Source organism: Neorhizobium sp. 05N33 (assembly GCF_056397445.1).
In genome coordinates, this window is record NZ_JBFTNK010000003.1 from 445697 (window position 1) to 560719 (window position 115023).

Genomic DNA, 115023 nt, shown 5'->3' on the forward strand with positions numbered 1-115023 from the left:
TGGTAGATCGAGCCGGGATTGCTCGGATAAAGGATCTCCTGGGAAACGGTGCGGCCGTCGGCCGTTTCGATGCCGACCGGCAGGTAACCTTCCGGAATGGCGGCGCCGACCGTCGAATAGCCGTAGACGCCCATCGTGCCGAGATGCACGAGATGCGAGTCGAGATCGAGTTCGACCAATGCATTCAAAAGGTTATGGGTGGCGTTTACATTGTTGCTGACGGTGTAGTTCTTGTGCCGGTCGCTCTTCATCGAGTAGGGCGCGGCTCGCTGCTCGGCGAAATGGATGATGGCGTCCGGGCGATGTTTCGAAAGCCAGCCCTTCAGGAGTTCGTAGTCCTTGGCGAGGTCGATCAGATGGAAATGAATACGGCGTCCGGTCTCGGCATGCCAGATGCGGGTGCGTTCCTGGATGCTGTCCATCGGCGTCAGCGACTGGACGCCGAGTTCGGTGTCGATCCAGCGGCGGGAGAGGTTATCGAGGATGTGGATCTCATGGCCGGCGTCCGACAGGTGAAGCGATGTCGGCCAGCCGACGAAGCCGTCGCCGCCCAGGACTGCAATCTTCATGAGTTACTCTCCGCTGGTTTTCGACTTATTTCCTGATAGGGAGGATATGTGACAGCACGTCAAAACTGGGGCGGCATTGCGCGCTTATCCAGTGGAGTAGCGGAAATTTCCAAGGCAAGGCCATGAAGGAATACAATTTTTTGTTATCGGGCGAGTTGATGGAAGGTGGCCATCGGCTGGCCCAGCGCGTCTATTATGAAGACACGGATTTTTCCGGCCTCGTCTATCACGCCCGTTATCTGCACTTCCTGGAGCGCGGCCGCACCGACTATCTGCGCTGCCTCGGCTGCGAGCAGAGCGCGCTGCTTTCTGCCGACGAAGAGGGATTGGTCTTCGTCGTCCACCGGATGGAGATCGACTTCAAGCAGCCGGCCCGCATGGACGATATCCTGGTCATCCAGACCGTGACGGAAAAGGCGGGCGGCGCCAAGATGGTGCTCAACCAGGAGATCCGCCGCGGCGAAACGCTGCTGATCGCCGCAAAGGTGGTGATCGCCGTCATCAACAGGCACGGGCGTCCGCGCCGGCTGCCGGAGAGCGTGGCGGAAAAGTTTCTCGGGCGCCCGGCCGAGCAGGTCAGTCCGGTTTAGACGGGACCTACGGGCCGCCGCAGGCATGCTGCGAATCGGCCATTGCCCAGCTCTGTCCGGTGCGTGCGTTGGTGACGAAATATTCCCGGCCCCGGTCGTCGCCCGCCGGGCAGCGTTTGGGAGTGGAAATCAGGCACATGGTTACTTTGTCGCCAGGCTTGGAGGCGATCAACGCCTCCTCGCGGGCATAGGAAACCTGGTAGCCTTTGTTGGCATATTCGATGCCGGTTCCGGAGTTGTAATCCTCGTCCTTGACGGGATCCTGGCCGACCCGCGGATGGACGGCAGTCACGTTGGTGACGGCGCATTGGCCGATCTTCTGCGGAAGGGTCGGCGAGGGTTTGGCCCGTCCTGCCGCGATTATATTGGCGGTAACGTCCGCGGGAATGCTGTTGTCGCCGCCGAGTTTCCCAAGGATCGCTATATAGGTGCTGAGAACGCAGGATCGGTCGGAGCCGCAGGCTGAGCGGTCGCTGGTGAAGTCACGCAGCGTCTTGCGGGTCTCCGCCTTGTTGTCCTTTTCGGCCTTTTCCTGGACCCTGGGAAGCACCGTGTCCAATGCCGAAAGGAGCGGGTCGTTACAGACTATCCGTTCATCGGGCGAGGGGACACCCTTGCAATCGAACGAGCCGGCGTGCGCCGACGTGGCGATCAACATCGTCAAGGCTATCGTCACCGCACGCCACATGGTCATTCCCCAAAAATCCGCTTCCACAGGTGTGCTACTCCCTGAATGAGAAAAAACTAAGTTGCAAGTCACCGGTTTTCCTTGTTCCAACTTGAAGTGATCTGCGAACTGGCAATTGCAAGGCCGCTCTAAACCATTCGTTAACGATAATGGTGTCTTACTGAGCATTGAGGAATTTGTGCAACGCACGCCTTCCTTTGACCAAAATTGAAAGCGAGAAGCCAAGCTTGGAGCTCAGGGTATCTTGGGGTTAGGGCTAAGCGCATCCAGCGATCAAAGACATACTCGCCTGAGCGCGCTTTTGAACCGCCCGGTCCCTAAAGCCGGGCGTTTGGATTCGGGGATAGTAGATGGAACACGTAGGTTTGGCGGCGGCGGCGAGCGAAGTGAGCCTCTGGTCGCTGTTCATGCAGGCCGGTCTGGTCGTCAAGCTGGTGATGATCGGCCTTATCGGCGCATCGGTCTGGACCTGGGCGATCGTGATCGACAAATATATCAGCTTCGGCAAAGCCAAGCGCCAGTTCGACCAGTTCGAACAGGTTTTTTGGTCCGGCCAGTCGCTGGAAGAGCTTTACCGCACGCTGTCGGAGCGGACGAATACCGGTCTTGCGGCGATTTTCGTCGCCGCCATGCGTGAGTGGAAGAAGAGCTTCGAGCGTGGTGCGCGGTCGCCGATCGGCCTGCAGATGCGTATCGACCGGGCGATGGACGTCACCATGTCGCGCGAGGCGGAAACCTATGAGGCGCGCCTCGGCTCGCTCGCGACGATCGGCTCGGCCGGCCCGTTCATCGGCCTCTTCGGCACGGTCATCGGCATCATGACGTCGTTCCAGGCGATCGCCGGTTCGAAGTCCACCAATCTCGCGGTCGTCGCGCCAGGCATCGCCGAAGCGCTGCTCGCCACCGCCATCGGCCTTGTTGCCGCTATTCCGGCGGTCATCGCCTACAACAAGTTCACCGCCGATGCCGGCAAGCTTTCGGGCCGCATGGAAGGTTTCGCGGACGAATTCTCCGCCATCCTGTCGCGCCAGATCGACGAGAAGCTGCAGCCGCGCCAGGCGGCGCAGTAAAAGCCTTTCGGGCTCTCAAGGAGTAACGTCTCATGGGCATGTCGGCCGGAGGAGCAAGGGCATCAGGTGGCGGTCGTCGCAGGCGCGGCGGACGTCGCGGCGGTGCGATCAGCGAAATCAACGTGACGCCGCTCGTCGACGTCATGCTCGTTCTGCTCATCATCTTCATGGTGGCGGCACCGATGATGACCGTCGGCGTGCCGATCGACCTGCCGGAAACGCAGGCGAAGGCGATGAACGCCGATACCCAGCCGATTACCGTCTCGGTCAATCCGAAAGGCGAAATCTTCCTCCAGGAAACTCCGATCGGCCTCGACGAGATCGTGCCGAAGCTGCAGGCGATCGCAACGACCGGCTATAACGAGCGCATCTACGTGCGCGGCGATACGACCGCGGCCTACGGCGTCGTCATGAAGGTCATGGCCCGCATCTCTTCTGCCGGGTACAAGAATATCGGCCTCGTGACCCTGCAGGAACAGGAGAAGTGATCGCGGCGCCATGAAGGTCAGTCTCGGCACATCGCTGGTCCTCCACTCGCTGGTCCTCGGCTTGGCGCTCGTTTCGCTGAGCGCGCCCGCGTCTTTCGACGTGGCCGACGTGGAAGCGCTTCCCGTCGACATCGTCCCGGTCGAATCGATCACCCAGACCCAGCAGGGTGACAAGAAGGCGCCCCCCAGCCAGAAGCCTTCCCCCAAAGAAACCAAGAACCAGAAGATCGTCGACAACGCCCAGAACGCCGGCGAGAACAATGTCGACCTGAAGACGCCGCCGACGCCGACCACCAAGCCGCAGCCGACCGAAACCACGGCGGCTCCGAAGCCGGTGGAACGGCCGACGCCGACCCCGACGCCTGAACAGAACCAGGTCAAGGACATCGTCAAGGAAGAGACGGCGCCGAAGCCGACCGAGATGGCTGCCCTGCCGCAGCCCAAGCCGGAGATCACACCGCCGAAGCCGGAACCTACCCCGCCGAAGCCTGAGCCGACGCCGCCAAAGCCGGAGGCTACCAAGCCGACGCCCGCGCCTTTGCAGAGCGAAAACACGTCCGAGACAGGCGAGTTGCCGCAATCGGTTCCGGCGCCGGCTTCGAGGCCCCAGCCGCCGAAGCCCGAACCGCCGAAGGAGCAGGCCAAGCCCGTCGAGAAGCCGGCTGAAAAGCCGGCCGAGACGAAGCCGGTTACGGCTAAGGCAGCTGAGACGGCGAAGACTGACAACAAGGCGACCGCATCCGTCAAACCTTCCGACAAGAAGGAAGGCAAGCAGCAGGAAACCGCCAAGTCGTCGTCTTCGATGGCGAGCGATTTCAACGCCGACCAGATCGCAGCCCTGCTCAACAAGCAGGAGGCATCCGGTGGCGGCGCCAAGCGTTCGACGCAGGTGGCCTCCCGTGGTGATACCAAGACCATCGGCACCGGCCTCAGCTCCAGCGAGATCGACAACGTCAAGGGACAGATCCAGGGCAACTGGGCGCTGGTCGGCGGCCTGACCGGCGTCTCGGAAGTCCGTGTGAAGATCCGGGTGCAGCTCGATCAGTCCGGCAATATCGTCGGCGAGCCGGAAGTGACCGCCACCGGTGGTCCTGAGGGAACTCGGCGTGCGGTCGAGGGCAGCACGCGCCGGGCCCTGATGAAATCCGCTCCGCTCAAGAATTTGCCCGCCGCAAAGTATGAGGGCGAAAAAGGTTGGAATGTTTTGGTGCTGAACTTCGATCCGTCGGAGTTTGCATTGTGAGCCGGGCAGGTATGGAACCGATGCAGAAACAGATGAAACGGAACCTGCCCCGAAACTCTCGTATTAAGCTGAAAGGCTTGTTTCAATGATCAAGAGTTCTTTTTTTCGCGCCGTGATGGTGGCCGCGGGGATGTTGACGGCATTGATGGCCGCGACCCCGGCCAACGCTGTCGTCGAGATCAACATCAACAAGGGCAATATTCAGCCGCTGCCGATCGCGGTGACGGATTTCCTGTCGAACAACGATCTCGGCGCCCAGATTTCCCAGGTGATCGCCGCGGACCTGCAGCGCTCCGGGCTTTTCGCGCCGATCAACAAAAGCGCCTTCATCGAAAAGATCGCCGATCCCAATAAGGCACCGCGCTTCGAGGACTGGAAGGTCATCAATGCGCAGGCGCTGGTGACGGGCCGTATCACCCGCGAAGGCGACGGCCGCCTGCGCGCCGAGTTCCGGCTGTGGGATACGTTTGCCGGCAGCCAGATGACCGGCCAGCAGTTCTTTACCCAGCCGGAAAACTGGCGCCGCGTCGCGCATATCATCGCCGATGCGATCTACAAGCAGATCACCGGCGAGAACGGCTATTTCGACACCCGCGTCGTGTTCGTCTCCGAAAGCGGGCCGAAGACCGCCCGCCAGCGCCAACTGGCGATCATGGATCAGGACGGCTTCAACGTCCGCATGCTGACCAACACCAAGGACATCGTGCTGACGCCGCGCTTTTCGCCAAGCCGGCAGGAAGTCACCTACATGTCGTTCGAGGGCAACCAGCCGCGGGTCTACCTGCTGCAACTGGAGACCGGGCAGCGCGAAGTGGTCGGCAATTTTCCGGGCATGACGTTTTCGCCGCGGTTCTCTCCGGATGGCCAGAAGGTGATCATGAGCCTTCAGCAGGAAGGCAATTCCAACATCTATACGATGGACCTGCGCTCGCGCACCACGACGCGGCTCACCTCGACGGCGGCGATCGACACCTCGCCCTCCTATGCGCCTGACGGCGGCCGTATCGCCTTCGAAAGCGACCGCGGCGGACGCCCGCAGATCTACGTGATGAATGCCGATGGTTCCGGCCAGACCCGCATCTCCTTCGGCGACGGTTCCTATTCGACGCCGGTCTGGTCGCCGCGCGGCGATCTGATCGCCTTCACCAAGCAGTCGGGCGGCAAGTTCTCGATCGGCGTGATGAAGCCGGACGGATCCGGCGAGCGCATCCTGACGAGCGGCTTCCACAACGAAGGTCCGACCTGGGCACCGAATGGCCGTGTGCTGATGTTCTTCCGCCAGAATGCCGGCGCCGGCGGCCCGCAGCTCTATTCCATCGACCTGACCGGCTATAACGAACTGCAGGTCAAGACGCCTTCCTACGGTTCGGATCCGGCCTGGTCGCCGCTGCTCGAATAGGGCGCCTTGATGAAAGAGGCGGGATTCCGCCTCTTTCCCGCCCCAATCTGCTGAAAATGAACGAAAAGGGACACCGGGAATATTTTGTTAACCATAAGAATTTGAGCATGGTTAACCGAACCCGGTTAGAATCTGGAAACTCTGAAATACTGATCAAGGAGAGACCGGCCATGAGCCGCACCGATACTTCGGCGATGAGCCGCATGCAGATCCTCGCCCGCAATCCTGCCGTTATCGCCCTGACTGTGGCGCTTGCGCTTGCCGGCTGCGCCAACAAGAAGAACCTGCCGAACAATGCCGGTGAGCTCGGCCTCAACGGCGCCGGCGCTGCAACGCCCGGTTCGACCCAGGACTTTACCGTCAATGTCGGCGACCGCATCTTCTTCGACACGGATAGTACTTCGATCCGCGCCGACGCACAGCAGACACTCGACCGCCAGGCCCAGTGGCTGGGCCGCTATCCGAAATACGCGATCACCGTCGAAGGCCATGCCGACGAACGCGGCACGCGCGAATACAACCTCGCGCTCGGTGCACGCCGTGCGGCCGCCACCAAGGAATATCTCGCATCGCGTGGCGTTCCGGCGAATCGCATGAAGACCATCTCCTACGGCAAGGAACGCCCGGTTGCCGTCTGCGACGACATCTCCTGCTGGTCGCAGAACCGTCGCGCCGTCACCGTTCTCGGCGGCGCCGGTATGTAATCCGAGCAACAGCTCGAAAATAAAAGGCGGTCTTCGGGCCGCCTTTTTGTTTTTTCCATAGTTTAGCCCTGTTTTCCGGGATTTTTGACCGGGAGCTCGGTTGCTTTTTGCCGGCAGTTGGAAAAAATCTCCTCTCGCGCCAATCCGGCGCAGACTAAAGAGCAGGACGGACAAAGATGAAGAAACTTGTCTTGGCAGCGATGCTGGGGCTGATGGCGACGAGCGCCCCGGCTGGGGCTTTCGCATTGCCGAAACTCTTCCAGGGCGGCAATCAGCCTGCTGCAGAACAGCCGCGGGAAACCACTCCGCCCCCGGTCATTCTGGCGCAGAGCAATGATGCCGTCCGTATCCAGCAGCTCCAGGAAGAAGTCCGGCAGTTGAACGGCCGGATCGAGGAAATGAGTTTTCAGCTGCTGCAGATGCAGGAGCAGTTGCGCAAGACGCAGGAAGACAACGAATTCCGCTTCCAGGACCTGGAAAAGAAGAAGCGCACCGAAGTGGACGACGCGACCGGGAAACCGGCCGTGGCGTCCAACCGCGCTCCCGCCGCCCAGCCCCCGTTGCCGCAGACGACTGCTCCCGCCCAGTCCTCCGACGATGTCGCACGGATCATCGAATCGCCGTCCGGTCAGGGTGTCGGCGGGGCGACCGCGCCCGGCCGCGCTCCGCCACCGACGACGCTCGGGTCGATGGATATGGACCAGAACGGCAATCCGCGTGGCGCAAGCCGCAACGACCGGGCCAACAATGCTGCCGGGCTTCCGGGCGTGGATACCGGCCCGCAGATTTCCGGCAAGACGCCGCCGGCATCGACGGGCAGGCCCGATCCGCAGCAGACCGCCTCGCTGGGCAGCGAGAACGATGCCTATCAGACCGCCTATAATCACGTTCTCGCAGGCGACTATCCGCTCGCCGAAAAAGAATTCAACGGTTATCTGGCGGCTTATCCGAAGGGCGCCAAAGTGGCAGATGCGAGCTTCTGGCTCGGCGAGTCTCAGTATTCACAGGGGAAATACAACGACGCCGCCAAGACCTTCCTCAACGCCCACCAGACCTACGGCAAGTCGCCCAAGGCGCCGGAAATGCTGCTGAAGCTCGGCATGTCGCTTGCCGCGCTCGACAACACCGACACGGCCTGCGCAACCCTCAAGGAAGTCACCCGGCGTTATCCGAGCGCGCCCAAGGCCGTGCTCGCCAAGGTGGGCAGCGAACAGAAGCGCCTCGCCTGCTGATCCTCCCGTGACCACGGGCCCGAAAATCCTGTCGCCCGAACGGGCGGCCGAGCGGCTGATCGCCGATATCGCCAAACCCGCGCGCCTTCTCGTCGCCATTTCCGGCGGCAGCGATTCCAGCGGGCTGTTGGTCGCCCTCTCGAAATTCAATTCTCCCGGCTCCGGCCTGTCGCTCTTCGCGGCGACGATCGATCATGCGCTGAGACCTTGCTCCGCAGACGAGGCGCGCACCGTCGCTGCCCTTTGCAGCCGGCTCGGCATTCCCCATTTCATCCGCCGCTGGGAGGGAGAAAAGCCTGCGACCGGCATTTCCGACGCGGCCCGTGAGGCTCGCTACCGGCTACTGGTCGAGATCGCCGACCAGATCGATGCGACCGCCATCCTCACCGGTCATACGCGCGACGACCAGGCGGAAACCATCGCGATGCGCGCCGCCCGCAACGGGGGCGAGGAAAATTCGGGCCTTGCCGGCATGGCGCAGGCCGTGCTCCTCGATCGCCGTCGCTGGCTGCTCCGGCCGTTCCTCAACAGCCGCCGGGCGGATATCCGTGACTTCCTGACCAGGGAAGGGCAGGGCTGGATCGACGATCCGAGCAATCTCGATCCGCATTACGAGCGGGTGCGGGTCCGCGGGCGGCTGACGCAGGAAAGCCCGTTCGATGCTGCCGCCCAGGATGTGGCCGCGGCGCGGCGCACGACGCTTTCCGACGAGGCGGCGCGCCTTGTCCGCGAGCATGTGACGATCCGCCAGGGTGTTCTGGCGCATCTCGATGCCGTGGGGCTTCAAGGCGAGCCGGCCGTGCGGCGTCATGCACTGTCATTGCTCGCCGCGGTGCTCGGGGGGAGGGCGCACGCACTCGGCAGCGACAGCATGGACCGGGTCATGGCCTTTCTTGACGGTGGCCAGCCTGGACGGATCACCGCCGGCCGGGTGATCTTCGACCGGCGCCGCGACGGGCTTTATATCGTCCGTGAAAACCGCGGCATACTGCCGCTGCACGTTGCCCCCGGCGATACGGCAATCTGGGACGGTCGCTACCGCATCACGAATGCCGGGTCGGACGAGATCGTCGTCGGTTCGACCGCGCCGGATCGCGACGAAGCATTGGCGCTATTTCCCGGCGTGCCGCCCGCGATCGCCATGCGCGCCGTGGCGGCGATGCCCTTCATCGAAACAAATGCCCTCCTTTCGACGGAGGATCGGCAAGACAAAGAAGTGGCCGAACGAAGTATCGTCCAACCTCTGCTTGCGCCTTTCGACCGCTTTTTGCCGCAGTTCGAGCTTAATCTCGGTATCGAGTTTGCGGTTTTGCTCGGATGCGACGGTTTTCCCCGGCTGCCAGTTAAGGATTCCTCGCGGAAAAGGTAGACGGCGGCTCCTGTTCGCCTTGGCAAGGACTTGCCGCAACCCTATGTTATGCGGCAAGCAAGGCGGCCGCTTCAAGAAGCAGGCCGTCGCAGTCCGGGGAGTTCAATGAACCCAAACTTTCGTAATATCGCCCTCTGGGTTATCATAGCCCTCCTGCTGGTCGCATTGTTCAGCATGTTCCAGACGGCGCCGTCGCAGACCAGCTCGCGTGAGGTCCCATATTCGCAGTTCCTGCGGGATGTGGATTCGGGGCGGGTGCGGGATGTCGTCGTCACGGGCAATCGGGTGCTCGGCACCTACACCGAGAACGGATCAGGATTTCAGACCTATTCGCCCGTCATCGACGATTCGCTGATGGATCGACTGCAGGCGAAAAACGTCACCATCGTCGCGCGCCCGGAAACGGACGGATCCTCCGGTTTCCTCAGCTATCTCGGTACTCTGCTGCCGATGCTGCTCATCCTCGGCGTCTGGCTGTTCTTCATGCGGCAGATGCAGGGCGGTTCGCGCGGCGCGATGGGCTTTGGCAAGTCCAAGGCCAAGCTTTTGACCGAGGCGCATGGCCGCGTGACGTTTGAAGACGTTGCCGGTGTCGACGAAGCCAAGCAGGACCTCGAAGAAATCGTCGAATTCCTCCGCGACCCGCAGAAATTCCAGCGTCTCGGCGGTCGTATCCCGCGCGGCGTGCTGCTCGTCGGTCCTCCGGGCACCGGTAAGACCCTGCTCGCCCGTGCGATTGCCGGCGAAGCCAACGTCCCCTTCTTCACCATTTCCGGTTCCGACTTCGTCGAAATGTTCGTCGGCGTCGGCGCAAGCCGCGTGCGCGACATGTTCGAACAGGCGAAGAAGAACGCACCCTGCATCATCTTCATCGACGAAATCGACGCGGTCGGCCGTCATCGTGGCGCCGGTCTTGGCGGCGGTAACGACGAACGCGAACAGACCCTCAACCAGCTGCTCGTCGAGATGGACGGTTTCGAAGCCAATGAAGGCATCATCCTGATCGCCGCGACCAACCGTCCGGACGTTCTCGACCCGGCGCTGCTGCGTCCCGGCCGTTTCGACCGCCAGGTCGTCGTGCCGAACCCGGATATCGTCGGCCGCGAGCGCATCCTCAAGGTTCACGCCCGCAACGTGCCGCTGGCACCGAATGTCGACCTCAAGGTTCTTGCCCGTGGAACGCCCGGCTTCTCCGGCGCGGACCTCATGAACCTCGTCAACGAAGCAGCTCTGATGGCCGCGCGCCGCAACAAGCGCATGGTCACCATGAGCGAGTTCGAAGACGCCAAGGACAAGATCATGATGGGCGCCGAGCGCCGCTCGTCGGCCATGACCGAAGCGGAAAAGAAGCTGACCGCCTATCACGAAGCCGGCCACGCCATCACCGCGCTGCATGTCGCCGTCGCCGATCCGCTGCACAAGGCAACGATCATCCCGCGCGGCCGTGCGCTCGGCATGGTCATGCAGCTGCCGGAAGGCGACCGTTACTCGATGAGCTACAAGTGGATGGTGTCGCGCCTCTGCATCATGATGGGCGGTCGTATCGCGGAAGAGCTCACCTTCGGCAAGGAGAACATCACTTCCGGCGCGTCCTCGGATATCGAGCAGGCCACCAAGCTTGCGCGCGCCATGGTCACCCAGTGGGGCTTCTCCGACGAACTCGGCCAGGTCGCCTATGGCGAGAACCAGCAGGAAGTCTTCCTCGGTCACTCGGTCTCGCAGTCGAAGAACGTTTCGGAAGCAACCGCCCAGAAGATCGACAACGAAGTGCGCCGCCTGATCGACGAGGCCTATACCCAGGCGCGTGAAATTCTCACGACCAAACACGACGAGTTCGTGGCGATCGCCGAAGGCCTGCTCGAATACGAGACGCTGTCGGGCGAGGAAATCAAGGCGCTGATCAAGGGCCAGAAGCCGTCGCGCGATCTCGGCGACGATGCGCCTCCGACCCGTGGTTCGGCCGTGCCGAGCGCCGGCTCAAAGAAGGACGAGCCCAAGGGCGGCGAGCCGGAAAGCGGTCTGGAACCGCAGCCGCACTGAGCCTTTGTTACTAACATCAAAAGCCGCCGTGGAGCGATCCATGGCGGCTTTTGCTTGGAAGGGTTTATTTATTAGTAACGGGATATAATCGATTTTGACGCTAATTTATGTGCTTGTGCCGTTAAACTATGGCATGAGCCAAGCTTCAGGCCGGTTTTGCCGTCTAACATATTGCAGGGTTCGATTCCCTGCTTAAGACCGCGACGCTCAGGCGCGATGACGAAGGAGCTTACATGACACGCCGCTATTTTGGCACCGATGGCATTCGCGGACAGTCCAACATCCACCCGATGACGCCGGATCTTGCGATGCGCGTCGGCATCGCCGTCGGCACGATCTTCCGCAACGGCAATCATCGCCACCGGGTGGTGATCGGCAAGGATACGCGCCTCTCGGGCTACATGCTGGAAAACGCCATGGTGGCGGGTTTTACCGCCGCCGGCCTCGACGTCTTCCTGCTCGGGCCGATCCCGACGCCCGCCGTCGCCATGCTCACCCGCTCGCTGCGCGCCGATGTCGGCGTGATGATCTCCGCCTCGCACAATCCTTATGAGGACAACGGCATCAAGCTGTTCGGTCCGGACGGTTACAAGCTGTCCGACGAACTGGAGATGCGCATCGAGGACCTGCTCGACAGCGACCTGCATTCGCAGCTCGCCAAGTCCGGCGACATTGGCCGGGCAAAGCGCGTCGAGGGCGACATCTACCGCTATATCGAACACGTCAAGCGCACGCTGCCGCGCGACGTTACCCTGCATGGCCTGCGGGTCGCGATCGACTGCGCCAATGGCGCGGCCTACAAGGTTGCTCCGCTGGCGCTCTGGGAACTCGGCGCGGAGGTTGTGACCATCGGCAACGAGCCCAATGGCACGAATATCAATCTCGACTGCGGCTCGACCAGCCCGGAAGCACTGCAGAAGAAGGTGCATGAAGTGCGCGCCGACATCGGCATCGCGCTCGATGGCGATGCCGACCGCGTCATCATCGTCGACGAGCGCGGCGAGATCGTCGACGGCGACCAGCTGATGGCTGTGATTGCCGAGAGCTGGGCCGAGGATCAGAAGCTGAAAGGCGGCGGCATCGTCGCGACGGTGATGTCCAATCTCGGGCTCGAACGTTTCCTCAACGGCAAGGGCCTCGATCTGGCACGCACCAAGGTCGGTGACCGTTATGTCGTCGAGCATATGCGCAACAACGATTTCAATGTCGGCGGCGAACAGTCCGGCCATATCGTACTCTCCGATTTCGGCACGACCGGTGACGGCCTCGTCGCCGGCCTGCAGGTCCTGGCGCGGGCAAAGCGCCTTGGCCGGCCGGTCAGCGAGATCTGCCGCCGTTTCGATCCCGTGCCGCAGCTTCTGAAGAACGTCCGTTTCCAGGGCGGCAAGCCGCTGGAGGACCAGATCGTCCGCCAGGCGATCGCCGATGCGGAAGCCGAGCTCGCCGCCAAGGGCCGCCTGGTGATCCGCCCGTCCGGCACCGAACCGTTGATCCGGGTGATGGCGGAAGGCGACGACCGGGGGCAGATCGAGCGCATCGTCGACGGGTTGGTCGGCGCCATCGCCAACGTCCGCACCGCGGCCTGACAGACATAGTCTCAATGAAAAAGGCCACCCACGGTTTTCGCGGGTGGCCTTTATTTTTTACGGGGAGCTCCGGATCGCCGGAAATCCCCGTCCTTGCTGCCTTTAGAAATCTTCCCAATCCTGCTTTGCAGCGGCGGCATTGCCCTGGAATGACTGCGCGACTTTCGCGACCATCCTGCGGGCAGGCGATGTGGTCGGGCGGCTGGTGCCGGATGCGAGTGCGGGCGAGCCGCGATGTGACGAGGTTCCGGTCACAGCGCCGCCGCCGATATGGAACTGCGACAGGAGCTGGAACAGGCCCTCCGCATCCCGGGCAAGGCTATGCGCCGCTGCGGTTGTTTCCTCGACCATGGCCGCATTCTGCTGCGTTCCCTGATCCATCGTGTTGACCGACGTGTTGATTTCCTTGAGGCCGGTCGACTGTTCCTTCGAGGCTTCCACGATAGCCTCGACATTGCCGTTGACCTGCTGGACCTGAACGACGATCTGTTCCAGGGCCTTGCCGGTTTCTCCCACCAGCGCCACGCCGTTCTTCACGTGGTCGTTGGAGGTGTGGATCAGTTCCTTGATCTCTTTTGCCGCCTTGGCGGAACGCTGGGCGAGTTCCCGCACTTCCTGCGCCACCACCGCGAAACCCTTGCCGGCCTCGCCGGCACGGGCGGCCTCGACGCCGGCGTTCAGTGCAAGCAGATTGGTCTGGAAAGCGATCTCGTCGATGACGCCGATGATGTTGCCGATCTCGACGGCAGACGAATCAATCTTGCCCATCGCGTCGACGGCATCGCGGACGACCCGGCCGGAACGCTCGGCATTTTCCTTGGTCATGCGCACGAGGTTGCCAGCTTCCTGGGCGCGGTGGCTGGAGTCGGAAACCGTCGTGGTGATCTCTTCCAGGGCCGCAGCGGTTTCTTCGACAGAGGCCGCCTGCTGTTCGGTGCGCTTGGCGAGGTCGTCGGAGGCTGAGCGGATTTCCTGGGCACCGGCGGCGATCGCACTCGCATTTGCGGCGACCTTCTGCATCGCTTCGCGAAGTTTCGCCACCGCGGCGTTGAAGTCGGCCCTCAACTGATCGAGCGAGGGGATGAACGGTGTGTTGATCTCCCGCGTCAGATCGCCGTTTGCCAGAGCCTGTAGGGCGTCGGCGAGTTGGCGGACTGCCTGGCTCGTCTGTTCGGCGATCGCGTTGCGCTCGGTCGCTTCCTGTTCCAGCCTGTGACGCTCGCCGACGGTCCGTTTCGCCTCGGCATCGGCTGCGCGCTCCGCGTTGACGGAGATGGCATCCCTCAGTGCGGCCACGGCGCGGGCGAGCATGCCGATCTCGTCGCCGCGTGCCTCGATCGTCCGGTCGCCTTCGAGGCTGCCCGCCGCCATGGCCTTCAGCGATTGCTGCAGCTTGGAGAGCGGTCCGATGATCGAGCGGGCGGTCAGGAAGGCGACAATGATCGAAAGCAGCGCGGCTATGCCGAGGGCGGCCAGCGCAAGGTTTCTAAAGCCGCTCGCAGCGTTGCGGACATCGCCGCCGATCGATTTGTTGAGCGCCTCCTGATAGTCGATGAACTTGTTGATCGCTCCGAGCCAGGAGACGAAGAGGGGACGGGCCTGCTCCAGCAGGATCTTGCGCGCCGCCTCACCATCACCTTTCTGCTGCAGCGAAATGATCTGGGCGACCAGCGGATTGGTCTTCGACTGAATGTCGGCGATTTCAGCCAATATTACCTTTTCCTGACCCGTTGCACCGGAGGGCGCGCCGACCATGTCCGCCATGCGTTTTTCGTTTTCCGCATAGGAGGCCGCGAGCTTGCCGATGAGCGCTTCGGCTTCCTTGCGTTCGGTATCGGACGTGACGAGCGTCACATCGCGGATCGCGATCGCGCGGTCGTGCACGCTGCCGCGATAGTTGATGGCAAAGCGCTGCTTGACGCTGTTGACGTCATTGACGGTTGCGAGGTTGTTATCAATCGTTGCTACCTGGCTGGTGGAGTAGAAAGTCAGGCCGATCATCAGGAGAAGCAAAAAGCCGAACCCGACAGCCAGTCGGAATGCTATGCCGAATGTTTTGACATTGCTCATGGACAGTTCTTTCTTTTGCGGCGCCTCGCGTCGCAGCTATACGCGGTCGATCTTCTCCGGAAGAGCATCAGGATATTTCATCGCGGCAATTTTGATTGAAATTGCTTGTTCGGTGAACAAGAGTCCCCGATTGAAACGCATCGGCAAACTCCCTCCACTCATTCGGCCCCTGCAGATCCCCCGGTATTTCCCAGATCCGAATATGCTAAAAGTATGCATCTATAGTTTATAAAGAATTAATTGTTTATCTAAGCTTAAATTACCTTTTTCTAACGCCGATTCTACTAAAGTAAGTGAAGTCAATAGTTTGGCGGCTAGCGTGGATTTGGCCTGCCTTGCTCGGTCAGCCTACAAAAGAGGAATCCGTTCGGCGCGAGCGCCTTGTCTAACTCTTTCAACATAAGTTCAATTGTAGAACTGCCGGCTGTTTAAGGAAAACGCGCGGTAAACGAGCATGGTTAAGCGAGACTTAACCTTTGTCGATCATCATCCCTAGCGGATCAACCCGTTGGCTGCCCGCCTTGCATGCCATACGCGATACGAGCTTTGGAGATGAACCCATGAGAAAGTTGCTGGCCAGCGTGTTTGCGCTGACACTGACGGCGAGCGCCGCCACTTCTGCCGATCTTTATCAGCCGCAGCCGGAGCCCTATCAGGATGCGCCCGAAGTGACCGTTCAGGAGGCGACCGGCTGGTACCTTCGCGGTGACGTCGGTTATTCCTTCAAAAAGTCGCGCGGCACGGACTTCTACCAGGGTACCGGTACACCTGGTGTGGCGATCGCCGAATTCGACCGTTCCGATCTGCGTGATGCTTTCACGCTCGGGGGCGGTGTCGGTTACCAGATCAACAGCTACCTGCGCACCGACGTCACCCTCGACTATATGTTCGACAGCAAATTCCGGGGTTCTACTCATGGAAGTTGCGGCTCTGGCCCCGCCTGCACGTCAACGGACCTCGCTGCCCTGCATGCCTACTCGCTGATGGCGAACGCCTATGTCGATCTGGGCACCTATGGCTACTTCACGCCTTATGTCGGTGCCGGTATCGGCGGCACCTACGTCAAGTGGTCGAACCTGCGCAACACGTCCTGCGACGACGCTGGCGGCGGTTGCGACGCGGAAGTGAGCCATGGCGGCGAAAAGAGCTGGCGCTTCACCTACGCGCTCATGGCCGGCGCGTCGATCGACATCACCTGCAATGTCAAGGCCGATGTCGGCTACCGCTTCCGTCAGGTTGCCGGCGGCGACATGTTCGGTTACTCAACGGGCGGCGGCCCGGGCAAGGATAAGGGTTTCTATTCGCATGAAGCCCGCGTCGGCGCCCGCTACATCTTTGGCGGCTGCGACACGCCGCCGGCTTACGAGCCCCCGCCGCAGCCGATCGTCTACAAGTAAGGTTTATCCATCTCCAAGCGAAAGCCGCCTCCGGGCGGCTTTTTGCGTTTGCGGCGGCAAGGCTGCGGCAGAAATTTGTCCGTGGGCGACATTACCCGCTTGACTGTGAAGGCGCTCAGGCATAACCACAGCGGCGGGACACCTCTCCCCAACGAGAGGCCATCTATCTGGAAGGATAGCCATATGGCAAACGCCGCAAAACCGGACCTGCGTCCGAACAATACCCACTTTTCTTCTGGCCCTTGCTCGAAGCGCCCCGGTTGGTCGCTCGAAGCGCTTTCCGATGCTCCGCTCGGTCGTTCGCACCGTGCCAAGGTCGGCAAGGCAAAGCTCAAGCAGGCCATCGACCTCACCCGTGAAATTTTGGGCGTGCCGGCGGATTACCGCATCGGCATCGTGCCGGCCTCCGATACCGGCGCCGTCGAAATGGCGCTCTGGTCGCTGCTCGGCGAGCGCGGCGTCGACATGCTGTCCTGGGAAAGCTTTGGCGCCGGCTGGGTCACCGACGTCGTCAAGCAGCTGAAGCTCAAGGACGTGCGCAAGATCGAAGCCGGCTACGGCCTGCTTCCGGACCTTTCCACGGTCGATTTCGACCGCGACGTGGTCTTCACCTGGAACGGCACAACCTCCGGCGTCCGCGTTCCGAACGCCGACTTCATCCCGGCAGACCGCAAGGGCCTGACCATCTGCGACGCCACCTCGGCGGCTTTTGCGCAGGACATGGACTTTGCCAAGCTCGACGTCGTCACCTTCTCCTGGCAGAAGGTTCTGGGCGGCGAGGGCGGTCACGGCATGCTGATCCTCAGCCCTCGCGCTGTCGAGCGCCTGCAGACCTACGTGCCTGCCTGGCCGCTGCCGAAGATCTTCCGCCTCACCTCTGGCGGCAAGCTGATCGAAGGCATCTTCGTCGGCGAGACGATCAACACGCCGTCGATGCTCTGCGTCGAGGACTATATCGATGCGCTCAACTGGGCAAAATCGGTCGGCAGCCTTGACGGCCTGATCGCCCGTGCCGATGCCAACGCCAAGGTCATCCACGATTTCGTGGCCGCCAATGGCTGGATCGACAACCTCGCCGTCGACCCGGCGACGCGCTCCAACACCTCCGTCTGCCTGAAGATCGCCGACGCGGATGTCGCCGCTCTCGATGCCGACGCGCAGGAAGCCTTTGCCAAGGGCATGGTGTCGATCCTCGAAAAGGAAGGCGTCGCGCTTGACATCGGTGCCTATCGCGATGCGCCGTCCGGCCTTCGCATCTGGGCGGGCGCCACGATCGAAGAAGCCGACATGAAAGCTCTGATGCCCTGGCTCACCTACGCTTTCGAAACGCAGAAGGCTGCGCTTTCCAAGGCCGCCGCCTAAAGCAAGTCGCGTATCCGGCTCCGCTGATGAAGCGGAGCCCATTTCCTCATTCACGACAGAAACTTTTTCAGGAGGCCCACTGATGGCACCTCGCGTTCTCGTATCCGACGAACTGTCGGAAACCGCCGTCCAGATCTTTCGCGATCGCGGCGTCGAAGTCGATTTCCAGCCGAAGCTCGGCAAGGACAAGGAAAAACTTGCCGAGATCATCGGCAATTATGACGGCCTTGCGATCCGTTCCGCCACCAAGGCGACCGAAAAGCTGATCGCAGCCGCGACCAATCTCAAGGTCATCGGCCGCGCCGGCATCGGCGTCGACAATGTCGATATCCCGGCCGCCTCGCGGCGCGGCATCATCGTCATGAATACGCCGTTCGGCAACTCGATCACCACGGCCGAGCACGCCATCGCCCTGATGTTCGCCGTTGCCCGACAGCTTCCGGCAGCCGATGCCTCGACCCAGGCCGGCAAGTGGGAAAAGTCGCGCTTCATGGGCGTCGAGATCACCGGCAAGACGCTCGGCGTCATCGGCGCCGGCAATATCGGCGGCATTGTCTGCAAGAAGGCGATCGGCATCGGCATGCATGTTCTTGCCTATGACCCCTTCCTGTCGGCCGAGCGCGCCGAGGAAATGGGCGTCACCAAGGTCGAGCTCGACGAGCTTCTGGCCCACGCCGATTTCATCACCCTGCATGTGCCGATGACCGACAAGACCCGCGGCATCCTCGGCAAGGAAGCGCTTGCCAAGACCAAGCCGGGCGTTCGGATCATCAACTGCGCCCGTGGCGGCCTCGTCGATGAGGCAGCGCTTGCCGAAGCCATCAAGTCCGGCCATGTCGCCGGTGCTGGCTTCGACGTGTTCGAAGTCGAGCCCGCCACCGAAAGCCCGCTGTTCGGCCTCGAAAACGTCGTCTGCACCCCGCATCTCGGTGCATCGACCACGGAAGCGCAGGAAAACGTCGCGCTGCAGGTCGCCGAGCAGATGTCAGATTACCTGATCAAAGGCGCCGTTTCGAACGCGATCAACATGCCGTCGATCACGGCGGAAGAAGCGCCGCGCCTGAAGCCCTTCATCCGGCTTGCCGACGTGCTCGGCGCATTCGTCGGCCAGGTCACCGAGGATGCGATCAAGGAAATCGAGATCCTCTATGACGGCTCGACCGCCGGCATGAACACCAAGGCGCTGACCAGTGCACTGCTCGCCGGTCTCATCCGCAGCCAGGTCTCCGACGTCAACATGGTTTCGGCGCCGATCATGATCAAGGAAAAGGGCATCATCCTGTCCGAAGCCAAGCGCGACAAGTCGGGCGTCTTCGACGGCTATATCAAGCTGACTGTCACCACCGACACGATGACCCGTTCGGTTGCCGGCACTGTCTTCTCCGACGGCAAGCCGCGCTTCATCCAGATCAAGGGCATCAACCTCGATGCGGATGTCGGCGCCAACATGGTCTACATCGCCAATACCGACGTCCCCGGCATGATCGGCTTCATCGGCACGACGCTCGGCAATGCCGGCGTCAACATCGCCAACTTCCATCTCGGCCGCGACAAGGAAGGCGGCGATGCGATCGCTCTCCTTTATGTCGATGGTCCGGTTCCAGCCGACGTGCTGGCGAAACTGACCGCCAATCCGGCAGTCCGCCAGGCCAAGCCGCTGGCGTTCAACGTCGACTAAGGTCGCCGAAGCTGTCCACGACTGCCATGGTCGTGAGGGTTTTCCGAACACAACGAGGGCCTCCGGCAAACACCGCCGGAGGCCTTCGTCGTTTATCCGTCCGGCATATCCTGCATATCGGAGAGCTCGATGCCATGGGTGTCGAACCACCACTCTGGGCTCATGCCGGGATGCCTTTCCCGCAGGTGGAGATATCTGGCCCGAAGCCGGTCCTGGCGCTCGCCCTCCTCGATGAAGAAGGGATGGTCGAGCGTGTCGCCCATCCGATGCAGGCGTCGAAGCAGTTTGCGCAGGACGTAACCCTGTTCCTTGTTTCCCGGATGGTAGCCGCTTTCGATGATCTTCATGATCGCACTGCCGAGCGTTTCGCGCACATCTTCCGGCGGCGTGCAGTTGATGAGCATGTCGAGACGATCGGCGCCGAAGCCGACATCGATGCAGGTTCCGAGCGGATTGACGATATTTCCGATTTCCACCCCATCCTTGTAGAACTCGGTACTGTATCCTGTAATGCTGCCATCGCTCCAGGTACATTCCGGATCGGGGACGATCGGAAGGCGTCCGCGGTAAAGCGGCGTCCAGTCGGTGAGGCGATCCGGATGGATGGTGACGTGATCCGGCACAAGACCGAGCGTCGCCAAGAACTCGAGCCAGAAATCGATGGCACCGCCAACACTCATCTCCCGGAAGGAGAAGAGGCCGAGCATGGTGAAGTGAAGGAAGTGGGTTCCGTCTCCGATTTCATCCAGATCGCCCAGGCGCAGGCATGCCTGGCTGTTTGCAACGGTTCCCTCATGGGAAGGATCGGAGAAGAGGGGTTTGTACCGCTGCATGCCAGCGCTGCAGAAGAGCGTGGTGGCGTCATGTGGCCTTACGGATTCAAAGGTTTCGAAATCGATGCCCTTTGAAAGGCAGAAGTCTTGATAGTGCCGGATCAGGCGTCCCGCGGTGTCATAGGCAACCTCCTTTACGTTTGTGTGCCTGGCCAAAAGGTAATGGCATTCCGCATGCCGCGCAATGCGGGATGGAAGGGCAATCTCTCGGCGCAAGAAGGCCCGCGCCGGGATGTCGCAGGTCAATATGAAAACTACACCCTTGAGCTGTATTTTTGGAGCTTGGCTCCCGTTTCAAACTTGGTTATCTACTTCGACGGGAAAAATGGATGGCGGATCTAAAATCCGGAACCATCCGTCGCTATATAAACCGGGAACACCGCGATAGAGCGGTTTATGAGGAGATAATGATGTTATCGAAGCTTCGGCGTTTCAAGAACCTGTTCGCGATCCTGGCGATCGGGATGGCGGTTTCCTTGACCGCCGTGGATTTGGCTGAGGCGCGCCGCGCCAGCGGCGGCGGTTTTGGCAGCCGCGGCACGCGCACATTCTCGGCTCCGGCGACCACCAATACCGCGCCTACGGCGCCGACCGGCATCAACCGGTCGATGACGCCCAACACGCAGCAGAACGCCACGACGCCACAGAACGGCTTTGGCCAGCAGGCAGCGCAGCAGCCGCGTCGCGGCCTCTTCGGTGGCATGTTCGGCGGCCTGCTCGGCGGTCTCGCCCTTGGCGGCCTGATCGGCATGTTCATGGGTACCGGTTTCGGCGGCATGGCCGGCATGCTTGGCATGTTGCTGCAGATCGCGCTGATCGGCGGTCTCGCCATGCTGGCTTTCCGTTGGTTCGCCCGCCGTCAGCAGACGGCCGGCGGCCCGGCAGGGGGCATGAACACCGGTTTTGGCCAGCAGCGCAACGCCTATGATGCGCCGAGCCAGAACACCTCGTCCTTCCAGATCCCGAAGATCGGGTCGCTGGGTGGCAGCGGGCAGGGCGGTTTTGGCGGCGGCCAAAATGCCGCTCCGCGTCAGGCCGGTCCGGAAACCGACGAGATCGGCATCACCAACCGCGACCTCGACCAGTTCGAGAAGCTGTTGACCAACGTCCAGTCTGCCTATGGCGAAGAGGACTATGCCAAGCTGCGCAGCCTCACCACGCCGGAGGCGATGTCCTATCTGGCGGAAGAACTCGGCGAGAACGCTACCAAAGGCGTCAAGAACGAGGTGAAGGACGTGAAGCTGCTGCAGGGCGACCTCGCCGAAGCCTGGCGCGAAAACGGCCAGGACTATGCGACCGTCGCGATGCGCTATTCGAGCGTCGACTACATGAAGGACCGCAAGACCGGCGCAGTCGCCGAAGGCGATCCGAACGCGGTGACCGAAACCGTCGAAGTCTGGACCTTCGTGCGCAAGCCCGCCAACGACTGGCAGCTCTCGGCGATCCAGGCGGCCGCCTAACTTCGAAGCAGCGCGACGGTCTTTTCGTCACGCTCGCCATCAAAGAACTGCGAAAGGGCTTTGCCGAAAGGCGAGCCCTTTTTGCTGACGGCCTCGAACAGCGTCATCGAACTCTTGAATTTGATATCGTCCGGCGAGCCGAGGATCACGTGTGCCGAAAGATCCGGATGGGACAGCATCGCTTCGGTGCATTCGGTGAGCCGGGGTCCCAGCAGGGGATGTTCGAGATAGGCTGTCGCCTCGGCTCTCGAGCCGATCGCGAAGCGCTGGGACATGATCGAGAAGCCAAGCCCCTCCACCTGCGGAAAGATGTACCACATCCAGTGGGAGCGCTTTTTGCCATCGCGCAGCTCGCCGATGACGCGCCCATAGACCGGCGCTTGCGCGTCGACAAAGCGCATGAGGTCGAATTGCATTGTCTCTCCGTCCTGATCGCCCTGTTGCCACAAATCACCCCAGGCCAAGAAGACTCTCAAATCATGAAATTTTTGCGGCCGCTCTTTCCGATGTTGCATCGCACCCTAGCTGAGGAGGTATGGAACGCTTCATTCAGGAATTCCGGAATGATACGGCCTGGCTGCCGGACTGGCTTGTCAGCTGCGGTGTCATGGCCGTTGCATTTCTGATCGGGCTTGCGATCCAGCGTTTTGGATTTCGCTTTCTGACGCGGCTGGTCGAGAACAAGGACCTGTTCTGGCGGTCGCTGGTATCGCGTACGCGGCGGCCGATGCGGTTGGCGATCCTCACCTGGACGCTGTCGCTCGGCGCGACCATTGCCCCGCTGAGTGCCGGGCAGGCGGAGGTGATACGTCACCTGCTGCTGCTCGGCTTCATCATCGTCGTCGGCTGGATGGTGAAGATCGCCCTGCATGTATGGATGATCGTCTATCTGCGCCGCTTCAAGCTCGATGCGGAAGACAATCTGCTCGCCCGCACCCATGTCACCCAGTCGCGGATCGCCGAGCGGATCGCGAGCTTCATGATCGTGGCGATCACCATCGCCGCGATGCTGATGACCTTCCCGGCCGTGCAGCAATACGGCGTCAGCCTGCTCGCATCGGCCGGGGTCGCCGGCGTCGTGCTGGGCCTTGCTCTGCAGCCGGTGCTGAAGAACATCTTTGCCGGCATCCAGCTCGCCATCACCCAGCCGATCCGCATCGACGACGCGCTGATCGTGGAGGGCGAATGGGGCAATGTCGAGGAGATCACCTCCACCTATGTGGTGGTAAAACTGTGGGACTGGCGGCGGATGATCCTGCCGCTCAGCTATTTCATGGAAAAGCCGTTCCAGAACTGGACGCGCGACAGTACGGCGCTGATCGGCACGGTGATGATCTATCTCGACTATTCGGTTCCGGTGAGTGCGGTGCGCCGCAAGGTCGAGGAAATTGCCGCAGCGTCAAAACTCTGGGACAAGCGGGTGGTGGCCGTGCAGGTGACGGATTTTCGGGAAAATGTCATGGAGATCCGCATTCTCGTCTCGGCCTCCAATGCGCCGAGAACCTTCGATCTCAGATGCGAGGTCCGCGAGAAGATCATCGATTTCATCCAGCGCGAATATCCCGCCAGCCTGCCGCGGGTGCGGGCGGAAGGTGCGGCCAGCAGCGTCAGGACAGCTGCCGGGAAGGCGGTACGGCATGGCGTGCTGCAGTCTTGAATTGCGGCCTTGACCGTTTGTTCATGCCGGCGGCCTAGAATAGCCGATCTGAGCGCGGAGATGGGCGATGGTACTGAACTGGGCGATCTTCCTAGGCGGCATCGGATACCTGACCTATGCGGTAGCCTCGGCAATGGCCGGGCAGGAAATTTTCCTGTTCGGCGACGGCGGCCTGTTCCTGCGTTATGCGGAGCACGGCACCCTTGTCAGGCTCTATTTCGGCCTTATCGCCATCTGCACCCTGTTTGCCGGCATCTTCGTCGTCGGCAGCCTTGTGCCGGAAACGGAGTTCGGGCGGATGACCAGGAGCCTGTGGGCCTGGCTTGAAAAACTGCCCGGCCGATGAGCCGATTCGCGCACCTCCTTGCGCAGGCCACAAATCCTTTCTATATCCGGCAACAATTGCCTTCGACGGCCGATCCCGCCGCAGGTCTTCAACACGCCGCTTCTATCATCTGGACGGGTGGCTTCGAGATACCGAGAGAGTTCCGTGAACACGCTGGATTTTGACAAGAGGCCGGAAGACACACGTGTCGTCGTTGCCATGTCGGGGGGAGTGGATTCCTCCGTCGTCGCAGGTCTGCTCAAACGCCAGGGTTATGACGTGCTCGGCATCACGCTGCAGCTCTATGACCATGGGGCGGCCGTGCACCGCGCCGGCTCGTGCTGCGCCGGCCAGGACATCGACGACGCGCGCCGTGTTTCCGAAACCCTCGGAATCCCGCATTACGTGCTCGATTACGAGAAGCGGTTCCGTGAAACGGTGATCAACCCGTTCGCCGAAGCCTATGCGATGGGCGAGACGCCGATCCCCTGCGTTGCCTGCAACCAGACGGTCAAGTTCGCCGATCTGTTGGCGACGGCCAAAGAACTGGGGGCTGATGCGCTGGCCACCGGCCACTATATCCGCTCGTCCGCCAATCCGTCGCCGGGCAATCCGAACCGCCGCGCGCTGTTCCGTCCGATCGACAGCGATCGCGACCAGAGCTGGTTCCTGTTCGCAACGACCCAGGAGCAGATCGACTACCTGCGCTTCCCGCTCGGCGGCATGTCGAAGGCGCAGGTGCGCGAGCTTGCCGAGGAGATGGGCCTTGTTGTCGCCAAGAAGGCCGACAGCCAGGACATCTGTTTCGTGCCGCAGGGCAAATATGCCGATATCATCAGCAAGGTGAAGCCGAACGCGGCACTCGCCGGCGATATCGTGCATATGGACGGGCGCGTGCTCGGCCGCCACGAAGGCATCGTGCATTATACGATCGGCCAGCGTCGCGGCATCGGCATCGCCACCGGCGATCCGCTCTACGTCGTTTATCTCGATGCCCGCTCGCGCCGGGTGATCGTCGGGCCGAAGGAAGCGCTCGATACCCATCGCGTCTATCTGCGCGACGTCAACTGGATCGGCGACGGTGCGCTTGGCGAGGATACCAAGGGCGGATTTGCCTGTTTCGCCAAGGTGCGATCGACCCGTCCGCCGACGCCGGCGGTCCTGCATTCCGACGAACACGGCGTCTATGTCGATCTGGCGATCGGCGAGGCCGGTGTCGCGCCAGGCCAGGCGTGTGTGCTCTATTCGGCCGAAGGTGCGGATGCGCGCGTCTATGGCGGCGGTTTCATCGAGCGTTCGGAACGCGCAGTCGAAGCCGAAATCGCCCTGAAGGCTCTGCTTTCGACACCCGTCGCTGCCTGAAACGTGCACTAACCGGGGCTCACGAAATTGCCGTCGGTTTTTGCCCAGACCCTGCTTGACACTTTGGTGACGGGGGACTTATAAGCCGCACGACCAAAGCGGAACCGGCCACGCCGGAACTTCCGCAGTCCCTGTGGCGGGGTAGCTCAGTTGGTGAGAGCGCAGGATTCATAACCCTGAGGTCGGCAGTTCAATTCTGCCTCCCGCTACCATTCAGTCCACCGAAACCAGTCTCAAGGCGCATTCTCGGAATAGTGTCGACATTTCCGCGGTTGGCGGATATCTCAGGCCTGCGGCGTCTGGGGTTCCGCGATTTCCTCGTCTCAGTCTCTGCTTGCGACCAGCCATGTCTTCGGCGCGGGAGAAGTGGCGAAACTCAGGGAGAACTTCCGGTCCCGGCTCGTGCAACACAGCGAACGTCTCAACCGGCGGGCGCTGGCGGGCAAGGCCCCGATCTTCACTTGCGCAACATCTGTCTGCTGGGCGGCAGTCTCAGTCCAGGGAGCGCTCTTGACGCAGTTCGTTTCATAGCAGTGGGACCTGCTTTGACGCGCCCAACAAAGCTGCTTTTCTTTTCACGAAATCTCGCGTAAGGCGCGCGAAGCTAACAATGACGACGGCCGCAAACTGTACGCCGGCGCCACAGGCGATCCCTGCATCGGCAAGGAAGCGAGATCGCCAACGTCACGTCGCTGGATACAGTACAAGCAGGATATTAGACATGAACGACGCGGGGATCCATGTGCGCGGTCTCAATTCGGGCCATTCGGAGGTGACGGAGCGCGGTGCGGTGCCGCAGATCCTATGTGGCCCTGATCCACGGAACGTTTCCCTGCCGGGCGAACGGCTCTCCAGCCTGTTCGAGCGCTGTGCCGAGCGCTACGGCGCGATGCCAGCCGTTATAGACGGCGGGCGCATGTGGACCTACATTGAAATTGACGCTGAGGCGAACCGCCTTGCGCGCTTACTCGCCCTGCGCGGCGTCAAGCCCGGAGACCGGGTAGCCCTGCTGCTCGAGCGGTCGGCCGAGACGTATATAGCGATCCTCGCTGTCATGAAGTTAGGGGCGGCCTTCGTACCGCTTGCAGCTGCCTTCCCCGAAGAGCGCATGTCTTTGATTATCGAGGACGCTGATGTTCGTTTCGTCGTCACAATGGCCGAGCATGTGGCGCGCGCGGCGGCGCTTTCCGTTCCACATATCGTGATTGCGGCCAACTGTCCGGAGACCGCCCGTCAATCGGACAGCCCGCTCGATATCGTCGGATCCGACGACGATATCTGCTATATCCTCTATACATCCGGGACGACCGGCCGACCCAAGGGCGTGGCGGTGCGCCACCAAAGCATCTGCAATTTCGTTGACGTTGCCGCCGCAGCATATGGCTATCGGCCGGGCGACCGTGTCTATCAGGGCATGACGATCGCCTTCGACTTCTCCACCGAAGAGATCTGGGTGCCATTTGTCGCCGGTGCCACGATCGTCCCCGCGCCCGGCCGCATGACGCTGGTAGGCGAGGAACTCGGCGACTTCCTTCGCGCGAACGCCATTACCTGCATGGCCTGCTCGCCGACGCTGCTGTCGTCCTTGGAAAGCGATGTGCCGAGCTTGCACACCATACTCGTGGGCGGCGAAGCCTGTCCGCAGAATCTCGTGACCCGCTGGTCGAAACCGGGCCGCCGCATCCTTAATACATACGGCCCGACTGAAGCGACGGTGACCGCGACCATGGGCTACCTGACGCCCGAGCGCCGCGTGACCATCGGGTCGCCGCTGCCCTCTTATTCTATCGTGATCCTTGATGCCGAAGCGCCGCGATTGGCGGCGGCCGGGGACCTTGGAGAAATCGGCATTGCCGGCATCGGCCTTGCGGTCGGCTACCTCAATCGGCCGGATCTGACGGCACAGAAATTCATTCCTGACTTTCTCGATCTGCCTAATAATCCCTCAAAACGCATCTACCGTACCGGCGATCTCGGCTGCATAAACACAGACGGCGAAATCGAATATCACGGCCGAATCGATACACAGGTGAAGATTCGCGGCTATCGCATCGAGCTGGGTGAAATCGAGACGGCCTTGCTCGACCAGCCCGATATAGCGCAGGCCGCCGTCACCACTTGGGAGGTCGAGCCCGGCCGCCTGGAGCTGGTCGGTTATTATGCGCTAAAATCCGGTACCGGAACTCTTTCTCGCGCCCATCTTGCTAAAGAACTGCGCCGGCGCCTACCGGAGTACATGGTACCCTCATTCCTTGAGGAGCTTGCGGCATTGCCAATGACAGTCTCCGATAAGGTGGATACGGGGAGGCTGCCAAAGCCGATGGGCCTCCGGGTCAGCACAGGGCGCAAGGAAGTCCTCCCCTCCACCGATGACGAGAGCTATCTGGTGGTGGCGCTGGGCGAAGTGCTGATGATGGATGACATCTCCGTTGAGGATCATTTTTTTGATGATCTCGGCGCAAACTCATTGCTGATGGCGCGCTTCTGTGCCCGTCTGCGTGCACGCCAGGAGTGGTCAGGCACTTCGATGCGGGACATCTATCTCAATCCGACCGTCGCCGCTCTGGCGCGACACCTGCGCGGCCCTGAGGACAAGGCGATACCCGTGGAGGAGCCTGTCCTCAATCACCGCGCTTCGAACCTCGCCTACTGGACCAGCGGCGCCGCGCAGATCGCCTTTTATTGCCTCTTCGGCTATTTCGATCTTTGGATGCTGAACTATGGGCTCAACTGGGTCTATGACATGCTCGACGACCCGGTTCAGCTCTACCTGCGCTGCGCGATGTTGTCGGCAGCGGTTTTTTTCGGTATGTCAGGCTTTGCCGTTGCGATGAAGTGGCTGCTCATCGGCCGCTGGAAAGCAGAGAGCTTTCCGATTTGGGGTCTTCGCTACTACCGCTTCTGGGTGGTCAAAACGCTCATACGTTCGGCGCCGGTCGTCCTCTTTCGCGGCAGCCCGCTCTACAACCTCTATCTTCGCTTGCTCGGTGCCCGTCTCGGTCGCAACGCTACCATCGAGTCCCGCACGATCCCGGTCTGCACCGACCTGATCTCCATCGGGGACAACGCCATACTGCGCAAGGAATCCATGATTCTCGGCTATCGCGCTCAGGCCGGCTATATTCATACGGGATCGATTTCCATCGGCCGCGACGCCTTCGTCGGCGTAGGTTCGGTGATTGATATTGATACATCCGTTGGGGAGCGAGCACAGCTCGGCCATGCGTCCTCGCTGCAGCGAGGAGAGCACATTCCAGACGATGCCCACTGGCACGGATCCCCGGCGATACCGACCACGGCGGATTACTGCAAAGCCCCGACCCTTAGCCTTTCGAAGACGCGACGCTTTAGTTACGAGGCTGTACAGCTCATCACACTTTTCGCTGTCGTCACCCCGTTCCCCCTGTGGTTCCACAGCTACTGGCAAAATGTCAGCGACGACTATCAGGAGTCTATCGGTATCGTCGCCGTCGGCACGACCGCGACGCTCTTTGCTCTCACCAGCGCGCTGCTTTTCGTCGCGCTCGTGCTGCCGCGCCTGTTCAGTTTAATGCTGAAGCCCGGGCGCACCTACCGACTCTATGGCTTTCATTTCTGGTTGCAGTCTATCGTCGAGGCTTCCACCAATGCTCGCTTTCTCAACCTGATATTCGGCGACAGCTCCGCCATCGTCCACTACATGCGGGCACTTGGCTGGAACCTTAACAAGGTGGTGCAAACCGGCTCGAACTTCGGCAGCAATCAGCAGCAGGACAATCCGCTGTTCTGCGAGATCGGTTCCGGAACGATGGTTTCGGACGGTCTCTACATGATCAACGTCCACAAGTCGGCTTCTGCTTTCAGGCTGGAGCACACCAAGGTCGGCGAGCGCAATTACTTCGGGAACAACATCTTCTATCCGCCGGATAGCCGGACCGGGGATAACGTGCTGCTTGGCACAAAAGTAATGGTACCAATCGATGGACCGTTACGCGAAAACGTGGGCCTGCTCGGTTCGCCGCCTTTCGAGATCCCCCGAATTGTCAAGCGCGATAAAGAACTCATTCAAGGTGTCAGCGACGCCGAACGCCGCGGCTGTCTCCCGCACAAGAACAGGCACAATCTCACGACCGCCCTGATGTTTATCGCCACGCAATGGACAGTGTTGTTCATTACATTGGCGATTTGGGACCGGGCGCTGAACTATTACACCGAGTGGGCGCAGATGGCTCTGTTCGTCGCGGTCGTACTGACGGCAGCGTTTGCCATTCCGTTCCATATCTTCTTGGAGTGGGCGAGCCTGCGCTTCCGAAAGCTTCAGCCGCAGATGAATACCATCTACGATGTTGCCTTCTGGCGTCACGAGCGTCACTGGAAGCTATCGGATTCGCCGGTTGTGCAGCTCTTCGCCGGCACGCCGTTCCGTCCAATGATACTGCGAGCGTTAGGGGTCAAGATTGGCAGGCGCGTCTACGATGGCGGCGCGAACCTGACAGAAAGATCGCTGGTGGAGATCGGCGACGACGCGACGCTCAACGAAGGCTGCGTCATCCAGGCGCACTCGCTGGAGGAAGGCGCGTTCAAGTCGGATTTCATCCGCATCGGCAACGGCTGCACCCTCGGCCCCGCGGCCTTCATTCATTACGGCGTAACGATGGGAGATGGAGCACTCGCCGACGTTGATTGCTTTGTGATGAAAGGCGAAATCCTTCAGCCGAACTCGATCTGGCGCGGCAACCCCGCAAAGCCTGGCGGTTTTCTCAAGTCGGTTGCGGGCAAATGAACGGCGGAGCGGCAGAAGCTGCGCTATTGACGGAGATGAAGCGGCTTGCCCCGCCGACTGTCCGGCTCGGTTGTCGCATGATCGGCCCAAATGACGAAGCCTTGCTCCTGCCTGACGAAGTGGCCGCCATTACCTCCAGGCAACCTGCGGCCCGGCGAGCGAGCGGTACCGCCCGCTCGCTTGTCCGATGTCTACTGGCGCTTGAAGATGCGGAAGCCCCCATAGGGCGTTCCCCCGCCGGAGCACCGCTCTGGCCCCGGGGCTTCGTCGGTTCTCTCGCGCATGATGCGGAAATGGCGGTCGCAGCCATTGCCAGAAGCGTTCACGTGCCCTCGCTCGGCATTGATGTCGAGCCGGCCGAACCGCTGCCGGACGACATTGCAGCCCTCGTACTAACTTCCGGGGATGTCCTCTCGGGGGTCGAAGCGCGTTTCGCGACGCGCGTCCTCTACAGCGCGAAGGAGGCGGCCTACAAAGCCGCGTATCCGCTGGATGGGGAGGTTCTGGGTTATGAGCATATAAATGTCGATCTTGCTCGCCGCGAGGCCGTGACCGCAGGCGGCCGCAGGATGCGGCTGTCCTTTTGCACGTTGCCTCGTGTTGTCGTCCTTGCCGCTGCGGTAAACGGTTAGCGGCAGGCGACGCCGGGGTCCCTGAATGTCTATCTCACCAAGCTCGCTCGTTTAGGCGGTTAGCCAAGGGTATCGGTTGGCACGAAAGGGCCGCCGCCTTATGGGGCTATAAGGTTCCGCTGGGAGTTGCGACCGGAACTGTGCAATGACAGGTTCCGGCCGCCGGCCCGCCCTGGGTAATGGTCAGTTTAAGGAACGAGACGCGGCGAGCAAGCCCGCGGCCTCGGCAAGTTTCTCCGGATCTTTAAGCCCGCGGCAGTAGAGATCGTACACGATGGGCGCGACCGCTTCCGCACTACGTTCCGAGCTTTCGGCCGCGACAATGACTGCGTGTCTGAGGAGAGAAATGTCTCCCATCGTCATTGCGCGAGCTGGGAAAGGATTGTGATATGTCATATCCACCTCCTTTGAAGGGGCAACTATAGGTGATGGGAGATGCCCTTTCCACAGATATTGCCAAACCCACGGGATCTGTACGGAAGCGGACGAAGATGGTGTTTTACTGATCCCGAACCTTGATACCGGCCTCGGCGGCCGCTTCGATAAAAGCCTGTCGAGCTTAGGGGAGATCATCCAGCTCCGCGTTCGATCTCTGCGCCAACACGAGATTACTTTCCGAATGGCCGATGCGCATGGCCGGGCCTGGTGACACCCCGGAAATTCGCCGCCCGCCTGGGGTAATCCATTGGCTAAGCTGGTCCCAAGCGGTTTGTTTTGCGCCACTCTTCGTACTCTCCGCGGGCATCGTCATGCAGCGGATAGTAGCGCTGCAACGACCCACCCTCCATAAGCTTCTCGCGCGAGAATTCTTCCCATTCGTGATGCTTTTGTGCCTCTTCGATTACCTTCGAGGCCATTGAAACCGGAAGCACCACCACCCCGTCGTCGTCGGCGATGATAATGTCGCCGGGAATGACCGTGACGCCGCCGCAGGCAATCGGAACGTTGACGGCATTGGGGTAGATGCTGGTCTGGACATGGTAGTTGGGCGTCCAGCCGCGCAGCCAAAGGGGGAGATCCAGTTTCTCGACATTGGGCCGATCGCGCATGCACCCGTCGATCACGATGCCAGCGCCGCCTCTGCCTTTGAAATAGGTCGACATCATATCGCCGAAGACCCCGGAACTCATATCGCCACGCGCATCGACCACGACTACATCGCCCTCCTGCGCGTGATAGAGCACGTGCCGGTGCAACTGCGTCTCCGGATCGGCATATTCTCCTTCGTTGAAGAGATCCGGCCGCTGCGGCATGAATTGAAGCGTCAGGGCTGGCCCGACGATCGACTTCCCGCGATTCTGCGGCACGGGACCAACCATGTGCGGATTGCGGAAGCCCATGTGGCCAAGCGTGCCGGCAACCGTCGCGGCGCCGATTTCCTTCAGTGCGTCGATCAGGTCCTTGGACGGTCGCGTGATATCGGGTGTCTGCGTCATTTTAGGCTCCGATGGATGAAAACTACCAGTTCGTGACAGAACCGTCGCGGCGCTTCAGGTGAGGCGCTTCCCAGAAACGAAAGCTCTCCGCCTTGATCGCCTCTTCGTTGACCTCGACGCCGAGCCCCGGCAGATCGCTGACCGGATAGTCGGGGCCGACGAGCCGCGGTTGCACGGGGAAGAAGTCGGAATTATCGAAGCCCAGCTTTGCTTCGGGCGCCCTGGTCTCGAGCCAAGCGAAATTCGGTACCGCGGCGGCGAGATGGATGGTCGCGGCCGTGCAGACCGGGCCGAGGGGATTGTGCGGCATCAGGTCCACATAGTGCGCCTCGCTCCAACCAGCGACCTTCATTGCTTCGGTGAGCCCGCCCACATTGCAAACATCGAGCCGGTTGAACTGATGGATGCCGCGCTCGATGTAGGGCAGGAACTGCCACTTGCTGGCAAACTCCTCGCCGATGGCGAACGGGATGTCGGTCATCGTGCGCAGGGATTCGTAAGCCTCCGGTGTCTCGTCCCGTATTGGTTCCTCGAGGAAATCAAGCACGCCACGGCCGAGTTTGTTGCAGAAGCTCGCCGCCTCTGCCACCGACAGCCGATGGTGATAGTCGATGCCGAGGACGACGTCATCGCCAAGCGCTTCTCGCGCCTTGTTTAGCATATTCGCGGTAGCGCCGATCGACTCGCGGGGCTCAAAAATGTCCTTGTTGTTTTGCCCGATGGGGAAGAAACGGATCGCCTGCCACCCCTGCGCGCGTAGTTCGCGGGCTCGTTCGATGGCAATATCGCCCTCGGCCTCGTCACCGGTCGAAGCGAAGGTAGGAATGCGGTCGCGCTGCTTACCGCCCAGCAGTTCGTAGACCGGCACCCCCAGCGCCTTGCCTTTGATGTCGTGAAGGGCAATGTCGATGGCGGAAATCGCCGCCTGCAGAACGCGCCCGCCTTCGAAATATTGGCTGCGATAAACTTCTTGCCAGATCCGACCAATCTGCATCGGGTCGCGGCCGATGAGAAACTCGCGATAGTGCTCGATCGCACCGGCCACGGCCTTCTCGCGACCGCTCAAGCCGCTCTCGCCCCATCCGAAGATGCCGTTGTCGGTCTCGACCTTGACGAGCATCTGGTTGCGTATTCCGATCCATACCGGATAGGGCTTGATAGCGGTGATTTTAAGCTTCGTAGTCATCTACACCCTGTTTCACACGTATCTGGCCTGTCTCAGCTGGCCATGAGGGCCATTTCTGTTTCGCCGTCGAACAGATGCATCCGCTCCTGGTCGAACTCGAGCCAGATCGGTTCGTCGGGCGCGACGGCAATGGTCGGCGGCACGCTGACGTTGACGATGGCGCCAGACAGGAACGCCTGTACGAAGGTGACGTCTCCGGTCGGCTCCACCGTGTAGGCCTTGGCAGGAACGCTTCCTGGCACCGCACTCTTGTGCAGCTTGATCGTCGAGTGGCGTGCGCCGAGCACGACTTTCTTGGTGGTTGCCGTCGCGACCTTCCGGGCGTTGTGTGGCGAGAGCTCGAGGCGCCAGCCCTCCGCGCTTGTCAACACAGTGTCGCCGCTCGCCGTTGATGCCTCCAGCGGAACAAGGCTCATCGCCGGGCTGCCGACAAAGCTGGCGACGAACATGTTCACCGGATGTGCAAACACCTGCGCCGGTGAAGCGTATTGCTGCAGGTAACCGCCGTTCATCACCGCCATTCTGTCCGCCATGGTCACGGCTTCGAGCTGGTCGTGCGTCACATAGATGATCGTTGCCTTGAGGTCCTGATGGAAACGCTTGATCTCCGAACGCATCTGCACGCGCAGCTTCGCGTCGAGGTTGGAGAGTGGTTCATCCATCAGGAATACCGCCGGATCGCGGACGAGGGCACGGCCGAGCGCCACGCGCTGCTGTTGCCCGCCCGAAAGTTCGCGTGGCTTGCGCTCGAGCAGCTGGGTCATGTCGAGCACGCGCGCTGCTTCCCTGACCTTCTTGTCGATCTCGTCCCTTGGCAGTTTGCGCATCTGCAGCGGGAACGCCAGATTTTTGTAGACCGATTTCTGCGGATAGAGCGCGTAGTTCTGGAACACCATTGCGATGTCCCGGTCCTTGGGGTCGAGGTCGTTGACCACCCTGTCGCCGATGACGATGTCGCCAGATGTGATGGGGATGAGCCCCGCCACAAGATTGAGCGTGGTTGTCTTGCCGCAGCCTGAAGGGCCGACGAGCGCAACGAATTCGCCGTCGTTGACCGTCAGCGAAACATTGTTGACAGCTTTGAAGCTGCCATAGGTCTTGACGAGATCATTGAGGACCACGTGGGCCACCGGCAACTCCCTAGTGCTTGACTGCGCCTTCCGTGAGGGCGCGTACGAAATATCGTTGGAGGAGGAGGAACAGGACCACGACGGGCACGCTCATCATGAAGCTCGCCGCCATCAGGCCCGGAAAGTCCGTGGTATTTTCCGAGAAGAAGCGCTGGATGCCGACCGGCAGTGTCAACTGTTCGTTCTTGGAGAGAAATGTGTAGGCGTAGATGTACTCGTTCCACGCACCGATGAAGGAATAGATCGCCGTGGCGATGATGCCCGGCGTCGAGAGCGGCATCACGATCAAGACAAAGGCCTGGAACCGCGTTGCCCCGTCGATGCGCGCCGCCTGCTCGAGCTGCACAGGGATATTGTCGTAGAAGCCCTTGAGGAGCCAGATTGCCAGCGGCAGGCCGAATGTGAGGTAGGTGAGAATGAGCGACCCATGCGTGTTCACTAGCCCGATCGCGCGCATCAGGATGAAGAGCGGCACGAGAAAGATCACCGCCGGAAACATATTGCGAAGCAAGACGGCGAAGAACAGAAAGTTCCGACCCGGGAAGGTGAAGCGCGAAAACGCATAGGCCGCAGGAACTGCCACGATCACCGAAAGGATAGTCGTGGTCGTGGAGACGAAAAGGCTGTTCCAGAAGAAACGGAGGAAGTCCTGGCCTACGCTATTTTGCGGGTCGAGGAGCTTTTCGTAGCTGGCAAGGGTCGGTTGGTCAGGCCACCATTGCGGCGGGAATTGCATGGCTGCGAAGCCGGACTTGATCGAGGTGATCAGCATCCAGATCATCGGCAACGCGGTGTAAAGCAGCATGAACGCGAGGAAGATGCGTCCGCCCCACCGCCATCCGTCGATGCGCACACGGCGACGGGCCTGGCTTCGAAGAGCAGTCTCGGCAATCGTGCTCATGCGCTCCCATCCTTCCGCTCGTTGCCGCTTAGCGCACGGACGTAGAAGTAGCCGAGCGACATCAGGATCAGGAACAGCAGCACTGAATAGGCCGATGCCACTCCCCAGCGCTGGCGGCCAAAGGCAAGCTCATAAATGTGGGTGATCCAGATATGCGATGCGTTCGACGGCCCGCCGCCGGTCATGATCCAGGGGATGATGAAGGAATTGAAGTTGGCCACTGCCAGCAGAAGGATCGTCACTGTCGAGACGTTTCTCAGGTGCGGGAAGGTGACGTGCCAGAACCGCTGCCATGCATTGGCTCCGTCGACTTTTGCCGCGCGCAGCAACTGATCGGGTACTGTTTGCAGGCCAGCCATCATCATGATCATGGCAAACGGAAACTCCCGCCAGATATTGACGACGATCAGGGAGGGCAGCACCGTGTTGACGCTGTCGATGAAATTCGGCGGTCGGTCGGCCAATCCCAGGCCGACCAGCACCGCACCGATAATCCCAAAGTCCGAATGGTAGATCCATTTCCAGATATAGGACGCGGCGACCGCGCTGATGACCCAGGGAATGATCAGAATGGCTCGCAGGATGCCACGGCCGACAAAGTCACGATGGAGCGCCAGTGCGCTGGCAAATCCGAGGACAAATGAAATCAAAGTAGATCCCACTGTCCAGACAAGCGTGTTCCGGGTGACCGTCCAGAACACCGGACTTGTGAGGATGGCGGTGTAGTTGTTAAGGCCGACGAAAATCTTGTCCCGGAGCTGCAGGCCAGGCGGTGTATTAAAGAACGAAAGCTCGATCGTGTAGTAGATCGGATAGGCTATGACGATGAGCATCACGGCGATTGCAGGGAGCACATAGGCGTAGTCGGCGCGATGCGCCCAAATCTTTCGCAGCAGACCGGACCCTTCGGGTCGCAGTCTGCGGCGGGTCTCGGCCTTGCCAGTCAAGATCGTCACGGTGCCATGCCCCCATTTTTCGGAACAAACCGGCCGCAGCCTCAGCGCGGCCGGTCAGATCGTCAGGCATGGACTAAAGTCCGCCGGCCGTCAGGTTTTTTACCTTCTTGGCTGCGTCTTCCGCTGCTTGGTCAACGGTCATGGCGCCGGTCAGCGCATTCTGCAGCATGTCCGGGACGATGATGTTCATGATTTCCGGCGACTGCGGCAGCGCCGGGAACGGGATGCCGTAAGGCAGCATGGAAGTCGTGACATCAAGGAACTTGATACTGTCCAAGCGTTCCTTCATCCATTTGGTCTTGAAGCCGTTGAGATTTCCCGGGTTTGAGCCGGCATAGGCCATCTTCAGCGACCATTCGGGGCTCGCCCACATGCAGCCGATAGCCTTTGCAGCCGGCTCGTCTACCTTGCCGCCCTCGACATATTCGGGCTTGAGGATGTGAATGTTCGAGCCGCCAAACACGACGGCACGCTTGCCGTTCGGGCCAGTCGGGATCAGACCGTAGCGCATGTTGTCGATGACGGTCTGCGCCTTGTCCTTGTCGGTACCCGTCGTCTTCTTCTGCAAGTCGAGCATGACGTTATAGTCGGACGGGTGCGAGACCATCATGGCGAGCTGGCCAGCGAGGAAGAGTGGCTGATTATCCGCCTGCTGATTGGTAAGCGCCGAAACCGGAACCGACTTGTCGCGAACATACATGTCATAGGAGGCTTGCAGCGCCGCCTTGCTCTGCGCGCTGTTCAGCTCGACCTGCTTGTAAGTCGGGTTCGCGTTGGCCTCGTCAAAAACGCCGCCGCCATAGGCCCACAGCTGCGGCATGAAACGGTACGGTGTATTGCCGGCATTCTTGCGCGCCACCAGGCCGTAACCGGCAATGCCGAGCTTGTCGTGGATCTGCTTGGAATATTTGACGACATCGTCCCATGTTGCCGGAGCCTTGTCCGGATCGAGGCCCGCGCGCTTGAAGATGTCGGCGTTCCAGATGAACGCCATCGTCTCATTATTGGTCGGGATACCGTAGGTCACGCCCTCCCAGGTCACGGCCTTCATTGCACCGGGCCAGAAATCATCGGTCGCGTACCCGATATCCTCGGGTTTGAGCGGCCGCAGATAGCCCTTCGAGGCGAATTCGGTGCCGCCCAGGATTTGCAGGCGAACCGCCATGGGCGCCGCATTGCCAAGGAGCGCGGTCCGGAACTTGTCCAGCAGGTCGTTATAGGTGAGGGCTTGATCCTCGAGCTGGATGTTCGGATAGGTTTTGCGGAAGGTCGCGAAGAAGTCCTTGTAATACTGGCGCAAGAGGTCGGGGTCGCCCTCGAACACACCCTGATACCAGAACGTCAGTCGCCCCTTGTAGTCGAGCGGGGTGACTTTAGCGCAGTCGGCCGCCGTGTCAAAATCCTGTGTACCGGCAATGGAGCGCACATATTGCGGCGACCACTTGCTCAAGTCGACCGGCGCACCCAGCGCAGACGCGGACATCAGCGATACCAGTAAAGCAGTGGACACAGTGCCGCGCACGACAGCACCGCCGAGTGAAGTACTCGTCATAGGTATCCTCCCAGATTTCTCCCATGCCGCTCTGTGTGAAGCGAGCGGTCTTTGCTCCCCGGCCGTGGGACTTTCCACCCAATGTATCCCTTCGACCATATCATACGTTTTCAGATCACAGATTACCTGTCAACTAAAGAAATCGTACATTGTTTATGGAAGCCTTGCGTGATATCCGAGCAATCTGTGTATTGATTGGGGATAGCTTTGGCCGTTACGAGTGATTTTAAAGCGCAGCCACCCGAAGGGATCGACGCCATCGGGGCCTCCAGCGAAGGCGCGTCGCTTTATCAACTGATCAGGGACGACATTATCGAAGGGCGGCTCGCTGCCAACGAGCGGCTTGTGGTCACCGATCTCGCCCGGCGCCACGGTACCTCAACCAACCCCGTGCGCGAGGCTCTGCAACTGTTGCGCGGGGAGGGCTTCGTAACCTTCGTTCCCAACCGTGGAGCGCGCGTCCGGCCTATAGATCAGGATTTTGTTCGGGACATCTACGAGATAGGAGTCCTGATCGAGCCGGCACTGACGCGATGGTTCGTGAATATGGCCACCGTCGAGGACATTGCTGAACTCGAACGCATCCAAGGCCTGATTGAAGAGAACGACTTCGCCGATACGTTCAGGCACAGCGAGTTGGACACTGCCTTTCACACCGTAATGTACCAGAAGCACTACAACCACCATGCCGCCGAGCTTTGGTGGAAGCATCGCGAAGTGCTTCGAGCCGTGAGCCGGCGTTTCAACTTCACGCTTGCCCGGCGTGCCGCGATCCTTAGCGAACATCGCGAGCTCATCGCACATGTAAAAGCGGGAAATGCGAACGAGGCGGCCGAACTCATCGCACGCCATGTCGAAGGCTCCGGGCGGCACATCCTCGAACACATGCGTGCGCGTAGCGCCGCTTGGGCAGGATAGAATTCATAGCCTTGAACAACGTCATGACGACCACTTCAGATAAAGGCAGTTGAGATGAAAATCACCAGCGTTCGGCCGTGGCTAATCAGATCCGATGCGTCTTATTGGGGAGAGTATCTGTTCGTCGAAGTGACGACCGACGAGGGGGTGAGCGGCTGGGGAGAGATCACCACCACGACAAAGCTCGCCAATCGCGCTTTGTGCACGATCCTGCGGCAGATCGGTGACGCTTTGACAGGCGAGGACCCGGCACGTATCGAGTATCTGTGGCACAAGATATTCCGCAGCTTCACCTACATGGGCAGTCGTGGCGCCGCAGTCGAATGCGTAAGTGCCATCGACATAGCCCTTTGGGACATCCGAGGCAAAGTTCTGGGTCAGCCGATTTACGAGTTGTTGGGCGGGCCGGTACGCGATGAAATCGCGCTCTACACCCATCCCAACCAGGCCAAGTTTACCAGCAAAGAGGCTGTGGTTCGGGAAATTCGGGACATCGTCGAGTCCGGCCACACTGCGCTCAAGTTCGATCCTTTCCCCCACCAGGGCCGCACCGCCGATGGACAATCTCGCGAACAACGGGACGGCTACCTCGATGGCAGCATGACCCGCAAGGATGAGCGCGAAGCCGCCGAACTCACTGCTCTGATCCGCGAAACGGCGGGCTCTGATGTCGACATCCTCATCGATGCGCATGGCCGGTTCGACGTTCCCACCGCCATTCGCCTTTGTCGGAGCCTCGAGGAAGCTGGTCAGATCGACTGGTTCGAGGAGCCCTGTCCACCGGAGAGCCTCAGCGCTCTCAAACAGGTCCGTGAGAAAGTCAGCGCCGCCATCTCGTGGGGCGAGCGCGGCCACACGAAGTGGGATTTCGTGCCGGTGCTCGAAAACAAGCTCGCCGACTACATCATGCCGGACGTCACCTGGACCGGCGGCATTACCGAACTCAAGAAGATTTCCGCCCTATGCGAAGCCTACTACATCCCGGTCTCGCCGCATGACGCCGCAGGGCCGATCAACGTGGTTGCGGGAGCACAGGTGATGATGACCGTTCCCAATTTCTACAAACTTGAAACGTCAGAGTGGAACCTGGGCAAATACGATCACCTCATCGACAGACCACTCGATGTTTCGAATGGCAGCCTCAAGCTTACGCCTAGGCCTGGTCTCGGCGTTGAAATGAACCGCGACTACCTTCAAAATCACGAGATAGAGCTGCACTAGCTAACAACGCTCTACGCCGCCTCAGCGTGCGTGACGACGAGCACCGCCGACCAGAACGAGGATAAATCATGCCAGAAGCAAATGGAGCCGACGAGGCGCTCAATCGGGTGAACACGCGTTCCAAGCCGTCCGACCTTCGCATCACCGACATGCGGGTAGCCGAAATTGTCGGCGCGCCGTTCACCTCGGTGCTGCTGAAGATTTACACTAATCAGGGCATTGTCGGGCTTGGCGAGGTGCGCGACGGTGCCAGCGCCACCTACGCGCTGATGCTGAAGAGCCGGTTGCTTGGCGAGAACCCTTGCGACATCGATCGCCTGTTTCGACGGATCAAGCAGTTCGGCGGGCACGGCCGGCAAGGCGGCGGCGTGTCGGCGGTCGAAATCGCCTTGTGGGATCTTGCCGGCAAGGCCTATGGCGTCCCTGTCTACCAGATGCTCGGCGGCCGGTTTCGGGAAAAAGTGCGCGTCTATTGCGATACCGACGCTACCGTGCCGAGCGGTACCGAGACCGGTAAGCGCCTCAAGCAGCGCATGGAGCTCGGATTCACTTTCCTCAAGATGGATTTGGGACTGATGCAGATCGCGGATGTGCCCGGTGCGGTCGTGTCTCCTGCCGGCTCACTTGAAGGGTACCGCCACCACCCCGGTCGCGGCCCGCTGAAGACCATGGAAGAGCGGCGCCTCCGCAACGCTGTATATGATTTGCATAACGTCCCGCACCCGTTCACCGGCCTCCACTTTTCCGACAAGGGCCTCGACTTCCTCGAGCAATACATTGCCGAGGTTCGTGAGGTCATCGGCATGGATGTGCCGCTTGCGATCGACCATATCGGCCATATCTCCATGCAGAACGGCATTCGCCTTGCCAGGCGAATTGAAAAATACGTGCCGGCCTGGCTCGAGGATGTGATCCCATGGCAGTATACCGAGCAATATCGACAACTGCAGGACGCCACCACGGTGCCAATCTGCACTGGCGAGGACATATACCTCAAGGAAGGCTTCGAGCCTCTGCTTAACAGCGGCGGCGTCGCCGTTATCCACCCGGACCTGCTCACCAGTGGGGGTATTCTCGAGACCAAGAAGATCGGCGATATGGCGCAGGACCGGGGTGTCGCCATGGCCATCCACATGGCAGAAAGTCCAATCGCAGCAATGGCTGCGGCACATGTCGCGACCGCGACCGAAAATTTCATGGCACTCGAATACCATTCCGCCGATGTCGACTGGTGGGACGATATCGTCACCGGCCTTCCCAAGCCGCTGGTGAAGGACGGCTTCATCACCGTTTCGGACAAGCCGGGCCTGGGGATTGACGACGTCGTCGACGAGGTGATCTCGCAGCATCTACAGCCGGGTGTCGCCGGCATTTGGCAACCTACGGATCACTGGGACGATGAGTATTCCTGGGATCGCACCTGGAGCTGAGGCGAAAAGGAACGAAGATGAAGATCACCGATCTCCGCTGCGCCGTTATCGGCAGACATCCGATCGTCCGTATCGTTACGGACGAGGGCCTCTATGGCTTGGGTGAGGTCGAATTTACAAAATCCTATCTCAAGCCCTGGGTGCTGCATTTCCGCGAGGCGCTGATCGGCGAGGACCCGACCGACGTCGAGAGAGTCATGCTGAAGATCCGCCAACGCGGCTCTTTCAAGCCGTACGGCGCGGCGGTGAGCGCTATTGAGCATGCGCTGTGGGATATTGCCGGCAAGGCCGCGGGCGTGCCCGTCTATAAACTGCTCGGCGGCAAGGTGCGGGACAAGGTGCGCGTCTACAATGGCTCGGTTCGCCGGACACGCACGGGCGACCGGCCGGAGGATTACGCCGCTGACGTCAAATGGATGATGGAGCAGCCGCAGAACTTCTTCATGGTCAAGCAAGGAATCTCGTTCCACTCCAACATGAAGGACACCGTCGAGGACTTCCACTACGGCGTGACGCAGAAGAAGGCCGGCTATCACGGTGCCATGGATCAGGGCGTGATCAGCGAGCGTGGTTTCAATCACATGCTCGACTGCGTGATCGCGATGAAGGAAGTGCTGGGCGACAAAGTCAGCCTGGCGCTCGACTGCGGCCCGGGCTGGATGTTGCCCGATGCGATCAAGTTCGCCCGCGCGGTCGAGAAGTACAATTTGATGTGGCTCGAGGACATGCTGACCGGCGACTACGTGCCGTGGGTCAATCCGCAGGCCTATCGGGAGCTGACAACCTCAACCTCGACACCAATTCACACTGGGGAACAGATCTACCTGCGGCACAATTTCAAGGAACTGATCGAGACGCAGGCGGTGCGCGTCATCGGCCCAGATCCAGCCGATATCGGCGGCATTGCCGAGCTCAAATGGGTCGCCGAGCACGCCTACATGCACTCGATCCTAATGGCACCGCACGGCACCGCCAACGGCCTGCTGGGGCTTGGCGCGTTGATCAATGTCTGCGCCACGTTGCCGGCAAATTACGTCGCGTTCGAATATCCGACCGCCTCCGACCCCTGGTGGGAGGACCTGGTAATCGGCTTGCCGCCGCAGATCGTCAAGGACAGCATGGTGGACCTACTGGAAGCGCCGGGTCTGGGCCTCGATATCGACCCTGAAGGGGCCAGGAAATATCTCAGGGAAGAGGATGCGGGCTTTTTCGACTGAACTTCCCTCCATCTGCCGGCATGGCACAGACCGTCGGTGAACTGACCGACGAGGGATCGCCGGCGTTCGAGGCTGCCATTCCGATCCTGTCGCGAGGTCGCATTTGTCGAATGCTAAGCAGTTGATCTTGAGATAAGTTTCCCCCTGAAGCATTTGTTTTCTCGTGGCTCTCTCCCGAGTATCATAGACAGGATTGCCGCTACCATTTCGATAGCGGGCTGCTCGTATGTCGTCAGGTCATAGGCAGGGGAGGCGGCGAGGGGAGTATTGTCGAAACCGGCAATCGCAATATCATCCGGAATACGGAGTTTTAGGGTGCTGCGGACGTAATCGATCGCGCCGAAGGCCAGAGCATCGTTTTCACACATGAGAAGATCCGGCCATTGCTCGCGTGGGGTCTCCTGGAACAATATCCTTGCGGCCTCAAATCCGTGTCCTGAACTGTAGGACGCCGCCGAAGCACCAAGCACAGGCTTGGAGCCATGGGCTTCCCAGAAAGCGTTGAACGCGCGGCGTCGGCCCAACGCGGTGGAAAGGGTTTTGGCGCCGGACAGAAAAGCGGGACGTCGATATCCTTTAGAATAAAAATACTCGCATAGTTCTCGCATCGCCAGCGGCGTATCGCATGTGATCGCGGGGACATTCGGTATCTGGCTATCGCGGGCCAAAACGTAAAGCGGGGCCCCGCCCTGTATCCGATCGTCCTCCAGCATCTCCGGTCGGAACGCCGTGCCGAACAAGATGATGGCATCGACTTGACGCTGGCCGGCATCCAACAGCGCCTGCACGTGGTCGAAATGTTCATTGATGTTGATAAGGACCGTCAACAAGCCTTCTGACTGAAGTTGCCAAGTCAAAATCTCGAGAACTGGCAGTTTGTGTGGGTTCTTGAAATCATCGACCAGGATCGCGACCTGGTGTGTCAGGTTGGTCGCCAAGCTGCGTGCCAGCAAGTTCGGCCGGTAGTTCAGGCTCTCCGCGGCCTCCAGAACCCTCAATCGACTTTTTTCGGCGATCGAAGCCCCCGGCGTAAACGCGCGAATGACGGTCCACTTCGAGACACCTGCAGATCGCGCCACATCTTCCGCTGTAACTCGCTTCGCCATACTGACCTCACCTGACCTATCGCGTGGAATGGATATTCCGTTGTGCCGAAAATTGGAATTATTGAGTTGACATATTGAAGCCAACTGATATGAATTTTACGGTTGCTACCGGTAGCAAAATCTATTGCGGCCTAGCAATGGAAACGGCGGGGGGAGGTCCACGTCGGATAGAGGAGCGACGCAGGCTTAGCCGCGTCAATGGGAGGAAAGAGCATGAAATCGCTTATCAAGAAACTCGCGCTCGGCGTTTCGATCGTTGCAGCCGTTGCGGGTGCTGACAGTCTCGCATACGCAAAAGATATCAAGATCATCGCCGTCACGCATGGCCAAGCAAACGATCCCTTTTGGTCGGTGGTCAAGAATGGCGTGACAGCCGGCGCCAAGGATGCCGGCGTTCAGGTCGATTATCGCGCGCCTGAGACATTCGATATGGTGGCTATGAGCCAGCTGATCGACGCTGCGGTGAACCAGAAGCCGGACGGGCTGATCGTGTCGATCCCGGATGCTTCGGCTCTCGGACGCTCGATCGAAAAGGCGGTGGCTTCCGGTATTCCGGTGATTTCCATCAACTCCGGGTCCGATGTTTCCAAGAAACTCGGTGCCTTGCTGCATGTCGGTCAAGACGAGTACGGTGCAGGTAAGGCTGCCGGTGAAAAGCTGAAACAGATGGGTGGCAAGACCGGCATCTGCGTCAACCAGGAGGTCGGCAACGTCTCGCTCGACCTGCGTTGCAAGGGCTTCTCGGATGGCTTCGGCGGTACTGTTACCGTGTTGCCGGTGTCCAATGATCCGGCCGAAGTTCGCGCCAAGGTCAAAGCGTCACTGAGCGCCAACAATGCTATCGATACCATCATGGCTCTCGGTGCAAGCACCGCCGGCGAACCTTCGCTCGCAGCCGTCAAGGACGCTGGCAAGACCGGCAAGGTCAATGTGGCGACCTTCGATCTTTCGGCCAATTTCCTGAAAGCGGTTGCCGCCGGCGAAGCTGCCTTCGCGATCGACCAGCAACAGTTCCTGCAGGGCTATTTGTCGACCGTCTTCCTGGCCAATAACGCGAAATATGGCCTCATCCCCGGCGGCAACGTTCCATCGGGTCCGAATCTGATCACCAAGGATAAGGCGGCTCAGGTCGTCGAACTGTCGGCGAAGGGCATCCGCTGATCCACCCCCTGTCGCGTTAGCGTGTCGGCCGCTCCTTCAGCAGGAGGGGCTGCCGACCAACCCTACGCGTTGTCTGCATGGCTGTGGCGTGCGACGCCCACGGGAGGAACCATGACTGAAATTAGCAAAACTCCAGCCGCATCGATAAAATCTGACGAGCGCCTCAAGAAGGTCAGTGTCCTGACAAGCCTGATGCGGCGCCCCGAACTTGGCGCAGTCGCGGGCCTCGTCATGGTGGTGATCTTTTTCTTCTTTACCGCCGATGCCTCGATGTTCTCGTTGTCGGGAATGATGACCATCCTGGCGCCGGCATCCCAGCTGGGGATTCTTGCCATTGCGGCGTCCATGCTGATGATCGGCGGAGAGTTCGATCTTTCCATCGGCTCGATGGTGGCCTTCGCCGGCCTGATTTTCGGTGGCCTGCTGGTCAATTTTGGTCAGCCACTTTGGATCGCGATCCTATTTACCTTGCTCTTCGCAGCTCTGCTGGGCGCCGTGAACGGTCAGATCGTCATCCGCACCCGGCTTCCCTCGTTCATTGTCACCCTGGCTTTCCTGTTCATCCTGCGCGGACTGACACTTGTCGGCCTCAAATGGGCGACCGGCGGATCTACACAGCTTCGCGGTATCAGCGAAGCCGTTGGAGACACCTCCATTGCCGGCCTGTTTTCAGGCCTCGCCTTCCAGGGTTTCTTTGCCTGGCTTGCCGAAAACAACCTGATCGAGAAATTCGACAATGGCATGCCAAAGGTCGCGGGCGTTCCTGTCTCCGTGGTCTGGTTCGTCGGTCTTGCCGGCGTTGCGACGTGGGTCCTGCTGCGCACCCGGGTCGGAAACTGGATCTTTGCCGTCGGAGGTGATGCCAATGCCGCTCGAAACTCCGGTGTACCCGTCGATCGCGTCAAGACCGGGCTTTTTGCCTTGACCGCATGCGCGGCTGCTCTCGTCGCCATCATCACGGTGCTGGATGCCGGATCGACGGACGCGCGACGCGGTTTCCAGAAGGAGTTCGAAGCCATCATCGCAGCCGTCATCGGAGGAAGCCTTCTGACAGGCGGTTACGGCTCGGCCATAGGTGCCTTTTTCGGAGCAATCATCTTCGGCCTCGTCTCCATCGGCCTCACCTATACGAAGTTCGACTCTGACTGGTTTCAGGTCTTTCTCGGCACCATGCTGCTGCTTGCCGTCCTCTTCAACAACTTCATTCGCCGCAAAGTTACAGGGGAGCGCTGAGCATGGCCGACATCCAATCCAATTCACCGGCCCCGATCATCGAAGCCAGGGACATCGTGAAGCACTATGGCTCCGTCATTGCGCTCTCCGGGATCTCGATGAAGGTGCTGGAAGGTGAAGTTCTCTGCCTGCTCGGAGACAATGGCGCCGGCAAGTCGACGCTGATCAAGACGCTGTCCGGCGTGGTCAAGCCTTCCGGTGGCGAACTGCTCGTCGATGGAAAGCCAGTCACGTTCTCCAGCCCGCGCGATGCGCTCGATGCTGGCATCGCCACCGTCTATCAGGATCTGGCCATGATTCCGCTCATGTCCGTAACGCGCAACTTCTTCATGGGGCGTGAGCCACGCAAGGGTATCCCGCCCTTCCGCTACATCGACTTCAAGCATTGTGATGCTGTGACGCGGGAGGAGATGCACAAGATCGGCATCGACGTGCGTGATCCGAACCAGGCGGTCGGAACCCTATCCGGCGGCGAACGGCAATGCGTGGCGATCGCGCGTGCGGTCTATTTCGGGGCGAAGGTTCTCATCCTCGACGAGCCGACATCTGCGCTGGGCGTGGCACAGACGTCCATGGTTCTCAAATACATCAACCATGTGCAGCAGAAGGGCCTTGGGGTCATCTTCATCACGCACAATGTGCGCCACGCTTTCGCGGTCGGCAACCGCTTCACCATCCTCAATCGCGGCAAGACGCTGGGCACCTATGCCAAGAGCGAGATTTCCATCGATGAGCTTCAAAACATGATGGCCGGCGGCAAAGAGTTGCAGGCGCTCTCCAACGAGCTCGGCGGCACCATCTAATTCACGAAACGGGATTGTAATGATGACAGAAGAGCATGCACATCCGGGGCCCTTCACGCTGGCTGTCTGTGCAGAAATGGTTTTCCGCTCTTTGCCGTTCACGGAGCGGCTGAAGCGGATCACCGAGCTTGGCTTCGTCGCCGAGATCTGGGACTGGACCAAGCATGATATTCCTGCTCTTGCCCGGTCCGGCGCGACGTTCTCGTCGATGACGGGGTACATCACCGGCACGCTCGCGGACGATGAGGGCGCCGATGAACTCATCAGGACGGCGCGTCTGTCTATCACCGTTGCCAAGGAACTCGGTTGCCCCCGGCTCAATTTGCACGGGACGGGTCTCGACGGGCAGGGGCTGCCGGTGCTCAAGTCGGAGGGCGTCACTGGCGCGATGTGGCTGAAGGCACGCGACACCCTCAATCGCATCGCGGATCTCGGTGAGGAAGAAGGCGTGACGTTCGTTCTTGAGAACCTCAACGAAGCGGTCGATCACCCGAAAACGCCGTTCGCCAAGGCCGCCGACACGATCGCCCTGGTCTCTGCGATCAATCGTCCGTCGCTGAAGCTCAATCTCGATCTTTACCACGCCCAGATCGGCGAAGGGAATCTCATCGAGCTCTGCCGTCGGGCGCTGCCATTCATCGGCGAAATCCAGGTGGCGGATGTGCCCGGCCGCATGGAGCCCGGCACCGGAGAGATCAACTACCCGGCCATCGCCCGTGCGCTGAACGCCATGGGCTATACGGGCGTCATCGGGCTCGAGGCCTGGCCGGCCGAGGACGACGAGCTGGCGCTGAGCCGCTTCCGCCAAGCCTTTACCCTTTAACACTCTCCTCTCTGCGCGGCCGTTTGTCAGGCGCGTGCGATCACATGTCAGAAGGAACGAAAATGCTGAAAGTTGGTCTTCTCGGTGCAGGGCGGATTGGAAACGTCCACGCCAAAGCGATCACGTCCAATCCCGGAAGCGCGCTGGTCGCGGTTTCGGACGTCAACACGGACGCCGCCACAAAACTCGCGTCCCAGTATGGAGCAGAGGCTGCTTCCAGCCTCGACATCCTAAACGATCCCGCCATCGACGCTGTGCTTATCGCCACATCGACGGACACCCATTCGGACTTGATAGAGGCAGCGACGAAGGCCGGCAAGGCGGTGCTGTGCGAGAAGCCCGTCGATCTCAGCCTCGAACGGGCCCGCGCCTGCCAGACCGCGGCGGCGGCTACGGGCAGACCGGTCATGATCGGTTTCAACCGCCGCTTCGATCCGAACTTCGCGGCGCTCAAGGCTGCCGCGGACCGGGGCGATATCGGCAAGACGGAGCTTCTGTCGATCACCTCCTTCGATCCGGCGCCGCCTCCGGTGTCCTACATCAAGGTTTCCGGCGGCCTGTTCCGGGATATGATGATCCACGACTTCGACATGGCCTGCTGGATCTTCGGCGGCGCGCCCGAGACGGTGACGGCCATCGGAAGCTCGATCGTCGATCCCGAGATCGGTGCGGCGGGCGATGTCGACACCGCCGCCGTCACGCTCAAGTTCGCCGATGGCCGCATCGCCGTCATCAAGAACAGCCGTCGCGCGGTCTACGGATACGATCAACGCATCGAGCTGCTGGGCTCCGACGGGCTGCTGTCCGCCGGCAACATCCTGGAGAACACCATCACCAAGTCCACCCGGGACGGAGTGACGGGCGCCAAGCCGGAATTCTTCTTCCTCGAGCGCTATATGCGCGCCTATTCCATTGAGTGGAATGCGTTTGTCGATGCCATCACGTCCGGATCGGCACTGCCCGTTTCGCTGGATGACGGCGTCAATGCGCTTGCGCTGGCGGAAGCGGCGACACGGTCACTCGCGTCGGGGCAATCCGTCAGCCTCGCCGAAATACTCTAGGCGAGGATTTAACGTGAACACACTTGGCATTGGACTGATTGGCACGGGGTATATGGGGAAGTGCCATGCATTGGCATGGAACTCGGTCGCGGCCACTTTCGGCACGGACATCCGACCGCGCCTCGTTCATCTCGGCGAGGTCAATGAGACCCTTGCGAAACAGCGCGCCACCGAATTCGGTTTTGAGAAATCCTCGGGTGACTGGCGTGCCGTAATCGATGATCCCGACGTTCAGATCGTTTCAATCACCTCGCCGAACCAGTTCCACAAAAATATGGTGACTGCGGCGCTCGATGCGGGAAAGCATGTCTGGTGCGAAAAGCCCATGTCCACTGGGCTGCAAGACGCCGAGGCTATGCTGATGGCTGCAGAGCACACCGATCGTCTTTGCGTTCTTGGTTACAACTACATTCAGAGCCCCGCATTCAGGCAGATCGAAACGCTGGTGAAGAACGGTCGGATCGGGCGTGTCACCAATATCCGCCTGGAGATGGACGAGGACTTCATGGCGGCGCCGGACATGCTGCATTCGCTCAAGCATCGGGCCGAGTCCGGCCATGGAGCACTCGACGATTTTGCCGTGCACCCCTTGTCTCTGTTGCAGCGCCTGTGCGGTCTTCCTGTGGAGGTCATGGCCGATGCGGCGCGTCCCTACGAGACGCTGAAGGATGCTCATGGTGTTGATAAAAAGGTGGAGACCTTTGATATCGCCTCCGCGCTGATGCGTTTTCGGGACGGGCTAACCGGAACGTTGATCGTCAATCGGTCTGCCTGGGGGCGCAAGGGACGGATCGCACTTCAGATTCTCGGAACAGAGGGGTCCATCCTTTTCGATCAGGAGCGGGCCAACGAATTCCAACTGTACCAACGCTCGGACGAGGCAGAAATACAGGGTTTCCGGACCGTCCTGATCGCGCCCATCCACACACCGTACAATCACTTCGTACCCGCACCCGGCCACGGCCTTGGCTTTAACGAACTCAAGGTTATCGAGGCCAACGAGATCCTGAAGGCGCTGAGCGGCAAGCCCGCGAGGCTCGTGGATTTCTCGGACGGCATCCAAATCGAGAGAGTGGTTCACGCCATGGCCCAATCACACGCCAGCGGCAAGTGGACCAGCACATTCGGCTAATGCAGATCGCCCGAAAGCGTGCAGCGATTTCGGCGCCAGAGGGGCGTGTTGCGCAAAATAGATATGCCACGTAGTATACTACTGACGTGGCATGTATCGAAACATGCTGGTCGGGATTGGCGCAATCGAATTCCATGTTAGAAATCATCGCCCGTCTTTTCGGCACTGGAGACAAATCCATGGCCAGGCAGAGGCGTTGGGGGCCGCGGGGGTATGGAGAGAGATGTGAACAGGACTGGCAGGTCGGCGGTTTCATCTGAAAAGCGTGGGAAATCGCTGACGGAGCAGGCCTATGCGATATTGCGTGAGCGCGTAATAACGGGTGTACTTCCGCCTGGTGTGGACGTTTCCGAGCCGGAACTGGCCGATCAACTGCAGATGAGTAAGACGCCGGTGCGGGAAGCGCTCGCGCGGCTTTGCGTCGAAGGGTTGATGGAGGCTTTTCCCCGTCGCGGCTATCGGGTTACTCCGGTGACCCTGAAGGATATGGACGACCTTTTTGCAGTTCGGGGCGTTCTCGAAGGGACCGCAGCGGCTCTGGCCGCGCAAAGCCTGACTGAAGACGAACTCGATGCGCTCGATCGGCTGGCGGATGCCAGTTACGTCGTCGGTGAAGATGTCAGCACCAAAACGTTCGTGACGTCGAACGAGATGTTTCATTCCGCGATTGCGCAGGGGTCGCGCAATCCGCGTCTGCATTCGCTGGTGATGAGTCACCTGGAGGAATGCGCTCGGCTTTTCTACATGGGAACACGAATCCGCGACATTAGTCCGGAGACGATTAACGACCACCATCGTATCGTGGCGGTTCTCAGGCAGCGTGACAGCGAGAAGGCCCGGCTTGCGATGATCGAGCACAACGAGAATACCCGCAAGGGGCTGTTTGCGGCGATGGTCGCCAATCCGCAGCCAGGCATCTCGCTTTAACGGGCTGTTTCTGGCGTTTGAGATGTCAGTTCTGCTTCATGACTGCGGGCGGCTGAAGATCTGCACGCGCGAGCCTACCTCGACGATCTCTCCCAGATACACGACCGCCACGCGATGGCTGGCACGTTCCACTACGGCCATATCTGCCAAGTGACCCAACTCCCCGGGGCTTCGTGGAGCGGAAGCGAGCGGCTCTAAGCATATCGGTGTTTGTAAGATATTACGTAAGATATTTCATCTTGCCAAGGAGGTTCGAATGAAGGAGGATAATTTCAAGGAGTGACCATTTCCGGGAGATGGTGTCATGGCCGATGACATTCGCAAATCAGTTCTTCTTACGCCGCTCGACCTAAATGGGTTGCGCAAATCCGGCGCGGATGTGACAGTTCTGGCAGTCCATTCGATCAACCCTTATACCGGCCAACCGTCCTTCAAGGGACAGCGGATCGAAGGCGCGGTCGATACGGAAGCCTATTCCGATTTTCAATCGCCACCCTCCGCGGAGGGTGGGCAGCGCCCGCTTCCCGAGATCGATATCCTGCAGGAAAAGGCGCGCCGATGGGGGCTGCGGCCGGAAAGCACGATCGTCATCTATGACGGGGACCGCAGCATGACGGCTGCCCGCGCCTGGTGGGTGCTGAAATGGGCGGGCCTGCCGGATGTCCGCGTATTAGACGGTGGGTTTCCGGCCTGGGTATCGGCCGGGCTTCCGACGACGGACGCCGTTACCGCTGTCCAGCCGAGCACGATTGTATTGTCGCCGGGGCACATGCCTGAGTTTGACGCCAGCGATGCTCTTCGCTTCGGGGAAGAGGGAATCCTTCTCGATGCGCGCATTCGGCCTAATTACATCGGTGGTCCCGTTGCGGAGGGTCAGCCTGCGCGGGGCCATATTCCGCATGCGATCAGCGCGCCTGCCCCAGATAACGTTACCGACTACGGCAACTTCGCCGACAGCGCTACGCTGAGGGAAATGTACCGCGCTCTCGGCGTCGACGGCTTTTGCGACGTCGGCGTTTATTGCGGTGCCGGCATGTCGGCCGCACACACCGTGCTTGCGCTTGCCGCCATCGGACTACCGGCGGCGATGTATCCCGGATCGTGGTCCGCATGGGTTTCAGATACGACGCGTCCCGTGATTACGGGTGCCGATCCTTTCTGATGAAGGATGCTCAAACGGCGAGCGTTTTTGGCGTGAAATTCTCCTATTGTGGCCGGTTGTAGAGAGGGGACCGCTCATTCGGCACAAAAAATATGCGCAGATATTCTTTGTCTAAAGCAGCGCCACTTCGACTTTACAGGCTTAAATTCGATTGATATATCTCGTAGTATATCAGTTGGGTGCAGGCGCTGATTGATGCGATATACGGGAACGGGTTCCAAAGAGCCCATGGCCAGAGAAGGGTCGTAGCATGAATATCTGGAAGGGTTTTGCGGCAGCGGTGGTCGCCGTGCCGCTGATATCGGCAGGCACATACGCGCAGGCTCAAGATCGGTCGAAGACGCTTGTTGTTGCGGTTCCTTCCGATCCGGTCGGCCTCGAGCCCGGCGGCAACAAGGCGGAGCCTGTCGGCAGCGAAATCATCCTCAACGTCTTCGATACGCTGGTCGCCTGGACGTCGCCGGAATTCAAACAGCTCGAAGGTCGCCTGGCGACGAACTGGACCATTTCCGCCGACGGCAAGGAATTTACCTTCAAGTTGCGGGATGGTGTCAAGTTCCAGGACGGCACACCTTTCGATGCGGCGGCGGTGAAGTTTTCGCTGGAGCGCACCAAGGCTACCAATTCCTACGTCAAGGCGACGTTCGACCTGATCAAGGATATCGCCGTCGTATCCCCGGCTGAGGTGAAGATCACGCTTTCCGCCGCTTACCCGGCCTTCCTGTCCATTCTCGCCCAGCCGCAATCGGCCATCGTCAGCCCCGCGGCCGTGCAGAAATTCGGCGACAAGTTCGCCGCCAATCCGGTGGGTACCGGTCCGTTCGTCTTCAAAGGGGCGCAGGCCGATACGAATGTCGTTCTGGAAGCCAATCCGGGCTATTTCCGTGGTGCCCCAAAGCTTTCGAAGATCATCTATCGCGTTATTCCGGACGCCTCCACCCGCCGTCTGGAGCTTGAGAGCGGCGGTGTCGATATCGTCCAGCAGCAGGGTCAGCTGTCTGCAATCGCCGCCGAGGACATCGAGGCGCTGAAGAAGAACAAGGATATCAAGATCCTCGAGACGTCGAGCCAGATCATTCGTCAGCTCGAATTCAACAACAACAAAAAGGACGGCCCGTTCGCCAACGTCAAGGTACGCCAGGCGATTACGCATGCGATCGACTACGACGGCCTGCTGAAGGGCGTTTTCGGCGGCACGGCCGAACGCGTCTATGGTCCGCTGACCACGAACAGTTGGGCCTTTAACCCGAAGATGAAGGAACTGGCTCCGAAATACGATCCGGCGCTCGCCAAGAAGCTGCTGGCGGAGGCCAAGGTCGATCCATCGAGCCTTGACCTGAAGCTCTACAGCTTCCAGGGGCCGCTCTGGGGTGCCGTTGCCACCTTCGTGCAGGCGAACCTTGCCGATATCGGCATTAACGCCACAATCCAGCAGACCGAGTTCCCGGCGCTGCGTGCGCTGCAGACTTCCGGCCAGTTCGACGTTGCGCTCGACGGGCGCCAGCCGTGGTACAACGACCCTGACGCCCACATTACTATCGGTTACCTTTCTTCGCTCGCCAGCACGGCCATGACCTTCCGCATGCCGGAAGATAAGGTGCTCGATGATCTTATTCTGAAGGCTCAGCAGACCTCCGACCTGGAAGCCCGCAAGCAGCTTTACTTCCAGGCGCAGGAAGAGATCGCCAAGAAAGTCCCGGGCGCCTATCTGTTCAGCCCCAAGCTGATCGTTTTCCAGCGTGCCAACGTCGAGGGCCTTGTGGTCAACAGCGCGCCCCCACTCAACGAATATTGGTCCGTCTCCAAGAAGTGATAGTCTTCTCCCAAGACTAAGGCGGGCAGTCTTCGGATTGCCCGCCTCCTTGCTTTCCCCGTTCTGGCACGACGGGAAGGTGTCTATCCGCCGGTGCGGGCGGCTTTGCAATGAGTTGGAGAGCATGGCGAGTTTCATCATACGCCGCCTGATCGCGCTGATACCCGTCATGTGCATCGTGCTGGTGATTGTCTTTTCACTGGTCCGGTTGATACCCGGCGATCCGGCCGTGACGCTGCTCGGTCCGGGTGCTACGAAGGAGCAGATCGACGCACTGCGTGCCCAACTCGATCTCGATCAGCCTGTGGTCCTGCAATTTGCCAACTACGTATTTGGTCTGTTGAAGGGTGATCTCGGTTTCTCCCTGAAGTCAGGCCTGCCCGTGACAGGCGAAATCCTGACGCGCCTGCCGGCGACGATCGAGCTTTCGGTTCTGGCCGTCATCGTCGCCATCATCTTTGGCATTCCGATCGGGGTGCTGTCGGCCGTTCGGCCCAACTCCATCTTCGACCACGTTACCCGGGTCGTCTCGCTGGTCGGGGTGTCGATGCCTGCCTTCCTGCTGGCGCTTATCCTGCAGCTGATCTTTGCGACCTATCTCGGCTGGCTGCCGGTGTCGGGACGGATGAGTTCTTTTTTGACGGTAGAAACCGTGACCGGTTTTGCCGTTCTCGACGGCATCATTACCGGTAATTTCGCGGCGGCATGGAGTGCGGTCCAACATCTCATTCTGCCGACTGCGGTGCTCGCCTCGTTTCTCGCCGCCACGCTCGGCCGCTTCGTGCGCAATACCATGCTCGACGTGATGGGTGAGGACTTCATCCGCACCGCCAGGGCCAAGGGGGTGCGGCGTTCGAGTGTCGTGCTGAACCACGGCCTGCGCAATTCGCTGCTGCCGGCGATCACCGTTATCGGGTTGAAATTCGCGGAAATGCTCGGCGGTGCGATTCTGACCGAGACGATCTTCGCCTGGCCCGGCATCGGCCGCTACATGTTCGAAGCGATCAAGAACCGGGACTATCCGGTCATCCAGGGCACGACGCTGGTCTTCGCCCTGATGTTCGTCCTCACGTCGATCATCGTGGACCTGCTCTATGGAGTCCTCGATCCGCGCATCCGCCGGAAGATGGGGTGATCATGCGTGAACTGCTGATCTTCTTGCGACGCAATAAGCTGGCGGTGGTCGGCCTCGTCATCTTAGTCGCCCTCGTAGGCCTGATCACCATCGGTCCACTGGTCTCGCCCTATACGCCGACCAAGCTCGATATCCTCCACAAGCTGGACGCGCCGACACTTGCTCACTGGCTTGGTACCGACGCTTTCGGCCGCGATGTACTGACCCGCATCATGTATGGTGGCCGAGCGACGCTGACCATCGGCGTCGGCGTGGTCGCCATCGCCTTCGTGATCGGCGTCTTCTTCGGGATGCTGGCAGGCTTCGTGGGAGGTTGGCCCGACAGCATCATCATGCGTATCGTCGACGCCATTCTGGCTTTCCCGGCGCTGGTCCTGGCGATCGCGCTTGCCGCGGCTTTCGGGCCGAGCCTCCAGAATGCCATGCTAGCTGTTGCCATCACGCTGGCGCCGCAGTTCGCGCGGGTCGCGCGCAGCCAGGCGCTGAGCATTTCCGTCAAACCCTATGTGGAGGCTGCAGTTTCACTTGGTCTGCCGACCCATCGAATCCTGCTGCGCTACATCTTCGTCAACGGGCTTGGGCCCTTGCTGGTGCAATCGACGCTGGCGCTCGGCAGCGCCATCCTGCAAACCGCCAGCCTCGGCTTCCTGGGTCTCGGTGCCCAGCCTCCGCTGGCCGAATGGGGTGCTGACGTTTCCGCCAACCTGCAATTCGTCCGCAGCGCCGCCTGGGTGGCTCTTGCTCCCGGGATGGCGATCCTGCTGGCCGTTCTGTCGTTCAACCTGATCGGCGATAGCCTGGCGGATTGGTTCAATCCGCGTCGCCGCAACGAACTCGATTGAGGTTGCCCGTGAGCACGCTTACCATCAGTCTGGAAAAAGTGGATTTCCTGCCGCCAACGCGGGTCACCGATGATACCAGCGTGCTGACGCTGAAGAACCTCGTTTTCGAACCGCTGCTGAAATGGGACGACGGTTTCGTGCGGCCGGCGCTGTTCGACCGCTGGACCCACTCGGCTGACGGCCGCGAATGGCGTTTCCATATCCGCGAAGGCGCGATCTTCCATGACGGCAAGCCCTGCGTGGCGGAAGACATCATCGGCTTCCTCGATGGCATCCTGGAAGCCGTCGATACGTTCGGCATGAAATGGTCCTATGCGCGCTACCTCAAGGATGCGCGCATCACGGCGGAAGGCCCGGATGTCGTACGTGTCGAAAATCCCGATCCTATCGCCGATATCCTCGACATCTTTTCCGAATTCTACATCTGCCGTTTCGATGCCGCCGGTCGGCCTATCCTCGGTACGGGGCGTTATCGGGTGGTGGAATTCGAACAGCTGAAGCGCGTCATACTGGAGCGGGTGAACGGCGAAGCTGGACCGCGGCGCATCTTGGCGCTGGCGGAAAAACATGCGGAAGCGCGTTATGCTCAGCTCAGGGACGGCAGTATCGATGCAGCACTCAATCTGGAACGGGTGGAAGGCCGCCTCGTGTTCGACACTGCCTTTGACTGGGGCAGGGCGATCAATACGCTGTCGGTCATGTATTATCTGAATTGCAGCCAGGGCGTCTTCCGCTCGGCTCAGGCGCGACTTGCTGTCAACCATGCAGTGAATACCGCAGCGATTGCCGAAGAGATTTTCCACGGTCTTGCCGTGCCGTCCTCGACCATCGTCAGCCCTTTCCATCTCGGTGCCGGCAAGGCGAACCTTGCTCCCATCGGCCATGACCCGGAAAAGGCGAAACGGCTGCTCGACGGCGTCGATGCGGGCGGACCGATCCGGCTGCGCACGCCGACCTTCATGCCCGAACGTTCGCCGGAAGTGAGCCGTTTCGTGGCGGCTTCGCTGGAGGCGGTGGGGCTCGATGTCAAGGTCGAGACGGAGCTCGACCGGCCGGAATATGCGCGCCAGATCGGCCGCAAGGAAATGGGCGACATGGCGATCTTCGATTCCTCGCCGCACAGCACCTACCGTATCCTGAACGACAAGATTTCAGCCAAGACCAGAGCCGTGTGGTGGCAGGGTTACGACGACCCGGAGACCGAGGCGCTGATCGCAGCGGCCAACCACGCAGTCGATGACGCCGACCGGGAACTGGCCTATGCGCGCTGCCTGACCCGGCTTCATCAGAACCCGCCCTGGCTTTATCTCGTTCATCCCATCGATGTCTTTGCGGCGCGTAAAGGCATCGGCGGACTATCGATCGATCACAAGGGCACGCTCAACATTCGCTGAGCCCAACATTCGCAGATCCAAGGATAAGACGATGGAAAAAGACTATTCGATCACCTTCTTCTACTACGAAGACATCCACGCCGTCGCTTCCTTCTACGAGAAGGTGCTCGGCTTCGAACTGGTGCTGGACCAGGGCCTGGCGCGCATCTATCGCATCGCCGGTAAGTGCTATTTCGGCATTGTCGACGGCAACCGCGGCCACCTGAAACATCAGGAAAAGAGCGCGGTCCTCTTGACCATCGTCGCGCAGGACGTCGAAGGCTGGCACAAGCGCATGAAGGAAGCCGGGGTGAAAGGCTTGTCGGATATGCTGCGCGGCACCTATTGCGAACACTTCTTCTTCGAGGACCCGGCCGGCTACGCAATCGAAATCCAGCGTTTCCATAACCCGGATGTCGCAAAATTGTTCTGATGGGGGCCGATCAATGACCGTACCGACCGTGATGCGTGACACGCTGTTCTCGAAGGCTCATGAATTCGGACAGGCACCGTTGCTGTCGCTGCCGGACGGTTCGGTGGCCGATCTGCAGGCCGGCTATATCCCGCTGCTCGTCAATTTCAGCTTCGAGGACAAGGCCGCCAAGGGCCTGCGCAAGCTGAAGGAGCAGGCGGAGCCGGAACCGGTCGTTTATTTTTCGGCATTGGAAATGGCCCGCGACCATCCCGCGCTGCTGCTGGCGGGCGAAACGGGCAGCGGCAAGACGAGCTTCGCGCGCCATCTCGCCTTCCGGCTCGCGGGCGAGGGGCCTGTGGCGGCACCTCTGTCGCGTAACGATCTCGGTGCCGTGCATGATGAAATCTGGGAGCTGGAAGACGTCCTGCCGCTTTATGTGTCGGTGACTGCCGGCAAAACGTTCGCCGAATTGTTGGAAGTCGTGTTGCCGGAGAACGAGGCCCTCCTGTCTGCCGAGGCATGGGCGAATTCGGATGCGACCTTGCTGGTTATGCTCGATGGTATCGACGCCGCGGGTGCCGACGGCCTTGCACTTCTGAGCGAAGCTTTGCTCTTTCAGGCGCGCCATCCACGCATTCGCCTGCTGGCGCTCGGCGAGATTTCCGTCGTCAAGGGGTGGGCGCTTCCATCGGGCTTCGTGCGTTACGACCTCCTGCCGCTGCTGAAGGTCCAGCGCCGTGATGCGGCCAGGCGGCTCGCCGGGCTCGATCTCGATGTAACGGGCATAGCGCTGGGAGATGCCGCCGCCAATCCGGCACTGTTCGCCATGGCGATCAATGGGGAAAATGTCGGCGAGACTGCCGAAGCGATTACTGATGATTGGCTTATAAAAGTATGCGGCGATACCGGGACGGCGGCGTTCCTCTCCGGGCTGGCGTTCGACGCGCTGACTGGGAAGCTTGACGATCCCACGGTTCTGCCGGTCACGCGTGTGCGCCAGCTGCTTGCCGCACGCCATCTCGCCTCGCGGTCTGCAGAAGAAGCCGTCCAGCCTTTCCGTCAACGCCCCGATCTCTGGACGCCGGTGCTCAGGAGTCTTGCTCTGCGACTATCCGGCTCGGAAAAGGCAAGCGCATTGATCGAAGCTCTCATCGAGGGTAACGGCGACGAGGTGCGGCGCGGTGCGCTCCTTGCGGCCGATCTGCTGACGGAACCTGGCTCGCTGCGGGATCTCGTCGCAAATCACCTTCTGGCAATTGTCCGGGATGGCGCATTGTCCCCGCCGGAGCGCGAAAAGGCGGGCCGCAAACTGTCGGTCTGGGGTGATCCGCGCGATCTCGATGCGCTGGCGGATGTGCCGGGCGGCACCTTCACCTTCGGTTCCAACACTCATCCCAACTCTGCGCCGCCGCATCAGGTGTCTGTCGATGCCTTCCGTATAGGTCTCTATCCCGTGACGAACGCCGCCTACAGTGCTTTTGTCGTGGAAACCGGACGGTTATGGCGCAGCCCGGACGGCTTTGCCGAGGATCGCCGCAATGCGCCGGCCGCCGACCTGACCTGGCGGGATGCGCGAGCCTACTGCGACTGGCTGACGGCGCGCTGGCGTGCCGGAGGCCGGATCGGGGCAGACGAGACCGTTCGTCTGCCGACGGAACCGGAATGGGAGCGCGCTGCGCGGGGTGATCAGCCGGATGTGGGCGACGAAATCATCGTCTATCCCTGGGGCAATACCTGGGTCGACGATGCCGCAAATTCCGAGGAAGCGGGTTTCAACAATACCTGCACGGTCGGCCTCTTTCCCAAGGGGCGGTCCCCCTACGGGTGCTACGACATGGCCGGTCAGGTCTGGGAATGGGGCACAACGCTCTGGGGTGAGGATATGGGGACGCCGAGTTTCAAATATCCCTATGCGGACGACGGTCGCGAGACGACGGACGCCGCACCGTCCGTCCGCAGAGTGTTGCGCGGCGGCTGTTTCTCCAGCGGCAAGCTAAAGGCCTGCTGCACCTATCGCGGTAGCCTTGAGCCCGACGGTTTCTGGCGCGGGAACGGTTTCCGGATCGTGGTCGCCAAGGTGACGCGTCATGATGCAACGGTCGATCCTGGCTTTTCCGAACGCCTCTTGGGGTAGCAATTGCGTATTGGAGATAGGCCGGCATGAGCCGGCCTCCAAAGCATCACGCCGGCCGCTCTTCCGCCGCGTTTGGCCGCCATTTGATGAGGTTGCTTTCGATCACGTCGATGATCATGAGGGATTGTTCGCCGTCGTGGAGGCACCCTCTCTCCGGCGGCCGAGCGGTTCATGACGATGTTAATTGGAACCTGGGCCGAGGGTGCACCGAGTGGAAACCCATAGTCGCCGGAGAAAGCTTATAGGCCAAACAACGCGTTGGCGTGATATGTCCGCTATCTGTCCATAACCGACATTATCATTTATGAATGAGGCGCTAGAACTATCTTCATACTCATCATTGGAGATAACAAAAATGTCCGCCAGCACCGCACTTCTTGTCATCGACGCTCAGGAATCCTTCCGTCATCGCCCCTACTTCCGTGAGGAGGGCGTCGCGCTTTATGTCGAACGCCAACAGGCCCTGATCGATGGTGCAAAAGCGTCCGGCTTTCCCGTCATCCAGATTTTTCACGTCGAGGATTCCGGAGCATTTTCCGAAGCCTCCGGCCTCGTTCGCCCGTTTGCGCCGCTCCGCATCGACGCGGACGCCGTCTTCCGCAAGCGCCGGCATAGCGCGCTTGTCGGCAGTGGACTTGATGTCTGGCTCACGGGGCATGGCATCCGTAGCCTCATTGTTTCCGGTATCCGCACCGAGCAATGCTGCGAAACCACGACCCGGCATGCTTCCGATCTCGGCTATGCGGTCGACTATGTCGGCGAGGCGACGCTAACCTTTCCGATGACGGATGTTACGGGCCGCGAATGGAGCGCTGCGGAAATCCGTGCCCGCACCGAATTGGTGCTGGCCGATCGCTTCGCCCGGATTGCGACCGTCGAGGAGGCGCTGGCTCAAGCTCCGAAGCGCGCCGCAGCATGACAGAAGAAGAGCGGCGGCGGAGCGTCCCTGTCTATGTGGTTGTGCCGCCGCGCACTCTGTTGCTGGACATCGCCGGACCAATGGAGGTGTTGCGAAGAGCCAACCTGGAGCAGACAGCGGTTCGATTCTCCATCACCTATATCGGGCCGTCCGCCGACATTCTCAGTTCGACCGGACTTGGCCTGACCGGCATCAATCCTTTGCCTGCGGATCTTCCAGATGGAACTCTCGTCGTCGTGTCGGGCGCGGTTGACGAGCCGCTGGGTGCGATCATTGATACAAGAAACACTGATGCCCCGCTGGAAACCGAAATCGTCGAATGGTTGAGGCGAAGCGTACGGCCTGGCATTCGTCTCGCAACGATCTGCTCCGGTGCGCTGCTTGCCGCGCGCGCCGGTTTGCTAGAAGGCCATGAATGCACCACGCATTATAGCCTACTCGCCGACCTGACCCGTTTTGCGCCAACGGCGCGTGTCCGGGAGAACCGGCTTTATGTTGAAGACGGAGAACGGCTGACGAGTGCCGGTGTCACCGCAGGCATCGACCTGATGCTGGCCGTTATTGCGCGCGACGTAAGTCATGCGACAGCATTGGCCGTTGCACGCAACCTCGTCATCTATCTGCGCCGGGCAGGCGCCGATCCGCAGCTCTCGCCTTGGCTCGAAGGGCGCAATCATATTCATCCTGCCATTCATCGCGCCCAGGATGCGGTCGGTTCGGACCCGTCGCGCGACTGGTCGTTGGAAACGCTGGCGCAGGTCGCAGCGACCAGTCCCCGCAACCTGTCGAGGCTTTTCAACGAGCATGCCGGCATGAGCGTGATCGACTATGTCAACCGCATGCGCATAGCCCTCGCCAGGGAGCTTGTTGTCGGCTCGAGGCTGGATATGGAAAGCGTTGCCGAACGGGCCGGATTTTCATCGGCAAGGCAATTTCGGCGGGCCTGGCGCAGGCTGCATGATGCCTCGCCTGCGCGTGTGCGGGTCGGCAAGGTCTGACTGGATCCAGCGTGATCTCGATGCATCTGGTAAATTGGTGTTACGAATACAAAATTTACCTGCAAAGCGTTTGTAGATATCTGCCATATTCGCTTTTGCCCAGCTTCTTGCCGACGGCCTCCAGCTGGTTGTCATCTATAAAGCCCCTGCGCCAGGCGACCTCTTCAGGGCTGTTGATCTTGATGCCCTGCCGCTTCTGCAGAGTGCCGACAAAATTCCCTGCTTCCAACAAACTCTCGGGCGTGCCGGTGTCGAGCCACGCAAAACCGCGGCCCATCTGTTCGACGTTCAACTTGCCACGTTCGAGATAGACCCGGTTGACATCGGTGATCTCCAGCTCACCCCGCAGCGACGGCTTGAGGTTTGCGGCAATGTCGACGACGTCCTTGTCGTAAAAATAGAGCCCGGTAACCGCCCAGTTGGATTTCGGCACCGTCGGCTTTTCGACGATCGAGATCGCCTTCATCGCCTTGTCGAACTCCACGACGCCATAACGTTCCGGATCATGGACATGATAGGCGAACACCGTCGCACCATCGTTGCGCGCCGCCGCACTTTCAAAAAGCTCGGTGATGCCATGACCGTAGAAAATGTTATCACCAAGGATGAGGCAGGACTGATCCGATCCGACAAAATCGGCACCGATGATGTAAGCTTGGGCAAGACCTGCAGGCGAAGGCTGTTCTGCATAGGAGAGCGAGATTCCCCAAGCCGAACCGTCGCCCAACAGGCTGCGAAAATCAGGCAGATCATGCGGGGTGGATATGATCAGGATATCGCGTATTCCGGCCAGCATCAACGTTGAGAGCGGATAATAGATCATCGGCTTGTCGTAGACGGGCATTAGCTGTTTCGACGTGACAAGCGTCATCGGATGTAGACGCGTCCCGTTGCCGCCAGCCAGAATGATACCCTTCATCGACGGTTCTCCTCGGATGCCTTTTCCTTGCCAGCCTGTTTTTCCGGCGCATCGCAGGCCAAGAGCCTTTGCAATGTAGTCGCAGTCGCGATTTTCCAGTTGGGCAGACGGACACCGTGAACCCTTTCGAGTTTGCTGCAATCCAGCCTCGAATTGTTTGGCCTGCGAGCCGGTGTCGGATATTGCGCCGTCGGGATCGGATGGACGATCGCTGACGGGCCACCCATCTCGACAGATATGCGGAAGATCTCAGAAGCAAAGTCTGCCCAGCTGGCCTCACCGCTTCCCGCCATGTGGAATATACCGCGCAGGCGTCCGTTCCGTGACGACAGCAAATTGTCGGCAACCGTTAATATGGCATCGGCGATATCGAGTGCAGATGTTGGATTGCCGTATTGATCGGCGACGACATCGAGTTCGTCGCGACTTCCAGCAAGCTGCAACATTGTGCGCAAAAAGTTCTTGTTAAAGGGGCTGTAGACCCACGCGGTCCTGAGGATGACGTAATCTGCTCCCGACGCGACCAGACGACGTTCGCCCTCAAGCTTCGATTGACCATAAACATTGAGGGGCGCGACGGGGTCACTCTCATGATAAGGCGAAGTCTTGCTGCCGTCGAAGACATAGTCCGTCGACAAGTGGATAATCGGCACGTTGAGCTTGGTCGCGACGCGACCGATCTCATCTATGGCCGCACTATTGACGACAAAAGCTTTGGCGGCGTCGCTTTCCGCTTGGTCGACGGCAGTATAGGCGGCAGCGGAGATGATCAGTTCAGGTCTCGCTTCCACAAGAGCTTTTTCGATCGTTCCGATATCGGCAAGGTCGAGATTGGGTCTTGCGAGCGGAATAATCTCTATCTCGCCGTGGCGCTCGGCTCGCTCGATCAGAGACTGCGCGACCTGCCCGAAACGCCCGGTGACCACATACCGCCGTGCCATCATTTGCCTCCGGATCGGTTGAGGAGGCCCAGCCGGCCACCGCCGTACCCCTGACGCAGCGGCGTCCACCACCATTCGTTTTCCAGGTACCACTTGACCGTCTTTTCGATCCCGGTATCGAAGTTTTCTTCTGCCTTCCAACCCAATTCCGTCTCGAGTTTCGTGGCGTCGATCGCGTAGCGTGCGTCATGCCCGGGCCGATCGGTGACATAGGTAATCAGTCGCTCGTGGGGGGCTTTCTGCGGCCGCAGGGTATCCATGATCGAGCAGATGCGCTTGACCACCTCAATGTTGCGCCGCTCGTTACGGCCGCCGATATTGTACGTCTCGCCAATCCTCCCGCGTTCGGCGATGAGGTCCAGCGCCCTTGCGTGGTCCTCGACAAACAGCCAGTCGCGGATATTGGCGCCGTTGCCGTAAACTGGCAGTGATTTGCTCTCAAGAGCATTCAGCACAATCAGCGGGATCAGTTTTTCAGGGAAGTGATACGGGCCGTAATTGTTCGAGCAGTTGGAGACAATAACCGGCATGCCATAGGTGCGGCCCCACGCTTTGGCCAGGTGATCAGAGGCTGCTTTGGAAGCTGAATAGGGAGAAGAGGGATCGTAGGGGGTTTCTTCGGTAAACAATCCGTCTTTGCCGAGAGAGCCATACACCTCGTCGGTAGAGACGTGGAGAAAGCGGAAGTCTGTTTTAGCTTTGCCGGAGAGATCCTGCCAGTAGTGCCGGGCGGCTTCCAGCAAGGTAAATGAGCCGACGACGTTGGTTTCGACGAAGTCGCGGGCGCCAGTTATAGAGCGGTCCACATGGCTCTCCGCCGCCAGATGCATGACTCGGTCGGGTTTGAAACTGTCGAACGCCTCCTGCATCGCCGCTCGATTGCAAATGTCTGCCTGAAGGAAACGATGCCGCGGATTGTTCTCGACGGTGGCGAGCGACGCCACGTTGCCGGCATAAGTCAGCTTGTCTACGGTCAAGACGTCGTAGTTTCTGACGAGAACCAGATGACGCACGACAGCCGATCCGATGAACCCGGCTCCGCCGGTAACAAGGACGCGCATTGTATGTCCCCTAGCTGCCATCAGCTATTGTGAATGACGTCGTCTCAAGCTCGGCGAGACGTGGTTGCATCCGATCTTTCTGCGAAAGCACGGCGCTTTCTGCCGTCACGGGCCAGATGATATTGAGCTCCGGGTCGTTCCATAATATTCCACGGTCATGGTCGCTGCTGTAGTAGTCCGTGACCTTGTAGGAGATGACACTGTTGGGCTGGAGAGTGCAGAACCCATGCGCAAACCCGGCCGGAAGCCAGACCTGGCAACCGTTCTCGGCGGTCAGTTCCGCCTGGACATATTGTCCAAAAGTTGGTGAGCCTCTCCGGATGTCGACTGCGACGTCGAGGATGGAACCAGCGATGCAACGGACCAGCTTTCCTTGAGCGCGAGGCTCAATCTGAAAGTGCAACCCTCTCACCGTTCCAGCTTCTACTGAAAGCGACAGGTTGTCCTGGACGAAATTGAAGGCACCGATGTTTTGACCAAAGACGTCAGACCGAAAAGTCTCTGAAAAATATCCACGATGGTCTCCATTTTTTTGGGCCGTCACCAGCACGACGTCGGGGATTTTCGTTCGTTCAAATTGCATGTCTTCCTCGCACTCAGACCGCCAGGTCATCTCCAAAGGGCTTTTTTCGTCTTGTGCCGTTGCAGGCGAGAAACATCTTGTGTGAACGTTGGGGCGTGATTTGGTTTCTCCAAGCCCCGATAAATCCTATAGCCAGAAATATGGAGCTCAATGAATATATATTCCAATCAGTCGTGTAAATCTGTTATTGATGTTAAACAACAATTTGCGCATGATTACGTTGTGGAACAACTATAGTTCAAAATTCGAATTACTTTTATTCCAAAACCGCTTAATGGTGGCCGTATGATCATATTTTCAGATGAAAATTTGGAGGTGATACATCGTTCTGGGTCGTCTCCCTATCTTCTCGTCACATTTAACGAAATGGAAATGAGGGCGAACGGCAGTCGTTTCTGGGGGCAGCGATTGTGCGAGAAGGCCGACATTTCGGCGCTTGGCTTCATCAGCCGGCGGCCGAACTGGTTTCCGGCGGCGAGCGTCGTCAAGGCTGTCGAGGCGGCCGCGCCTATCCTTCACGCGGCATCGGAGCGGATCCTCTACGGGCACTCGCAGGGCGGCTATGCAGCGCTGCGGTACCGGCGGCGCTTCAATGCCACAGTGGCTGTCGCCTTTTGCCCGCAAGTCTCGATCGATCCGAAAGCCGTTCCTTTCGACGGCAGGTTTACGCGCCATTTCTCGCCCGATCTCCACGCCAATATGGGGATCGCGCCTGATCACGCGGCCGGCCGGGCCTATCTGTTCTTCGATCCGTTTCACACCGTCGATCACCAGCACGCGGTTCGGATCACGGCGCTACAGGAGAGGACCCAACTGGTGCCGGTCCATATGACCGGCCATGGCACCGTTCGCGCCTTTACCGGGACGGCGCGCGCGCTCTCGGTGATCGAGGCCTGCCGCGGAGACGATCTTCCGGGTCTGCGCGGTCTCGCCCGCGCAGCGCGCGTGACCGCGCCAATGCGGCCCTATCAGATCGCCATGACGGCGATTGCTCGGCATCGGGCCTGGGCCGACCGGTTTCACGCGCGCTTCGGCCCAAATTTCTCTCCTGTCGAGCAGGCAAACTTCCTCTACCACCGGGCCAATCGCCATATTCGCGACGGTGAGCTTGTGACGGCGCGGGCCATGCTTGCGGACGCCATGGCGTATCAGCCGGACAATCTCGGCTTCGGCCGTCGGCTGGAGGAACTGGACGGCCGTATCGCCCGGCTCAGAGCGGCCGGTGCCTTGCATTCGTGATCCGAATGTTGCCAGGCCCGCCCGACAAGGCGACCTTGCTGAAGAAGGACGGTCCTCCCGGCGTTTATCGAGGCGAGCGTCTTAAAGCGCGGGCGACAGAAGCTTGGGGCTCTCGGCGATCGCGGCATCGAGTTTTCGCCGCAGCAATGTTCGATAGAGTTTGACGTGTTCCCGCGCGCAGGCGGCGCGGTCGGCGGGTTGGCGCATGGAAACGCGCAGCCGCTCCCAGATTTTGCCATCGCCCAGCACCTCAACGATGCGATCCGCGAGATCCTGGCTGCTGCCGGCGCGAAAGTGCAGGCCATCCTTTCCGTCACGCACCTTTTCGGCCATTCCGCCGATATCGGAGCAGATCATCGGCCTGCGGTGGAGCAGCGCTTCCTGAATGACGACGGGCGAGTTTTCCCACCAGACGGACGGCAGAACCACCCAGTCGACGGAACGCATGAGACGTGTCACGTCCGCGTTCTGGTAGGCGCCGTAGAAGCGAACGCGGTTGCCGGCGTCGGCGATGAGCTTCTTGATACGTTCCTGGAATTCGACCGGCTGTCGCTCAAGATTGCCGCCGAAGATCATCAGGCAGGAGTCTTCGCCCCATATCTCCTTCGGGATACGCGAGACGGCGTCGATCAGGATATCGGCGCCCTTGAATGGAGTCATTTGTCCGAAATAGGCAAAGCGATTGCGGCGCGGCTTGAGACCTTGAACCTCGCGCGCGGGCGCCGCTGTTTCCATGGCGATGCCGTTTTCGATCACGCTGATCTTGTCTCTTTCGATGCCCCATGCGGCGTAGCGATCCGCCAGGAACCGGCTGGGGGAGATGAAAGCGTCGGCAAGGCCGAGCATGCCGCGGGCGAACAGTTCCCGCTTCAGGAAACGCGAGACGGGGATCTCGGGAAAGCAGCCGTGGCAAGCAACGGGGGAGGCGGTTTCGCAGAGCTGGCCGGAAGGCCGCTTCACCATCTGCCCGTGATTGTGGCAGATCGACAGATATTCATGGAACGTGACGATGATGGCGGCGTGCGGAAACGCTTCTCGCAAAGCATAGAGTGCTTCGAGGCCGATACCGAGAACATGATGGAAATGGATGACATGGGGCCTCAGATCGCGCGCAAAACGCAAAAGGTCCTGGCTGATCGCCCGGGTATCGCCGTTCGACAGGAAGAAGTGGTCGTAATCGTCCGTGTGGAACAGCAATTCGTCCTCGACGAGGCGCAGGCTCATCAGCGCGGATGCGGCGTGTCGCGGCACCGGGTGACCGATCCGAGCGAGATAAACCGATTCCACGTTCGGCAATGCTTTCAGGCCGAGATGCAGGTTGTGGGACGCGATTTCCGCCCCGCCGAGCGAGACCGATGGATGCGCATGCGAGACGACAAGGACGCGAAGCTGCTCGTTCATGCGGGCCTCTTTTCCAGGTGCTTTTCAACGGTGAGGATAGGCAGCCATTGGCTCTTGAAGATCTTCCGGTCGATCTCTTCCACCAAGGCCGCCATCGCAGGACTATCGCCGGCGCGGGCGTCGTCGCAGCCCCACATCTGCACGGACGGCAGTAAATAGGAGTCGAATCCGGACCGGCTGAGGCGGAGGCCTAGATCCACACCCTTTTCCTGCGCACCGAGATAGCCACCGCAGAAGCTGCCAGCGCCCGACAGGGCGTCGCGGGGCATGATGCAGCATTCGAGCGAGGCCGCTGCGACGTGGGTCACGTTCATGTCGGTAACCGCTTTGAGCGGATATCCGGCGTAGCGGCCCACGACCGGCTGGTCGTCATTGCCGTCGTCGATCCAGCTTCCCGCCCAGCGAACAGAATGGTCTTCGTAAGCCAGGACGGGCGAGATGATGCTTCCTTTCATCGTGGAAGCAGCAGCGACGAGCTTGCCATACCAGCCTCTCCCATGCGGGATCAGTGAGGCGGAGAGCGACACGACCGTTTCACAGGAAAGCGCCTGCGTACCCGCTTCCAGCATGTCGTAGACGTCGCCCGTTCCCTTCGTCGATACCAACCTGACCGAAAGGCGATAGAAACGCGCGAGCTCCTTGAGGCGGGCGGCCTGCCTGCGAAACCGCTCGGCAGGCATGGCGATCACGATTGGCGCGCCCCGGGTTTCCGGATCGAGTGCGAGCAGGGCAAGCAGCGGGGAAATGTCTTCCTCGCTCTCGCCTACGCCGATGATGATCGGGAGACCGTTTTCCTCATCGAAGAATCCAGCGTCGATGATCGTTTCGATGGCCGGCGCTGATCTTCCTGATGATCGTGTCAGGAACGGAACAACGTGTGTATCGACGATCGCCGGCAGCGCGCTGTTGACGGGATCGATCGAGCCGATCTGGCGCAATGCCGCCGAACGTGCCGAAAGGCGCGTCGGTTTGACCGGCAGAAACGCGCGGCGCGAATCCTGCAGCGTCAGCTCGAAATAAAGGGACGCGCCTGGATCTTCGCCCGGTAACTGGGCGTGGGCAACGAAGCCGTGGGCGCGCTGATCTCCCCGCAGACCCGGCACAAGGTGCGTCTGGTCGTTGAAACTGTCCGCGACGTCGGGGCGATCGAAGCGCGTCCAGTGTTCGTCGAGGCGGGTTGCAGCATTGCGTCGGCGCAGCTTAACTGTCGCGACGTGGCCATCGGGGTCATACAGCCAGCCGGAGATGAGGAGATTTCCCGCATCGGCCTCGAATATGCTGTCTATCCCCATCCGGACGGGATAGGACAGGCCGGAGACGGTTTCCTTGCCCTCGAAACTGTTGGCGGCGGCCCGCAGGGACAGGAGCACGTCCGGCGTGCTGTGGGTGCGCATCAGGACCGACCGGATATGTTCGGGGGTTTCCTGCGGATCGGCGATGCGTTTTCGAGGGTGGACCGCAACATGCCTCCAACCGGCGCGCCCTCGAAAGATCAGACCTTCAATGTCGGCAGCGCGGGCAGCCTCGTTCGTCTCGAGAAGGCCGACAAAACCAGCGGCGCCATCAGGAGCGTCGGGACGTGTAAAGGTGGCAATACCGCATTCCGCGACCATCGGTGTCGCCTTGCTGATCAGGGACATCCGGCAAGGCCCGGGTGCCATGCCGCGGCTCCAGCCCTGCAGGAATGTCACGCCATCATGGCTCTCGCCGATCACCTCGACGAAGCCATCAGTGGCGTGGGTCGCCTGTAAAAGCGTGGTTATGGCGAGAAGCCTGCGGCGGCTGAGATTGCCGGTCATCAGAGCGTCTACGAGCCGGTTTATGACGGCGGCCGACTGAGATCCGGCGGACTCGAGCATGAGCGCGGCGGCTTCCTCCGTTGAGGCAAGACGGGGCGCAAAGATGTAGGGCGTGCCCGTCTCCTTCTCGCCGAGGCGTATCGTGGTCATGGCAAGGTCGGTGTCCCCGGCCGGAAGGAGCGCCGCAAAGCCGTGCTTGGCCCGCGGTGAGGATGCGGCCAATCGCCATTCCGAGACAAATGCATTTCGCGTATCTGCCTGGTTTTCGCCGACGCCAACCGTCACATCGCCGGCCGGGACTTGGCCGAGGCCGACAATGAGCAGGGTTGTCTCGTCGACGCGGCAGCCGATAACCCTTCCGGAGCGCATCGCCCTGCTCGCCCCCTGCTTGGCGGGTGTTGGTTTGGTGACCAGGGGGCCGGTGACCAGGGGGCCGGTGACCGGAGGGTTGGTAACCACGGGGGATTGTTCCGTAACCAGCATGCCTTGCCCTCCCTCGGTCAGATCCTGAAAATCAGCGCGAGGCCGGCGCCCGCGGCAAATCCGACGAGAACGAACAGCAGCAACAGCATGGGTTTGAATTCGGCGTTCGCCCGCTTCTTCAATGCGTTCAGGTTCTTCTCCATCCCAGCCACGACCCCGTCCAGCCGCATCAGGTGGACATCGAGGTCATTCAGCCGTTGGCTGACCTCCACCTTGAGGTTTTCGACGGCGTTGCCGATTTCAGTCAGGTCGGTGGTTTCGGGCTTGTCCGCATCGATTTCCGGAGCGCGCTGCAGGGAGCGCTGCGAGACCTGCAACTGCCGTTGCGACGCCATCAGCACATCAAGCTTGTCGAGCACTTTTGCCAGCGGCGCGGCGATCAGGGCTTCGGCCGCCTGTTCGTTCGGCTGCGGAACGCGAAGCGCCTGTTCGGAACCGCTTCCATTGCGCGCCATGACGACGATATCGTTGGCCCGCGAATGGAGGGGATCGGGCAGCGCTATTTCGAATGCGTGCTTGCCGTCGCCGATACCATTGCGTCGCAGGTCTGGACGGTTGCGATCGGCAACAGTCTCTGCGATCACCTTGCCATCGAGTAGGACACGGATGGTCAGACGCTGGTCCGGCGCCATCGGGTCGAATGCCCAGCCGAAGATCGTACCCATGTCGACGGCGTCCACGCGGCCGTTCATCGGCTTGACGTTGTCTTGTTCGGATGCGGCATCCGGTCGTTCGGCGGGACTGGTCATGCGCTCTCCAATGCCTGAACCTGTGCCGTCTCCATCCACTTGAGATAGCGGCGGGCAGTCGTATCGATGTCGTCGGGCTTGCGGGCGTTTTGCGCAAACAGGTGCAGCAGTTTCGGGTTTTCTAGGATGTCACGCATCGCCGCGGCGAGCGCACGGGCATCATTGGGTGGGACGGTCAGGCCGTTGACGCCATGCTCGACCATTTCAGCCATTCCGCCGATATTGCTGGCGATGACCGGACGGCCTTGCGCCTGGGCTTCCTGAATGACCAACGGTGCGTTCTCCCACCAGACGGACGGAACGATGGTGCAATCGACCGCAGCCACCAGATCGCCGATATCTTCGCGTCGATAGGGGCCTCGGGCCTGCACGGATCCTGATGTTTCGGCAAAGCGCCGATTGATTTCCTCGACGAACGTCTCGCTCTGGAAAGGCGCGCCGCCATGGACGCGAAGTTCGAAATCCATGCCGTCGGCCAGAAGCTGACGCGCCGCCTCGAGCAATACGGTCACCCCTTTCCAGGGGTTGAGATTGCCGAAATATCCGAAGACCGGTTTCCCGCCCTGAAGCAGATCTCTTCGCAGGCCGGCTTTGCGGGCAGGAATGCCATTGGGAATGACGCTGATCGTATCTTCGTCCAGTCCCCATTGCACATAGCGATCCCGCAAAAAGGCGCTTGGCGAGACGAAGTGGTCGACCGTGCTCAACAGGGCCTTCAGGTGGCGTTCGCGCAAGGCAAAGCGATCGAGCGGAATATCCTTGAAGCAGGCATGGCAGCGGTCCGGGCTGGACTGATGACAAAGCTCCTTGCTGCCAGTGCGCACCATCAGGCCGTCATGGTGGCAGATGGGGTAGTAGTCATGGAGTGTCATGACGATCTGGCAATCGGGCAGGGTGCGGCGGACGATGTGGGGGAACTCGGCGCCAAGCAGCAGCATGTGGTGGAGATGGACCACATCCGGCCGGAAATCGCGCAGCAGATCCGCTATGTCAGGCACGACACCGTAGAGGTCGATCTGGCTCATGAAGAAGCGGTCGAAATGTCCGGACCACAACAGGATTTCGTCTCCCGCCGAGCCGATGCTCTGGAAGCTCGTGCCAGGTCTTGCTTCGCGATGAATGTGGTTCGTGGCACCGAGAAACAGAGCTTCGTGGCCCTCGCGCTGATAGGCGCGAAACAGGTCATGAGCGAATATCTCGGTTCCGCCCGGGTGAAGGGACGGATGGTTGTGGGCAGCGACCAGAATGCGCTTGCTCATCGGCCATTTCCCCGGCGCTTCGCCACAATGAAATCCTGATGGTGAGCCGCTTTGGTGCCGCGCCAATGGCCAAGCGATTTCAAGGCGACGGAGAGGCCGGCCCGTTCGAGCGCCTTGTCCAGAAAGCCGTCTTCGAAGCCGACCGCCGCAAGCGGCGCCTGGTTGGGTACGAACCAGCACGGGCTTTCGCCATAGCGGCGGAACGCAAGGCGCGGATCGCGCCGCCCGTGCTCGTCTGCCGCCGCGATCCGGTCGACTACGAAGGCTGTCATGAACAATCGGCCGCCGAATGCCAGGACCCTGCGAACCTCAGCGAGGTAAACGAGGACTTCCGCAGGGGGCAGGTGAGTGACCACCGACGTCATGATGACGAAGTCGAAATGCTGATCCGGAAAGGGAAGCCTCAGGGCCCGGCCGCTGACCTTGCCGTTCGGATTGTAGAGTTCGTGCGCGATATCCAGTCGCTGGAAGGCGAAATTGGAGTAGGCGGGCGTGATCGTCCGCTGGCACCAGTCGATGCCGCCCTCGACCGGATCGATGCCGTCGTAGCGGCTCGTTTGCGGATCGAGATACTGGGTAAGCGGCACAGCCATCCGGCCGATACCGCAGCCGATGTCGAGCACGCGGGCCTCTTCGCGCAGGCCGCCGATACGGATGAAGTGCCCGAGAAATTCCGCGCCTATCGCACGAAAATCACCGTCGCCCACGAAGACGTTGGTGGGTTCCGGCTGCGGCAGAAAACGGTTGCCCCGAACGGCTTCAAGCAGCCAGCGAACGCGGTCCTCATCGACCAGCCGAGCCGGCTTGGGAGGGCGCGCGAGTGCTATCTGTGTCACGCTGCGTTCCTTTCCCGGTCTCTCCCATTCGTGGTGGCGGGGTGATCTTGATCTCTGCCGAACGGGTTGGCCATCAAGTCGGTGATGTCGTCTTCCCAGCGTTGCGTGTGCAGCCATGAATTGTATTGGCTGGCAACGCCGCGCATATAGTCCTCGCTACGACGGATCGAGCGGCGCTCGAAATGATACAGGCAGGCGGCCGGCTCATAGGCGATCTGGAGCCCGAGACGGCGGATCTTGAGGCAGAGGTCACTGTCCTCGTAGTCGCCGATCACGTAGTCCTCGGTGAAGCCGCCGACGCGCTCGTAGGTGGCCCTGCGGGTCACGAGGCAGGCGCCGGTGACGCCGGGAACCTCGCGGGCTTGTTGGGCGGGAGCATAGTCGCCGGGCATGCCCTTGTTGAAATGGTGGTTCAACCAGATCCCGCGCTGGTCGCGGCCAAAATACAGGCCGGCATGCTGCAGCGATCCGTCTTCGAAGAGTAGTTTGGGGCCGATGGCGCCCGCCCTGCTGTTTTCCAGCAGCGGCCGCGACAGCACCTGAAGCCAACCAGGTCCCTTTGGCACGACATCCGAATTGAGCATGACCAGAATGGCGCCGCGGGCAAAACGTGCGCCGGCATTGCAGGCCCTGGCGTAGCCGCTGTTGCGATTCATGATGACCAGCTTCATCGGCAGCCCGTGCAGAAGGTGCAGGCCGCCCAGCATGTGCTCCGTCTCATCCTGGATTTCCGGTGAATCGAGGACGAAGATGATCTCGGCATTGGCGACGAGCCACGGATCGGTGGCCATTCCCGACAGTTGGAAGCGCAGGAAATCGAGGACCTTGTAGAGGGGTATGACAATCGAAACGAGGGGTGTGGTTTCGGGCAGGCTGTAGTCCTTCGTGGTGTCGACCTCTATGGTCTTTCCCAATCGCCGTTCTATGTCCTGCAGGGCGGGCGCGAGGATCGTGCGGAATGCGCTGTCGACCGCATGCTGCGGCGGCACGGCGCGCAGGACGTGGTTCCGCTGCGTTGCGGGCTCGAAAGGCTGCGGCTTCGGTATCAGCGGCCTGACCGCTCCCGAAGCAAGGCGCAACTGAAATCGCGGCTGCAGGAGCGGGCCGGTGGATTCCGGCAGCGGGATCCAGGCAACGAAGCCGGTCACATCGGTCTTGCTCTTCTCGTCCTTGCCTTCCGCCCATGCCGGGAATTTGTAGCTGTTTGCGTCAAGCGGTACGGCCGTGCCGTCCTCCCTGACGTAGTCGATGCCGGCGAAGGCGGATGACGGCGCATGGAACCAGCCGCCTGCCAGAAGGCCGTCGTCGAGCGCCAGGGCGAGATCGACCTCCCCGGACGGGTGCATCGACGACTTGGCAACCCGGGTTGCAGGCAGCGGGGCGTTGACCTGAAGGTCGATCGCCGTCGCGGCGCTGCCTTCCGGCAAGGCGGCGAGGCAACGGACGATCATTTCGCGCAGCTCCACCGCCTCACGGTTTTTGCTCCACCAGTTCTGAAGGCTGGGATGGCGAGGCTTGTCGTCAGCAAGCTGGCGGATTGCGGCACCATTCTTGCTCAGGAGGACGATAAGAAACGGAGGAGAGGGAAAAGGCGCCTCCGCGATGAAATGGCACGGTTGAAGACCGCTTTTCGCTCGGCGTCCGAGGACAGGCTTTACGGCCATGCGTGCGATCGAAGTCGCGCCGATCGCATAGATCGCTATAATGTCGCCGAGGTCCGGATTGATCGCCGTCTCGATCAGATGGCGTCCCTGAGCAACCTGGCAGACGATGCTGGCGGCCTGCGGTTCGGGCACGAGCGCATGAAGGGCGTCTTCAACGATCATATGGAAAAGATGGTCGCCGGCGATGCGGAAGGCGCTTCGCCAGACGGTCAGCAGGTTGTTGACGAACTTGATGCGGGAACCCGGCGCAAGATCCGTAAACAGCGCTTCCACATCGAGGGGCGTGAGCATGTGTGCCGGCTGCATCACGACGGTTTCGACGATGTCGCCGTGTTCCGTGCAGATGTCCGCGTTTACCGGCTGTTGTTCCGGTCGCATCGCCCAGAACATGCGCTGTCTTCCGTGGCCGAGTGGAAGCATCATGCTGACCAGCGGTACCGGTGACCGATCCATCGACAACAGGCACTTGGTGGTTGCGGGAAGGGGCGAGGGGAGATCCCAGACAAGGATTGCCAAATCCGCGCCGAGCCGAAAGATTTTTGCGTTTCTAAAAACGCCCGTGGCGTCGTCTATCGCTTCGTCGAACGTCACACGCGGCCCCTCTGAATCGGAGTTGCGCGCCCCGCGGGAGGAGGCAGGGCGCGCAGAAATCATGCTCAGTGAACGGTGAAGTAGTTCTCGGGATTGGCATGAATGTCGTCAGCGTCGACATTGACCAATGTCAGCGTATCGCCATGGCCGAGATCGACGACGACATTGCCGCCGACCTGGGTGACGCGCGAGGCCAGATCGTCCGGCGAGGTCACGTCGAGGCCATTGATGCCCTTCGAGATCTGCAGGATATCCTCGCCAGCGGTGAAGTCGAGAATGACGTCATTGCCGCCGCCGCCGCCGAACACGAAGACGTCATGGCCAGCACCGCCGACCAGGATATCGTTGCCAGCGCCGCCATCGATGATGTCGTTGCCGTCGCCGCCGTAGAGGATGTCAGCACCCTTGCCGCCGGACAGAAGATCATTGCCATGTCCGCCGAGCAGGGTGTCGTTGCCCTTGTCGCCGTAAAGAAGATCATCACCCCAGCCGCCGACAAGATTGTCGTTGCCATCTCCACCGTTCAGCAAGTCGTCGCCCTCGTCGCCGAACAGGGTGTCATGTCCCTTTCCGCCGAACAGGATGTCGTCACCTTCACCGCCGAACACGATGTCGTGCCCGTTACCGCCGTTTACGAAATCATCGCCCCCATGGGCGCGGATGAAGTCGTTGAAGCGGGAACCGAACAGGGCATCGTCGTATGCTCCGCCTTCCAATGTGGCCATCTGCCTCTCCTCTTCAGGTTTGTACGAGTGCGTTGTCGGCGCGGGTGCGACGATTTCGCGCTTGAAATGTGCACTGCAAAAAACCGAAGCGCAAGCATGTCTTGAGACAAAATGCCATATGTTGGGAAATATATTTCCTGAATTGAATATTACTGGCACATTACCCCGATAATCTCCAGTTATATAAATTAAAATTTCTGTATTTTACTTTGAAACAAATTCAATATTTGAAACAATTTCTGCTTTGCAGCATTTCTTTCCATTCGGATACTAATCTTCCCTGAAAGCGCGATTGAAACTTTCGAGGACGGGGGAGGTGATGTAGTCGATCGCGCGGCGTGGCTGGTGGATGATCAGTACTTCTGCCGGCATGCCGGGATAGAGGCGCACATCAGGGTTCGCCTTGAGCGATGCCGGGTCGAGTTTGGCGCGCGCGACGAAAAACGCACTGTTTGATTTCTCGTCGACCGACTGGTCCGCGGCGACATAAATGACCGTACCTTCCATCGGCAGGCGGGACCGTTGATTATAGGCCGTCAGCCGGACCTGGGTATGCGAGCCGACAGCGATGCTGTCGATGTCGCGAGGATTGACGCGCATCTCGACCAGCAGCGGCTCATTCTCCGGAACGATCTCAAGCAACGGTTGGCCGGGCGTGACCGCGCTGCCGGGGGTGCGCACCAAGATGTTGCTGATGATGCCATCCTGCGGAGAGCGAATCTCGAGGCGCCGCAGCACGTCCTTCGAAGCGGTGATCTGTTGCTCGACGTCGGCGAGATCGACGCGTGCGGTGGCGATTTCGCCGGCAATCGTCGACTGAAAGTCGCTTTCGATCCCAGTCAGCGCAAGCTGCGCGCCGGCTGCGGCCTTTTCGGACTGGGCCTTGTTGCCGACGAGTTCGCCCCGTTGCCTCGCAAGCTCACTGAGCCTGGAGTCGATCTCGATGATCTGGGTACGCGGTGCGGCGCCTATCTTCACCAATGAGTCCATCGCCGCGCGGTGCTCCTTGATGAAGCCGATTTGCCGGTCGGTCGCCTCGATCTGGATGTCGTATGACGCTGCCAGTTCGAGGTGTTCCTCGATCGTCTTTCTCTGGACCTCGACGCGTCCGAGCTTGGTCTCGCGCCGCTTTTCAAAAAATATCGTCTCCGCCCTGACGGAGTCGTCGATCGTAACACCCCAGGCATCGCCGAAATCGCTTGGAAAACTGACTTGCGGCGCGTCATTCTGTTCAGCTTTCAGTCGAGCCAGTTTGGCGATCAGGCCAATGCGCCGGGCCTGAAGCGACCGGAGGCTGGAACGGGCGCGCGTATCCTCCAGTTCGATCAGGGGCTGACCGACGGCAACCTTGTCGCCCTCCTGGACCAGCAATCGGTTCATCACGCCGCCTTCGAAATGGCTGATGGTTTTCCGTTTCGAATCGACGATGACCGTGCCGTTGGCGACCGTCGCGCTGCTGAGCTCGACCGAAAACCCCCAGGCAAAAAATCCGCCGAAGGAGACGAGGATCGTGGCGAGCCCCGCAATGACGAGACCGCGCAGCGGTGAACGGCTGTCAAACTGGTCGAACTCCAGGTTCGATGGGCCGGCATCCGGCAAGGCCGGTTGATATCGCTGGATTTGGCGCTCGGAGAGATCGGCGCGGATCGCGAGCGGCTTTTTCTCAATCATGAGGGGTTTGTGCCCGGTCATATTGCGGCTACCTCCCGGGCTGTTTCGCCCGGCATCGTGGCCGGAACCACGGACGTACGCGGTCCGAACTGGGTGATGCGGCCGTTTTCAAGCACGAGCAGCTTGTCGGCGACCTGCATGATGGCCGGCCGGTGAGCAATAATGATGACGATGGCGCCACTTTCGCGGGCGCGCTGGATCGCCCGGATAAGGGCCCGTTCGCCGATCGCATCCAGATTTGCGTTCGGTTCGTCGAGCACGATGAGGCGAGGTTGGTTGTAGAGGCAGCGCGCCAACGCGATACGCTGCCGCTGCCCTCCGGAAAGGGTCAGATGTCCGTCGCCGACAGGCGTGTCGTAGCCGAGCGGCAGGCGCCCGACCATTTCGTGAATGTCGGCCAGCCGCGCCGCCTCCAATACCTTGTATGGATCGCTGTCCGCCATTCGCCCGATGTTTTCCCGAATAGTGCCTTCCAGAAGCGAGACGGATTGCGGCAGGTATCCGACTATCTGGCCGAACGAGCTGCGCTCCCAGAGATAGGTATTGTTGCCGTCGAGGAAGACGCCGCCGGATGTGGGGCGCAGAACGCCGACCAGCAGGCGCGCAAGTGTCGATTTGCCCGCGGCGGAAGGGCCAATCACGCCCAGAACCTCGCCCGGAGAGAGGGAGAAAGAAATGCCCTTGATGATCGGCACATCGAGCCCGGGGGCTGCGTAAATGAGCTTGTCGACCACGATGTCGCCCGACGAATGCGGCGTCGGCATCGTCTGGCGGATCGCAACGTCCGCCGTGAGGATGGCCTCCAGACGATGCCAGGCCCCGGCCGCCAGCACCCACTGCCGCCAATTGTCGATGAGCGAATCGAAGGGAATCAGGAGGCGCCCAACCAAGATGCTCGATGCCATCATCGCGCCGGGCGTGATTTCCTGCTGCAGCACCAGAAATGCACCGGCCGACAGGGTAATGATCTGGATGGAATAGCGCAGGCTGCGGGTAATGGACGACATCGCCTTGCTCCTGCGCCCGCTCGTTTCAAAGGCGCTGAGGGCTTCCAGTTGCAGGGCGCGCCAACGGGCCGCCAGGGCCGGCAGCATGCCCATTGCCTCGATTGCCTCGGCATGTCGCAGCGAAGCGCCGATCTTGGACACCGCCTCGATATTCGTTTGATTCGCCTCCTTGGTGAGTTGGCGTGTCAAAATGTCCGTAATCAGTCCGCCGCAGAGGAGCAGGGCGGCGGAAACGGCTCCGATAAGACCAAAAAGCGGATGCAAAAGGAAAAGGGCGCCAAGGAAAATCGGCGACCACGCCGCATCGAGGGGCGCAGTGACTGCTGACGAGGTCAGGAAACTTCGCAATTCCGAGATGTCCCGAAGCGACTGGGTGGCGCGCGACAGGCCCTGGTCGACCGAGGCCTGAACGGCGGCGGCCAGGACGGGCATGTTCAGTCGGCGCACAAGCGCACCTCCCATGGCCTGGAACGAGAGGGCGCGGATGAATTCCAGAACACCGAGCACGACAAGGGCGCCGACGGCCAGAATGATGAGCATTCCAAGCGTGTCCATGCTCTGACTGTTGAGCACCCGGTCATGGACCTGCAGCATGAACAGAGGCATCGTCAGTTGTAATAAATTCAGGCACACGCTGAGTGCCGCGGCATAAAACAATCCCGACAGAAATACACGTTTTGCTTGCGATACCAGCAACCCTGGGCTGCTTTGTTTTCGACCTCCCCGGATTTGCCCCTTGATTGTTGTCCCATTTTGAACAGTATCGCGCATGGCAATTTGCCTCAAGTTAACGTTAGATCAATCAGTCGGAGGACGTATTTCGTTATAGCTAAACCGAAGGATAGTATTGCTTCCTCCAATCTGGCACATAACGGAGGGCTTATGCAAGCTCATGGCAATTGGGGGGAATGGGCGTAGTTGAATATTACTTCAATTTTTGAAGTATTTTCCTGAAATGGAGAGTGGGATGAAAGAAGAAGTTGTGCTTAATTTGCCTGTTGATCTGAACGGCGAACTGACAGTTCAAATGGGCCAGACGGCACAGACAGACCCCAAGCATCCTCAGGATGCAGAGTTGGGGGACCTCCAACAGGTTACATATTTCGAGCTCGCTCGCCTCATGGAGCGGGCAAGCCGGCGGTTCTCGGGCCTGATCCGTGCGGAACTGACCAAGCTGCGGGTCGACGATATCGGGCCGGCACAGGCGATGATTCTGCTGGCAATCGGCGATTCGGAACTCTCGGTCGCCGAGCTCCTGGATCGGGGGCATTATGTCGGCTCCAACGTTTCCTATTATCTGAAACAGCTTGGCGATGGTGACTACATCGATCGGGTTGCCTCCCAGCGCGACAAGCGGTCCGCACGCATCAAGCTGACGGAGAAGGGGCGGCAGCTCAGGGCAAATCTCCGTGACGCGGCGATGGCTTATGAGCGCGCGGTGAATCGTGGCGACCAGGAGCAACGGATGCTTGAAACGGCATTCCAGACTTTGCATCAGCTCGAGCTGGCTTGGGGTAGCACCCCACGGTACGGCGTTTGAATGGTGGGTGAGGGCGTGCCCCTGGCCGTGCGGGAATAGACGCGATGCACGTGGCGTTTGTTCATCGACGGGGTTTCGGTCAGTTCGCTGCCCTGGCCGCTCAACTCGCACAGGCGGGCAACGAGGTCAGCCTCATCACCGAGACCATAGATCAGAAGATCCCTTCCGTTCGAGTCGTTCGACATCGAGCGGAAGCGGGGCCGCGTGCAGATCCCCATATGGCCCGACATATGGGGACTCCCGATCACCATGCGCGAATCGGTCATCGCGTCGCCGAGACGCTCGATGCCATGGTGCGGCAGGGGATGGTTCCCGATGTCGTCGTTGGCCATATCGGCTGGGGAAGTATGATGTTCCTGAAGGATGTGCTCCCGCAGGTGCCCGCATTGGGGTATTGCGAGTTCTTCTACCGGTCGGAAGGGGCAGATATCGGGTTCTCCCCCGACGATCGGCCCGATCTGGAGACGCGCAAGAGACTGCGGCTGCGCAATGTCGCGCAACTCCTGTCCCTCGAGGCCATCGAGGCCGGCATCAGCCCCACCCATTGGCAGAGAAGTCTCTATCCCGCCGACGCCCGGGGGCGCATTTCAGTGTGTCACGAGGGGATCGATACGGCGCGGTTTCGACCCGACCCGACAGCTTCGGCTACGCTTCCGGATGGACGCGTGCTGAGTGCCGATGGTCCTCCAATCGTCACTTTTGTCGCGCGCGATCTCGAACCGTATCGCGGATTCCCGCAGGCTCTCGAGGCGGCCGCCAAGGTCGTGCGCCAACGGGCCGATGCTCTGTTCGTGTTCGTCGGAGGAGACGGTGTCAGCTATGGCGTGCCGCCGCCGGGTGGCGGGGCGTGGAAGGATCACCTCCTCAAGTCGCTGGACATACCGCAGGAGAATATCGTCTTTCCCGGCCCGGTGCCGCATTCGGTCTTACGGCAGATCTACCAGATCTCGTCCGCGCATCTGTACCTGACCTATCCCTTCGTCCTGTCCTGGTCGGTGCTGGAGGCTATGGCGTGTGGCGCGCTGGTCATCGGATCGGATACCGCGCCCGTTCAGGAGGTCATACGGTCCGGCAAAAATGGCCTTCTGGTGCCGTTCTTCGATACGGATGCACTCGCCGAGGCCATTCTCGGCGCCCTGGCGAATCCGGAACGTCATTTCGCGATGCGCGTTGCAGCGCGCCGGACAGTCGAGAGGCGTTTCCGGCTGGCGGAATGCCTTAATCGTCAACAGAATATTATTGAAAAGCTGACCGGAAAACCGTTTCGAGGCATTCAAGGAGCGGCTGCATGATTATTACTTCAATTTTTAAAGTATATTTTGAGTTCATTTCTTTATATCTGTTGAATTTTGTTATTGTGCGCTGCAATGTTAGTTGTTAGGCTTCTCATCAAAGGCGCCGGATGACTTTGATAAAGTTTGGTTATCCGGGATATTTGTTCTTTGTTGCAGGGTAATTCTTCAGGGGCGGTGCGTGCTAAATTTGACGTCTTCCGGCATTGGGAAACAACTGGTGACGAGAAAGCTGATCGCGGCATCTGCCCGGGATCGGTCCTGCTTCGAAGGAAGCGATATCGAGCATCAGGTCGTTTTCCTCGATGCCGATGGCCTTCCTCCGGTGACATTGCAGAATGCTTTTCCATTGGTCGCCGTCGCCTATTCGGACGAGGGAGAGGCGGATCTGCAGGCGGGTCTGGCGCTGCTTGGACCGTTGGGGACGGTCCCCGCCGTTCCCATCCGCCGGCTTGATCCCGCAAACAGGCCGGAAAGCCTCCCGCTTCTGCAGGCTCTGACCGAAGGCAGCGTCGGCCGGCTTGCGCGGTACAGCGCCTCGATCACTTCGGAGCTTGCGATCCTGCGAAGGGAACGAGAAACACTGCTGGAAAACTACCGGGCGCTCGAAGATGCGTTCCAGGCGCGAAACTGGGAGCCGGTTTCGGAGATTTTCTCCCACGATCCGTATGCTGATCCGAAGGACGAGGGCATCGGGCCGCTGCTTGCCGCAGCCTTTATCGAGCAACTTCTGCCGGTATCCAGCCTTGGCGTGGCGGGGTTTGCCCTTCACCTTCACTCGGTGCCCAGGGTCAGCGGAGAGCTTGTCGTCGCGTTGAGCTATCTCGAGAGCGGCGAAGGGGTTGCCGAGTGGACTGTCCCCTATGCGCAGCTCGTGCCGAACTGGAATTTCTTCTCGCTGCCCCGCGCCTGTGGGGGAGCTGCGCGCACGTTGCGGCTGCGGATCTCTGCGACCGGGCCGGAGACTATCGGCCTTTCGCTCGGCTATCCGATCGCCGGCGAGCGTTATTCGGCGCGCTCGGAACTTCCGCATCCGGATCTCGACCTGCGCCCGCTGGCGTTCAAGGTTTTCACGGGGTTGCCCGGGGTCAAGCCCACCAGAACCCCCAACATGATCGCGCCGAGCAACCTGCTTGAAGGCCAGTACACTGTCGACTATCGCTTGGCTGTCGCTACGTTGAGTCAGATCGCCGACGTTTCGGTCACGCCCATCGTCCCGGAATTCCAGACGGTGCGATTCCTCGAGCATGAGCATGCCATCGTCTGCCATCCATTGCCGAGCGGCATATCGGCCGGCGCGGTCAGCCGCGCCGTCGAGCCCGGAACGATATCCTTTTCGGTGACGGCCTTTATCGATCATCCGGAAGGCAAGCCCGCCGCGGTCAGCTTCCTGCTTGCGCCGGCAAATTCGAATGCGCGTTCCGAAGTGGCCGAGATCGCGCGAAAGGGCACGGCCAGACCATCGGCATTCTTCAGCGGATGGCGCGAAGTCACTTCCAGCGAGGTCGTCAATATCAACATTCAGCTGGACGAGCCGGTACGCGGCCCGATGGATCTGATGATCCTCAGCCGCGCAGTGACGGATTCCGTCGACTTCTCCTGGCTTAAAGTGTCCGGCTTCAGGATGGTCAAGCAATTTACGGAGGCCACCGATGTCCGGTAACAGGGAGCCAGCGGACCTGATCGCCGTGGCCATGCCTCTTTACGGTCACGCGGCACTTGCTCTTGAGGCGATCGAGTCGGTGCTTGCCTCGAAACCCGGCAACTGCCGGATCGTCATCGTCGTCTCCGTCGACGGCGATCCGCGGCATGAGACGTTCGATCAGCTGCTGCTCTACGCCGCGGCCCATCCTTGCATCCATGTCATATTCGGCCGGAACGCCGGCCCGGGCGGCGCACGCAATCGCGCCATCGATTTCGTCATCGAGCACTTTCCCGAGGCGAGGGCCGTCTATTTCCTCGATGCCGACAACCGCATCCTTCCCGGCACGATCGAAACGCTTTACCGGCAGCTCGTCGCTAGCGGCTGCGGGTGGGTTTATACGAATATCGACACATTTTCGGTCAGCTGGCGCGCCCATTACGGCAATCGCTATTCGCGGCTGGTGCACTGCATCACCGACAATATCTGCGATACGGGATCGATGATCTCGATCGAGGTTTTTAAGGACGGCGTCCGCTTCAACGACGACCGGCAGAACGGTTTCGAGGATTGGGAATTCTGGCTGTCGTGCATCGAGCACGGTTTCGTCGGCATCCCCTGCCACGACACCGTCTTCGAATACAGGCTGAGGGCGGAAAGCCGCTTCAAGGAGGCGAACCGCGACCGCGCCACGTCGGTCAGCTTCCTGCGCAAGCGTCACATGCCGTTGTTCCAGCGCCCGATGCTGGTGGATTTCGAACACGAGGATTGCCCGCGTTACCTGTTTGCGCGGACGGAAGATACGGCGATCTCCTTCTTCACCGATCCCACCAAGCCACCAACGATGCTTCGCCTCGACGACATCATCCCGGCCTTCTGGGGCAATATCGGCGAGCCGGACAATGAACATTTTCCGCCATTCCTGGTCGCTGGAAGCGGGGCGGCGCTCGACCTTCTGCGGCGCTCGCGCATGCTGCCGAACGTGCTTGCTCATCTCGAGCGTCTGAGCGAGGTGAGCAACGTCGTCTTCGTCCAGCTCGCCAACGATGCCGCCCAGCGCAAGATCGAGCCGGTCATTCATGGGCCGGGCGCACAAAAGATCGGCCCCGCCGATCTCGTTTTCCTGTCGACCCGGATCGTCCAGGACGTGGTTCAGAACAATGCCGTCGACTGGTTCGCCTCGATCGCAAGCCAGCAGGTATGGCCGACATCGGCCGTTCTGAAAGTGCGCTTCCCTTTTCCAAGAAGCCTCCCGCGCCGCTCTCTCATCACGCCTCAGCAGGTGATGATCAATTGCCTCAACGCGATTGCCTCGAGCCCCCTCCGCGAGACGGCGGGCAGGCGGTGGACCTGGCGTCCGGCGCGGCTCGTGCCCTATACCGATCTCCACAAGGCGTTGCGCAAGGAGATCGGAGGATCGCCGGTCCTGCCGCTCGGACACAACGAGGGCAAGCGCACCGTGGCGCTGCTTGTGCCGAACGCCTCGTTTGGTGGGGCTGAAAAGGTCGTCTATGCCGCGGCCCGGGAGTTGAAGGCGGCCGGATATGAGACCCACCTCTTCGTGCTCGGCACGTCCCGGATGGACGTGATCGACGAATTCGATGCCAGCTTCGACTACATCCATTTCTGGGAGGCAGGAATTCCGGCCTGGGGCGGGTCGGGTTCCTTCCTCGGACAGGATTTCATCGCCGAGGAACACTCGGTCGACTGGCAGGCGCTCAAAGGGCAGCTTTCCGGCTTCGACCTGGTGATCAACAACCACGTGATGGCCGTCCATCCCCTCATCGCGCGACTGCGCTCCGAAGGCACGCGCACGGCCTGCTATCTGCACGTCGTGGACAACACGGCCTTCAAGAGGCCCGCCGGTCAGCCCTTCGCAGCGATTGCCCACGAACATTGCTACGATGCCTTTCTGACCTGCTCCGAACAGCTCAAGATCTATCTGCACAGCTACGGTGTCCCGCACGAGAAGGTTTTCGCCGTTGCGAACGGCGCGAGCTTCTCGGTGCCGCCCAAAGCCTTGGCGGAGGTTCTGGCCGTCAGGCGGATCGAGCGCAAGGACGACCGCTTGCGGATTCTCTATATGGGCCGGTTCGATCAGCAGAAGGGTATCGACAGGCTGGCGGCAGTGCTCGCGGAACTGCGGACCTCCAACGTCGCCTTCGACGCCCGGGCGATCGGCGGGGAAATCCTCGCCGATTCCAGGGTCTCCTGGAGTGAACGGCTGAAGGACCTCGGCGTCGACGTGCGCCCGCCGGTTTTTGCGAGCAAGGATCTGATCAAGGCGCTCGGCTGGGCCGATGTTCTCCTCATGCCGTCACGGTGGGAGGGCGCGCCGCTGATGATCGCCGAGGCACAGCAACTCGGCTGCGTGCCCATCGCGACCGCGGTTGGCGCTGTCGACGAGCTCATTTGCGACGGCGAGGACGGCATACTGATCAACGCGGCTTCCGATCCTCAGATGGTGAGGGAGATGGCACGCATCATTGAAGAGGTTGCGCGCAATCGTGGCAAGCTTGCGCCGCTCATGGAGGGCTGCATCAGAACCGCCGCGCACCGGTCATGGACTTCCTCCTTCTCGGATTTCATCGCGTGGAGCGATCGGTCCGTGAAAAATTCGTCACTGTCCCGCGCCGCGGTCTTTCGCGAGCAGGCGGGCGCAAATCCCGTGGTCGCGGCAGCTGGCTGATTGCCGGGCCGCTTCTTTGAAACAGAAAGGTCTTGTCGAATGCGTCCGCGAATTCTCGTGACGGGTATTCCCGGTCACTACACGCGCCTTGCCAATGGCGCCCACGGTTCGTCCGTCTCCTATTCGGAGCGGCAGAAGCAGCCGGAAACCAAAGAGGAGTTCCTGCAGGAGCTGCGTAACATCAGCAATACCGGGAACTATCTCATCGGCGAAGGGGCCCTGCGGGCGCTCGCGCCGCATGCCAAGCAGGTTCCCTTCTGGCATCTCTACAATCTGAGCAAGAGCGGCAGCGGATTTGATGAGTTCAACGCCAATTTCGATATTTGCGTGTTCACCTGCGCCAACCTGTTGCGCAAGGGGCTTTCCGCGGATGCCGAGGCGGATGTGCTGAGCCGGCTCAACATGCCGATCGTCATGCTGGGCATCGGGTTGCAGAACCGCAAGGACCTGGAAAACAATCTTCCAGAAGGAACGAAGCGGCTTCTGGCCGTCCTGAAGGAACGAGAGCACTATTTCCTGACACGCGGCTACGAGTCCGCCGGCTTCCTGAAGGATCAGGGTTTTTCCTTCGTGCGCCCGACCGGCTGCCCTTCCGTCTATTTCATGCCGGACAACATGCGCCGGTCGATGAAGAAGCTGCCGAGCGTCAAGATCGGTAAGGCGAAGACCATTTTTTCGGGCTATCTCGGCGGCAATCAGGATGCGATCCTGGATGCGAACGCGCTCGCTCCTGAGGATACCGTACCGCCATACGTCGTGCAGGACGAGTTCCTTCACTTCGATATGAAGGTGGAGCCCAATGACGAGGGACGTGTCTATGATTCCGCGTCGGGCCGGATGATCGGCGATCTGACTTATCCCGGCACGGAACGGGAGAAGCAGCGGTTCGAGGTTCGCACCTTCTTCGACAACAACCAGTGGCGCGGCTGGGCCTCCTCGATGGATTTCAATTTCGGCCGGCGTTTTCACGGTTCGATCATCGCCATGCAGGCGGCCGTGCCCAGTCTGATGGTGGCGGTGGACGACCGCATGCGCGAGATGCTGGGCTTCACCGGCCTGCCGGCTGTCGATATCACGGAGGTCGACAAGGCGGAGAATCGCGCCGAGTTCGTGGCCGACCATCTGACGCAGCTCAACACGAGCGAACTCGTCGACCGGTATTCCGATCGCGAGAGCGCCTTCCGCACCACGCTTCGCGAAATCGGCATCGGTCTTTAGCGAGGCCCTATCCAGGGGCCCGCGGGCCATCACCCTTCGGTTCAGAGGACAGTCATGCGTATTTTGCTTACGGGCATTCCCTCCTATCTGCAGCGGACGATTGCGGACGTCTCCGGCACGACCGTTATCCATCGGCCCTATTTCGACGAGACGAGGACAAAAAAGGACCTGATCGCGCAGGTCAGGAAGATCGCCAATACCGGCAACTACCTGATCGGCGAGGGAGCGGCCGAGAGCCTGCGCGGCCATAACGTCACCTATCTGCCGTTCTGGCATCTGGCCAACAATCGGGAGTCGAACGAGATTTTCGAGCAGGCGAACCGCGAGTTCGATCTATGCGTCTTCGCCTCCGCCAATCTGCTGCGCCCCGGCTATTCCGCCGATCTCGAGGCGGAAATCTTTGCGAAGCTGACGATGCCGATCGTGGTGATGGGCATCGGCATCCAGCGCAAGGAGGGCCTCAAGGATCAATTGCCGGCCGGTACGCTCAAGTTCCTGGACGTGTTGCGGAACAAGGAAAGTTTCTTCCTCACGCGCGGTTACTTCACAGCCGAATTCCTGCGGGAGCAGGGGATGAAGTTCGTCAAGCCGACGGGCTGCCCGTCACTCTATTTCTCGCCGAACGATATGAAACGTTCGCTGACCGCGCTCGCCAACCCGGCGCTGGCGGAAGCCCAGAAGATTGCCTTCGGCGGCTATCTTGGCAGCGTCGCCGATACCATCGTCGACGCGCACGCACTGCTCAAGCCCGACAGTGTCGCAAGCTATGTCGTGCAGGACGAACTTGTTGCCTACAACCTTTCGCTGACCGGCAGCGACACTGACATCGCCTATGACCGGTCGAGTGCGCGCATCACCGGGGGCACGGAATACAAGCATTCGGAGAAATGGCAGCGGAAATACGAGTTGCTGGTCTATTTCGACACGAACCAGTGGCGCGGGGCGATGTCGGAGCGAGATCTCTGCTTCGGCCGCCGCTTCCATGGCTGCATCATCGGCATGCAGGCCGGCACGCCAGCCCTGATGATCGCCGTCGACGACCGGATGCGGGAGATGCTGGAATTCATCGGCTTTCCTTATATCGAGGCCTCCACCTGGAACAGGGAGACGGACAAGCGCGCCTATCTCGCCAACTTCCTCGGCAAGATCGACACGCAGGCCGTGATCGACCGCTATTCCGCTTGCGAGGCGAATTTCCGCAGCGCTCTGGGGCAGATCGGACTTTGAGCGGATGAAGGCGGCGGTGCAGATGCGCGCGATCCTTGCCTGTGCCTTGGCGGTGCTCTGGGCGTTTGCCCTGGTGCCGCCGGCGGGCGCGCGCGATGTGCTTGCCGATCGAATCGGCGTCAACCGCGTCAACCTCGCCTGGCTTTCTCGTGCCGATCAGGAGCGCATCCTGAAGGAAATCGCGGCGAGTGGCATTACCCATGTCCGGCTTTCGCTGTCGATGCCGGTGGACAGGAGCATCGATGCGCTCGAAATCGCGGACCGGCTCGGGCTGAAAATCCTTCTCGAGATCCAGTTCGGCAACAAGGATTATTATCCCCAGGGGGTGCGTCCCCGCACCGGTTTCGGCCGTATCTGGGATGTTCAGCGGCTTTCGGATCTCGACCTTGATCTTTACCGGTCGCAATTGCGCTCGGCCCTTCGCCGCATCGACGGCATGGGCATCCGCATCGACGCCGTTGAACCCGGAAACGAGATAAACTACAGCGCCTACAACGGCGACCTCGTCGTCTACGAGAAGCCCGGGCGACGGACGCCGCGCAACGTTTCGGAAGTCGCAGACCGCTCGGCGTTCGGGCGCGGGCTTGACGCCTATGTCGGGGCCGTTCGTATCACGCGGGAAGAATTGCGGGCGACGGTCCATAGCCGCGAGGCGTTTTTGATTTCGGCTGGGCTTTCCGATGTCGGCACAAGCGAGGCCGATAGCCGTGGCATGGAACGGCTCGACCCTCGCGAGTTCATTTCACTCCTGCAGGCCCGAGGGATCGATGCGCTGGTCGATGGCTATGGAATTCATCTCTATCCGGGGCGCAAGGACGATGCGGCGCTGACACGCTATGTCAGAAAGCTTCTCAACTTCTGCCGGCCTGAAGGTCAAGGCAAGCCGTGCTGGGTGACCGAATGGGGCATTGCCAACACCGCACTTTCCTGCCCGGTCGACGATCGCCAACGGGAAGTGGCGGTTCGTGCGGTGCGCCGCAGCTTTGAAGAGTTGATGGACGAAGGAAGGCTGAGAGCGGCCTTCTATTATGACTGGGACACCCAACCGGTCTATAGCGTCTGGCGCTGCGGCGCCTTAAGCCCGGCCGGCGTCGCGGCCACGAAAACGGGTAACGGCGACGCGAGGTAGGAAAATCCACGACCTCGAGATCTAAGGCCGAATATGCGGGGCAGACGCCAGGGTTTCCCGCTCAAGAAAACCGCTCCCGGAACAGGGGCGAGCCGGCTTCCTCCTCCGCGATGGCGGCTCGGTTGGCAGCCTCGCGCAGCGCCTGAAAGTCGGTTTGGTGCTCGACCCTGGTGCCGCCAAGCCGCACCGTCACCGATATCTGCCGCTCCTGTCCGGCTGTGAACGTGGTTTCCCTTACCTGCATGCGGATACGCTCGCAGATCTTGCCGGCATTTTCCGTTGACGTGCCGGGCAGATAGATGCCGAGTTCGTCCGAGGCAAGGCGGGCGACGAGATCACCAAAACGCACGGAGGAATATACGATCCGGACCATCGATTGAAGCAGTGTATCAGCCCATTGTGGACCGTAACGGCGATCGATCGCATCGAAATCATCAATCCTGAGAACGAGCAAGACACCATCGGAGCTTTCCGTGCTGCTTATGCGTCTGCGTTCTATCGCATGCTCGACCGAATTCGCAAATTCGCCGGCGCGCATCGTGCCTGTGACGGGGGCACGACCGAGCGCCTGCCGAAGCTCTTCTTGGGTATCACGAAGCGCTTCGTTACGCAGATAAAGCGCCAATTGAAGCGGAAATGTAACAGTAGCCGATATCAACGCCACGGCTGTCAGTTCCACCCAGAACGGACGTTGGGGAACAAGCAGGCTCAATACCCAAACAATCGCGATCGCTCCAATCGCAGCCGCGAGGGTGCGGAGCATTGCCGTCTTGATATGCGGTATGATTAAAGCTTGGCGAAAACGGGAATACAGGGTCATCGGTTGGCGGAGCTTTTGTGGTGGTCTCTATCTTTGAGATATTCCGTGAAATACCGGGTGAATAAATCCTATGGTATTTTAACGGGGTACGAAGAATTTGATCGCCACGATCAACCGGATCACTGGCCTGGGAGGCCTATCGCCGATGCCGTTGGCGCCGAGCCGGCATTGGTTCAAATTTCCTTGATGCCGCCAGTTTCCTAGATGGATGGCATCCGCTGCTGTTCGTCGGCCTTTGCATGATAGAGCGCTTCCAAGGCGCTTTGCGCCCTCAGAAGCTCGTCAGTATGGGTCTGCGTGATGCTCGATACAAGGGCTGCGACGAGCTCGCGCCTGCGCTTCACGAGGTTTTCGATTGCCGCTTCTACCGCATCCAGGTGCTCCTGGGCCATGATATTCTCCTGTGATGGAATGCCGTCAGCCAGGGGCACCTTTGATCGGCTTGGCAGCCGCGCCGCCGCGAATTCGAATGATTTCGGTCAGTTTAGCGCAACAGTGACCGGCTCGTGGCTGCTGTGTCCGGACCTTTCGCGCAGCATCTGTTTTCGCCATGCATTAGGAGCAATTCCGTACAGGCGGCGGAAACTGTTGGTGAGGTGCGCCTGGTCGGTCATGCCGCATTCCAGGGCGATCTGGCAGAGCGGTTCGTTCGTGTCGGTCATCATCCGGCAGGCCGTTTCCATGCGCATGCGGGTGACGTATTTGTGCGGTGTCTCGCCAAGGCTTGCCTTGAAGGCGCGCTGGAAGTGGCCGCTGCTCACGTTGCAGAGACCTGCCAAGGCCTCGATGCGGATTGTCGAGCGGAGATACATGTCGACATAGGTCTGCACATTGCGCATCTGCCAGGGGGTGAGGCCGCCGGCAGCGATCTGGCGGAGCGCCGGATCGGATCCGGAGTGATCCGGATCGCCCATGGGCGGCCTGGTGACAAGTCCTTCAAGGTCGATCTCGGACGCCCAAAACCTTGAAATGTCGTCGCGCCTTGTCAGGGGGGCGGCGGACTGTGCCTTCGCGGGCTGTGGGGAGTGCATCCTAAGTCTCCTTCACTGCTATTGTGCTTGATCTCGGTCGGCGCGACGTCGAAGGGAGGCAAATGGGGGGATGCCCCTCGGCTCGTATCGATGATCGGAATTTTAACGCCGAGGCAGGCGGTGAGACTATTGAACAAGGGGACTGTTCCCCCTATCCAAAGGTATGACCGGGACGCACGGAAATTGTCTTGCCACCTTCGGAAGCCTGCGTGTCTGCCCCGCACCACATCAAAAAAGCTCCGGGTCGATGGTTCCGGAGCTGTTGCTTTCTTTGGCAGTCGGTGAAGTGCCGGCGGCGCCGCTTCAGGCGAAGAATGCCCGTCGTCTTCGATGAGATAACGCTGGTCTGCAGGCCTGACGGCGGAGGAGAGACCGACTGGTTCCGCGATAAACCGGCGTTTCGCGTCAGCGGCGCAAAAGCGGGAGCAACTGGTCGCCCTGCCGCTTGATCTCCTGGAGATAAGGCGTGTCGGAGAGCACGAAATGGGTGATGCCGAGATCCTCGTATCTGCGCAGCGAACGGGCGACGTCTTGCGCTGAACCAACGAGCCAGGTGGTGCCGGCGCCACCGCCACCGAATTTCCCGGGTGCGGTGTAAAGGTTGTCGTCGAGGACATCGCCGCGCTCGTGCAGTTCGAGCAGCCGGCGCTGGCCGACGGCGACCGGCTTTCCGTGGTCGTTCCAGTTGCCGGCCTTACCCTTGGCCATCTCGGCGACCTTCGCCTCGGCATCGGCCCAGGCCTGTTCCGTCGTATCGCGGACGAGAGTGGTGATCCGCAGCCCGAATTGAAGCGGAGGAAGGTCGCGGTCGAACTGCCTGCTCAGCGCCTTCAGCCGTTCGATCCTCTCCCGCACGCCGTCGAGCGGTTCACCCCAGAAAAGCTGGATATCGGCTTCGGTTGCGGCCACCCGTTCGGCGGCGTCGGAAGCGCCGCCGAAATAGAGTTTCGGGTGCTTGCGGTCGCCGCGGGGCTGAAGGCGAGGCTCGATCGTGGAACCGGTGACCTGGAAATGCTCGCCCCTGAACGTAACGTTTTCTTCGGTCCAAAGCCGACGCACCAGCCGCATGAATTCCTTGGTACGGGCATAACGATGCGCCTGATCGCCCTCGCTGTCGCCATAGGCGGCGAGGTTATCCTGGCCCGAGACGATGTTGACCCGCACCCGGCCGCTGCTCAGGTGGTCGAGCGTGGCCGCGGCGGAGGCGAAATTGGCCGGCCGCCAATAACCCGGGCGGATGGCGACCAGCGGCTCGAAGGTGGTGGTGCGGGCGGCAAGAGCGGTTGCGATGGTAAACGTATCCGGCCGGCCCCAGCCGGTGCCGACGAGCGCGCCTTTCCAGCCATGCTCCTCCAGCGCCTTGGCGTGGTTGGTCAGCGTCTCCAGGCTGTTGTGGTTCTCGGCGGAGGAATCGCCGCGATGGCCGGCTTTGACATCGTTCGGGATATACCAGAGGAACTCGGAATTGCTGCTCATGTTATCGACCTGCATCTCTAATGACTGAAATAGGGAAATGAGTGGAAGGCGGCGTGGCGCACGCCGGTCGGGGTCCGAGAGGTTCCGTCAGACGACGATCGGGTTGAGGGCGCCATCCATACCGATCACGACGCCGGTGACGTAGCTTGCCTTCGGCGAACTCAGGAAGGTGACGACGTTGGCGATCTCGTCAGGCGTCGCCATGCGGCCGAGAGGGATGCGCTGGACCAGCTTTTCGAGCGCCGCCTGCTCGCTGATGCCGTGGAGTGCCGCCTCTGCCCGAAGGCCCTCGGTTACCCGTTCCGTTTCGGTATTGCCGGGATTGATGCCGATGATCCGCAATCCGCTGGCGGCATAGGCGTTCGCAAGGCCGACGGTCGCCAGCATCAGCGCCGCATTGGCGGCCCCGCCCGGAAGGTGGATCGGCGATGCGACCTTGCCGCCGCCGCCGATGACATTGACGATCACGCCCGTCTGCCGGGCCGCCATCCGTTTGACCACCGGGTCTATGACGTTGATGTAGGAGAAATATTTGGCGTCCATCGCGGCACGCCAGTGGGCCGGGCTGAGGTCCTGGGGCGGCGTGCGTCGCGCAGCTCCCGCGCAGTTGACGAGAATGTCCAGCGCTCCCACGTCGGCTTCGATCTTGTCGACGAGCGACAGCGCCTCGTTTTCGGATATCAGATCGACCGTGAAGCCGATCGCGCCTGGTAGTTTTGCCAGAGCCGCATCGATATTCGCCTGGGAACGCGAACAGATGACGACGCGCGCGCCTTCGGACAGAAGAGATTGGGCGCAGGCGAGGCCGATGCCCTTCGAGCCGCCCGTGATCAGTGCCGTCTTGCCGTTCAAATCGAGTTGCATGGTGGCCGCTTTCCTCAAAATCCAGGGGAGAGGCTAGGCTCCCGAGGATATCGGAACAAGCAAAAGGCAACTGCCGCGATCCCGGTTACGGGGAAACGGTTCCTTAGTTAGCTGCGGAGGGAGGCAACTCTTCCATACTGGGCGCGTAGCACGTTTTGCCGGCTTTGCCGCCACAGATGTCTGCTGGAGCCGATCCGGCTCCAACATTCCTACCCTCGGATGATTTCCTCATGGGCCATCGCGGCCTGCAGCAGTGTTTCATCGCAATTGGCATTGGCCGACAGGAGGAAGCCGACCGGCATGCCGGCATCGCCGGTGCCGCAGGGGATGGAGACTCCGCACCAGTCGAGGAAGTTGCCGAAGCCGGTATTGCGCAGCGTCCTGCCGTTCGTGGCGAAGAACAGCTCATCGTCCTTTTCCAGTGGCGCGATCGGCGGGGCGACATGGGCGACCGATGGCATGGCGACCAAGCGGTCGCCGACCAGTGCCTCGGTTTCGGCGATCATCCGGGCGCGGTTTTCGACGATGGCGATATAATCGGACAGGCTGGTCTTTTCGCCGAGGCGGGTGCGGGCGACTACCCGGTGGTCCATCTCCTCCGCATCCGGTCCCGACAGCTTCTCGCGATGCAGGGCGAAGGCTTCGGCGGTCACCATCGGCCCGTATTTCACCATCAGCTTCGGGAGTTCGTCGAAGGTCGGGAAGGCGAAGCGGGTGATCCTGGCTCCGGCCTTTGCAAGGCGCTCGATCGCCGCTTCGAAGGCGGCCACCACGCCCGCCTCGGCGCCGTCGAGGACGATATTGGTCGGGATCACGATATCGAGCGGTCGGGCCGGTTGGCGGGCCGTCTGCGGTACTGCAAGCCCGCGCATGGCGGCATCCACCCAGACCGCATCCTGCACCGTGCGGCAGAGCGGGCCGAGCGAATCGAGGCTGGTCGCCAGCGGATAGACGCCGTTCATCGCATAACGGCCGCGGGTCGCCTTGTAACCGACGATGCCGTTGAAGCCTGCCGGGATACGGATCGAACCGCCGGTATCGGTGCCCATCGCGACGGGCACGAGGCCGGCTGCGACCGCGACGGCGGAACCGGAGGAGGAGCCGCCGGGAATGCGCGGCGCGTCCATGCCATGCGGATTGTGCGGCGTGCCGTAATTCGGATTGATGCCAATGCCGGAAAAGGCGAATTCGCTCATATTGGTGCGGCCGACCGCGACCATGCCCGCCTGTTTCAGCAGGTCGACGATCGCTGCGTCCTTCGCGGCGGGAGCGGCCTTCTTCAGCACTTTCGAGCCGGCGGTGGTCGCCAGCCCCTCGATGTCGAAGAGGTCCTTCCAGGCGATCGGGATGCCGTCGAGCAGACCGAGCGAGCGACCTTCCTTGATGCGCTTGGAGGAGCCTTGCGCTTCCGCCATAGCGCGGTCCTCGAGAAGCGAGATGAACACGGCCTTGTCGGGGTAGGCCTTGATACCGGCCAGCACCGATTCCGTGACTTCGATCGGATCGATCCTGCCCATCTGGATGAGCGCGGAAAGCTCGGCGATCGACATCGCTCCAAAGGTTTTCGTCACGGCTGTCATTCTCCCCATTGCGTTACTGGCGGCCCACAGATGTATCGGATATTTTGGCGATGGGTAGAGGATTTATCGGCTCGCCAGGTGGTATGGAACCTCCCGCATATCCGCGAAGTTCAGTGAGTCCACCGCGTCAGCGGGACATCGGGAAGGATCAGCCCATGAGAAACATCATCGCCATAACCGGTCTCGTGATCGCGCTCGCCGGCTGCAGCACGGACGGCGGCGGAACCACCGGAGCAATCGACATCGGGCCGGGCATCCGGCCGATCCCCGGCAGCATCACCTATCGTGGCCAGCCGCGCACCAAGCTCACCAAGTCGCCAATCGGCAGCGTCGTGCCGCACGAGTTCCGCAACGAACTCGGCCAGCGGGTCGAGGAAAATTACATCATCCAGCCGGACCGCAGCCTGAAGCTGGTCAACCGGCGGGTGTTTCGCGATCCGTTCGGGTTGGACGATTGATGAACTTCAACCGGAAATCGCCGCCCAGGCACGTTCCGTGGCGGCCGGTTCGTCGGTGGTGATCTGATCCGGCTTCAGCGCCATCAGGGCGGAGAAGCTGCGGGCTTCGGCCTCGTCGAACCCGGCGTCCGGGTTCTTGAGATTGAAGGTCCAGGCATCCACCAGCCTGCCGGCATCGTGGCAGAGGCCGATCAGGTCGAGCCCATCTTTGGCCGCCTGCAGCACCAGCGGCCAGTGCAGATAGATGGTGTCAGGCTCGGTCGGGCCGGCGATATCGGCGCGCAGATCCGTTTCGACGGCCTTGAGGCCCTGGTGGCGATAGATCTCCATGAGCTTGCCGGTCGGGTCGATGCCGCGCTTGAGGCCCGGCAGTCTCTGCTTGATGGCGACGACAAGATCGAGATCGGCGCCGCTGACGATGATTGAGGAGCCGGCGCCGCCGAAATGATCGGCGAGATGATCCATGCCGCGCGCGCCGATCACCTCAAGTTCGTCCTTCATGTCGAACTGCAGCAGGGCGTCCGGATGAGCCGTTTCAAGCATTGTCGCGAGATCTTCGCTGAGGATCGGCGGATGGCCGCCCTGCAGAAGCGACAGGCCGCGGATAGTTTCGGGCAAAGTATCACGGATGAGGCCGTGGCCGGTGGTTTCACCTTCGAGCTCCTCGTCGTGCAGCACGACAAAGCCGCCATCGGCGCGGACGCGCAGGTCGAGTTCGGTCGATGCTCCAAGGCGAAAGCCTTCCACCATGACGCGCGCGGAAAACAGCGGGTCCTTGAAGCTGCGGCGCAGGCGATGCCACTTCAACCGAGTGAAACGGCCCTGATGGGCGATGCCGAGGCCTGAAAATTCTGAAGCCATGAAATTCCGTCTAAGGTGAAGGGCAGCGATTCGATCGACGCCAGACTATTGTTTTGGAGCTGCCTGCCATAGATCGATGACAGAAGTTTCGTGCCGAGCCTCAAAAGCCGAGATTGTGCCCGGCAGGGAACGACTTGTTATAAAGGTCTGCCGGATAACTATCCGGAAAACACATTTTGTCTCCTGTCACGAAAGGCAGATTTCCATGTCCCATGACGCGAATTGGGCGCCTCTTCCTCCCTATAGCACCGGCCCGCGCGGCCGTTGCCCGCGTTGCGGCCAGGGGCATCTGTTCAACGGGTTCCTGTCGATGCGGCCGGCTTGCGAGGTCTGCGGCCTCGATTATTCCTTCGCTGATCCCGGAGACGGTCCCGCCTTTTTCGTGATGTGCTTCGGCTGCATTCCGAGCATTGCGCTTGCTGTCTGGATCGAGACCAGTTTCCAGCCGCCATTCTGGGTGCATCTGCTGATCTCGCTTCCTTTCCTGCTCATCACCTGCCTTGCGCCGATGCGGCCGCTGAAGGGTTGGCTGGTCGCGAGCCAGTATTTTTACAAGGCAGGCCCCGGCAAGGTCGACCGGGAGCCATCATCGCCCGTTGACGGCGAGAACGGCGGCTGACCGACGGAAGGACTTCGGGGCTCGCGTTAAAACCGAGCCGGAAGATGAGGAACAATCTTCTCTGCAAACCATTCGGCAGGTGACAGTTCAAGGAGCCTGCAATGTCCGATGCCGATGAAATCGAAATGGAAACGCGCCGAAGGTCGCTCGCGGTCGAGGGAGCGATGCTCATGCTGATCGACGGCCTCGCCGCCCGGGGCACCATCTCGGCAGACGAGGCGGAGGACATGTTGCAAATCCTGTCGAAGAGCTCGGATTTTTCGGCGGCGCGGGCTGCAAGCTCGCTGCGGATCGTCAATCAGCTGAAACGCCTGCGGCGGGGCGACGGAGCAATCACCCCTGGGGCGTGAGCCGAAAGGTGGGGTCGCGTCGCATTTTCTCTTTTTTGATTGTGCATTTTGATTGGGAACAACTCCAGACGAGGCCAGTTGGGGCGATCAGTTCGCGACCTCGACAACAAGGAAGATTTTGATGGCCCAGTATCCCACTCCGCCGTTTCCCGAACAGCAGCAGCCGATGCCGGGCTTTACCGGACGCATGGATCCGGTGCCGGATCACGGCGAGCTCTCCTACCGCGGTTCCGGCCGGCTGGCCGGCAAGATGGCGGTGATCACAGGCGGCGACAGCGGCATCGGCCGGGCCGTGGCGATCGCTTACGCGCGCGAGGGCGCCGATCTGTTGATTTCCTATCTGGACGAAGACGAGGATGCCGAGGATACCAAGCGCCTGGTCGAAGAAGCCGGCCGCAAGGCGGTGCTGGTGCCGGGCGATATCAAGACCGCGGCGCACTGCCGGGCGATCATCGACAAGACGGTCCAGGAGTTCGGCGGGATCGACATCCTCGTCAACAACGCCGCTCATCAGGCGACGTTTTCCGACATCGGGGACATCAGCGACGAGGAATGGGAACTGACCTTCCAGGTCAACATCCATGCGATGTTCTATCTCACCAAGGCAGCAGTTCCCCACATGAAGCCTGGTAGTGCGATCATCAACACGGCCTCGATCAATTCCGACACTCCGAACCCGACGCTGCTTGCCTATGCGACCACCAAGGGCGCGATCCAGAATTTCACGGCAGGTCTCGCACAGCTGCTGGCCGAAAAGGGCATACGCGCCAATGCGGTCGCGCCCGGGCCGATCTGGACGCCGCTCATCCCCTCCACGATGACTGAGGACCGGGTGAAGGAATTCGGCAGGCAGGTACCGATGAAACGTCCCGGCCAGCCGGCCGAGCTTGCGACGGCCTATGTGATGCTCGCCGATCCGCTTTCCAGCTACGTTTCAGGTACGACGATCGCCGTCACCGGCGGCAAGCCCATCCTGTAGTTAAGCTCTCCTCCCACGAAAACAGCGGCGGCGTGGGCTCACGCCGCCGTTCATGTTTGGCGGGTACATTTTCTCAGGTGCGGCGGCCGACTTCCCGTGCCAGATCCTCGAAACAGAACTTGGTGCCTTGCTCGTTCGCTTCGTTTGCCAGCAGCAGCAGCCGGATCGGAAATGCGATCGCCTTCTGATGGGACGTCGAGACTGCGAGCGGCTTGTCGTCGGCAAGCACGGTGCGTTCGGCCGCCTGCAGGGCGCTCTGAATGTCGGCATGGGAGACGACACCCTTTTCGACCAGAAGCCGGTTGATCGCGGCAACGGCGAGGTAGAGGCCTTCGAGCTGCGGATTGGCGGTGTTCATGTCTCTGTCCTTTGCGTGGAAGACGGAACCGAGGTGGCGGCGTTTTCATCGATCAGCCGCGCTCCGCGCTGCTGGGTCAAGTAACGCCAGATCCATTGTACGCTAACCAGCAGGCGTTTTTCAAAATTGACGAGCAGGTAGACGTGGACGAGCGCCCAGAGGAACCAGGCGACCCGACCCTTCAGCGTCCACTTGCCGAAGTCGAAGATCGCGGCATCGCGGCCGATGACGGCGGTGTTGCCGCGATTGTGGAACCGGAAAGGCTGGGGCGCCTTGCCGTCCATCAGTCTCGCCCGCAGCGCCTTGCCGAGATATTGTCCCTGCTGCTTGGCGACCTGGGCGAGCGCCGGCAGCGGCTTGCCGTCCTCCGCAAGCCCCAGTGCCGTGTCGCCGATCGCAAAGATATCCGGAAAGCCGGTGATGGAGAGGTCCGGTTCGACCGGAATGCGCCCTCCCGCCTTGCCTTCGATGCCGAGCCATCTGGCTGCGGGCGAGGCTTTGACGCCCGCACCCCAGATGACGCAGCTCGTGCGGAAACGCTGCGAGCCGGCGATGACCTGGTCCCTGGTGACGGATTCCACTGCCAGATTGGTCATCACCTCGACGCCGGCCTTTTCCAGGGCCTTCAGGGCGTATTGGGTGAGGTTGTCGGGAAAGGTGGCGAGGATCTTCGGGCCGGCTTCGATGAGGATGACCCGCATGTGATCCGGCTCGAGCTTGCGGAAATCGCGGGTGATCATGAAGTGGCCGAGCTCGGCGATCGCGCCGGCCATTTCGACGCCGGTCGGGCCGCCGCCGATGATGACGCTGGTGAGCAGCGCCTTTTTTTCTTCCGGATCATGGGACAGCTCGGCCTTCTCGAAGGCGAGCAGCAGGCGCTGGCGGATCAGCCTTGCTTCGTGGATGGTTTTCAAGCCAGGCGCCCAGGCGCGCCAGTCGTCATGGCCGAAATAGTTGTAGTCCGAGCCGGTGGCGATGACGAGGCGGTCGTAGGGGACCGAGGTGCCGTTGTCGAGCATCACGGTCCTGGCGGCCGCATCGACGCCGGTGACTTCCGCCAGCATGACGTTGATGTTCTTGAAGCGCCCCAGCGTGCGGCGGATCGGTTCCGATATGTCGGCGGGAGACAGTGCGGCGGTCGCGACCTGATAGAGAAGCGGCTGGAAGAGATTATGGTTGCGCCGGTCGATGACGGTCACGTCGATGGGGCTGTTGCCGAGCGCTCCGGCCGTCGCAAGCCCGCCGAAACCGGCGCCGACGATGACGACGCGTGGTGGTTTTGTTTCTCCGCCCGTCATGTCGTTCTTCAAAGTTTCGTCGGCCATATTGCCCCACCCTTTTGGCGGGGCAAGGCCCCGCTTGACGCTCGTTCAACCCACGCCAGGCGCGTTTGTTCCAGCCATGTTTCACCGGAACCTTTTACGCCTGTCGCCGTTCAATTTCACGACATCAAAAGGAGAAAGTCATGAACAGCATCGTTTGGTTGGTCGGCGCGGTCGTCATCGTCATCGCGGTTCTGAATCTCGTTGGGTTTGCTTGATTTATTGAATGGAATCAAACGGAAGCCTTGCTTCCACCTGTAGCGAACTGAAAAGGAGACAGTCATGAACAGCATCGTATGGCTCGTTGGAGCCGTCGTTATCGTTCTCGCCGTCCTGTCCTTCATCGGCATAGGCTGATCGGTGAGAAGCAAGACTGAAGGATATCGACAAGGCGCCGTCCGTTTTAGGATCGGCGCCTTTTCCTTGTGAGGCTCTTTGACGTAGCTGCACTATTCCGCCAGCAGGAGCACGAAGGGGTGGTCGCCAAACACCAAGTTGACCGCGATGCGATCCTTGGGGTCGATCACCTTGCCGGTGCAGACATCGCGATAGCGGCGGTGTCCCAGCCTTTCGGGCAGAATTATCTCCGTTTCCGCCCAGCGTTCGGATCGAGACGGAGCAAGGCCCGCATGCAGCGCGCTGAATACAAGCCGCGGGGCGATGACGATGAAGGCGTCGTCCATGTCGGCGCGGGCGAAGGCGACGACGTTGTCAGCGCGTTTGCCCGACGCTCCGAGAGGCAGATATTCCCCCCGCCGAAACAAGGTTGGTGCCTCCTGGCGAACGCGCAGCAGGGTGGCGATGACACGCTGTTTCAGCCGGCCGCTCTGCCATTCCTCCTCATCGGTGGAGGTCAGCTTCGCCCTCTCCGTCAAGCGTCGCTGCAGCCCGCCGAAATCCGGCTCGCGGCGGTTGTCCGGATCGACGAGGCTGAGGTCGAGGCCCTCGCTGCCCTGATAGATGTCGGGTACGCCCGGCGCCGTCAGCTTCATGATCGTCTGGGTGACGCTGTTCACCAGGCCTGCTCGGATGAAGGGGCGCAAGGTATCGGTGAAGTCTGTCAGAAAGGCCTGGTTGCTGGGCGACAGAAGCGTGCGGGCGTACTCCTGGACCGCCTTCTCGTAAATCTCATTAGGATCGCCCCAGTTGGTGCGCAGCTTCGCCTCGCGCAGTGCCTTTTCGACATAGCCGAGGAAACGCGTCTCCAGCGCCTTGAGGCCTGCCGCGTCTTCCGTGTGGAGATCGTTCGGCCAGGCGCCGGCGAGCGCCTGGTAAAGCATCCATTCGACCGCAGGTTCCGGCGCGGGGCCGTCATCCAGCGTGCGGACGGCTTGGCTGTTGATCCTGCGCCAGCGATCGACGCCATCGGCCCAGAGGTCCGGGGCCTCGGTGATCGCATAAAGTCGAGCGCGGGCATCCTCGCCGCGCTTGGTATCATGGGTCGAGGTGCCAGACAGGGCGTCGGGCTGCCTTTCCAGCCGCGTCTGCATTTCCGCGTGGAAACGATCGAGCGAGAAGGGGCGGGGTAGGGGCTCGGCTCCGACCTCGTGCAGCGCCAGCGCCATGTGCTGCCGGAAGAACAGCGTGTCCTCCACGGATTTCGCCATCAGCGGACCGGTGAGCTGCTGGAATCGGGTACGGAAGATCGATGCCTGACTGGCTGCCGCCTGCTCGACATCGCCGATTAGGATTCGTTCGAGAAAGGCGAGTGCCGCATCGTCCGGCGGGTTTGGGCCGTTGCGCACCTTGTCGAGAACCTTCGCCAGCATCTCCCGGCCCTCCGGCGGAATGCCCTGCCGGGTGCCATAGGTGCGATAAACCGGGAAGGCGACGAGCAGTTCCCGCAGCGCCGACTTCACCGCCGCCTCCGACAGAGCGGATTCGCGGTCCTCCGTAGGCTGGATCTGCATGGCGATATTCAGCAGCGTCGAGACCTCGCCGGCGAAATTGTTGTCGGCCATCAGGAGCTTTGCGGCGCGCAGCTCGGCTTCCATGTCGACCGGTTGGCCGGTCATCCTTTCGTAGCCGCCACGCAGTTCGTCCAGCTTGCGGCCGTCGACCAGGGCATCGCTGACGGCTGCGATGAACTCGTAACCGGTCGTGCCGGAGATCGGCCAGTCTGCCGGGATCTGCTCGCCTTCTCCGAGGATCTTTTCGACGGTGATGTAGCAATCCGGCCCAGCCTCGTGCCGCAGGCGGTCGAGATAGCCCTTCGGATCGGCAAGACCGTCGACGTGGTCGACGCGCAGGCCCTCCACCTTGCCGTCACGGACGAGTTCGAGGATCAGCCGGTGCGTGTCGTCGAACACTGCGCCATCCTCCACCCGCACGCCGGCAAGCCCGGTAATCTCGAAGAAACGGCGATAGGAGAGTTCGCGCGGTGCATCCCGCCAGGACATCAGCCGGTAGGGCTGCTGGTCGTGCAATCCGGCGATCGCAGCGCGTTCGGTGATCTTTAGCACTTCCGTCTCGCGGCCGGCGTAACTCGCCGGGGCCAGCGGATAAAACGTGTCGTAATAGGCCAAGGCCGGCTTGCCGGTTTTCGGACCCGCCTTGACGGAAATCTCGCCGGCTTCCAGCACCTTCTCAAACGTATCGCCGAGGAAGGGCAGCGTCAGGCGCCTAGTCCAGTCGATATCGAAATGGCGGGCATATCGGCTGTTCTCGCCGTTTTCGACGACATCGCGCCACCAGGGATTTTCGAGCGATGCGGCCATGTGATTGGGGACGATGTCGAGGATCAGGCCAAGGCCCTCGGCCTTCAATGCCTTCATCATCCGCTCGAAACCGTCGCGGCCGCCGATCGCTGGGTCGATCTCATTGGCGTCGGTCACGTCATAGCCGTGGGTGGAGCCGGTCGTGGCGGTAAAGATCGGCGAGGCGTAGAGGTGGCTGATGCCGAGCCGCTTCAGGTAGGGCACCAGTCCGCTGGCGCGATCGAAGGTCATGCCGTTGCGGAACTGGATGCGATAGGTGGCGGTCGGGATCATCATGCGGCGTCTCCGACTGCTTCGAAACGGACGAGCACGGAGTTGGGGGGCAGGTCCGTCCCCTGTTCCGGCCATGCAAAGATCACCTTGCCGGGCATATCCGGCATTGCCTGCACCTTTTCACCAAGGTTGAGCGCCACCGAGAGCGTGCCTTTCGGGAAGACCCAGGAGACCGCGAGGAAGCCCTTGTCGGTCTTCAGCACCTTGCCGGAGCGACCGCCTGCGGAACCGAGCAGGGGCATCACGATATCCCGCCGCAGTTTCAGAAGCGCCTTGGTAAACTCCAGCCAGTCCTTACCGTTCGCTGATTCCAGCTTCTTCCAGTCGAGCCTGCAGGCATCGAAGGTCTTCCTGGCATTGGGGTCGGGGACGGTCTCTCCCTCGTGGCCGGCGTGGCCTTCGAACTCCTTGCGGCGTCCGTCCCGCACCGCTTTGGCAAGATCGCCATGGAAATCGGTGAAGAACAGGAAGGGGTTGGTCTCGCCATATTCCTCGCCCATGAAGAGAAGCGGGATATGCGGCGAGAGGAGAAGCATGGCGAGCAGCGGCTTCACCTTGTCGGGGCCTGCAAGCTCGATCAACCTCTCGCCCTGGGCGCGATTGCCGACCTGGTCGTGGTTCTGGATGAAATCCACGAAGGCGACCGGCGGCTGATCGAGGCTCGATACGCCACGCTTTTTACCGGTCTGCGGCGAGACTTCGCCCTGATAGGCGAAACCTTCCGCCAGCACCCGCGCCACCAGCATTTCCGGCTCCCTGGCGAAGTCCTTGTAATAGGCATGCGTCTCCCCGGTCGCCAGGACATGGACGGCGTTGTGAAGGTCGTCGTTCCATTCGGCGGTGAAGAGCGGCGCCTTGCCGTCCTCGTCGCGGGGGTGCAGGAAGGTGACGTTGCGGGCGTCCTCGGTGGTCAGGTGGATGGCGCGTTCGGGGATCTCGGCGCGGATACGCTCGGCGATCTCGATCAGTACATGTTTTTCGGAGGGATCGTTGATCTGGTCGATGGCGTCGAAACGCAATCCGTCAAGATGGAATTCCTCCAGCCAGTAGAGCGCGCATTCGGTGATGTAGCGCCGCACCGGCTCGACGTCATAGGCGATCGCGGCACCCCAGGGCGTCATCTTTTGCCTGTGGAAGAAGGCAGGCGCCAGAAGCGGCAGATAATTGCCCTCCGGGCCGAAATGGTTGAGCACGATATCGAGTACCACCGTCAGCCCGTGACCGTGGGCGGCATCGATGAAGGCCTTGAAATCCTCCGGCGGACCGTAGGCGGCATGAGGCGCATAAAGGAGCACGCCGTCATAACCCCAGCCGCGGTTTCCACCGAAATGGGCAACCGGCATGACCTCGATCATGGTGATGCCGAGGTCTGCGAGATAAGGCAGCTTGTCGATCGCGGCGCGGAAAGTGGCTTCTTCCGTAAACGTGCCGATATGGATTTCGTAGACGACCGTTTCTTCCCAGGGCCGGCCCTGCCATTCCGGATGCTGCCAGGTGTAGCTGGTCGGGTCGATCACCAGCGACGGGCCGTTGACGCTGTCCTTCTGTCCCCGCGAGGCGGGGTCGGGCACGACCATGCCATCGGCAAGAACATAGGCATATTCGGCGCCGGGGGTGATGCCGGTGGCGAGCAACTCAAACCAGCCGTCGTCGCTGCGGCTCATCTCGGTATCTTCACCATTCAGCCTCAGCGTCACGGTTTCCTGGCCGGGTGCCCAGAGCCGGAACCGCACTTCGCCGGCGGCGACATATTCGGCGCCCCATGTCTTTGGAAACGCACGAAACTCGGTGACGGCATTCAATTCCGGCATGCTGTCCAGCCCCTGGTTGAGAGAGACCGGCAAACGGTCGAAGAGGCTTCGAGTTCCATTGTGGGGCGTAGGCGCAATAAAATTGCGCGCCGGGGTAACAAATAACAAGTTCAAAGGAGTAGTCGCCGGCCCGGTTCGGTCCTAATTTAGCACTCATGCAGGCGGTTTCGGGGAGGAGATCAGTGCATGCTGACTGAGGAAGAAGAGCTTATCCGCTCGACTGCCGCGGAGTTTTCCCGGGAGGTGCTGAAGCCCGGAGCTGCCGCGCGCGACAAGTCGCACGCGATCGAGCCGGACGTTCTGAAACAACTCGGCGAGCTCGGGTTTCTCGGCATGCGGACGGCGGAGGAATGGGGCGGCGTCGGCTGTTCCTATGTCGCCTATGCCTGTGCGCTGATGGAGATCGCTGCCGGCGACGGCGCGGTCTCGACGCTGGTCAGCGTCCACAATTCCCCGGTCTGCTCCCTCCTCGACATGCACGCTTCCGACGACCAGAAGGAACGGTTTCTCAGGCCGCTCGCCGAGGGACGTCATATCGGCGCCTTCGCGCTGACCGAGGCCGATACCGGCTCGGACGCCGCGGCAATCCGAACCCGGGCGACGAAGGACGGCAGCGACTATGTCGTCAACGGCTCGAAGATGTTCATCACGTCCGGCAAGATCGCCGGCACGGTGATCATCTTTGCGGTTACCGATCCGAGCGCCGGAAAACGCGGCATCTCCGCCTTCGTCACCTCGACGGATGTGCCCGGATTTTCGATTTCCAAGATCGAGGACAAGCTCGGCCAGAAGGCGTCCGATACCGCGGCGCTGATGTTCGACAACCTGCGCATTCCGGCAAGCCAGCGGATCGGGGCGGAAGGCGCCGGTTTGAAGATCGCGCTGTCGGGATTGGAAGCGGGCCGGATCGGCATCGCCGCCCAATGCGTCGGCATGGCGCAGGCCGCCTTCGACGTGGCGCTCACCTATGCCAAGGAACGCAAGACCTTCGGGAAGCTGCTGCTCGACCACCAGGCGGTCGCCTTCCGGCTGGCGGATGCGAAAACCCAGATCGAAGCGGCCCGGCAGCTTGTGCTGCATGCGGCGCGGCTGAAGGATCGCGGCGAACCCTGCCTGGACGAGGCCTGCATGGCGAAGCTGTTTGCCTCCGAGATGGCTGAGAAGGTCTGCTCGGCGGCGATCCAAACGCTCGGGGGCTACGGCTACATTTCCGATTTTCCTGTCGAGCGCATCTATCGCGATGTCCGCGTCTGCCAGATCTACGAGGGCACGTCCGACATCCAGAAGATCATTATCGCCCGCGGCCTGGCGAACTGAGGAGGATGGGATGCGGATCGAAAGCGGAAATTTTCTGGTGACCGGTGCCGCTTCCGGCCTTGGGCTCGCGACAGCTAAAATGCTTGTCGAAGCTGGCGCTTGCGTGGCTTTGCTCGACCTTGATGAGGCCGGCGGTCAGGCGAGAGCCGAGGAACTCGGCAAGGGCACGATCTTCGTCAAGACGGATGTGCGCAGCGGTGAGGCGGTCGAAAATGCGGTTGCCAAAGCGGAGGCCGCCAACGGGCCGATCCGGGGTGCCGTCTGCTGCGCCGGCATCGCGCCGTCGGAAAACGTGCTCGGCAGAGAAGGCGTCCATGCGCTCGAAAATTTTGCCCGCGCACTGGAGATCAACACGATCGGCACGTTCAACGTGATCCGGCTGGCGGCGCAGGCGATCGCCAGGGGTGAGCCGAACGAGGAAGGCGAACGCGGCGTGCTGGTCGCCACCGCCTCGGTTGCCGCCTTTGACGGGCAGATCGGCCAGGCGGCCTATGCCGCCTCCAAGGCGGCGGTGGCCGGCATGACGCTGCCGATCGCCCGCGAACTGGCCCGCGACGGCATACGCATGATGACGATCGCCCCTGGAATATTCGAGACGCCGATGATGGCCGGCTTTTCCGACGAGGTGCGTGCCTCGCTCGGCAAGTCGGTGCCGTTTCCGCCGCGGCTCGGCCGGCCGGCGGAATTTGCGCGGCTGGTGCGCGACATTATCGAAAACCCGATGCTGAACGGCGAAGTGATCCGCCTCGACGGAGCGCTCAGGATGGCGCCGCGTTGAACGACTGATTTGATCGGTTCTTTGGGAGGAGAAACGAATGACGGATGGACAGAGACTGAGCCTGCATGTGCCCGAGCCGGAAGTGCGGCCGGGCGGCAAGCCGGATTTCTCCAATGTGCCGATCCCGAAAGCCGGCTCGGTGCGGCGGCCGGAGGTGGACGTCGATCCGAAGGAAATCCGCGACCTCGCCTATTCGATCATTCGCGTGCTCGACCGCGAGGGCGAGGCGGTCGGTCCCTGGGCAGGGTCATTGACCGACGAGGAACTGATGGAGGGCCTCAAGCACATGATGCTGCTGCGCGTCTTCGACAGCCGCATGCTGATGGCGCAGCGGCAGGGCAAGACCTCCTTCTACATGCAGCATCTCGGCGAGGAGGCGGTCTCCTGCGCCTTCCGGAAGGCGCTTCTCCCGGGTGACATGAACTTTCCGACTTATCGCCAAGCAGGCCTGCTGATTGCCGGCGGCTATCCGATGGTCGACATGATGAACCAGATCTATTCCAACGATGCCGATCCCCTGAAGGGGCGGCAATTGCCGATCATGTATTCGTCGAAGAAGTTCGGCTTCTTCACGATCTCCGGCAATCTCGCCACGCAATATGTGCAGGCTGTCGGCTGGGCCATGGCGTCGGCAATCAAGAACGATACCAAGATCGCCGCTGCCTGGATCGGGGACGGATCGACGGCCGAGTCGGATTTCCATTCGGCGCTGGTCTTCGCCTCCACCTACCGGGCGCCTGTTGTCCTCAATGTCGTCAACAACCAGTGGGCCATCTCCACCTTCCAGGGCGTTGCTCGCGGCGGCTCGGGCACCTTTGCCGCCCGTGGCCTCGGTTACGGCCTGCCGTCGCTGCGCGTCGACGGCAACGACTATCTCGCCGTGCACGCGGTCGCCAAGTGGGCGGCGGAGCGGGCGCGGCGCAATATCGGCCCGACGCTGGTCGAATACGTCACCTACCGCGTCGGCGCGCATTCGACCTCCGACGATCCTTCCGCCTATCGACCGAAGGAGGAGTCCGAGGCCTGGCCGCTCGGCGACCCGGTCATCCGGCTGAAGAACCACCTGATCCGCATCGGCACCTGGAGCGAGGAACGTCACAAGCAGATGGAAGCCGAAATCCGCGACACGGTCGTCGCTGCCCAGAAGGAGGCGGAGCGCCACGGCACGCTGCATTCCGGCGGCCGGCCGTCGATGCGGGACATGTTCGAAGGCGTCTATGCCGAGATGCCGCCGCATCTGAAGCGGCAGCGGCAGCAGGCGGGGGTGTAAGGGATGAAAGAGCGAAGCCTTCGACTGGGGCTCCCCCTCATCCGCCTGCCGGCACCTTCTCCCCGGGGGGAGAAGAGAGATGCCGCACCGTTGCCGTTCCTCCTCTCCCCTCGGGGAGAGGGTGGCCGAACGAAGCGGAGGCCGGGTGAGGGGGCTGTTTGCTTCAGCGGTAGCGTTATTTGCTCCAGCGTCATATCGGAGGCCCGCCCATGCCGCGCATGACGATGATCGAGGCGATCCGCAGCGCGATGGATGTTTCCATGGAGCGCGACGACGATGTGGTCGTGTTCGGTGAGGATGTCGGTTATTTCGGCGGCGTCTTCCGTGGCACCCAAGGCCTGCAGCAGAAATACGGCAAGACGCGCTGTTTCGATGCGCCGATCAACGAATCCGGCATCGTCGGCGTGGCGATCGGCATGGCGGCCTACGGGCTGAAACCCTGTGTCGAGATCCAGTTCGCCGATTACATGTATCCGGCCTACGACCAACTCACCCAGGAAGCGGCGCGGCTGCGCTATCGCTCCAACGGCGATTTCACCTGCGGCATCACCGTGCGGATGCCGACCGGCGGCGGCATCTTTGGGGGACAGACGCACAGCCAGAGCCCAGAGGCGCTGTTTACTCATGTCTGCGGCCTGCAGGTGGTGGTGCCGTCCAATCCCTATGACGCCAAGGGCCTGCTGATCGCATCGATCGAGAACCCCGACCCGGTGATCTTCCTCGAACCGAAGCGGCTCTATAACGGCCCGTTCGACGGCCATCACGATCGGCCGGTGACGCCCTGGGCCGGTCATCCGCTCGGGGAGGTGCCCGCCGAGCACTATGTCGTGCCGCTCGGCAAGGCGGTGGTGCGGCGGCCGGGTTCGGCGGTGACCGTGCTTGCCTATGGCACGATGGTGCATGTGGCCGAAGCGACGGCCGAGGAGACCGGTATCGACGCGGAGGTGATCGACCTGCGCACCCTGATGCCGCTCGACCTCGATACCATCGTTACTTCGGTGAAGAAAACCGGTCGCTGCATGGTGGTGCACGAGGCGACGCTCACCTCCGGCTTTGGCGCGGAACTGGCGGCGCTGGTGCAGGAGCATTGCTTCTACAACCTCGAAGCCCCGGTCACCCGGGTGGCCGGCTGGGACACGCCGTATCCGCATGCGCAGGAATGGGATTATTTTCCAGGCCCGGCCCGCGTTGGCCGGGCGCTGCGCGACATGATGGAGGCCTGAGACATGGCGGAAAAACTCATCAAGCTGCCGGATGTCGGCGAAGGCGTCGCGGAAGCGGAACTGGTCGAATGGCACGTCAACGTCGGCGATCTGGTCCGCGAAGACATGGTGCTGGCGGCCGTGATGACCGGCAAGGCGACCGTCGAAATCCCGTCGCCCGTAGAAGGCGAGGTGACCTTCCGGCACGGCGAGATCGGCGACATCATTGCAACCGGCACCGTCATCCTCAAGATCAGGACCGTGGGCGAGGCCGTCGACGGTGAGGAGGAGCCGGAGATCGAGCTTCCGCTGGTCCAGCCGGAGGCTTTGTCCGTTGAACCGCAGAAGAAGTCCGAGCCGGTAGTGGAAAGGCCGAAGCCTGCTGAGGTTATTCCTCAGAAGCCAGCCGCATCATCTGTTCCGAGGAATGTCGGAGTCCCCCGTGCCGAGGGAGAAAAGCCGCTGGCGCCGCCGGCCGTTCGTCTTCGGGCGAAGGAGGCGGGGGTCGACCTTCGGCAGGTGCCGGGCACCGGTCCGGCTGGCCGCATTACCCATGAGGATCTGGATCTGTTCCTCGACAGCCAGGGCGGCGGCGGAGGTGTCGCTGCCGGGCTGCAGCCGAACAAGGCGGTCCAGGAGGTCAAGGTGGTTGGCCTGCGCCGCCGCATCGCTGAAAAGATGGCGCTGTCGAAATCCCGCATCCCCCACATCACCTATGTGGAAGAGGTCGACATGACCGCGCTGGAAGAGCTGCGGACCCGCATGAACGGCACCCAGAAGCCCGGCCGGCCGAAACTCACCATCCTGCCCTTCCTGATGCGGGCGATGGTCAAGGCGATCGCCGAACAGCCGGGCATCAATGCGCTTTATGACGACGAGGCCGGCATCATCCGCCAATATGGCGGCGTGCATATCGGCATCGCGGCGCAGACGCCGTCGGGCCTCGTCGTGCCGGTGGTCAAACATGCGGAAGCGCGCGACATTTTCGACTGCGCCCGGGAAGTGGCCCGGTTAAGCGATGCCGCCAAGAACGGTACCGCGCTGCGCGAGGAACTGTCCGGCTCGACGATCACCATCAGTTCGCTCGGCGCGATGGGCGGCATCGTCTCGACGCCAGTCATCAACCATCCGGAAGTGGCGATCATCGGCGTCAACAAGCTCGCCGTCCGGCCGCATTGGGACGGGACGCAATTCGTGCCGCGCAAGATGATGAACCTGTCCTCCAGCTTCGATCACCGGGTGATCGACGGCTGGGATGCCGCGAGTTTCGTGCAGCGCCTGAAGGCGCTGATGGAAACGCCGGCGCTAATCTTCGTCGAGGAGTGAGGTGAAAGAAGAACAATGAAAGAGATCACCTGCAAGCTCCTCGTCATCGGGGCCGGTCCGGGAGGCTATGTCTGCGCCATCCGGGCCGGCCAGCTGGGGGTCGACACGGTCATCGTCGAGATGGCGAAGCCGGGCGGTACCTGCCTCAATATCGGCTGCATTCCCTCCAAGGCGATCATCCATGCGGCCGACGATTTCGCGAAGACCGTCGCGATGGCGGCGGGCAAAAATGCAATGGGCATCAAGGCCGACAATCCGGCGATCGACCTTGCCAAAACCATGACCTGGAAGGACGGCATTACCGGCCGGCTGACGCTGGGCGTCGCGGGCCTCCTGAAGAAGGCTGGCGTCAAGATCGTCGTCGGCCGGGCAAAATTCCGGGATGGCAAGACGGTCGCGGTGGAGACCGAGACGGGCGAGCAGGTCATCCGCGCCGAAAATATCGTCATCGCCACCGGTTCTGCGCCGGTCGAATTGCCGATGCTGCCGTTCGGGGGCAAGGTCATTTCCTCGACTGGCGCGCTGTCCCTGACCGAGGTGCCGGAGAGGCTGGCGGTGGTCGGCGCCGGGTATATCGGCCTCGAACTTGGGCTGGCGTTTGCGAAGCTCGGAGCGAAGGTGACGATCGTCGAAGCGCTCGACCGCATCCTGCCGCTCTACGATACGCAGCTTACCCAGCCGGTCGCCAAGCGGCTCGCGGCTTTGGGCGCGGAAGTGTTGCTCGACACCAAGGTCAAGGGCCTGTCTTCGAATGGCGAGGCGCTGCTGGCGGAGACCGGTGCCGGCGAGGAGAAACGCATCGCTGCAGACAAGATCCTCGTCACGGTCGGACGAAAGCCAGTCACCGAAGGCTGGGGCCGCGAGGAACTGGAACTCGACATGGACGGCCGCTTCCTGAAGGTCGACGAGCAGTGCCGCACCTCGATGCGCGGCATCCATGCGGTCGGCGACGTCACCGGCGAGCCGATGCTGGCGCACCGGGCAATGGCGCAGGGCGAGATGGTGGCGGAGATTGTCTCCGGCAAGCGCCGTTCCTGGGACAAGCGGGCCATCCCCGCCGTCTGCTTCACCGATCCGGAAATCGTCTCCGTGGGCCTGTCGCCGGACGAGGCGAAGGCGCAGGGCCGCGAGATCAAGGTCGGTCAGTTTCCGTTCGCCGCCAACGGACGCGCGATGACGCTATCGGCAGAGGAAGGGTTTGTCCGCATCGTGGCGCGGGCCGACAATCATCTGGTACTCGGCATCCAGGCGGTCGGGGCGGGGATTTCAGAATTGTCTGCGGCGTTCGGGTTGGCGATCGAGATGGGGGCGCGGCTGGAGGATATTGCGGGGACGATTCATGCGCATCCGACGCAGTCGGAGGCGTTTGCCGAGGCGGCGCTGAAGGCGCTGGGACATGCACTGCATGTGTGAGCATATCGGTAGCAAATCGCCGTGGACGCGTGGATCGCCGCAGCGTATTCCTGTGTTGAACGGGAGGCGATGATGAAGAAACTATTTGCGATATGCTTTTCATGCTTGCTTGTGCCGGCGGCGGCGCTTGCCGAAACGCGTTGCGGCTGGCTGGTCAATCCGACGCCGCGCAACTGGACGCTGATCGATGCCCAGAATGAATGGCTAATCATGCTTCAGGGCGGCTACGAAGCCAAAGGCATGGACAAGATCAAGGACATGGCTGAAGGCGAGCATGTGACCATAAACTACAGCCATGGCTACGCCTGCTTTTGCATGAACGTTTCGACTGGCAAGGACGAAATCGTCCGGGAGATTTACTCCACCCGCCAGCTGCCCCTTTCAAAATGCCGACGCGATCCGGCACTCAGCGAGCCTCGATGAACAATTAGGCCTCCCGCCCGGTGTCCTGTCAAGAGGAGTTTGGTCGCGATAGTGGCCTAAAGCTCGAGCAGCGCATACGGTTTGCCGGTCGGCTTCTCGATATGCGAGGCGACATTGTAGACGGGGGCGCCGCCGGGCGTCTTGCCCTCGTAAGTGCCTCGATGGGCATGGCCGTGGACCACTGCAGAGACTGGAAAACGGTCGATGGTTTCCGCAAGGCGCGACGAGCCGAGAAACGGATAAATCTCCTCCGGCTCACCGATCACGGTCTCGCGGATCGGCGCGTAGTGCAGAATGACCATGGCCCGTTCCGAGCGAACCTGGCGCAACGCGTTTTCGAGCCGCATGGTTTCCTCGACGCTTTCGGTGACCATGGCCTTAATGGCAGGCTCGCCGAACGAGCCGAGCATGTGGCGGCCGAAACCGCCGGCGAAACCCTTGGCGCCTGCAAAGCCGACGCCATTGATCTCGACGGCCTGGCCTTCCAGCAGGTGGATGCCGGCATCCTTCAAGATATGGGTCACTTCCTCAACACAGCCGCATTCGTAATCATGATTGCCGAGCACGCCGACGATCGGGATCGAGCAGGAGCGCAGATCGGCCGCCAGTATTTCCGCCTCCTTCGGTTTGCCGAGATCGGTCAGGTCGCCGGTCAGTACCAGGATATCGGCAGCCTGCGAGATTTCGCTGAACAACTCCCTGTAGGACGCCGAACCGTGCTCCTTGATGTGCAGGTCGCCCATCGCTGCGATCCGCTGCTTGCCGTTCGCCTTCTTCGTCGATGCCTTGTCGCTGTCAGCCTTTTTTGTTTCCGTCTGGACGGTGACGCTCTTCGCGTCGGTTGCTTTGCTCACGCTAAGCCTCCTTCGGCCATTTCCTCTTCGACGCCGTCGCGAAGGTCGCCTTCGCCGCCGACGTCTGCAAAACCCCATTCCTTGACGTCGATCTCGAAATCCACCCGGCTGAACATGCGACCGCGGCAGATCTTCATCTGCGGCAGCGGCAGTTCGCGCTGCGCCTTCAGGCGGTCGAGCAGTTCGTCCAGAAGCCAGTCGGGCACCTTGTCGCGCTCGGTCGGGTAGATCCAGCGGAAGTTCAGGAGGTGGATCAGCAGCACTTCCCAATGCACTTCCATATGGCTCAGCAGCCGTTCCCAATCGATCTGGTCATGAGCGCGCAGGATCATATGGACGATATCGCCGCCGTCATAGCGGTGGCGGAGCTGCACGAAACATTTCGACCAGATGAGTTCGGTCGGCGCGATGATCCGTACCTTGTGGCCGTTCATCTCGATCTGGCGGGCGTTTTCAAACCAGGCGTCGCTGATCGGCATCGTGCCGTTCGAGGCGGCGAAGATGACGTCGAAGAAGTGCCGGCCCTTCTTCACCTTGCCGAGCCAGCGGTCGTCCTCGACCTCGATATGATAACCCTTGTCCTTGAAATGGGCGAGGATGCGGGCGTAGTCGCCGGCCTTGCAGAAGATGTCGAGATCCTTCGTCTGCCGGGTGATGCCCGTATAGGCACTGATGGCGAACGTGCCGGCCAGCAGGAACGGGATATGGCACTTGGCCAGATCCTCGACCGCCTCGGCGACAAAGGCTTCGGAATCCGCGTCGGCAAGCGTCGGCGCAGCCTTCACCTCCATTCCCGGCATGGTGTCGACCGGATGGGTAGCCTTCTCCCTCGGCAGATTCTGCGCGGCATTCGCTTCAGCATTCATTACGGATCTCCGAAATGTGGCTTCGCGCAGAGGAACACCCGGGCATGCCCGGAGGTTCCGTTTTCGGTCATTTTGCGACTGTCGTGACGCTTCAGCGTTCGGGATTATCGGCATTCGCCATAGGGCTGGCGCGGCCGTCCGGCTGGTCGCCGTCTTCGCGCCCGTCCCGGTCCTCAAGATCGCTCTCGACCAGATAGGCGTCGCTGCCGCCGAGCCTTGCGGCTTCCTTCAGCGCTTCCGGGTTGGTGGTGTCCAGTTGTTCGTCGTCCAATTGCTCCTGGAGCGCGTCATTGGTCTTGTTGCCGTCGGCTGGGGTCTTGCCGCTGTCGGCAGCTGGGCGTTTGGCGTCCATGGCGATGGTTCCTTTCTCTGATGTCGAGCCATTCCAGACATCCATCCGGGCTCATCTCTCAACCGTTGGCAACGCAACAGGTTCCGCCGATCGCCAGCCGGGAACCAAAGCTGCGGCTGACTGTTAATTAAGCGTGCAAACTCCAGGAGGCAGACATGCCAGCGAAATCCAAAGCACAGCAGAAGGCAGTCGGCGCGGCGCTTGCGGCCAAACGCGGCGATATGAAGAAGAGCGAACTCAAGGGCGCTTCGAAGGGCATGGAGAAATCCATGAGCGAAAAGCAGCTTGAAGATTTCGCCTCGACCAAGCGCAAGGGCAAGCCCGACCACGCCGCCCATCACTGACGAGATACCCGATTTGCCGAGACGCCAGATCGGGCTGCCGGTCCGAGACCGGAACTTCGCGGAAAGACGGACGTTCTTTGGGACGTTCGTCTTTTCGTGGAGGAGGAAAAGTCATGCCGTCTGAAACCATACCGCCTGAAGAACTCGACAAGACGCTGACCGCCCTGCCGCTGAGGACCGGCGTCTATATTCCG

The 115023-nt window shown here is 61.0% G+C and carries 102 protein-coding genes, 1 tRNA gene and 1 pseudogene (2 of these 104 only partly in view); 63 read left to right on the forward strand and 41 right to left on the reverse strand.

Features of this window, described 5'->3' with window-relative positions; genetic code table 11:
* A protein-coding gene (locus AC1DLT_RS10940; RefSeq protein WP_477486741.1) for an NAD-dependent epimerase/dehydratase family protein crosses the window boundary here: on the reverse strand, positions 1 to 569 show its 5' end (the start). The gene continues 652 nt to the left of window position 1, outside the view; only the first 569 of its 1221 coding nucleotides appear in the window; its start codon is at positions 567 to 569; the stop codon falls past the left edge of the window.
* A gap of 122 nt (positions 570 to 691) precedes the next feature.
* Here AC1DLT_RS10940 and ybgC point away from each other — a divergent pair, with 122 nt between their 5' ends.
* Positions 692 to 1159, forward strand: coding sequence for a tol-pal system-associated acyl-CoA thioesterase (gene ybgC, locus AC1DLT_RS10945; RefSeq protein ID WP_477486742.1), 468 nt, complete (start codon positions 692 to 694; stop codon positions 1157 to 1159).
* A 7-nt stretch (positions 1160 to 1166) separates the two neighbouring features.
* On the opposite strand, the gene AC1DLT_RS10950 is transcribed toward ybgC, so the two are convergent.
* Complete coding sequence (locus tag AC1DLT_RS10950; protein WP_051899797.1) at positions 1167 to 1853, reverse strand: lysozyme inhibitor LprI family protein; 687 nt, start codon at positions 1851 to 1853, stop codon at positions 1167 to 1169.
* 344 nt (positions 1854 to 2197) lie between these two features.
* On the opposite strand from AC1DLT_RS10950, the gene tolQ reads away from it, so the two are divergent.
* From tolQ to glmM, 9 genes are all read left to right on the forward strand, one after another.
* Positions 2198 to 2917, forward strand: coding sequence for a protein TolQ (gene tolQ / locus AC1DLT_RS10955; protein ID WP_038544871.1), 720 nt, complete (start codon positions 2198 to 2200; stop codon positions 2915 to 2917).
* A 32-nt stretch (positions 2918 to 2949) separates the two neighbouring features.
* Positions 2950 to 3405 carry a protein TolR gene (gene tolR / locus AC1DLT_RS10960; RefSeq protein WP_038544868.1) on the forward strand — a complete coding sequence of 152 codons (456 nt, stop codon included), beginning with the start codon at positions 2950 to 2952 and terminating at the stop codon, positions 3403 to 3405.
* A gap of 10 nt (positions 3406 to 3415) precedes the next feature.
* The gene (locus AC1DLT_RS10965) at positions 3416 to 4648 is read left to right on the forward strand and encodes a hypothetical protein (protein ID WP_477486743.1); all 1233 of its coding nucleotides are present in this window, start codon (positions 3416 to 3418) and stop codon (positions 4646 to 4648) included.
* A gap of 85 nt (positions 4649 to 4733) precedes the next feature.
* Positions 4734 to 6047, forward strand: a complete 1314-nt coding sequence (gene tolB, locus AC1DLT_RS10970; RefSeq protein ID WP_038544862.1) for a Tol-Pal system beta propeller repeat protein TolB — start codon at positions 4734 to 4736, stop codon at positions 6045 to 6047.
* A 170-nt stretch (positions 6048 to 6217) separates the two neighbouring features.
* Entirely contained in the window at positions 6218 to 6751 is a 534-nt protein-coding gene (gene pal, locus AC1DLT_RS10975; RefSeq protein WP_038544859.1) for a peptidoglycan-associated lipoprotein Pal, read from the forward strand.
* A gap of 176 nt (positions 6752 to 6927) precedes the next feature.
* The gene (ybgF, locus tag AC1DLT_RS10980; protein WP_038544856.1) at positions 6928 to 7983 is read left to right on the forward strand and encodes a tol-pal system protein YbgF; all 1056 of its coding nucleotides are present in this window, start codon (positions 6928 to 6930) and stop codon (positions 7981 to 7983) included.
* A gap of 7 nt (positions 7984 to 7990) precedes the next feature.
* Entirely contained in the window at positions 7991 to 9352 is a 1362-nt protein-coding gene (gene tilS / locus AC1DLT_RS10985) for a tRNA lysidine(34) synthetase TilS (protein ID WP_477486744.1), read from the forward strand.
* A gap of 105 nt (positions 9353 to 9457) precedes the next feature.
* Positions 9458 to 11392 carry an ATP-dependent zinc metalloprotease FtsH gene (gene ftsH / locus AC1DLT_RS10990; protein WP_038544850.1) on the forward strand — a complete coding sequence of 645 codons (1935 nt, stop codon included), beginning with the start codon at positions 9458 to 9460 and terminating at the stop codon, positions 11390 to 11392.
* 233 nt (positions 11393 to 11625) lie between these two features.
* Positions 11626 to 12978, forward strand: coding sequence for a phosphoglucosamine mutase (gene glmM / locus AC1DLT_RS10995; protein WP_247032211.1), 1353 nt, complete (start codon positions 11626 to 11628; stop codon positions 12976 to 12978).
* Between the two features lie 102 nt (positions 12979 to 13080).
* On the opposite strand, the gene AC1DLT_RS11000 is transcribed toward glmM, so the two are convergent.
* Complete coding sequence (locus AC1DLT_RS11000; protein ID WP_477486745.1) at positions 13081 to 15048, reverse strand: HAMP domain-containing methyl-accepting chemotaxis protein; 1968 nt, start codon at positions 15046 to 15048, stop codon at positions 13081 to 13083.
* 560 nt (positions 15049 to 15608) lie between these two features.
* On the opposite strand from AC1DLT_RS11000, the gene AC1DLT_RS11005 reads away from it, so the two are divergent.
* The 3 genes from AC1DLT_RS11005 (at position 15609) to serA (ending at position 19485) form a co-directional block, all read left to right on the forward strand.
* On the forward strand, positions 15609 to 16445 hold the full coding sequence (locus AC1DLT_RS11005; RefSeq protein ID WP_038544842.1) for an outer membrane protein: 837 nt from the start codon (positions 15609 to 15611) through the stop codon (positions 16443 to 16445).
* Positions 16446 to 16628: 183 nt separating this feature from the next.
* Positions 16629 to 17807 carry a phosphoserine transaminase gene (locus AC1DLT_RS11010; protein WP_477486746.1) on the forward strand — a complete coding sequence of 393 codons (1179 nt, stop codon included), beginning with the start codon at positions 16629 to 16631 and terminating at the stop codon, positions 17805 to 17807.
* An 82-nt stretch (positions 17808 to 17889) separates the two neighbouring features.
* Positions 17890 to 19485 (forward strand): phosphoglycerate dehydrogenase, encoded by a 1596-nt coding sequence (serA, locus tag AC1DLT_RS11015; RefSeq protein ID WP_247032217.1) that lies wholly within the window; start codon positions 17890 to 17892, stop codon positions 19483 to 19485.
* A gap of 92 nt (positions 19486 to 19577) precedes the next feature.
* Here serA and AC1DLT_RS11020 read toward each other — a convergent pair whose 3' ends face one another.
* Positions 19578 to 20474 (reverse strand): alanine--tRNA ligase-related protein, encoded by an 897-nt coding sequence (locus tag AC1DLT_RS11020; protein WP_477486747.1) that lies wholly within the window; start codon positions 20472 to 20474, stop codon positions 19578 to 19580.
* Between the two features lie 6 nt (positions 20475 to 20480).
* Here AC1DLT_RS11020 and AC1DLT_RS11025 point away from each other — a divergent pair, with 6 nt between their 5' ends.
* Positions 20481 to 20660: a hypothetical protein gene (locus AC1DLT_RS11025; protein WP_477486748.1), complete on the forward strand. Its 180-nt coding sequence runs from the start codon at positions 20481 to 20483 to the stop codon at positions 20658 to 20660.
* 68 nt (positions 20661 to 20728) lie between these two features.
* A complete protein-coding gene (locus AC1DLT_RS11030; RefSeq protein WP_477483136.1) occupies positions 20729 to 21778 on the forward strand; it encodes a Tim44 domain-containing protein in 1050 nt (349 codons plus the stop codon).
* Here AC1DLT_RS11030 and AC1DLT_RS11035 read toward each other — a convergent pair.
* Complete coding sequence (locus AC1DLT_RS11035; RefSeq protein WP_247135832.1) at positions 21775 to 22194, reverse strand: DUF1810 domain-containing protein; 420 nt, start codon at positions 22192 to 22194, stop codon at positions 21775 to 21777. The two genes, AC1DLT_RS11030 and AC1DLT_RS11035, sit on opposite strands and share 4 nt — an antisense overlap.
* Positions 22195 to 22313: 119 nt before the next feature.
* Between AC1DLT_RS11035 and AC1DLT_RS11040 the strand changes: the two genes are divergently transcribed.
* The 6 genes from AC1DLT_RS11040 to AC1DLT_RS11065 all read left to right on the forward strand — a co-directional run bounded on the left by AC1DLT_RS11040 (position 22314) and on the right by AC1DLT_RS11065 (position 30516).
* Positions 22314 to 23435, forward strand: coding sequence for a mechanosensitive ion channel family protein (locus AC1DLT_RS11040; RefSeq protein ID WP_247032225.1), 1122 nt, complete (start codon positions 22314 to 22316; stop codon positions 23433 to 23435).
* A 67-nt stretch (positions 23436 to 23502) separates the two neighbouring features.
* The gene (locus AC1DLT_RS11045) at positions 23503 to 23781 is read left to right on the forward strand and encodes a hypothetical protein (RefSeq protein WP_477486749.1); all 279 of its coding nucleotides are present in this window, start codon (positions 23503 to 23505) and stop codon (positions 23779 to 23781) included.
* Positions 23782 to 23925: 144 nt separating this feature from the next.
* Positions 23926 to 25122: a tRNA 2-thiouridine(34) synthase MnmA gene (mnmA, locus tag AC1DLT_RS11050; RefSeq protein ID WP_477486750.1), complete on the forward strand. Its 1197-nt coding sequence runs from the start codon at positions 23926 to 23928 to the stop codon at positions 25120 to 25122.
* 135 nt (positions 25123 to 25257) lie between these two features.
* Positions 25258 to 25334 (forward strand) — tRNA-Met (locus AC1DLT_RS11055).
* Positions 25335 to 25843: 509 nt separating this feature from the next.
* Positions 25844 to 29884 carry a Pls/PosA family non-ribosomal peptide synthetase gene (locus AC1DLT_RS11060; RefSeq protein ID WP_477486751.1) on the forward strand — a complete coding sequence of 1347 codons (4041 nt, stop codon included), beginning with the start codon at positions 25844 to 25846 and terminating at the stop codon, positions 29882 to 29884.
* 77 nt (positions 29885 to 29961) lie between these two features.
* A complete protein-coding gene (locus tag AC1DLT_RS11065; protein ID WP_477486921.1) occupies positions 29962 to 30516 on the forward strand; it encodes a 4'-phosphopantetheinyl transferase superfamily protein in 555 nt (184 codons plus the stop codon).
* A gap of 183 nt (positions 30517 to 30699) precedes the next feature.
* Here AC1DLT_RS11065 and AC1DLT_RS11070 read toward each other — a convergent pair whose 3' ends face one another.
* The 7 genes from AC1DLT_RS11070 to AC1DLT_RS11100 form a co-directional block, all read right to left on the reverse strand.
* The gene (locus AC1DLT_RS11070; RefSeq protein WP_038544821.1) at positions 30700 to 30912 is read right to left on the reverse strand and encodes a hypothetical protein; all 213 of its coding nucleotides are present in this window, start codon (positions 30910 to 30912) and stop codon (positions 30700 to 30702) included.
* Positions 30913 to 31205: 293 nt separating this feature from the next.
* Positions 31206 to 31952: a ribonuclease activity regulator RraA gene (locus AC1DLT_RS11075; RefSeq protein WP_038544820.1), complete on the reverse strand. Its 747-nt coding sequence runs from the start codon at positions 31950 to 31952 to the stop codon at positions 31206 to 31208.
* Between the two features lie 22 nt (positions 31953 to 31974).
* Complete coding sequence (locus AC1DLT_RS11080; protein ID WP_477486752.1) at positions 31975 to 33138, reverse strand: mandelate racemase/muconate lactonizing enzyme family protein; 1164 nt, start codon at positions 33136 to 33138, stop codon at positions 31975 to 31977.
* A 32-nt stretch (positions 33139 to 33170) separates the two neighbouring features.
* On the reverse strand, positions 33171 to 34268 hold the full coding sequence (locus AC1DLT_RS11085; protein ID WP_038549571.1) for an ABC transporter ATP-binding protein: 1098 nt from the start codon (positions 34266 to 34268) through the stop codon (positions 33171 to 33173).
* A gap of 10 nt (positions 34269 to 34278) precedes the next feature.
* Positions 34279 to 35169: a carbohydrate ABC transporter permease gene (locus AC1DLT_RS11090; protein WP_477486753.1), complete on the reverse strand. Its 891-nt coding sequence runs from the start codon at positions 35167 to 35169 to the stop codon at positions 34279 to 34281.
* Positions 35166 to 36125, reverse strand: a complete 960-nt coding sequence (locus AC1DLT_RS11095) for a carbohydrate ABC transporter permease (RefSeq protein WP_247135825.1) — start codon at positions 36123 to 36125, stop codon at positions 35166 to 35168. Before AC1DLT_RS11095 ends, AC1DLT_RS11090 begins: the two co-directional genes overlap by 4 nt.
* 73 nt (positions 36126 to 36198) lie before the next feature.
* Positions 36199 to 37677 (reverse strand): ABC transporter substrate-binding protein, encoded by a 1479-nt coding sequence (locus tag AC1DLT_RS11100; protein ID WP_038544812.1) that lies wholly within the window; start codon positions 37675 to 37677, stop codon positions 36199 to 36201.
* Positions 37678 to 37884: 207 nt separating this feature from the next.
* Between AC1DLT_RS11100 and AC1DLT_RS11105 the strand changes: the two genes are divergently transcribed.
* The 4 genes from AC1DLT_RS11105 to AC1DLT_RS11120 all read left to right on the forward strand — a co-directional run bounded on the left by AC1DLT_RS11105 (position 37885) and on the right by AC1DLT_RS11120 (position 42463).
* Positions 37885 to 38595 carry a GntR family transcriptional regulator gene (locus AC1DLT_RS11105; RefSeq protein ID WP_247032247.1) on the forward strand — a complete coding sequence of 237 codons (711 nt, stop codon included), beginning with the start codon at positions 37885 to 37887 and terminating at the stop codon, positions 38593 to 38595.
* A 54-nt stretch (positions 38596 to 38649) separates the two neighbouring features.
* Entirely contained in the window at positions 38650 to 39816 is a 1167-nt protein-coding gene (locus AC1DLT_RS11110) for a mandelate racemase/muconate lactonizing enzyme family protein (RefSeq protein WP_477486754.1), read from the forward strand.
* Positions 39817 to 39884: 68 nt separating this feature from the next.
* Complete coding sequence (locus AC1DLT_RS11115) at positions 39885 to 41246, forward strand: mandelate racemase/muconate lactonizing enzyme family protein (RefSeq protein ID WP_477486755.1); 1362 nt, start codon at positions 39885 to 39887, stop codon at positions 41244 to 41246.
* Positions 41247 to 41263: 17 nt separating this feature from the next.
* Positions 41264 to 42463 (forward strand): mandelate racemase/muconate lactonizing enzyme family protein, encoded by a 1200-nt coding sequence (locus AC1DLT_RS11120; protein ID WP_477486756.1) that lies wholly within the window; start codon positions 41264 to 41266, stop codon positions 42461 to 42463.
* A 113-nt stretch (positions 42464 to 42576) separates the two neighbouring features.
* Here AC1DLT_RS11120 and AC1DLT_RS11125 read toward each other — a convergent pair whose 3' ends face one another.
* Positions 42577 to 43569: a LacI family DNA-binding transcriptional regulator gene (locus tag AC1DLT_RS11125; protein WP_477486757.1), complete on the reverse strand. Its 993-nt coding sequence runs from the start codon at positions 43567 to 43569 to the stop codon at positions 42577 to 42579.
* Positions 43570 to 43782: 213 nt separating this feature from the next.
* Between AC1DLT_RS11125 and AC1DLT_RS11130 the strand changes: the two genes are divergently transcribed.
* The 17 genes and pseudogenes from AC1DLT_RS11130 to AC1DLT_RS11210 all read left to right on the forward strand — a co-directional run bounded on the left by AC1DLT_RS11130 (position 43783) and on the right by AC1DLT_RS11210 (position 61500).
* Positions 43783 to 44730, forward strand: coding sequence for a sugar ABC transporter substrate-binding protein (locus AC1DLT_RS11130; protein WP_038544801.1), 948 nt, complete (start codon positions 43783 to 43785; stop codon positions 44728 to 44730).
* Between the two features lie 111 nt (positions 44731 to 44841).
* Positions 44842 to 45963 carry an ABC transporter permease gene (locus AC1DLT_RS11135; RefSeq protein WP_038544799.1) on the forward strand — a complete coding sequence of 374 codons (1122 nt, stop codon included), beginning with the start codon at positions 44842 to 44844 and terminating at the stop codon, positions 45961 to 45963.
* Positions 45964 to 45965: 2 nt separating this feature from the next.
* Entirely contained in the window at positions 45966 to 46766 is an 801-nt protein-coding gene (locus AC1DLT_RS11140) for an ATP-binding cassette domain-containing protein (protein ID WP_038544798.1), read from the forward strand.
* 19 nt (positions 46767 to 46785) lie between these two features.
* Entirely contained in the window at positions 46786 to 47589 is an 804-nt protein-coding gene (locus AC1DLT_RS11145; RefSeq protein ID WP_173426755.1) for a TIM barrel protein, read from the forward strand.
* Between the two features lie 62 nt (positions 47590 to 47651).
* Positions 47652 to 48650 carry an inositol 2-dehydrogenase gene (gene iolG, locus AC1DLT_RS11150; RefSeq protein WP_477486758.1) on the forward strand — a complete coding sequence of 333 codons (999 nt, stop codon included), beginning with the start codon at positions 47652 to 47654 and terminating at the stop codon, positions 48648 to 48650.
* A gap of 13 nt (positions 48651 to 48663) precedes the next feature.
* Positions 48664 to 49782 carry a Gfo/Idh/MocA family protein gene (locus tag AC1DLT_RS11155; protein WP_477486759.1) on the forward strand — a complete coding sequence of 373 codons (1119 nt, stop codon included), beginning with the start codon at positions 48664 to 48666 and terminating at the stop codon, positions 49780 to 49782.
* Positions 49783 to 50007: 225 nt separating this feature from the next.
* A complete protein-coding gene (locus tag AC1DLT_RS11160; RefSeq protein WP_477486760.1) occupies positions 50008 to 50709 on the forward strand; it encodes a GntR family transcriptional regulator in 702 nt (233 codons plus the stop codon).
* A gap of 304 nt (positions 50710 to 51013) precedes the next feature.
* Complete coding sequence (locus AC1DLT_RS11165; protein ID WP_477486761.1) at positions 51014 to 51871, forward strand: sulfurtransferase; 858 nt, start codon at positions 51014 to 51016, stop codon at positions 51869 to 51871.
* A gap of 250 nt (positions 51872 to 52121) precedes the next feature.
* Positions 52122 to 53684: an ABC transporter substrate-binding protein gene (locus AC1DLT_RS11170; RefSeq protein WP_477486762.1), complete on the forward strand. Its 1563-nt coding sequence runs from the start codon at positions 52122 to 52124 to the stop codon at positions 53682 to 53684.
* A gap of 124 nt (positions 53685 to 53808) precedes the next feature.
* The gene (locus tag AC1DLT_RS11175) at positions 53809 to 54819 is read left to right on the forward strand and encodes an ABC transporter permease (RefSeq protein ID WP_477486763.1); all 1011 of its coding nucleotides are present in this window, start codon (positions 53809 to 53811) and stop codon (positions 54817 to 54819) included.
* Between the two features lie 2 nt (positions 54820 to 54821).
* Positions 54822 to 55661: an ABC transporter permease gene (locus tag AC1DLT_RS11180; protein WP_477483252.1), complete on the forward strand. Its 840-nt coding sequence runs from the start codon at positions 54822 to 54824 to the stop codon at positions 55659 to 55661.
* An 8-nt stretch (positions 55662 to 55669) separates the two neighbouring features.
* Entirely contained in the window at positions 55670 to 57055 is a 1386-nt protein-coding gene (locus AC1DLT_RS11185; RefSeq protein WP_477486764.1) for an ABC transporter substrate-binding protein, read from the forward strand.
* 31 nt (positions 57056 to 57086) lie between these two features.
* A complete protein-coding gene (locus AC1DLT_RS11190; RefSeq protein WP_477483157.1) occupies positions 57087 to 57467 on the forward strand; it encodes a VOC family protein in 381 nt (126 codons plus the stop codon).
* Between the two features lie 13 nt (positions 57468 to 57480).
* The gene (locus tag AC1DLT_RS11195; protein ID WP_477486765.1) at positions 57481 to 59583 is read left to right on the forward strand and encodes an SUMF1/EgtB/PvdO family nonheme iron enzyme; all 2103 of its coding nucleotides are present in this window, start codon (positions 57481 to 57483) and stop codon (positions 59581 to 59583) included.
* Positions 59584 to 59703: 120 nt separating this feature from the next.
* A pseudogene (locus tag AC1DLT_RS11200) lies at positions 59704 to 59808 on the forward strand (LysR family transcriptional regulator); the annotation flags it as partial.
* Between the two features lie 130 nt (positions 59809 to 59938).
* Positions 59939 to 60502 (forward strand): isochorismatase family protein, encoded by a 564-nt coding sequence (locus AC1DLT_RS11205; protein ID WP_038544779.1) that lies wholly within the window; start codon positions 59939 to 59941, stop codon positions 60500 to 60502.
* Positions 60499 to 61500, forward strand: coding sequence for a GlxA family transcriptional regulator (locus tag AC1DLT_RS11210; RefSeq protein WP_477486766.1), 1002 nt, complete (start codon positions 60499 to 60501; stop codon positions 61498 to 61500). Before AC1DLT_RS11205 ends, AC1DLT_RS11210 begins: the two co-directional genes overlap by 4 nt.
* 55 nt (positions 61501 to 61555) lie before the next feature.
* Here AC1DLT_RS11210 and rfbA read toward each other — a convergent pair whose 3' ends face one another.
* The 4 genes from rfbA to rfbC are packed head-to-tail and all read right to left on the reverse strand — an operon-like array spanning position 61556 to position 65004.
* A complete protein-coding gene (rfbA, locus tag AC1DLT_RS11215; protein ID WP_477486767.1) occupies positions 61556 to 62419 on the reverse strand; it encodes a glucose-1-phosphate thymidylyltransferase RfbA in 864 nt (287 codons plus the stop codon).
* Entirely contained in the window at positions 62416 to 63360 is a 945-nt protein-coding gene (gene rfbD / locus AC1DLT_RS11220; protein ID WP_477486768.1) for a dTDP-4-dehydrorhamnose reductase, read from the reverse strand. The genes rfbA and rfbD overlap by 4 nt, the downstream gene beginning before the upstream one ends.
* A complete protein-coding gene (gene rfbB / locus AC1DLT_RS11225; RefSeq protein WP_477486769.1) occupies positions 63360 to 64421 on the reverse strand; it encodes a dTDP-glucose 4,6-dehydratase in 1062 nt (353 codons plus the stop codon). The genes rfbD and rfbB overlap by 1 nt, the downstream gene beginning before the upstream one ends.
* A 10-nt stretch (positions 64422 to 64431) precedes the next feature.
* On the reverse strand, positions 64432 to 65004 hold the full coding sequence (rfbC, locus tag AC1DLT_RS11230; RefSeq protein ID WP_477486770.1) for a dTDP-4-dehydrorhamnose 3,5-epimerase: 573 nt from the start codon (positions 65002 to 65004) through the stop codon (positions 64432 to 64434).
* Between the two features lie 285 nt (positions 65005 to 65289).
* Here rfbC and AC1DLT_RS11235 point away from each other — a divergent pair, with 285 nt between their 5' ends.
* On the forward strand, positions 65290 to 66243 hold the full coding sequence (locus AC1DLT_RS11235) for an alpha/beta hydrolase (protein ID WP_477486771.1): 954 nt from the start codon (positions 65290 to 65292) through the stop codon (positions 66241 to 66243).
* An 81-nt stretch (positions 66244 to 66324) separates the two neighbouring features.
* Here the strand turns inward: AC1DLT_RS11235 and AC1DLT_RS11240 are convergent, their stop codons facing one another.
* From AC1DLT_RS11240 to AC1DLT_RS11280, 9 genes are all read right to left on the reverse strand, one after another.
* The gene (locus AC1DLT_RS11240) at positions 66325 to 67644 is read right to left on the reverse strand and encodes a glycosyltransferase family 4 protein (protein WP_477486772.1); all 1320 of its coding nucleotides are present in this window, start codon (positions 67642 to 67644) and stop codon (positions 66325 to 66327) included.
* Positions 67641 to 69926, reverse strand: coding sequence for a hypothetical protein (locus tag AC1DLT_RS11245; RefSeq protein WP_477486773.1), 2286 nt, complete (start codon positions 69924 to 69926; stop codon positions 67641 to 67643). The genes AC1DLT_RS11240 and AC1DLT_RS11245 overlap by 4 nt, the downstream gene beginning before the upstream one ends.
* 17 nt (positions 69927 to 69943) lie before the next feature.
* Positions 69944 to 70675: a hypothetical protein gene (locus tag AC1DLT_RS11250; RefSeq protein WP_477486774.1), complete on the reverse strand. Its 732-nt coding sequence runs from the start codon at positions 70673 to 70675 to the stop codon at positions 69944 to 69946.
* Positions 70672 to 71934 (reverse strand): glycosyltransferase family 4 protein, encoded by a 1263-nt coding sequence (locus AC1DLT_RS11255; protein WP_477486775.1) that lies wholly within the window; start codon positions 71932 to 71934, stop codon positions 70672 to 70674. The genes AC1DLT_RS11250 and AC1DLT_RS11255 overlap by 4 nt, the downstream gene beginning before the upstream one ends.
* A complete protein-coding gene (locus tag AC1DLT_RS11260) occupies positions 71931 to 72770 on the reverse strand; it encodes a class I SAM-dependent methyltransferase (protein WP_477486776.1) in 840 nt (279 codons plus the stop codon). Before AC1DLT_RS11260 ends, AC1DLT_RS11255 begins: the two co-directional genes overlap by 4 nt.
* Complete coding sequence (locus AC1DLT_RS11265) at positions 72767 to 75025, reverse strand: glycosyltransferase family 2 protein (RefSeq protein WP_477486777.1); 2259 nt, start codon at positions 75023 to 75025, stop codon at positions 72767 to 72769. Before AC1DLT_RS11265 ends, AC1DLT_RS11260 begins: the two co-directional genes overlap by 4 nt.
* A gap of 65 nt (positions 75026 to 75090) precedes the next feature.
* Positions 75091 to 75750, reverse strand: coding sequence for a calcium-binding protein (locus AC1DLT_RS11270; protein ID WP_038544758.1), 660 nt, complete (start codon positions 75748 to 75750; stop codon positions 75091 to 75093).
* Between the two features lie 270 nt (positions 75751 to 76020).
* Complete coding sequence (locus AC1DLT_RS11275; RefSeq protein ID WP_477486778.1) at positions 76021 to 77421, reverse strand: HlyD family type I secretion periplasmic adaptor subunit; 1401 nt, start codon at positions 77419 to 77421, stop codon at positions 76021 to 76023.
* A 17-nt stretch (positions 77422 to 77438) separates the two neighbouring features.
* Positions 77439 to 79199 (reverse strand): type I secretion system permease/ATPase, encoded by a 1761-nt coding sequence (locus tag AC1DLT_RS11280; RefSeq protein ID WP_038544756.1) that lies wholly within the window; start codon positions 79197 to 79199, stop codon positions 77439 to 77441.
* A 256-nt stretch (positions 79200 to 79455) separates the two neighbouring features.
* On the opposite strand from AC1DLT_RS11280, the gene AC1DLT_RS11285 reads away from it, so the two are divergent.
* From AC1DLT_RS11285 to AC1DLT_RS11315, 7 genes are all read left to right on the forward strand, one after another.
* Positions 79456 to 79968 carry a MarR family winged helix-turn-helix transcriptional regulator gene (locus AC1DLT_RS11285; RefSeq protein WP_046600977.1) on the forward strand — a complete coding sequence of 171 codons (513 nt, stop codon included), beginning with the start codon at positions 79456 to 79458 and terminating at the stop codon, positions 79966 to 79968.
* A 44-nt stretch (positions 79969 to 80012) separates the two neighbouring features.
* The gene (locus AC1DLT_RS11290) at positions 80013 to 81260 is read left to right on the forward strand and encodes a glycosyltransferase family 4 protein (RefSeq protein WP_477486779.1); all 1248 of its coding nucleotides are present in this window, start codon (positions 80013 to 80015) and stop codon (positions 81258 to 81260) included.
* Positions 81261 to 81441: 181 nt separating this feature from the next.
* Positions 81442 to 82923 carry a DUF6212 domain-containing protein gene (locus AC1DLT_RS11295; protein WP_038544750.1) on the forward strand — a complete coding sequence of 494 codons (1482 nt, stop codon included), beginning with the start codon at positions 81442 to 81444 and terminating at the stop codon, positions 82921 to 82923.
* Positions 82913 to 85591 (forward strand): glycosyltransferase, encoded by a 2679-nt coding sequence (locus AC1DLT_RS11300; RefSeq protein ID WP_477486780.1) that lies wholly within the window; start codon positions 82913 to 82915, stop codon positions 85589 to 85591. Before AC1DLT_RS11295 ends, AC1DLT_RS11300 begins: the two co-directional genes overlap by 11 nt.
* 39 nt (positions 85592 to 85630) lie before the next feature.
* Complete coding sequence (locus tag AC1DLT_RS11305; RefSeq protein WP_038544745.1) at positions 85631 to 86809, forward strand: polysaccharide pyruvyl transferase family protein; 1179 nt, start codon at positions 85631 to 85633, stop codon at positions 86807 to 86809.
* Positions 86810 to 86863: 54 nt separating this feature from the next.
* The gene (locus AC1DLT_RS11310; RefSeq protein ID WP_477486781.1) at positions 86864 to 88036 is read left to right on the forward strand and encodes a polysaccharide pyruvyl transferase family protein; all 1173 of its coding nucleotides are present in this window, start codon (positions 86864 to 86866) and stop codon (positions 88034 to 88036) included.
* Positions 88037 to 88058: 22 nt separating this feature from the next.
* Complete coding sequence (locus tag AC1DLT_RS11315; protein WP_477486782.1) at positions 88059 to 89165, forward strand: glycoside hydrolase; 1107 nt, start codon at positions 88059 to 88061, stop codon at positions 89163 to 89165.
* 61 nt (positions 89166 to 89226) lie between these two features.
* Here the strand turns inward: AC1DLT_RS11315 and AC1DLT_RS11320 are convergent, their stop codons facing one another.
* From AC1DLT_RS11320 to AC1DLT_RS11345, 6 genes are all read right to left on the reverse strand, one after another.
* Positions 89227 to 89985 carry a GGDEF domain-containing protein gene (locus AC1DLT_RS11320; protein ID WP_477486783.1) on the reverse strand — a complete coding sequence of 253 codons (759 nt, stop codon included), beginning with the start codon at positions 89983 to 89985 and terminating at the stop codon, positions 89227 to 89229.
* Between the two features lie 200 nt (positions 89986 to 90185).
* Positions 90186 to 90377: a hypothetical protein gene (locus AC1DLT_RS11325; protein ID WP_038544740.1), complete on the reverse strand. Its 192-nt coding sequence runs from the start codon at positions 90375 to 90377 to the stop codon at positions 90186 to 90188.
* A gap of 87 nt (positions 90378 to 90464) precedes the next feature.
* Positions 90465 to 91016: a helix-turn-helix domain-containing protein gene (locus AC1DLT_RS11330; RefSeq protein ID WP_477486784.1), complete on the reverse strand. Its 552-nt coding sequence runs from the start codon at positions 91014 to 91016 to the stop codon at positions 90465 to 90467.
* Between the two features lie 405 nt (positions 91017 to 91421).
* Complete coding sequence (locus tag AC1DLT_RS11335; protein WP_477486785.1) at positions 91422 to 92492, reverse strand: LLM class flavin-dependent oxidoreductase; 1071 nt, start codon at positions 92490 to 92492, stop codon at positions 91422 to 91424.
* A gap of 87 nt (positions 92493 to 92579) precedes the next feature.
* Complete coding sequence (locus AC1DLT_RS11340; RefSeq protein ID WP_477486786.1) at positions 92580 to 93356, reverse strand: SDR family oxidoreductase; 777 nt, start codon at positions 93354 to 93356, stop codon at positions 92580 to 92582.
* 209 nt (positions 93357 to 93565) lie between these two features.
* Entirely contained in the window at positions 93566 to 94927 is a 1362-nt protein-coding gene (locus AC1DLT_RS11345; protein ID WP_477486787.1) for an amidase, read from the reverse strand.
* Positions 94928 to 95091: 164 nt separating this feature from the next.
* Between AC1DLT_RS11345 and AC1DLT_RS11350 the strand changes: the two genes are divergently transcribed.
* On the forward strand, positions 95092 to 95394 hold the full coding sequence (locus AC1DLT_RS11350; RefSeq protein WP_477486788.1) for a hypothetical protein: 303 nt from the start codon (positions 95092 to 95094) through the stop codon (positions 95392 to 95394).
* A gap of 6 nt (positions 95395 to 95400) precedes the next feature.
* Here AC1DLT_RS11350 and AC1DLT_RS11355 read toward each other — a convergent pair whose 3' ends face one another.
* Entirely contained in the window at positions 95401 to 96255 is an 855-nt protein-coding gene (locus AC1DLT_RS11355; protein WP_477486789.1) for a glycerophosphodiester phosphodiesterase, read from the reverse strand.
* Between the two features lie 205 nt (positions 96256 to 96460).
* Between AC1DLT_RS11355 and AC1DLT_RS11360 the strand changes: the two genes are divergently transcribed.
* The 3 genes from AC1DLT_RS11360 to AC1DLT_RS11370 all read left to right on the forward strand — a co-directional run bounded on the left by AC1DLT_RS11360 (position 96461) and on the right by AC1DLT_RS11370 (position 98203).
* On the forward strand, positions 96461 to 96874 hold the full coding sequence (locus AC1DLT_RS11360) for a DUF983 domain-containing protein (RefSeq protein ID WP_247032366.1): 414 nt from the start codon (positions 96461 to 96463) through the stop codon (positions 96872 to 96874).
* A gap of 101 nt (positions 96875 to 96975) precedes the next feature.
* Positions 96976 to 97224: a hypothetical protein gene (locus AC1DLT_RS11365; RefSeq protein WP_038544728.1), complete on the forward strand. Its 249-nt coding sequence runs from the start codon at positions 96976 to 96978 to the stop codon at positions 97222 to 97224.
* A gap of 121 nt (positions 97225 to 97345) precedes the next feature.
* Positions 97346 to 98203 (forward strand): SDR family oxidoreductase, encoded by an 858-nt coding sequence (locus AC1DLT_RS11370; RefSeq protein ID WP_477486790.1) that lies wholly within the window; start codon positions 97346 to 97348, stop codon positions 98201 to 98203.
* 73 nt (positions 98204 to 98276) lie between these two features.
* Here the strand turns inward: AC1DLT_RS11370 and AC1DLT_RS11375 are convergent, their stop codons facing one another.
* From AC1DLT_RS11375 to treZ, 5 genes are all read right to left on the reverse strand, one after another.
* The gene (locus AC1DLT_RS11375; protein ID WP_038544725.1) at positions 98277 to 98561 is read right to left on the reverse strand and encodes a hypothetical protein; all 285 of its coding nucleotides are present in this window, start codon (positions 98559 to 98561) and stop codon (positions 98277 to 98279) included.
* A complete protein-coding gene (locus AC1DLT_RS11380) occupies positions 98558 to 99886 on the reverse strand; it encodes an NAD(P)/FAD-dependent oxidoreductase (RefSeq protein WP_477486791.1) in 1329 nt (442 codons plus the stop codon). Before AC1DLT_RS11380 ends, AC1DLT_RS11375 begins: the two co-directional genes overlap by 4 nt.
* 116 nt (positions 99887 to 100002) lie before the next feature.
* On the reverse strand, positions 100003 to 100176 hold the full coding sequence (locus AC1DLT_RS11385; RefSeq protein WP_477486792.1) for a hypothetical protein: 174 nt from the start codon (positions 100174 to 100176) through the stop codon (positions 100003 to 100005).
* Positions 100177 to 100332: 156 nt separating this feature from the next.
* Positions 100333 to 102876 (reverse strand): malto-oligosyltrehalose synthase, encoded by a 2544-nt coding sequence (gene treY, locus AC1DLT_RS11390; protein ID WP_477486793.1) that lies wholly within the window; start codon positions 102874 to 102876, stop codon positions 100333 to 100335.
* Positions 102873 to 104684: a malto-oligosyltrehalose trehalohydrolase gene (gene treZ, locus AC1DLT_RS11395; RefSeq protein ID WP_477486794.1), complete on the reverse strand. Its 1812-nt coding sequence runs from the start codon at positions 104682 to 104684 to the stop codon at positions 102873 to 102875. The genes treY and treZ overlap by 4 nt, the downstream gene beginning before the upstream one ends.
* Before the next feature lie 186 nt (positions 104685 to 104870).
* On the opposite strand from treZ, the gene AC1DLT_RS11400 reads away from it, so the two are divergent.
* From AC1DLT_RS11400 to AC1DLT_RS11430, 7 genes are all read left to right on the forward strand, one after another.
* Positions 104871 to 106001: an acyl-CoA dehydrogenase family protein gene (locus AC1DLT_RS11400; RefSeq protein ID WP_477486795.1), complete on the forward strand. Its 1131-nt coding sequence runs from the start codon at positions 104871 to 104873 to the stop codon at positions 105999 to 106001.
* Between the two features lie 10 nt (positions 106002 to 106011).
* Complete coding sequence (locus AC1DLT_RS11405; protein ID WP_477486796.1) at positions 106012 to 106779, forward strand: SDR family NAD(P)-dependent oxidoreductase; 768 nt, start codon at positions 106012 to 106014, stop codon at positions 106777 to 106779.
* Positions 106780 to 106816: 37 nt separating this feature from the next.
* The gene (locus tag AC1DLT_RS11410; RefSeq protein ID WP_477486797.1) at positions 106817 to 108049 is read left to right on the forward strand and encodes a thiamine pyrophosphate-dependent enzyme; all 1233 of its coding nucleotides are present in this window, start codon (positions 106817 to 106819) and stop codon (positions 108047 to 108049) included.
* A gap of 209 nt (positions 108050 to 108258) precedes the next feature.
* On the forward strand, positions 108259 to 109272 hold the full coding sequence (locus AC1DLT_RS11415) for an alpha-ketoacid dehydrogenase subunit beta (RefSeq protein WP_477486798.1): 1014 nt from the start codon (positions 108259 to 108261) through the stop codon (positions 109270 to 109272).
* 3 nt (positions 109273 to 109275) lie between these two features.
* Positions 109276 to 110577, forward strand: a complete 1302-nt coding sequence (locus AC1DLT_RS11420) for a dihydrolipoamide acetyltransferase family protein (protein ID WP_477486799.1) — start codon at positions 109276 to 109278, stop codon at positions 110575 to 110577.
* Positions 110578 to 110592: 15 nt separating this feature from the next.
* Positions 110593 to 111990: a dihydrolipoyl dehydrogenase gene (gene lpdA / locus AC1DLT_RS11425; protein ID WP_477486800.1), complete on the forward strand. Its 1398-nt coding sequence runs from the start codon at positions 110593 to 110595 to the stop codon at positions 111988 to 111990.
* Between the two features lie 69 nt (positions 111991 to 112059).
* Entirely contained in the window at positions 112060 to 112413 is a 354-nt protein-coding gene (locus AC1DLT_RS11430) for a DUF4087 domain-containing protein (RefSeq protein WP_437179026.1), read from the forward strand.
* Positions 112414 to 112469: 56 nt separating this feature from the next.
* On the opposite strand, the gene AC1DLT_RS11435 is transcribed toward AC1DLT_RS11430, so the two are convergent.
* From AC1DLT_RS11435 to AC1DLT_RS11445, 3 genes are all read right to left on the reverse strand, one after another.
* Positions 112470 to 113156 (reverse strand): metallophosphoesterase family protein, encoded by a 687-nt coding sequence (locus AC1DLT_RS11435; RefSeq protein WP_038549548.1) that lies wholly within the window; start codon positions 113154 to 113156, stop codon positions 112470 to 112472.
* 107 nt (positions 113157 to 113263) lie between these two features.
* On the reverse strand, positions 113264 to 114058 hold the full coding sequence (locus AC1DLT_RS11440; RefSeq protein WP_038549547.1) for a nucleotidyltransferase family protein: 795 nt from the start codon (positions 114056 to 114058) through the stop codon (positions 113264 to 113266).
* A 166-nt stretch (positions 114059 to 114224) separates the two neighbouring features.
* Positions 114225 to 114485, reverse strand: a complete 261-nt coding sequence (locus AC1DLT_RS11445) for a hypothetical protein (protein ID WP_477483187.1) — start codon at positions 114483 to 114485, stop codon at positions 114225 to 114227.
* 155 nt (positions 114486 to 114640) lie between these two features.
* Here AC1DLT_RS11445 and AC1DLT_RS11450 point away from each other — a divergent pair, with 155 nt between their 5' ends.
* A complete protein-coding gene (locus AC1DLT_RS11450) occupies positions 114641 to 114829 on the forward strand; it encodes a DUF3008 family protein (RefSeq protein WP_477486801.1) in 189 nt (62 codons plus the stop codon).
* A gap of 113 nt (positions 114830 to 114942) precedes the next feature.
* Positions 114943 to 115023 carry the 5' portion of a hypothetical protein gene (locus tag AC1DLT_RS11455; protein ID WP_477486802.1) on the forward strand. 165 nt of this gene lie beyond the right edge of the window, so 81 of the gene's 246 nt are visible here — the first part of the coding sequence; it begins with the start codon at positions 114943 to 114945; its stop codon lies beyond the right edge, outside the window.

What these genes read in the sequence shown, in the direction of transcription:
- AC1DLT_RS11070 (WP_038544821.1), bottom strand. Translation starts at nt 30,912, where the DNA reads ATGACATATCACAATCCTTTCCCAGCTCGCGCAATGACGATGGGAGAC.
- AC1DLT_RS10950 (WP_051899797.1), bottom strand. Translation starts at nt 1,853, where the DNA reads ATGACCATGTGGCGTGCGGTGACGATAGCCTTGACGATGTTGATCGCC.
- AC1DLT_RS11170 (WP_477486762.1), top strand. Translation starts at nt 52,122, where the DNA reads ATGAATATCTGGAAGGGTTTTGCGGCAGCGGTGGTCGCCGTGCCGCTG.
- AC1DLT_RS11430 (WP_437179026.1), top strand. Translation starts at nt 112,060, where the DNA reads ATGATGAAGAAACTATTTGCGATATGCTTTTCATGCTTGCTTGTGCCG.
- AC1DLT_RS11405 (WP_477486796.1), top strand. Translation starts at nt 106,012, where the DNA reads ATGCGGATCGAAAGCGGAAATTTTCTGGTGACCGGTGCCGCTTCCGGC.
- AC1DLT_RS11365 (WP_038544728.1), top strand. Translation starts at nt 96,976, where the DNA reads ATGTCCGATGCCGATGAAATCGAAATGGAAACGCGCCGAAGGTCGCTC.
- rfbC (WP_477486770.1), bottom strand. Translation starts at nt 65,004, where the DNA reads ATGCAATTTGAACGAACGAAAATCCCCGACGTCGTGCTGGTGACGGCC.
- AC1DLT_RS11165 (WP_477486761.1), top strand. Translation starts at nt 51,014, where the DNA reads ATGGCCGATGACATTCGCAAATCAGTTCTTCTTACGCCGCTCGACCTA.
- AC1DLT_RS11135 (WP_038544799.1), top strand. Translation starts at nt 44,842, where the DNA reads ATGACTGAAATTAGCAAAACTCCAGCCGCATCGATAAAATCTGACGAG.
- pal (WP_038544859.1), top strand. Translation starts at nt 6,218, where the DNA reads ATGAGCCGCACCGATACTTCGGCGATGAGCCGCATGCAGATCCTCGCC.
- ybgC (WP_477486742.1), top strand. Translation starts at nt 692, where the DNA reads ATGAAGGAATACAATTTTTTGTTATCGGGCGAGTTGATGGAAGGTGGC.
- iolG (WP_477486758.1), top strand. Translation starts at nt 47,652, where the DNA reads ATGCTGAAAGTTGGTCTTCTCGGTGCAGGGCGGATTGGAAACGTCCAC.
- AC1DLT_RS11000 (WP_477486745.1), bottom strand. Translation starts at nt 15,048, where the DNA reads ATGAGCAATGTCAAAACATTCGGCATAGCATTCCGACTGGCTGTCGGG.
- AC1DLT_RS11315 (WP_477486782.1), top strand. Translation starts at nt 88,059, where the DNA reads ATGCGCGCGATCCTTGCCTGTGCCTTGGCGGTGCTCTGGGCGTTTGCC.
- AC1DLT_RS11375 (WP_038544725.1), bottom strand. Translation starts at nt 98,561, where the DNA reads ATGAACACCGCCAATCCGCAGCTCGAAGGCCTCTACCTCGCCGTTGCC.
- AC1DLT_RS11130 (WP_038544801.1), top strand. Translation starts at nt 43,783, where the DNA reads ATGAAATCGCTTATCAAGAAACTCGCGCTCGGCGTTTCGATCGTTGCA.
- AC1DLT_RS11410 (WP_477486797.1), top strand. Translation starts at nt 106,817, where the DNA reads ATGACGGATGGACAGAGACTGAGCCTGCATGTGCCCGAGCCGGAAGTG.
- AC1DLT_RS11195 (WP_477486765.1), top strand. Translation starts at nt 57,481, where the DNA reads ATGACCGTACCGACCGTGATGCGTGACACGCTGTTCTCGAAGGCTCAT.
- rfbB (WP_477486769.1), bottom strand. Translation starts at nt 64,421, where the DNA reads ATGCGCGTCCTTGTTACCGGCGGAGCCGGGTTCATCGGATCGGCTGTC.
- AC1DLT_RS11210 (WP_477486766.1), top strand. Translation starts at nt 60,499, where the DNA reads ATGACAGAAGAAGAGCGGCGGCGGAGCGTCCCTGTCTATGTGGTTGTG.
- AC1DLT_RS11385 (WP_477486792.1), bottom strand. Translation starts at nt 100,176, where the DNA reads ATGCTGTTCATGACTGTCTCCTTTTCAGTTCGCTACAGGTGGAAGCAA.
- tolR (WP_038544868.1), top strand. Translation starts at nt 2,950, where the DNA reads ATGGGCATGTCGGCCGGAGGAGCAAGGGCATCAGGTGGCGGTCGTCGC.
- AC1DLT_RS11355 (WP_477486789.1), bottom strand. Translation starts at nt 96,255, where the DNA reads ATGGCTTCAGAATTTTCAGGCCTCGGCATCGCCCATCAGGGCCGTTTC.
- tolQ (WP_038544871.1), top strand. Translation starts at nt 2,198, where the DNA reads ATGGAACACGTAGGTTTGGCGGCGGCGGCGAGCGAAGTGAGCCTCTGG.
- AC1DLT_RS11250 (WP_477486774.1), bottom strand. Translation starts at nt 70,675, where the DNA reads ATGACCAGTCCCGCCGAACGACCGGATGCCGCATCCGAACAAGACAAC.
- AC1DLT_RS11065 (WP_477486921.1), top strand. Translation starts at nt 29,962, where the DNA reads ATGATCGGCCCAAATGACGAAGCCTTGCTCCTGCCTGACGAAGTGGCC.
- AC1DLT_RS11380 (WP_477486791.1), bottom strand. Translation starts at nt 99,886, where the DNA reads ATGGCCGACGAAACTTTGAAGAACGACATGACGGGCGGAGAAACAAAA.
- AC1DLT_RS11275 (WP_477486778.1), bottom strand. Translation starts at nt 77,421, where the DNA reads ATGATTGAGAAAAAGCCGCTCGCGATCCGCGCCGATCTCTCCGAGCGC.
- AC1DLT_RS11045 (WP_477486749.1), top strand. Translation starts at nt 23,503, where the DNA reads ATGGTACTGAACTGGGCGATCTTCCTAGGCGGCATCGGATACCTGACC.
- AC1DLT_RS11320 (WP_477486783.1), bottom strand. Translation starts at nt 89,985, where the DNA reads ATGACCCTGTATTCCCGTTTTCGCCAAGCTTTAATCATACCGCATATC.
- AC1DLT_RS11245 (WP_477486773.1), bottom strand. Translation starts at nt 69,926, where the DNA reads ATGCTGGTTACGGAACAATCCCCCGTGGTTACCAACCCTCCGGTCACC.
- AC1DLT_RS11445 (WP_477483187.1), bottom strand. Translation starts at nt 114,485, where the DNA reads ATGGACGCCAAACGCCCAGCTGCCGACAGCGGCAAGACCCCAGCCGAC.
- AC1DLT_RS11440 (WP_038549547.1), bottom strand. Translation starts at nt 114,058, where the DNA reads ATGGAGGTGAAGGCTGCGCCGACGCTTGCCGACGCGGATTCCGAAGCC.
- AC1DLT_RS11005 (WP_038544842.1), top strand. Translation starts at nt 15,609, where the DNA reads ATGAGAAAGTTGCTGGCCAGCGTGTTTGCGCTGACACTGACGGCGAGC.
- AC1DLT_RS11450 (WP_477486801.1), top strand. Translation starts at nt 114,641, where the DNA reads ATGCCAGCGAAATCCAAAGCACAGCAGAAGGCAGTCGGCGCGGCGCTT.
- AC1DLT_RS11350 (WP_477486788.1), top strand. Translation starts at nt 95,092, where the DNA reads ATGAGAAACATCATCGCCATAACCGGTCTCGTGATCGCGCTCGCCGGC.
- treZ (WP_477486794.1), bottom strand. Translation starts at nt 104,684, where the DNA reads ATGCCGGAATTGAATGCCGTCACCGAGTTTCGTGCGTTTCCAAAGACA.
- ftsH (WP_038544850.1), top strand. Translation starts at nt 9,458, where the DNA reads ATGAACCCAAACTTTCGTAATATCGCCCTCTGGGTTATCATAGCCCTC.
- AC1DLT_RS11180 (WP_477483252.1), top strand. Translation starts at nt 54,822, where the DNA reads ATGCGTGAACTGCTGATCTTCTTGCGACGCAATAAGCTGGCGGTGGTC.
- AC1DLT_RS11060 (WP_477486751.1), top strand. Translation starts at nt 25,844, where the DNA reads ATGAACGACGCGGGGATCCATGTGCGCGGTCTCAATTCGGGCCATTCG.
- AC1DLT_RS11285 (WP_046600977.1), top strand. Translation starts at nt 79,456, where the DNA reads ATGGGCCAGACGGCACAGACAGACCCCAAGCATCCTCAGGATGCAGAG.
- serA (WP_247032217.1), top strand. Translation starts at nt 17,890, where the DNA reads ATGGCACCTCGCGTTCTCGTATCCGACGAACTGTCGGAAACCGCCGTC.
- AC1DLT_RS11125 (WP_477486757.1), bottom strand. Translation starts at nt 43,569, where the DNA reads ATGGCGAAGCGAGTTACAGCGGAAGATGTGGCGCGATCTGCAGGTGTC.
- AC1DLT_RS11205 (WP_038544779.1), top strand. Translation starts at nt 59,939, where the DNA reads ATGTCCGCCAGCACCGCACTTCTTGTCATCGACGCTCAGGAATCCTTC.
- AC1DLT_RS11435 (WP_038549548.1), bottom strand. Translation starts at nt 113,156, where the DNA reads ATGGGCGACCTGCACATCAAGGAGCACGGTTCGGCGTCCTACAGGGAG.
- AC1DLT_RS11335 (WP_477486785.1), bottom strand. Translation starts at nt 92,492, where the DNA reads ATGAGCAGCAATTCCGAGTTCCTCTGGTATATCCCGAACGATGTCAAA.
- AC1DLT_RS11340 (WP_477486786.1), bottom strand. Translation starts at nt 93,356, where the DNA reads ATGCAACTCGATTTGAACGGCAAGACGGCACTGATCACGGGCGGCTCG.
- AC1DLT_RS11030 (WP_477483136.1), top strand. Translation starts at nt 20,729, where the DNA reads ATGTTATCGAAGCTTCGGCGTTTCAAGAACCTGTTCGCGATCCTGGCG.
- AC1DLT_RS11115 (WP_477486755.1), top strand. Translation starts at nt 39,885, where the DNA reads ATGCCAGAAGCAAATGGAGCCGACGAGGCGCTCAATCGGGTGAACACG.
- rfbD (WP_477486768.1), bottom strand. Translation starts at nt 63,360, where the DNA reads ATGGCACGGCGGTATGTGGTCACCGGGCGTTTCGGGCAGGTCGCGCAG.
- AC1DLT_RS11100 (WP_038544812.1), bottom strand. Translation starts at nt 37,677, where the DNA reads ATGACGAGTACTTCACTCGGCGGTGCTGTCGTGCGCGGCACTGTGTCC.
- AC1DLT_RS11140 (WP_038544798.1), top strand. Translation starts at nt 45,966, where the DNA reads ATGGCCGACATCCAATCCAATTCACCGGCCCCGATCATCGAAGCCAGG.
- AC1DLT_RS11035 (WP_247135832.1), bottom strand. Translation starts at nt 22,194, where the DNA reads ATGCAATTCGACCTCATGCGCTTTGTCGACGCGCAAGCGCCGGTCTAT.
- AC1DLT_RS11145 (WP_173426755.1), top strand. Translation starts at nt 46,786, where the DNA reads ATGATGACAGAAGAGCATGCACATCCGGGGCCCTTCACGCTGGCTGTC.
- AC1DLT_RS11305 (WP_038544745.1), top strand. Translation starts at nt 85,631, where the DNA reads ATGCGTCCGCGAATTCTCGTGACGGGTATTCCCGGTCACTACACGCGC.
- AC1DLT_RS11325 (WP_038544740.1), bottom strand. Translation starts at nt 90,377, where the DNA reads ATGGCCCAGGAGCACCTGGATGCGGTAGAAGCGGCAATCGAAAACCTC.
- AC1DLT_RS11300 (WP_477486780.1), top strand. Translation starts at nt 82,913, where the DNA reads ATGTCCGGTAACAGGGAGCCAGCGGACCTGATCGCCGTGGCCATGCCT.
- AC1DLT_RS11280 (WP_038544756.1), bottom strand. Translation starts at nt 79,199, where the DNA reads ATGCGCGATACTGTTCAAAATGGGACAACAATCAAGGGGCAAATCCGG.
- AC1DLT_RS11235 (WP_477486771.1), top strand. Translation starts at nt 65,290, where the DNA reads ATGATCATATTTTCAGATGAAAATTTGGAGGTGATACATCGTTCTGGG.
- AC1DLT_RS11110 (WP_477486754.1), top strand. Translation starts at nt 38,650, where the DNA reads ATGAAAATCACCAGCGTTCGGCCGTGGCTAATCAGATCCGATGCGTCT.
- AC1DLT_RS11290 (WP_477486779.1), top strand. Translation starts at nt 80,013, where the DNA reads ATGCACGTGGCGTTTGTTCATCGACGGGGTTTCGGTCAGTTCGCTGCC.
- ybgF (WP_038544856.1), top strand. Translation starts at nt 6,928, where the DNA reads ATGAAGAAACTTGTCTTGGCAGCGATGCTGGGGCTGATGGCGACGAGC.
- AC1DLT_RS11040 (WP_247032225.1), top strand. Translation starts at nt 22,314, where the DNA reads ATGGAACGCTTCATTCAGGAATTCCGGAATGATACGGCCTGGCTGCCG.
- AC1DLT_RS11090 (WP_477486753.1), bottom strand. Translation starts at nt 35,169, where the DNA reads ATGAGCACGATTGCCGAGACTGCTCTTCGAAGCCAGGCCCGTCGCCGT.
- AC1DLT_RS11330 (WP_477486784.1), bottom strand. Translation starts at nt 91,016, where the DNA reads ATGCACTCCCCACAGCCCGCGAAGGCACAGTCCGCCGCCCCCCTGACA.
- lpdA (WP_477486800.1), top strand. Translation starts at nt 110,593, where the DNA reads ATGAAAGAGATCACCTGCAAGCTCCTCGTCATCGGGGCCGGTCCGGGA.
- AC1DLT_RS11255 (WP_477486775.1), bottom strand. Translation starts at nt 71,934, where the DNA reads ATGAGCAAGCGCATTCTGGTCGCTGCCCACAACCATCCGTCCCTTCAC.
- AC1DLT_RS11360 (WP_247032366.1), top strand. Translation starts at nt 96,461, where the DNA reads ATGTCCCATGACGCGAATTGGGCGCCTCTTCCTCCCTATAGCACCGGC.
- AC1DLT_RS11120 (WP_477486756.1), top strand. Translation starts at nt 41,264, where the DNA reads ATGAAGATCACCGATCTCCGCTGCGCCGTTATCGGCAGACATCCGATC.
- AC1DLT_RS10965 (WP_477486743.1), top strand. Translation starts at nt 3,416, where the DNA reads ATGAAGGTCAGTCTCGGCACATCGCTGGTCCTCCACTCGCTGGTCCTC.
- AC1DLT_RS11415 (WP_477486798.1), top strand. Translation starts at nt 108,259, where the DNA reads ATGCCGCGCATGACGATGATCGAGGCGATCCGCAGCGCGATGGATGTT.
- AC1DLT_RS11190 (WP_477483157.1), top strand. Translation starts at nt 57,087, where the DNA reads ATGGAAAAAGACTATTCGATCACCTTCTTCTACTACGAAGACATCCAC.
- AC1DLT_RS11240 (WP_477486772.1), bottom strand. Translation starts at nt 67,644, where the DNA reads ATGAACGAGCAGCTTCGCGTCCTTGTCGTCTCGCATGCGCATCCATCG.
- AC1DLT_RS11175 (WP_477486763.1), top strand. Translation starts at nt 53,809, where the DNA reads ATGGCGAGTTTCATCATACGCCGCCTGATCGCGCTGATACCCGTCATG.
- AC1DLT_RS11270 (WP_038544758.1), bottom strand. Translation starts at nt 75,750, where the DNA reads ATGGCCACATTGGAAGGCGGAGCATACGACGATGCCCTGTTCGGTTCC.
- AC1DLT_RS11075 (WP_038544820.1), bottom strand. Translation starts at nt 31,952, where the DNA reads ATGACGCAGACACCCGATATCACGCGACCGTCCAAGGACCTGATCGAC.
- AC1DLT_RS11420 (WP_477486799.1), top strand. Translation starts at nt 109,276, where the DNA reads ATGGCGGAAAAACTCATCAAGCTGCCGGATGTCGGCGAAGGCGTCGCG.
- AC1DLT_RS11370 (WP_477486790.1), top strand. Translation starts at nt 97,346, where the DNA reads ATGGCCCAGTATCCCACTCCGCCGTTTCCCGAACAGCAGCAGCCGATG.
- AC1DLT_RS11310 (WP_477486781.1), top strand. Translation starts at nt 86,864, where the DNA reads ATGCGTATTTTGCTTACGGGCATTCCCTCCTATCTGCAGCGGACGATT.
- AC1DLT_RS11400 (WP_477486795.1), top strand. Translation starts at nt 104,871, where the DNA reads ATGCTGACTGAGGAAGAAGAGCTTATCCGCTCGACTGCCGCGGAGTTT.
- AC1DLT_RS11080 (WP_477486752.1), bottom strand. Translation starts at nt 33,138, where the DNA reads ATGACTACGAAGCTTAAAATCACCGCTATCAAGCCCTATCCGGTATGG.
- glmM (WP_247032211.1), top strand. Translation starts at nt 11,626, where the DNA reads ATGACACGCCGCTATTTTGGCACCGATGGCATTCGCGGACAGTCCAAC.
- treY (WP_477486793.1), bottom strand. Translation starts at nt 102,876, where the DNA reads ATGATGATCCCGACCGCCACCTATCGCATCCAGTTCCGCAACGGCATG.
- rfbA (WP_477486767.1), bottom strand. Translation starts at nt 62,419, where the DNA reads ATGAAGGGTATCATTCTGGCTGGCGGCAACGGGACGCGTCTACATCCG.
- tolB (WP_038544862.1), top strand. Translation starts at nt 4,734, where the DNA reads ATGATCAAGAGTTCTTTTTTTCGCGCCGTGATGGTGGCCGCGGGGATG.
- AC1DLT_RS11010 (WP_477486746.1), top strand. Translation starts at nt 16,629, where the DNA reads ATGGCAAACGCCGCAAAACCGGACCTGCGTCCGAACAATACCCACTTT.
- AC1DLT_RS11025 (WP_477486748.1), top strand. Translation starts at nt 20,481, where the DNA reads ATGGCATTCCGCATGCCGCGCAATGCGGGATGGAAGGGCAATCTCTCG.